We start from the raw sequence: 82,593 nt of genomic DNA, 5'->3' as shown, positions 1-82,593 counted from the left end.
TAATAAAAAAATTGGATAAATGGCTAAAGCTGCAAAAAAACCAATTCGTGCGATTGAACCAAGCTCTTTAAAATTCCGTTCATATATTTTAGAATCGATTGGAAGGGAATGTTTATAAATAGGGATGTAAATAAGCCCTGCTACAACTAGTAAAAAAGAGATAGTAAAGATAAAGATCACTTTTTTGCGCTCATTTTTATTTTTGATTAATGTCTGTAGCCATGATTTTTTAGCTGGAGATTTAGCTGAATTCATTTTCTTCCTCCTTGGAAAAAACTAGTTAGTATCAGTATGAACTTTTTTTCTTAAAAATTCTTTAAAAATCCTTCTTTTTTAGAAAAATTCATTTTTTTCTTTGCAATACGCGTTATAGTTAAACAAAGGGTTTAAAAAGGAGATGAATACATGAAAAAAAGAATAAGTATATTTATAATCAGTCTTTGTTTACTTTTAACGGCCTGTGGTCAGGAACCTGCTCAAAGCACAAATGCTGAGCAGCCAAAACCGTTGGACGTAAATCTTCAAGGCCCAGAGGCGTTACGGAAAAATGAAAGCGGTATCTACAAAGTCGAAGTTACGTATGGAGACGAAAAAGTAAAAAATGATGATGTTGAAATGATTGAATTTGAAATAGAGAAAAAAGATGGCGAAGGGAAAGGGAAGATGTTAAAGCCTAAACAAATAGGAGAAGGTGTATATGAAATACAAACATCTTTCTCTGAGCCTGGTACATATACCGTGCAATCACATGTTTCTGCAAAAGGGACGCATAACATGCCTCTGATAACCGTTACGGTTAAATAAAAAAAGTCAAGGATGCTAATTCCTTGGCTTCTTTTCGTTTAGTATGTCCATTGAATTCCCATTCTACAAGGGGAAAAGGTTATTTGGAATAGGATGATGTTTTCTATCATCAATTAAAGTAATGCACTGAGCCAGCTGTTCAATTCCTCGTTTGATCGTATTCGTATTTACTTGTGAGATGCTTAATCGGAGAAGAGTGTCTCGTTTGTATTCTGGTAAAAAAAATCTAGAAGCATCATCAACATATATGTGCTGCTCGTTTAGCATGTGAACGATCTGCTTTGCTGTCACATGCTCAGGCAAACTAATGGATAAATAGAATCCTGAAGTTGGTTTAGAAAAATGTGTATGAGGGGGTAGCAGTAAATCACATGCTTCTACAAGAGTTTGCATTTTGGTATGGTATACCTCTTTTATCTTTTTAAGATGACTTGTAAACATGCCGCTTTTTAAATAAATTTCAAGAGCACCTTGGGAAAGCGCTGAACTATTAAAATCTGAACTGAATTTATATCGTAAAAAGTCGCTATTCATTAACGAAGGAAGCACGACAGCAGCAATACGTAACCCAGGAAGAAAGATTTTCGAAAAGCTTTTAATGTAAATAACTCGTCCACAAGGATTAAAAGAAAATAAAGGATCTGATTTTGCATCGGGATCAAGATCGCCCAAAAAGTCATCTTCCACTATATATACATCGTATTTTTCGGCTAGCTCCACGATTTTTTTCTTCTCGAAATTTGTATAACAATGCCCAAGAGGGTTGTGAAATCTTGGAATAATGTAGAAAAATTTTATATCATTATTTCGAAAAATGTACTCCAAACGATCAAGATCAATACCTTTCATCGATAGCTCGATCCCAAAAGTAGTAGCTTGGTGCAGCGTAAGAGACTCGATAAAACCGAAATAAGTGGGCTGTTCAATTAGGATATTATTTTTTCCATTTGGAAAGGGCATAGAAACTAGTAAATGAAGAGCTTGCTGAGACCCGGATACAATAACTAACCTTTCAGCTTGAGTGAACACCTGTAGGTTCTGCAAGTGTTTCACTAACTGTACCCGCAATGAGTAAGAGCCTTGTTGATCAGAGTATGTAAAAAGCTCTTCTTTGTAGTGTTCAATCGCTTGGTTTATACAATGCTGAAATTCAAGATAAGGCATAACGTTTTTATCTGGACCAGCAGACAAGAAATCAATCACTTCATTTTCATTCGTCCTATGTTGAAATTCTGCCACAACGTAGTAGCCGCTTTTAGGAACAGAATAAATTAAATGCTCTTTTTCTAGTTCACTGTACGCTTTGATAACGGTATTCTTGCTGCACGAAAAATGTTGAGAGAGTCGGCGAACAGAAGGGAGTTTACCACCTGCAATAAGCGATCCATTTGATAGGCCAAGCTTAATTTCTTCCATGATTTTCAGATATTTCAAACTCATAGGTCATACTCCTTTAATTTGTACCCGTACAGATAGGTAAAAGAATGATTTATTTTACTAGTTGTCCTGCGCTATCCTTTTAATTATATCAGAACTTTTTTTAGAAAAATGGTATAGTTCTGAAAAATAAAAAGACAGGGGTAGGGTAAGATGCAAAAAGAAAGTAGAGAGAAAATGGGCTTATTGTTGGGGTTAATAGGCGTTATCTGTTTTAGCTTAACCCTTCCTTCTACAAGCATTGCAGTCAAGTATTTCGGAACGACAGTCGCCGGTTTAGGAAGAACAGCTATAGCTGCTGTTTTAGTAGCTGTGATATTGATTGTACGAAAAGAAAAATTCCCTTCTCTCCGCCAATTTAAAAGTCTGCTGATCGTCGCTTTAGGCGCAGTTTTAGGGTTTCCTCTGCTCACTTCCTGGGCAATGAAATCATTGCCTGTTTCTCACGGAGCGGTTGAACTCGCTCTTTTACCATTAGCCACAGCCGGTTTTGCGATGTTTAGAGGGGGTGAACGCCCTTCTTTAAAATTCTGGGTCTCAAGTATAATCGGTTCGGCAGCTGTTATCGTGTATGCTCTTCACCTTGGATTCGGTCAACTGCAGTTTGCTGATGCAGCTTTACTAGCAGCGGTGCTGATACTTGGACTGAGCTATGCAGAAGGAGGGGTGTTAGCAAGAGGATTAGGCAGCTGGCAAGTAATTGCTTGGGCCATTATCATCGGTGCACCATTTTTTATGGTTCCAGTAGGACTAAGCATTACAGCTGAAATGCTCCATGCGCCTTTACAAGCGTGGGTTAGTTTGATTTATCTCTCAGTAGTGAGTCAATTTTTAGCATACGTTGCTTGGTACAGCGGGATGGCTATGGGTGGAATAGCCAGAGTTAGCCAGGTTCAATATTTACAGCCATTTTTAATGATTTTGTTTGCAGCTCTATTTCTAGGTGAAACAATTACACTTTTTACTCTTGCTACAGCAATAATTGTTGTCTTTTCGGTTGTACTAGGCAAAAACGCTTCGGTGTCAAAAAAAGAAGTGCATCCACAGAAAATAGTGAATAAAGAAGCTTAACTGATATGTGAATTTGTTATATTAAAACCACATGCTCTATTCCCGTTAGCAATCGCCAGGTTCATTCAGTCTCCTGTTTTCCTATGTAAGTCTCAAGAGTCAAAGTATAAGAAATGAATGAATTTCCTATATGAAAAAGGTATATAACGGTTTTTTTTCACATAGGTTGAACATTATACAAGAACTTGTACACCGAAAAAATACAATTAGACAAATAATTCGTATTGGGCTTGTCATATACATAGAGAGAAGAGGTAGTGATGAAAAAGGACGGGAGATAGAGGAGATAACGAGATGAACACTTTTTTGAAAGGAACGTTTATTCTAGCAGGTGCTGCCTTTGCAGGAGAGTTAATTGAATTTCTTGTAAATATGGTACTTGCTAGAGAATTAGGAAGAGAAGGCATGGGTATGTACATGACGGTTCTTCCTATCATTTTTCTTATTGCTACCGTAGCCAACTTAGAACTGCCTATTTCTATTTCTAAATTTTTGGCTGAACATCATCGCAAAGAACATCAGCATATGATGAAGCATGCCACCATTTTTGCGACTGCTGTGAGCTTGGGAATCTTTTTTATTACACTGGCCGTATTAGCAGCCTTTCCATTTTTTAGTCACTATCATCCTTATTTAAAATGGGTTGTACTATGTTTCATTCCGGTTGTTTCGTTTTCAGCGGTGCTTCGTGGATATTTTACGGGTAAAAATAACATGACGACTATCGCTGTGTCTAATTTTATCCGCAAAGCCTTTCAGCTAACGATTTTATTTATTGTTTTTCAAATGTTTGCTTTCACAGATGTTAAAATGTCGCTGTTTATTGCGATTTGTACGCTAATTGGGACCGAAGCTGTTATTTTGCTTTATTTTTTTATCACGTATGTTACCCAGTTAAGTGTTTTATCAAGAGGGCACAGACCTCTGCTTTCTCCAAGTGAGATTCGGAAAAAGCTGTTAGGTGTCTCACTTCCGACCACGGGACTGCGTTTATTTAATGCGGTATGTAATGCTATTCAGCCGTTTTTAATCAAACACGCGCTCGTTTTATCGGGCATGACTTTAACCGGGGCAACGCAGCATTTTGGTATGCTAACAGGGGTAGCGATGTCGATTGGCTTTTTTCCGGCTTTCTTTGCTCATTCTCTTTTAGTAGCACTAATACCTGCTGTATCTGAAGCTCATGCGAAAAATCAGGAAGAACAGCTTCAAAGACTTTTGACTCAAAGTATGCAAATGACATTTTTATATGGGATTCCGTCTATAGTGGCGATGTATTTCTTTGCTGAGCCGCTTACTAACTTGTTTTTTCATTCTACAGAAGCCGTGTACTACCTAAAGGCTTTATGGCCGTATTTTCTTTTTCACTTCTTTGCCGTCCCGCTTCAAGCTTATTTAATTGGCCTTGGCTATGTAAAAGATGCTTTTTATCATACGATTTGGTCTCATATTGTATCTTTTTCCCTGATGTTTTTCTTAGGATCACAAACAAATATTGGCATGCAGGGAATTATTATCGGGATGAACTGTGGCGTGGTTGTCCTGACCGTTCTGCATTATGTAACGATTTGCAAAGTCATTAACGTTTCCTTTTTTTCACTTAAACATAAAACGCATTTATCTTAAAAAAACCTCCAACAGTGAAGTTGGAGGTTTTTTGGTTACCAGTTATTCATAATAGAGCTAAACAGTGTAGCAGGGTCTTGTCCGCCGCCGCCTGATAAGTATTTCGTTGTTTGCGTAGAATTAGCATTATCAAAGCCAGCGTGGATAGAAACGACTGCATCATCGGTATACCCGACAAACCAAGCATCTTTGACATCGTTGGTTGTACCGGTTTTACCTGCAGCATCTCGTGAAGAACGAGCGTTAACACCTGTTCCATAGCTTTTTTCAATCACATCTTGCAACATGGATGTCATTGTATCTGCATTTTCTTCACTCATTACTTGCTCTGTTTGAATGTCTGGCTTTTTCACTTCACCGTCGCGCATCTCAATTTTTCGAATTGCGTACGGCTTAGTCATGACGCCTTTGTTAGCAAAAGTAGTATATCCTTGTGCTAACTGAAGGGGAGAGAACGTTGTGGTCGTTCCTCCAAGAGCAAGCCCTAATTTTGACTTATCGTCATCTTCAAGCGGAAGTCCAGCTTTTTCCATGAATTTTGCGCTTGTATCAATACCAATTTGTTTTAAAAGCCAAACAGCTGGAACGTTAAGTGAACGGGTAAGTGCTTCACGCATTGTCACATGCTTTTGATATTCACCTTCTGCGTTTTTAGGGCTATATCCACCGCCAAAGTCTTGTCGTTCGTCACTTAAGAGTGAAGTTGGCGTATAATCTCCAGTTTCTAAGGCTGGACCGTATACGGCTAACGGCTTAATAGCTGAACCAAGCTGATATCCGCTTGTAGCACGGTTTAAGCCGTTTCGCTCATAGCTGCGTCCTCCATACATCGCTGAGATTCCACCTGTTTTAGGGTTAACAGCTGAAATCCCAACCTCTACTTTGCTGTTGATGCCATCATCTCGGAACGTATGATTTGCTACAGAGTTATTAATCGATTCCTGTAAATTAGGATCTAAATCTGTATAAATGGCATAACCACCCTTATAAAGGTCATCAGCAGATACGCCATACTGTTGAGCAGCTTCTTTAATTACATAATCAATAAATGCTTGATTGGAGTTCGGTTTTTTAACAGGAACACTAGGCTTGACTACACGTTCGTTTAACGCTTGCTGATACTGAGTATCGCTAATAACGTTTTGGTCATGCATCAGTTTCAATACAACGTTTCGTCGGGCTGTAGCTTTTTCTGTACTATTGCTTGGTGAATACGTACTCGGCGCTTTTGGCAGTCCCGCTAAAAGCGCAGCTTCGCCTACGGTTAAATCTGATACAGGCTTATTAAAATAAAGCTGAGAAGCTGCACCAATACCATATACACCGCTTCCGAAATAAATTTGATTTAAATATAATTCCAAAATTTGATCTTTTGTAAATTGTCTTTCTAAGCCTAGTGATAGAAACATTTCATCTACTTTACGTTTAATGGTCTTATCACTAGATAAGTAAAGGTTTCTTGCTAACTGCTGTGTAATGGTACTTGCGCCTTCAGCTTTACTCATTGTTACAATGTTCTTAAAAAGGGCGCGGCCAATACCTTGTAAATCAATCCCAAAATGCTTGTAAAAGCGACGGTCTTCCGTTGCAACAAACGCCATTTTTACATAATCGGGAATTTCATTGCTCGAAACATTTTGACGGGGAACGGTTTTATACAATTCGTCAATCTTACGGTCATTTTTGTCATAGACTACCGTACTTTGAACCGACTGCAGTTTCGAGTAAGATAAATCAGCCGTTTGCTGAAATTGCTTTAATACATAGGTAACTCCCAGCATTACAATTAAAACAACGACTAAAAAGGCTAAAATAAATTTCCTCATGTTGGTTCACTCCACTAAGTAATAATTCCATGTTCACACATAGCTACATTCTTCGTCTTTACAAGGTCGTTATGTAAAGAATGCTGAAGTTTGTTGGCCCATTCAATCTTTTAACAGAGAGATGGGTGATAAAGTATTAACGTTCACAAGCTGACGTGCTAAGTTTAATAAAGGCTATTATTCAAGTGCAGGTAAGTTTTTAGGGTATAAGATGATTGACATAAATAGCTCTTTACGCAGTTATTTTTTGCTTACTCGCAGATGCTTCGTTTTTTTATCAAACTGAAACGAAGTGAAATACAATCATCTGAACTTAGTTTACCCATAAATTTGTGTTTGTCAAATAAAGTCGTATAAAGCACCATTCGGGGCTTTGTTCCCCTTTATGAAAAAACAAGCTGGTATTTTACGTTCTGTTTCTCATAGAAAAAAGTTGTTATAACACGTATACGAAATAAGATTCAGTACGTTCGGGTATAAATGCTGATATCTGTTGAAAGTAACGAAATAAAGAAAAAATTAACTAATTTATCAGACTAGGGCACTTTTTATATGACGGAAGACGGGTGAGTTTTAATCATTATCCACCTTTTGACGGGAGCACTTAGCTAAAAGTGGAATATTTCTTTCCACCCTGTAAGTCAAACGAATTAAATACCTAGCTGCATATGAGCAATGGCCATATGAAGTTATTCAGTATTATGTGATACTGCCAGCAAAACATACAGGTATTTCTTTGACAGTAGTTCCTTTACAAATGCTTCGAAAGTTCTTATAATAAAATTATCTTTAATTCGAGATATTTAAAAGGAGTGGATATACGTGAAACATATTTTTAAAAAAGGAACGGACGAGACGAAACCGACTTTATTGCTGTTGCATGGTACAGGAGGTACAGAACAAGATCTGCTCCCTGTTGCGGATATGATTGATTCCTCTTGCTCCATATTATCTGTAAGAGGAAATGTACTAGAAAACGGAATGCCCCGTTTCTTTAGACGTTTACAAGAAGGAATATTTGATATAGAAGATTTAATTGAACGCACAAAAGAACTTCATCAATTTTTAGATGAAGCGGCTGAAACATACTCATTCGATCGACACAACATCGTAGCTGTAGGCTACTCAAATGGTGCCAATATTGCAGGAAGTTTGCTATTTCATTATGAGAATTCTTTAAAAGGGGCGGCTCTTCTTCATCCGATGGTTCCAAGAAGAGGAATTGAAGTGCCTAAGACCGACGCTTCTATCTTTATTGGGGCAGGCACAAACGACCCTATTTGCCCAGCATCAGAAACGGAAGAACTTTCTGCGCTTTTAGAAAAAGCTGGAGCGGACGTACAGGTGCATTGGGAATCATTTGGCCATCAGTTAACACGAACAGAAATTGAAGCAGCTGAAAAATGGTATCGAGCAAAATTTTAATTTAAAAACTTTCCGCACTCGTGCGGGAAGTTTTTTATTTTTAAAAAGTAATGACAGTTATCGTACAAAAGATAGATATAACTGGTAAAAAGTACTTTTTTTACTGAATGAAGGGAAATTTTATGATATCATTTTATTTCCGGTATATCCTTGCAGAACAGCTATTTTTAGGTAAAGTATCAAATTATTTTAAAATTCCTGGCTTCTATCACAAAAAAATGAAACCAAAGTCTGAGTAAACCGTTATAATAAATGCAGGATTTAAATTCAAAAGGATGGTTAAAAGCATATGACTCGTTTTTTTATTGTTTTACTTTTCGTTCTAATGGTTATATGTGTATATACCATTATTTCGCAAACCCTTTATCGTCGCTATCATTCATCAGTCATAATAAAAGGGAAAAAAAAGCATAAAATAGCTATAACATTTGACGACGGTCCTCATCCTGTTTATACACCAAAAATTTTGGACTTGTTCAAACTGCATGAAATGAAAGCTACTTTTTTTATTGTGGGAGAACTAGGGGAGAAACATCCGTCTATTTTAAACAGAATGATCGATGAAGGACATGAAGTAGCTATACATCATCATCGTCATGTGAGTGCATGGACGCAAACACCTTGGCAATTAAAAAGACAAATTCATCAATGTGCACAGGTTATAGAGAAAGTAACCAATCAAAAGCCGCTTTTTTATCGTCCGCCGTGGGGACATTTAAATATGAGCAGTTTATCAATGGCCAAGCCATATCACCTTGTGATCTGGACAGGAATCTTTCAGGATTGGACACTAAAAACAACGAAAACGGCATTAGTTCAAAAACTAATGCGTAAAGTAGAAGATGGAGCCATTTTTGTGTTACACGATAATGGAGATACCCCGGGAGCAGATGAAAAAGCACCTGAAATGACGATTGCGGCGTTAGAAGAATTTTTACCTTACTTAAAACAGCAAGGGTATGAAAGTATAACCATGCAGCAATTGATGAATCAATCGTAAATAGAGGAGCGAGCAGTGGACTTAACAATTATTTCTCAGTATATACATTCCTATGGTTATATTGTTATTTTACTTGTACTTTTTTGTGGGATTGTTGGAATTCCAGCGCCTGAAGAATCATTTTTAATATTATTAGGCATGTTTATTGCCAAGCATCAGCTGAACTTATACGAATCATCTCTTTTTGCTTTTTTAGGTGTTATTACTGGAATGCTTACTGCTTACGGGCTAGGAAGGTATGCGGGAACCCCATTTTTTGATAAATACGGAAAATACGTAGGGTTAACCAAAGAGAAAATTGAAGCGGCAAGCGGCAGCTACCATAAATATGGGATATGGACCATTTTATTTGGTTTATATATTCCAGGCTTGCGTCAAATTAGCCCATATATGGCGGGAATAAGTCGCTATCCGTTTTTGCTTTATTTATTGTTATCGGTAGTAGGAAGTCTAGTATGGGTCCTTTCTTTTCTGATTCTAGGTTACTACGTAGGAGATCGAATTCATATTTCGTATATTATCATGGGCGCTGTAGCTTTTTTTGTCATTTATTTACTTATAAAAAGAACAAGAAACCGAAAACGTCTTGAGAGGAGGGATGGTCAATGAGGAAGGTTTTATTCTTACCGCTTTTTCAGATGCCATCTGGTCATCACCAAGTAGCAGACGCCGTTATGGATGCCATTATGGAGCGTTTTTCGCACGTTATTTGTCAAAAAATTGATTGTTTAAGCTATTGGAGCAAACCGCTTGAACAAATGATTTCATCGATATACATGAAATGGATTTCTGTTTTCCCAAAGCAGTTCGAAAAATTTTATTACGGTCATGTATACAAAAAAAACGACCATACGATGGACGATTTTGTTGTGAAAAAGTGGCCGATTATCGAATACCATATGAAGAAATTAATTGATGCAGAGCAGCCGGATGTCATTGTTTGTACACACAGCTTTCCTTCCTGTGTATTAAGCGGGTTAAAAGAAAAAGGAATCATTGATCTTCCTATTATAAACGTATACACAGACTTCTTAGTAAGCGACGTATGGGGTAAAAATGGAATTGAGCTTCACTGCGTGCCTGATCAGGATACAAAAGCGTTTTTACAAAACGTTCACGGTGTAAAAGAGTCTTCTATTTATGTAACGGGAATTCCTGTTCATAAAGCGTTTTTAAAAAGAAGGATTGACCATCTTATGCCACAGAAACATATACTGATTGCCGGAGGGAATTCCGGCCTTGGAAATGTACGCAAAATGCTTCAGCAGCTTCCGCAAAACTGTACGTATATGTATTATGTGCTGTGCGGAAAAAACAAAAAGTTGTATCAAGAACTAATAAAATTAAACCACCCGAGAATTAAAGCGGTCTCGTATGTAAAATCGAGAGAGAAAATGAATGATTTATATGAGGGAGCAGATGCCATTGTCACAAAAGCGGGGGGAGTGACAATTAGCGAAGCCCTTCACAAAAGACTACCTATTTTTATTCACTCATCTCTTCCCGGTCAAGAACAAATTAACATTGAATATCTAAAAGGAAAAGAGCTGCTGATACCGCTTAATGAGGCTGAAGCCTTTGAACAGCAGCTTAAGAACATTTTAGAAAATGATGTGAAACGAAACCGGTTGATAAAACGGATGGACGAATATGTAGACAGCTTAGAAGTAAAAGTAGATCGCGTGCTTGCAGATCACTTTAAGCTATATCGATATGAGACAAGTCAAAATCAATTTTAAGCAGAACATTGGTTATTTCTTTTTACATTCGATAAACTAACTGTAGAGATAACAACTGTAGAAGGTTAGATGAAGTAAAAGGAGATTATAATATGAACTCAGTTATTGAAACGATTTTAAATCATCGTTCTATTCGCAAATATGAAGACAAACCATTGTCAGAAGAGCAAATTCAGACGATTGTAGAAAGCGCACAGGCAGCTTCCACATCAAGCTATATTCAAGCGTATTCCATTATTGGAGTAAAAGATAAAGAAACGAAGCGAAAGCTTGCTCAATTAGCAGGAAATCAGCCTTACGTAGAAACAAATGGACACTTCTTTGTATTTTGCGCTGACTTTCATCGTCATGATGTCATTGCGGAAATGGAGAAAAAAGATTTATCGACAGCGCTCGAAAGCACAGAGCAGTTTATGGTAGCTATTATTGACGTTGCCCTTGCTGCGCAAAATGCAACGCTTGCTGCTGAATCAATGGGACTTGGAGCTTGTTACATCGGCGGTTTGCGTAACGAATTAGAAGAAGTAAGCAAATTGTTAAAACTGCCTCATCATGTAATTCCGTTATTTGGTCTAACGGTTGGACATCCAGCGGGTATTACGGATAAAAAGCCGCGCTTACCATTTAAACATGTGTATCATGAAGAAACCTATGAGCCGAACGATGAGCAGACGAAAAAAGAATTAACATCGTATAACGAAGAAATTTCTGCTTATTACAACGAAAGAACAAATGGCAAACGCCAAGACACATGGACTGGTCAAATGGCCGACATGCTTTCCAATCCTAAGCGTATGTATATGAAAGAATTTGTTGAAAAGCAAGGATTTAACAAAAAATAAAAAAAGCTGGGACAAAAGTATTTTAGCCGAATTGAAAAGCGAACCGCTAATCAAAATTTTTGATTAGCGGTTCGCTTTTTTTTGTTATAAAAAAACTGAATATACCCGTTAAATGATCAATAAAAAAGAAGAGGCATAGCCAGCAATGGTAGATAAATTTAACTATTTTGGTAAAAACAACAATAAAAAGCAGTAAAAAGTAGAAACGTTTCATCATATAGCCAAATTATCAGAAATATTACGATTAAATGTTCTGTTTTGTTAAGTTTTGTAATAAAAGTAGCATGGCTCTGTAACGGCTGTGAAATGTGAGGATGATATCATTCAATCATTGAGTAAATAAGGAGGTATTCGTAATGAAAAAATTTATATTTACTCTAGGAACAACAGCAATCCTTTCAGCAGGATTTGTAGGTGCAGCTTCTGCTTCTACAAGCGGAACGTATCACGTAGAAAAAGGTGATACGTTATGGAAAGTCGCTCAAAAGCACAGCGTGAGCGTAGACGAGCTAAAAGATGCAAATAACTTAACATCTAATATTATTTATCCAAATCAAGAATTAAACGTAGCTACTATAAAAGAAATGACGCACAAAGTTCAGCAAGGAAACACATTATGGTCCATCAGTCAGCAATACGGCGTGACGGTAGATCAAATTAAAGAATGGAACGGACTGAAGTCAGATTTAATTTATCCTGGCGAACAATTAAAAATTCAGTCTCCAAACGGCCAAGCTCAGCAATCAAGTCCTTCAGTAGCCCAAGCTGCTCCAGAAGCTCAGCAAGCTCAAGCGCCAGCTGAACAAACTCAAGAAGAACAGCAGCAAGCTCAAGCTGAACAAGCCCAAAAAGAGCAGCAGCAGGCTCAAGCTGAACAAGCTCAAAAAGAGCAGCAGCAGGCTCAAGCTGAACAGGCTCAAAAAGAGCAGCAGCAAGCTCAAGCTGAACAGGCTCAAAAAGAACAGCAGCAAGCTCAAGCTGAACAGGCTCAAAAAGAGCAGCAGCAAGCTCAAGCTCAACAACAACAACAACAACCTGCTGAATCGTCACAACAAGCCAGCGGCAAATCAATGACAGTTGAAGCAACTGCCTATACGGCTAATTGTGCTGGATGTAGCGGTACAACTGCTACAGGAGTGGATTTAAAAGCAAATCCAAATCAAAAAGTAATTGCTGTTGACCCTAGTGTTATTCCATTAGGTTCGAAAGTTTATGTAGAAGGCTATGGTGAAGCTGTAGCTGCCGATACAGGTGGAGCAATTAAAGGCAATCGAATTGATGTATTCGTTCCTGCTGAAGGTGATGCTCAACAGTTCGGAAGAAAATCTGTTAAAATTACGGTTATGAACTAAGAAGTTCTTTATAAAATTGCTAGTCTAGTATAGAAATACATAGCTAGTAAAGCAAAAGAGGTGCCTTATGGCACCTCTTTTTACTTTATAATACGCTTTGCGCCCGCATAGCTGTTTTTCCAGTACGCTGTTGAAAGTGATTGCGTTTTAACGCCTTTGCTGCTGACGTAAATGAATTCTTGTTTGTCTAGGTAAATTCCTACGACTGAAACGGATTTGCCGTTTTTAAAGAAAACTAAATCTCCAGCCTGGAGGCTGTTTTGCTTTACGTCCGTGCCGCTTTTATACTGATCTGCTACTGTACGGGGGATAGAAATATTTGAACCCGCGTTTTTATATACATACTGTGTGTACCCTGATACATCAAAACCTTTTGGTGTCGTACCCCCATATTTATATGGCTTTCCAATTAGCGTTTTAGCATACGATACAATTTGCTGCTGTTTTGCACTAACAGAAGTTTGAGGTGCTGGAGCCGGCGAAGGTGCGCTTGCACTTTTCACTTTCAGCACTTGTCCAACTTTTAACGCATCTGTTTTTAAATTGTTTAATTTTTTTAATTCAGCTACCGTCATGCCGTACTTTTTAGCAACTGCTGTCAGCGTGTCTCCTTTTTTCACCGTGTAGGTGCCATTGCTATCAGCCGGTGTAGATGGAGCTGTTGGTGAAGGTTGAATATCTTCATCAAGCAAATAACTCATATTTGCGTTAAACGTTACTTTTCGCTTCGTTTTATAGCTCTTCGCTTTTTGCTGAAATTGCGTATTGTATGCGTTGATTTCTTTTTCGAAATTTGCAGAGATCTTATTAAATTCCGCGTCACTTACATCTCCGTACGCATAGTCTTCAAGATCCACAATGTAATTATAAAGAGCAATTAAGCTGTCGTATAAATACCCTTGAAGCTGATCAGCTTCCGAATTAAGATGATTCATCGCGTAATTTTTATCAGTCTTTGTTAGAAACTGGTCAATTTGATCTGCAAGCTGATCATATGCAGCTAACGCTTTTTCGTCATCTTTTATTCCTTCAATTTCTTTTAGCTTTTTTTCTACGGTTTTATAAAATGGTGCGTAATAATCTGCTAGCGAATTAACGTCTTTTTGATAAACGCTGACAGAAGAAGCAGCATAAGCAGAGTGACTAAAAACAGACGTTGTCACCGATGTTCCTACTAAAACGGATGCTGCTATAAATGGTACAAGTAGTTTCTCTTTTTTCATTTGTAAAGTCCCCCAAATATCCAAATAATAGTATAGCAGATAGATTATACTATATTAGGTTATAAAAGAACTAGTACTTTTCCTTTAATTTCATATTTTTTAGCAGTTTGCGTACCTGATAGAAGATAATCTAAGGAACAAAGAAAATATGTGATACAATGTACAAATATTCAGTTAAAAAGGAAGTGTACGATATGCAGCAATTTATCAAAGAAATAGCGCGCGGAAAAAGGGGATCAACTGACTTAACGTATGAACAAGCAACAGAAGCAGCTCGCTTAATCGCTTCTGGACAAGCTACGGATGCTCAGATCGCTGCTTTTTTTATCGCGGAACGTATTAAAACTGAAAATGCAGATGAACTATTGGGATTCGTTCATGCTTTTCGTGAAAAAACAAAAGAAATACCGCTGTCTCAGCCGTTAAAAGATAAATCAATTGATTTTGCAAGCCCTTATGCAGGGAGGAATTCATTTTTTGCGACCATTCCTGTATCAATTTTATTAGCTGAAAGAGGTGTGCCAGCTTTTTTACACTGTACAGAAGCGCTTCCTCCAAAGTTTGGAACAACGATTGAAGACGTACTTCATTCATTACAGATCCCTCAAGCTCAAACGATTGAAGACATCGGTCATGCGTTTGAAACGTTAAAAATTGGCTTTGTAAATGCCGAAACAATCTCTTATCCTCTTAGCCGCATCAAACAAGTTCGTCATGAAATTGGTGTAAGGACACTCATTAATACGGTTGAAAAACTACTAAACTTATCGAATGCTTCTTCTTTAATGATGGGCGCTTTTCACCGTACGGCCATTAATAAGATTGTGCCTATTTTTGCTTCTCTGCCTTTCAAACACGTATACGTGGTACAAGGGATAGAAGGATCAGAAGATGTACCTGTACATAGAAGCAGCTTTGTTTTTACGATCTCAGAAGGAGAGATGGAGTCGTTTATTGTCAATCCAAAAGAATACGGACTGTTCGTGGAAGAAGAGCACTTTGAAAAGAAAATAAGTGTTGAAAAACAAGCGGAATATGTGACGCGCATTCTGGAGGGTGAATCTTCTTCCGAACTGACTTACGTCTATAATCAAGTAGTATTAAACGCTGGCTTGCGCTATTATCTATTTGGCTATGAAGCTTCTATTGAAAAAGGAGTAGACTATGCAAAACGCCAGCTAGCTGAAGGTTTGGGCTGGAAACACCTGCAGAAGTGGAAAACACAAGCGATTTCAGAAGAGTAAAAGGTGAGCAAACATGCTCATCTTTTTTTATCGGAAGAGATAAATCCTTTGTTTTTTGTCAGAAAATTTACTATAATTAGTTATGCATTTGTGTTAGAAAATATCACATTTGATGTTAATTAGAAAATAGATTAGCAGAAAGGAAGCTTTCATTGAAACTTACGTCGAGAGAACAAGAAAAATTAATGATTGTCGTAGCTGCAGACTTAGCAAGACGCCGTCAAACAAGAGGATTAAAACTTAACTATCCCGAAGCAGTAGCTATTATTACATATGAAATTATGGAAGGAGCTCGTGATGGCAAGACGGTAGCGCAGCTAATGCGAGAAGGGACCAAGATTTTAAAACGAGAAGATGTGATGGAAGGTATTCCGGAAATGATTCATGATATTCAAGTGGAAGCTACCTTTCCAGACGGAACCAAGCTCGTCACTGTGCACGATCCAATTCGTTAAGAGGAGGGAAAGATATGATTCCAGGGGAATATTTCTTAAAAAAAGATCCAATCACATGTAATAACGGAAAAAAATCAATTAGCGTGACTGTAATCAACAGAGGCGATCGACCTGTTCAAGTAGGGTCACACTTTCATTTTTTTGAAGTGAATGCTGCGCTCGAGTTCCCCCGCGAAGCTTCGCTTGGCTATCATTTAAATATTCCGGCCGGCACAGCCGTTCGTTTTGAACCAGGTGATGCAAAAGAAGTGGATCTCGTTGCTTTCTCCGGAACAAGAGAAATCTACGGTCTTAACAATAAAACAAACAGATCGCTTTCTGATAGAAAGGAAGATGTATAAGATGAGTTTTCAAATGTCGCGACGTCAGTATGCAGATATGTTCGGACCAACCGTTGGAGATGCTGTTCGTTTAGCAGACACAGAGCTATTTATTGAAATTGAAAAAGATTTCACCACGTACGGAGATGAAGTAAAGTTCGGCGGAGGAAAAGTCATTCGTGACGGAATGGGGCAGCATCCTCTTGCAACACGAAACGAAGCAGCGGACTTAGTGTTGACAAATGCAATTATTCTTGATTATACAGGCATATATAAAGCAGATATTGGAATAAAAGATGGACTCATTCAAACTATCGGAAAAGCGGGCAATCCCCTGCTGATGGATGAAGTAGACATCATCATTGGTGCGAGTACAGAAGTGATTGCAGCAGAAGGGAAAATTGTAACCGCCGGCGGTATTGATGCACATATTCATTTCATTTGTCCGCAGCAAATTGAAACTGCTCTTGCCTCCGGCGTGACAACAATGATTGGAGGAGGAACGGGACCGGCTACAGGAACAAAAGCGACAACTTGTACACCCGGAGCTTGGCATATTGAACGAATGCTTGAAGCTGCTGAAGCATTCCCAATGAATATTGGCTTTTTAGGAAAAGGGAATGCAAGTGCCAAAGAGCCTTTAATTGAGCAAATTGAAGCTGGAGCGATTGGACTAAAGCTTCATGAAGACTGGGGAACCACAGCATCTGCCATTGACACAAACTTACAGGTAGCAGACGAGTACGATGTTCAAATTGCGATTCATACAGATACTTTAAATGAAGGCGGCTTTGTCGAAGATACGATTGCAGCGATTGGCGATCGAGTCATTCATACCTATCATACTGAAGGAGCTGGAGGCGGACATGCACCTGATATTATGGAAATGGCAAGCTTTCCAAACGTGCTTCCATCATCAACTAATCCAACAAGGCCCTATACTGTCAACACGCTTGAAGAACATTTAGATATGCTCATGGTATGTCATCATCTTGATCCCTCTGTACCAGAAGACATCGCTTTTGCTGATTCTCGCATTCGCAAAGAAACGATTGCAGCTGAAGATATTTTACACGATTTAGGTGTATTCAGTATGATTTCTTCAGATTCTCAAGCAATGGGACGTGTAGGCGAAGTAATTACAAGAACGTGGCAAACAGCTGACAAAATGAAAAAGCAACGAGGGAAACTTGATGGTGACAGCGAAGTTGGCGATAACGCACGTGTCAAACGCTATGTAGCTAAATATACGATTAATCCAGCTATTGCTCATGGAATTTCCGAATATGTAGGATCAATAGAAACAGGGAAAATGGCTGACTTAGTCCTATGGGAGCCAGCTTTTTTTGGAATAAAGCCTGACTTGATTGTAAAAGGCGGTTTGATTGCACACAGCTTAATGGGAGATCCTAATGCTTCAATTCCAACTCCACAGCCGGTTTTATACCGTCCGATGTTTGCTTCTTATGGAAAAGCAAGAGCTAAAACATCTCTTACGTTTGTGTCAAAAGCAGCGTACGAGAACAAAGTGGGCGAGAAACTGGGGTTGCAAAAGCTGCTTAAACCGGTCAAAAATATTCGTCAATTAAAAAAAACAGATATGAAGTTAAACGGGGAAATGCCTAAAATTGAAGTTGATCCCCAAACGTACGAAGTAAAAGTAGATGGACAAATGATTACATGTGAAGCAGCAGAAGTTGTGCCTATGGCGCAGCGATACTTTTTATTTTGAGGTGAAAGAAATGGTAATCGAAAAAATTATCGGAAATATGGCAACATTAGAAAAACGGGCTCCGCATATAGAAAAGGTATATATCGAAAGTGATCACTTAGTAAAACGCGTTCAACGCGTTGTAACAGATCACGGTAAGGAACTAGGAATTCGTCTAAAAGAAAATCGCGAGCTCACTGATGGCGACGTGCTGTTTATGGATGAAAGCAATATGATTGTTGTTCAGGTGGTGGCAGACGATATTTTAACCATTCAGCCGATTAATATTCAGCAAATGGGAGAAATTGCTCATCAGCTTGGCAACCGACATTTGCCAGCACAGTTTGAAGGTGGAGACATGCTCGTACAGTACGATTATTTAGTCGAAGAATTACTTCAGCAGCTTGATATTCCCTATAAGCGCCAAAAAAGAAAAGTAAAACAAGCTTTTAAGCATATCGGACACAGTCATGACTAATTCATTGCTTTCGCTGATTCAACTATGTGATTCAAATTTTCCATCCGGTGCATTTTCACATTCGTTTGGCTTTGAAACGTATATTCAGCGAGATCAAATTTACAACACAGAAACCTTTCAAGAAGCGCTTCGTACATACCTTGATGTTCAGCTGACGTATACGGACGGCTTAGCATGCAGACTGGCTTATGAGTATGCGAATCATGACCAGTTTACCGAAATTATGAGAGTGGATCATGAATTATACGCTCTTGCTTTGTCAAAAGAAACAAGAGAAGGGACAAGACGCGTGGGCCAGCGCATGTTAAAACTTTGCTTAGAATTATTTCAAGGCTCTTATTTAGAAAAGTATATGAGTGAGGTAAAAGCAAAGAAGGCGTATGGACATCCTGCTGTTGTATTTGCGTTAGCCAGCCTGCAGTTAAATATCACAAAAGAAGACGCAATTTTAAGTCACTTGTACGCTAGCATTTCTTCGTTAATTCAAAATGCTGTTCGTGGCATACCGATCGGTCAAACGGATGGACAAAAAACGCTCGTTCTTTTTCAGCCGCTGCTGCAGCATGCACTTCAGCATATTTTACAAGCGGATCAAGAGGAATTTGGTGCGGTGACACCAGGGTTAGAAATCGCTCAAATGCAACATGAACAATTGCATGTCCGATTGTTCATGTCATAAAAAAGGAGGGAAAGCCTTCTAACAATGAAGGCGTAAAAATGAATGCAATTAAAATTGGAATTGGTGGACCTGTTGGTGCAGGGAAAACAATGTTAGTAGAACGATTAACGCGTGCACTAGAAGGACAGCTAAGCATGGCGGTTGTTACAAACGATATTTATACAAAAGAAGACGCGCAATTTCTAGTAAAAAACAGTATTTTGCCAGAAAATCGTATCGTAGGAGTAGAAACAGGAGGCTGCCCTCATACGGCCATTCGAGAAGATGCATCTATGAACTTTGCTGCGATCGATGAGTTAGTGGAACGTCACCCCGATGTTGAACTTATTTTTGTAGAAAGCGGAGGAGATAATTTAGCCGCAACGTTTAGCCCAGAGCTCGTTGATTTTTCGATTTATATCATCGATGTAGCACAAGGGGAAAAAATCCCGCGTAAAGGCGGTCAAGGAATGATTAAATCTGATTTATTCATTATCAACAAAACAGATTTAGCCCCGTATGTAGGAGCGAGTTTAGAAGTAATGAAAAAAGATACAATCCAAGCAAGAGGGCACAAGCCTTTTGTTTTCACCAATTTAAAAGAAGATAAAGGGCTCGACCAAGTAATAGAGTGGATTAAAAAAGAGGCCTTTTTAATCGGCCTTGAATCATGAGCTACACGGGTTATTTAGAGCTTCGAGCAGAAAGAAACAGCGAGCGAACCATTATTAAAGATACGTACCATTACGGTGCTTTTAAAGTTGCCAGACCTATTTACATGACTCCTGAATCCCCTTTTGTTTATATGCTTCACGTAGGTGGAGGATACGTAAGCGGAGACAAATATAAAACGATGATAACGGTAGAGAAAAATGCCCAGCTGACGGCTACTACTCAATCTGCGACAAAGGTGTACAAAACACCGAACGAAGCTGTTTTACAAGAAACGTGTATAACCCTTGAAGAACAAGCCATCATGGAATATATACCAGACCCGCTTATTTTGTATGAAAATGCTGCATTTTTCCAAGAAATAACGGTTCGTATGGCACAAAACGCTGCTTTGTTTATGTGTGACAGCATCACCCCGGGGTGGTCGCCGGATGGGCAGCTGTTTCAATATACCTCTATGCGTTCCAAGCTTAAACTGTATGTAAACGAGCAGCTGAAGGTATACGATCACTTATACTTGAAGCCAGAAAGCCATTTACGCGGCATGATGAAAATGGAAGGGTATACTCATTTTGGATCGATTATCATTGTTCATCCAAATGCCGACGACGCATTTATAGCGAAAGTACATCAGCTGTGCGAAGAGGCTGGCTGTAAAGTAGGAGCTTCCGCACTTCCGATCCCCGGATGTGCTATTCGAATATTAGCTGCTAGTACACAAGAAGTTGAAAACATAATCGCTAAAGTATACGGATTGTTCCGACAGCATTTACTAAAAGCTGAAGTATCACTTTTGCGTAAGTATTAAAGAGGCTGGGACAAAAATATGTTAGTTGAAAGAAGATCCGAACGAGCTGGATTCTTAATGGAGAATCAAATTCGTTCGGATTTTTTTATTGGTAGGGTGAACGTAGGTTTCCTGTATGTAGCTCCTTCTAGCCGTTGATTAAAGGGCAAAGCGACGTCTTGCACAGAAATCAACAGCTGTGGAACAGGCAGTCCTGATCATTTATCCTACTTGTTCATCTTTAGATTGAATTGTTTTCGTTATGTCTCATTCGCTTTTAGAACCACAGGCTAAATAATCCGTCGCTTACACCTAAATTATACATATAGTAAAGGCCAAATATAATGCTGACAGCGCTTGTTACCTGCATCAAACAGCGGTTTAACGTCACTTGTTTTTTAGTTGTAACGAATGGAATCCCAATAACCGTTGTAAATAACAGCATGCCAAGACAAGTGCCGATTCCAAAAATGATAATGTACAGAGCACCTTGCCATACGTGAGTAACGGTGCTCATCGTTAATACAACCATCGCTGCGCTTCCCGCCAGTCCATGAACAAAGCCAATGCCCAATGACTTTAAGTAAGACGTTTTTTCGTGATGCGTATGTACTTGTTTTTTGTAAGACAGAAACGATGTGAAACCGAGGTAAACGAGCATAATTCCCACTAAAAATTCAAGTGACATGCTCATACGTTCAGAAATACTGCTTTTTAACACCATTAAAATCATACCAAAAATAAACAGCGTAAGCGTATGGCCAATCCCCCAGTATACTCCTGCAAGCGAAGAGCGCCACAGTTTTTTACTTTTTGAAGCAATGGTTGATACAGCGATAATATGATCTGGTTCTAGAGCATGCTTGATTCCTAAAAGAAACCCTAGTATTAAAATTGAAAAAAAACTTGTTTCCATGTCAGCTTTCTCATCCTTTCGTACGTATAAAACTAGTATATCGTACGATTTTGTTTTAATAAACAGAAAATTCTAAACGAAAATGTCTGGTCGAATAGCTAAACCATTTATCAATTTACAATAAGTTACAAATATTAAAGGAGATGTAGTATAAAAATTTTACATTTACAAAAACTATGAGTAAATTATTGTGAGGTTGATAACTATGGACAAAATTTCTACTGATATCATGCTGTGGAGTTCTTTTATACGTCAAAATGTTAGGACAGAACGTGACTAGACTAGAAGCTCTTTTATGGAGCATTGCGTTGCCGGGCTTTGGACAATTACTAAACAAAAAACATATAAAAGGAATTTTGTTTATTGTACTTGAATTTCTCATTAATATGGGCGCAAATTTTAATGAAGGCATTCGCTTAAGCTTTTTAGGAGAAACAAGGCAGTCCCTAGAAGTAATGAACATGCAGTGGTTAATGTTTTATCCATGTTTGTATTTTTTTGCAATTTGGGATGCTGTTAAAGAAGCAGAAAACGGCGCATCGAGATTTACATTTATTCCTTTTGTCTCCTGTGCTTATTTTGTTACAGTAGGCATTATGTATTCTTCAGTAACAACCATCAACGGTGTTTTTATAGGACCAATTTGGCTTCCTATGCTGTCTGTTATACCTGGACTTGTTGTCGGACTCATTGTCAAAAAGCTATTAGAAGTGTATATACATAAGAAAAAATAAACGTCATTACAATCTATACATCCGTAGATTTTAATGGACGTTTATTTTATTTTTGTTTATAAATAAGTAATAAAGTCTCTTATTTAGGGAACGTACTAACAGTGGCTATTTTTACATAATTTTAAGAGAGCGCGGACTATTCATAAAAAAGAGCACATTGAAAATGGAGAGAATGGGTACAAGCTTATATAATAGCACTTTGACAAAAAGAAGCTGGAGAGAAGGTGGATAAAGGATGATCACAAATGGTATTTATCGTTTTTTTCTTATCTGGTACGTATGCGGAGTCGTCTTGCTTTCCTTCGATTTGCTGCCTTCATGGTTAGAATGGGCAAACGCGGTCTTTTTACACTTGAGCAGTCTTCTTGCTCTTATTTATCTAACTAAAGCTTATGGAGTAAGGCGGGCACTGCTCGTTGCGATATTTGTGACAGGCGCATCTATTTATATCGAAAGTCTAGGTGTTAAGTATGGATTTTTATTTGGATCCTACGATTATGAAAAAGATTTTGGCGCCAAAATTTTAGGTGTTCCTCTGACCATTGGTTCGGCTTGGTTTATGGTTGTGATTACAAGCAGAATACTAGCTTTAGGAATTATGAAACGTATGGAGCTGCCGTTTATTGTCCATGGAATTGCCTATGCAGTCATTAGTTCGCTTTTTGCTGTTATTATGGATTTGGCTATCGATCCTGTTGCCTATGTTGTTAAACAATATTGGGTGTGGGAAGGGGACAGCTTTTATTATAATATTCCTTTATCAAATTTCTCCGGCTGGTTTTTATTGTCTTTCTTCATTCAGCTGGTCGTATATTTCTTTTTAGCTAAGTCTCCTAAAGAGGAAAATCCGGTGTGGGAAAAAAGAATGGTATTTTTGTATAGTGCAGTTGTCATGATGTTTGTGATTGTAGCGTTAGCAAATGGCCTATGGCTTGTCGTATGTCTGACGATGATTCCTTTTCTTATTCTTTATATTGTGTATAAAAAGGAGACTCGCTTATGATTTACCCGAAGAAAAACTCAATATTTGAGCGATTTTTTCAACTGTTTGTCACATATCAGCTTAAAAAGCAATTTTATCGTATTCATTTACATATAGAAGGGCTCCCAAAAGATAAAAAAATTTTATTAATTGCTAATCATTCCAGCTGGTGGGACGGTTTAGTGACATTTTATTTAAATAACGCGGTATTAAAAACAGATCTATACGCTATGATGTCCGAACAAGGAATGAAGGATTTTCCTTTTTTTCAACGAATCGGAGCTTTTTCAGTAAATGCAGCGTCCCCGAAGCATACGGTGGAATCGTTAAGGTTTGCCAGTAAGCTGTTAGAAGAGAAAAAAGCGGTGCTTATTTTTCCCCAAGGAAAAGAAGAGCATCTTGAAAAAAGACCGTTAACTTTTTCTGAAGGACCTGCTTTTCTTCTAAAGAAGCATTCTGACGTTGAAGTTATTCCCATTACGTATTATTATACGTTTCGCCATGATCAGCGACCGGAGCTTTTTATCTGGATAGGGCAAGCTGTTTTTTACGACTCAGCTAAGCCCAGAGAAGAGATAACCAACACGCTAGGCGGTGCAGTCACTGCTCAGCTCGATCATCAAAAACAGAAAATAATTCAAGAAAACGATGAGGACTTTACGGTTTTATTAAAAGGAAAAAAGACGCTTAGTGAATGGTTAACGTGGTGGAAAGCGAAGGTGAAAGAATGATTTACTATATGCTTTTATTTATTTTTATGCTGCTTTTAACCATTGTAAATATTCAAGCAATGCCTAAATTAAAAAGATACGAGCTGGATTCCAAAACACCTCAGCCTCTCATTTCTATTTTGATTCCAATGCGAAATGAAGAACGAAATGTAAAGCGAATCATTTCCTCTATTAAAGGATTAACGTACAGCAATCTAGAATGTGTCATACTAGACGATCAGTCCACAGATCAAACACGACCACAGCTGTTGAAAGAAATTCACGGCGATCCGAGGTTTACCATCATAGAAGGAAAAGAGCTGAGAGAGGGCTGGGTCGGAAAAGTTCATGCTTGTCACCAGCTGTCGCAAGCTGCAAATGGAGACTATTTATTGTTTGTAGACGCAGATGTAGAACTAAAAGAACGTACACTAGAACATACTTTAGCCACAGCACAAGCGACAAAAGCCGCTCTTTTAACAGGTTTCCCTCGTTTTCCCGTAAAAACGTGGTTAGAAGCATTGGTTGTTCCGCTTCAGCATGTGGTTGTTTTTAGTTATTTACCGGTTGTCGTAGCTAATCGTAACAAGATGAGCAAAGCTTCCGCGGCTCACGGTGCTTTTATGTTTATAAAAAAAGAAGCTTACGAGGCCGTAGAAGGACATGAAGCCGTCAAATCTTCACTAGTAGAAGATGTCCACCTAGCCCAGCTTTTTAAGCAAAAGAAACACCGCGTCATTTTAGCGAATATTACCTCTCATGTTAGCTGTTATATGTATGAAACAACGGAAGAAGTATGGAACGGTTTTGCTAAAAACATCTTTGTAGGTCTGGGCCGCTCCGCTAAAGCAGTTTGGGTACTAAGCGTTTTTTTTGCCTGTTACTATGTGCTGCCGCTTCCTTTTTTTATAGCAGGAATATTCACAGGCAACATGCTTTGGATTCTTCCTTTTTGCATTATGCTTTTTCAGCGGTTTTTAATTGACCGGTCGGCTCAGCAAAAAGGGCTTTTATTTTGTACGATGCCCGCGTCGGCAATTGTGCTGATGCTGCTGATGAATCATTCCATGAAGCGTGAACGAAAAAAGCAGGGATATGAATGGAAAGGAAGGCATTATCAATGAAAAAAGTACTAATAGTTGGGGCAGGATTAGGCGGATTAGCTGCAGGAGTTCTTCTTCAAACAAAGGGGTTCGATGTCACAATTGTGGAAAAAAACGAGCATGTAGGCGGAAAAATGATGCCTGTGCAGCTAGGAGAATATTCTTTTGATTTTGGGCCTAATACCATTACAATGCCCGAAGTTTTTCAGTGGTTATTTGAGCAAGCGGGTGAACGTCCAGAAGACTATATGCCTCTTGTCAAACTAACGCATCATACGAATAACTTCTTCACCGACGGCTCCCAATTTTCCATGTCTATAGATGAAAGAAAAATGATTCAGCAGCTTGAACGTCTCGATCCCTTTGCTGCGGAGCAATACCCTGCCTATTTGAAAGAAGTAAAAAGAATATACGACATTGCAAAAAGCCAATTTTTCTACCGGACATTTTCATCGTGGAAAGATTACACAAACCCTTCTTTATTAAAAGCATTGCTGCAAGTAAGGCCGTTTGAAACAGTAGATACGTTTCATCAGCGTTTTTTTCGAAACGAAAACATTCGAAATGCATTTAATCGATATGCAACCTATATCGGATCTTCACCTTATACATCACCCGCTACGTTTTCATTGATTGGACATTTAGAAATGAATGATGGGGTGTACTATGTAAAAGGAGGAAACCCTAGAATTGCAAAAGGGCTGGGACATGTGTTCCAAAAAGCTGGAGGGAAGCTGTATACAAACTGCAGCGTTACTGAAATAATCGTAAAAAATAAACGGGCTGTCGGAGTAGAAGTAAATGGAGAAGAAAAGATAGACGCGGATATTGTTATTGTGAACGGCGACTTGCTAAAGGCCTATCCGGCACTCGTAAAAGAACAGGATAGACCTCATTTTAAAAACAAAAAAGCAGCTGAATTTGAGCCTTCTATATCAGCTTATGTGATCATGGCAGCTGTTAAGAAGCGCTTTTCTCAGCTGATTCATCATCAAGTGTATTTTTCTCAAGATTATAAACAGGAATTCTATGAGCTATTTCAGCAAAAAACGCTTCCAACCGATCCCACCATCTATATTTGTAATTCTTCATATACCGATAACACGGTAGCTCCGGGTGATAATTTATTTATTTTAGTGAATGCTCCTGCTGTGAAAGAAGAGAATCAAGAAGAAATGAACGCTTACAGAGAAGTTGTCTATCGCAAGCTTTCTCAGTTTGGTTTAGATATCGAGTCTTCGCTTGTACATGAGCGAATTGTTACTCCATATGAAATTGAACAAACGTTCGGTGCATTTAAAGGTGCTTTGTACGGCGTGAGTTCAAACCGGAAAATGGATAGTTTTCTTCGGCCAAGCAACGTCTCAAAAGATGTTAAAAACTTATATTTTGTAGGAGGAACGACTCACCCTGGCGGAGGGTCTCCTATGGTCACGATTAGCGGCATCAATGTAGCTATGCTTATTTCATCTTCCTAATTGATAAATCAGGATTGTCAAAAAGTTTAGTTTTTTGGTACTATAAGAAAGTGCAGAGGCTGTTAACCTGCTGTTCTTACGGATGGAAAAAATGAAAAAACATGTTACATAACGAAGTTGAAAAGGTGATTACATAACTATATGATTGTATTTACGTGTCTTATTATTATCATAAGTATTATCCGTCCGTACTTGGAAAGCGTGACTGTTAAGCGAATTGCTTCAGAAGGCAAAAAAATTCGCTACTACAAAGAACAGTTCTTTTTTTATGTGCTAATTTTACTATTTTATATTGCGGTGATGGTATACCATAGGGTTCCAATTTCTATGTTAGGATTACAGGGAGTATATCTCGATACGATTCATCGCACGGCTCCGTATCCAGCGTGGATTGAATATTTGCTGCTTTTAATCTTTGCTGGCTTTATCATTCTTTCCATTATGCTTCAATGGATGAAAGATCATGGAGAAACGGTTTTTGTGGAACAGGAAATGCCCACGTCAATTGAGGCAACCGTTCCTAAAACGGAAAGAGAGCAAAAGTGGTGGCTAGCATACAGCGGTATTTCCAGCTTTGTAGAAAGCACCGTTTATTTTCCTAGCTTTTATTTATATAGTCACTATATATTAGCCATTGAAAACACATGGGTATTGGCCGTTTTAATTGGTATTGGTTATTTCCTATCACAGCTAGCTTTCCAGCGTGACCGTTTAAGTGTCCAGACGCTGTTAGTTGGTATCGGGCTAGGCGCTTTATTTATCATGACGAAGTCAGTTGTCATTATAATCTTGTACTATGGCTTTAGCTTTTTGATTTATGATATTTACCAGCAAGATCGCAATCTAGTAAAAAGCACAGATGATCACTAAGAAACAACACGGCATAAAGCTGTGTTGTTTCTTTTTTTTATAATTTATAAAAAAAGCTTGAAAAGCGCTTTCAATAGTCTTATAATTTAGATAAATCGATTTACTAAACCGGTTTAGTAAGTGGTTAGTTATTATAATAAGAAAGGTAGGTCGATTTATGAACAGTATCATTATCCCGTTAAATGCATTTGAAACAACAGGCTTTCAGCACGCCATGATTGGAAAAATACATGAGCAGCAAGTACATGGAGTGGAAATTCGAAGAGAGTTAATGAAAAAAGTAGATCAAGAGATTGCGCTTATTGCTGAAGAATTAAAAACATATCCACTTTTTACAGTATATTCGGCTCCAATTGAACTGTGGAGAGAAAATGGAGAGTTAAACACACAAGAATTAAAAGTTATTCTTGAAGAAGCCGTATCACTTGGCGCTCAGTGGGTAAAAGTCTCTCTTGGTTTTTATCAGCCCCAATCGCCTATGACAGATTTACAGCAGCTATTAGAGGCATTTCCAGCTTTACGTCTATTTGTAGAAAACGATCAAACCAGTCACGGAGGCAACATAGCATCTCTGCACGCATTTTTTGATAACGCTTACGAAGTTCCTGTTTCCATGACGTTTGATATTGGTAACTGGCTCTACGTAGATGAACAACCCCAGGAAGCAATCAAAATGCTAAGGTCATTTGTGGGCTATATTCATATTAAACACGTCATAAAAAGCAGCGGAAAGCTAGTGACAACCGCTATATCGAACGATTCAAATGAAATGTGGAAAGATATTTTGAAAGGGTTTTCTCATTCGATTTTTAAAGCTTTAGAGTTTCCAATCGATGAACCGGAACAAATCCCCGGCTTCATTTCATTGGTGCAAGCAGCAGAACAGGAGGAAGTTCAATGAATTCATTAGACGTTATTACCTTCGGAGAAGCAATGGCGATGTTCATGGCAGAGCAGTCGGGACCGCTGCATGAGATTAAGCATTATACGAAAGAACTGGCCGGAGCAGAAACAAATGTAGCAATTGGTATCGCTCGTCTCGGTCTGCGCGCAGGCTGGGTGAGCAAAGTCGGCAACGATCCTTTCGGTACGTTTATTATGAAACGGCTACAAGAAGAATATGTCAACACCGATTGTGTATTAGTAGATAGCGAGCATGCAACAGGCTTTCAAATTAAATCAAAAGTGGAAGTGGGAGACCCGGAAGTTTGTTACTTCCGAAAAAATTCAGCAGCCAGTCACTTGCACTCCAGCGATTTTAATCAAAACTATTTTTTAGCGGCAAAACATATGCATATGACAGGCATACCGCTTGCTGTGTCAGCAAGTATGCGCGATTTTGCTCTACATGCACTTACATCGATGAAAGCAGCTGGAAGAACGGTTTCCTTTGATCCAAACCTTAGACCCACTCTTTGGGCATCGAAAGAAGAAATGGTTGTTACAATCAATGAAGCTGCTAAACAAGCAAACTACGTTCTGCCGGGTATTGAAGAAGGAAAAATCTTAACCGGCTACGAAAACCCAGAAGACATTGCTTCTTACTATTTAGATGCAGGCGTAGAGCTTGTCGTTATTAAACTAGGTGAACAAGGAGCCTTTTTTAAGACGGCTAAAGAGCAAGGAATGGTTGAAGGAATAAAAGTGAAACAAATAGTGGATACAGTCGGAGCAGGAGACGGTTTTGCAGTAGGACTGTTAAGCGGACTTCTTCAAAATGATTCTCTTACTCAGTCTGTAAGGAGAGCAAATGCTATTGGGTCATTAGCTGTACAAAGCCCTGGAGATAACGATGGATATCCAACTGAACAGCAGTTGCAAAGATATATGGAATCCCAAAAACAAGGAGTGAAGTGATAATGAAACAGCAGCTAGCAAAAAAAAGATGGCTTCGGTTAATTCCTATCGTATTTATTACGTATAGCCTTGCATATTTAGACCGTGCAAACTATGGGTTTGGAGCAGCGGCAGGACTGGCAGAAGATCTTCATATTACGCCAGGTATTTCGTCTTTATTAGGGTCGCTCTTTTTCTTAGGTTATTTCTTTTTCCAAATTCCAGGCGCTCACTATGCTGAAAATAAAAGCGCCAAAAAGCTGATTTTTTGGTCTCTGATTTTATGGGGAGCACTTGCTACAGCTACGGGTATGGTAAGCCACGTCGGATTTTTGTTTGTTATTCGGTTTGCTTTAGGAGTGGTCGAAAGTGCCGTTATGCCTGCTATGCTAGTGTTTTTAAGCCACTGGTTTACAAAAGCAGAACGTTCTAGAGCCAACACGTTTTTAATTTTAGGAAATCCGGCAACTGTTCTTTGGATGTCTATTGTTTCTGGGTATTTGCTAGAATCGTTTGGCTGGAGATGGATGTTTATTTTAGAAGGCTTTCCAGCTGTTATTTGGGCATTTTTATGGTGGAAACTAGTAAACGACGAGCCAAAAGATGCAGGCTGGCTGTCGAAAAAAGAAAAAGCAGATTTACACGATGCGCTGCAAAAAGAACAAGAAGGAATCAAACCTGTTAAAGGCTATAAAGAAGCTTTCAAAAATCGTACTGTCATTTTATTAAGCATTCAATATGCTTTATGGAGTATTGGCGTCTACGGATTTGTTATGTGGCTGCCGTCTATTATTAAAGCAGCGCCTAACATGAGTATAGTGAAGACAGGGTGGTTAGCGTCCGTTCCTTACGTATTAGCAGTTGTATTAATGTTAACGGTTTCATATCTATCAGATAAGTTTTTAAAACGAAGCGCATTTGTATGGCCGTTCTTATTAGTAGGAGCGCTTGCTTTTTACGGATCTTATTTAGTTGGCACAAGCAACTTCTGGCTTTCCTTTGCTTTACTCGTTATCGCCGGAGGAACGATGTACGCTCCGTACGGACCGTTCTTTGCGATTATTCCTGAAATTTTACCGCGTAATGTTGCCGGAGGAGCAATGGCTTTAATTAATAGCATGGGCGCACTTGGTTCATTTGCCGGTTCTTATATTGTAGGATTTTTAAATGGATCAACAGGAGGATTTGGCGCTTCCTATATCTTTATGGCTGGATCATTATTCCTTGCGGCAGTTTTAACCATTGTCGCAACGAAAAAGCCAAGAGAAGTTCAAAGTGTAAAGCCAGTCGAAACAACGGCTTAATGTAACGATAAAAAAGGAGAATTGAGATGCATATTGAGAAAATTACAAGTAGCGGTATTGTAGCGGTCATTCGAGGAGCAAGTGCTGAGCGAATTATTCCGCTTGCCTACGCATTAAAAGAAGGCGGAGTAACAAACCTAGAAATTACAATGGAAAACCCTGCTGCCGTAGAGGTTATTAAAGAACTAAAAAATGAATTTGACGACTCGATGTTTATTGGAGCCGGAACTGTTCTAGACGAAGAAACAGCACGAATTGCCATTATGGCAGGAGCGTCATTTATTTTTTCTCCTACGGTTAATGAACGAACAATTAAAACGGCTAAAAGATACGGAGTCATTAGCGTGCCGGGCGCTTTTACACCCACTGAAATTTTAACAGCCTATGAATGCGGTGCAGATATGATTAAAGTCTTCCCGGCAAGCGTAGTAGGCCCAGCTTATTTTAAAAATATAGCAGGGCCGCTTCCTCATATTCCATTAATGCCAACGGGCGGCGTTACGGCTGAAAATGCCGGCGCTTATATTAAAGCTGGAGCAGCTGCTATTGGGGCAGGAAGCACATTAGTGGATGGAAAGCAGCTTCCAACTCCTGAATACTTACTTCAAGTAACCAAGGAAGCGAAGCGTTTTACTAATGAAATTCAAGAAGCTAGGCTTGCGTACGCTTAATAAATAAAGCCTTCTGCTAGCAAGAAGGCTTTTCCTTTTTCGTTTTTTTCGTTTACACTAGGAGTAGCATAATTTTAGGGATTGAATGAAAAGGACGGATTATGATGCAAAAAGTTACTATGCTGGACGTTGCAAAAGCAGCAAATGTCTCCAAAAGCACCGTATCACAATACATTAACAAACGGTATGAATATATGGGCGAAGAAACACGAAAGAAAATTAAAGAAGCGATTGATACACTCGGCTATCAGCCCAATTATCTAGCAAGGAGCTTAAAACAAAAGCGAACGTCAATGATTGGGATTATTGTCGCGAATATTATGCACAGATTTTCTACTGAAGTCATTCGTGCAATTGAAGACTATTGCCATTCACAAGATATACATGCCATCATCTGTAACGCAGATGATGACCCTGATAAAGAAAAGAAATATATTAATATGTTAAAAGCAAAGCAAGTAGATGGCCTTATTTTATTTCCAACGGGAGCCAATACTTCTCTTTATGAGCAGATGATCAAAGAAGAATATCCGGTTGTTATTATGGATCGCAAAATTCATGATGTAAAAGGAAAAATTCCATCCGTAGTGGCGAACAACCAAGAAGCCACAAAACAGGCTATTTTGCATCTCCTCGAGCTTGGACATAAGCATATAGCGATTATTACAGAACCATTAACTATTACACCCCGGATTGAACGTGTAGAAGGGTACAAAGAAGCGTTAACATCAGCCAATATGCCTGTAAATGAATTCATGATTATCAACTGCAAAAAAGCGGACATGCAAAAAGCGCTTGAGAAGCTATTTGCAGCCGATAATTCGCCGACAGCGCTGCTTGCTGGAAACGATTTAGTATTCATTGAAGTGCAGAAATTTATTAAACAACACGGATTTAATATCCCAAATGATTTATCTTTAATTGTTTATGATAATATTCCTTACGCAGATGTAGCAACGCCTGCTGTTACGACGATTTCGCAGCCAGCTTTTGATATGGGAACAAAAGCAGCAGATTTACTTATTAAACAAATTTTAAAAGAAAAGATAGCTTATGAAGAGTACCAGTATGAGTGTGAATTAATTATTCGAGAAACAACTTTGTCGCATTAAACTAAAAAGAGCGCCTATGGCGTGCTCTTTTTAGCTCATCAAAATATTGGTTTTTTTTACGCAGTTACTAAACCGGTTTAGTAAAAAGTGAGGAGAAAAAATATGAAGATACAATTAGCATTAGATCGTGTCACAATTGAAGAAGCTATTATCCTTGCCAAGCTGGCAGAACCCTCTGTTGATTGGATTGAAGTAGGTACATCTCTTATAAAAGAGTATGGAATTGAAAGCATTTATAAAATCAAACAGGCATTTCCGCACAAGACGATTGTAGCAGATATCAAAACGATTGATAACGCAGAGTATGAGTTTACAATGTGCTATCAAGCAGGTGCAGATATAGCAACAGTCATGGGTGTATCACCTTTACCTACGATAGATACTTGCGCAAATGTCAGCGAAAAATGGAATAAAAAAATGATGGTTGATTTATTAAACACGTCAAGCAGCTCGCAAAAGCAAGTGGGTATTTATAGAAACGCTATTTTTTGCCATCATATCAGCAAAGACGAGCAAGAAAAAGAAGGAAAATCGCTGAGTCAAATAAATTTGCGGCAATATTTTCATTCAGATGCCCAAATAGCAGTAGCAGGAGGAATTAATCCAACCTCAGCAGCATCATTACTTCAAATGAAGGCGGACGTCGCGATTATTGGATCAGCGATTACAAAAAGTGCGGATGTGGCAGAAGCATCTGCTGAATTTCAAAACTTATTTATGAGCAGGGGGAACGTATAATGACAAAAACACAAACGATTTTAGACGAAATTACGGCCGTAATGAATCACATAAAAGAACCGCAAATAGAAGAAGTAGCGTTTTCACTTTACCAAGCAAAACGGATTTTTGTTATAGGCGAAGGCCGCTCTGGGTTAATGGGCAAATCGTTTGCGATGAGACTGATGCATTTAGGTGCGACAGTATATGTTGTAGGGGAGACCATTACTCCTTCGATTGCAGCAGGTGACGTGTTGGTGGCTGTATCTGGTTCAGGAAAAACACAGCAAGTGGTGAGTGTAGCTAAAAAAGCCAAAGAAGTAGGATGTTCAGTTATCGGCATTTCAGCTAGTACAGAATCACCGTTAACTGCTCATACTGATGAGCTGCTGCACATTCCCGCTGCAACCAAATACCGAAGCGAAAATGAAGCAGCTTCCATTCAGCCACTTGGCTCGTTATTTGATCAATGTGCTCACGTTGTATTTGATACCATTTGTTTAGAATACGGGAATTTGAATCACACGGATCATGAACAGGCATTTAAGCAGCACAGTAATTTAGAATAAGAGGAAAGAGGCTAGAACAAAAGTAGGTTATTTAAAAGAAAATCCGAACGATGAATCGAGATTCTTGATAAAGAATCACATTCGTTCGGATTTTTTCATTGGTATTGATGAGCGTAGGTTTCATGTGTGTAGTTGCTTCTAGCTGTTGATTGAATCGATGTAGTTATGTCTCACTCTCTTTTGATACAGGTAAGTCTAAATCTGAACGTTGACTTCACTTCAAAGTAAATAACAGCATTTTTATGCTGAAATTGCTATAATATACAAGCCGGTACATATACTAAGGCGACTGAAAATAAAGGAGTTTTGATTAATGACAAAAATAAAATTAATTTCACATAACGATTTAGACGGGGTAAGTCCAGCACTATTGGGTCGGTTAGCGTTTGGTGATGATAACTTTGATTACAGCACGGTAAGCATTGGCCGCATCAATGACACAGTGACACATTTTATTGAAGAAGAAAACGATGGAGACACAGCTTTATACATAACGGATATTAGCGTAAATGAGGAAGTAGCGGAAAAATTAAATGAACTGGTAAAAAAAGGCCAGAAAATCACTCTTATTGACCATCATATCTCTGCTCTTCCACTAGCTCAGAAATACGATTGGGTTCATGTTATTGCAGAAGACGAAAACGGTAAAAAGACGGCAGCTACATCTCTTTTCTACGACTACTTAGTGCGCAACAACATGCTCCAAAAAACGGCGTTGCTTGATGAGTACGTAGAACTTGTGCGCTTATTCGATACGTGGGACTGGTTCCATGAAAATAACTTGAAAGCAAAGCGCCTTAATCACCTATATTATCTAATCCCGCATGAAGAATTTAAAGAAACCATTCTAGAAACGCTTCGTGAATCGTACCATACTGAAAAGCAAGAATTTACGTTTACGGACAAACACGAAATTTTACTAGAAGCAGAAGAAAAAAAGATTGAAAAATACATTTATGATAAACAAAAACAAATCATAAAAGAAAGGGTTGAAATTGCTAACACAGCGTACAACGCAGGGATTGTATTCGCGGATACATATCAGTCTGAGCTAGGAAATGCACTGTGTCTAGAAAACGAAGATATCGACTTTTCCGTTATGGTGGACATGGGACGCCAAAAGATTGGGTTCCGTGCAGTAAAAGACGAAATCAACTTAGCAGAAATTGTTGGGCACCTTGGAGGAGGAGGTCACCCAAAAGCTTCTGGATGCAAGTTAACGGCTGAAACGTTTGCTCTTTTCGTCACGGATCACTTGTTTAAAGACGAAGAAAAAAGTGAATAAAGCGTATAAGGAGGAGATGATATGTCGTTTAAAGATTTAGTTGTTGTTGTTACCGGAGCTGCGAACGGAATAGGTAAAGATGTATCCCGCGCATACGCGAAACAAGGTGCAAAAGTGGTATTGGCAGATGTGGACGAAACCGAAGGAGAGCGTCACGCAGAAGCTATTCAAAGACAAGGCGGAGAAGCCATTTTTGTGAAAACAGACGTCCGAAAAGAAGGCGACATTTTAAATCTCGTTGAAAAAACGGTCAGTACGTATGAAACGATACATATTTTGATTAATAATGCAGGCGTTTCCCGCTGGAAATCACCGTATGAGCTAACCATTGATGAATGGGATGACATTATCAATACGAACCTGCGCAGCGTGTTTCTATGCTCTCGCGAAGCAGCTAAGGTGATGAGAAAAAACGAAAGCGGAGGCTCCATTGTAAACTTAGCGTCTACGAGAGCTACAATGTCTGAACCTCACACAGAAGCCTATGCGGCTACAAAAGGAGGAATCGTTGCTTTAACTCATGCACTTTCCATTTCACTTGGTGATGACAACATCACAGTAAATGCTATTTCTCCAGGATGGATTGAGACATCTGACTACGATGGCCTTCGTGAAATCGATCATACGCAGCATCCGTCTAATCGGGTGGGAACGCCAGCGGATATCTCAAGAGCGTGTATGTACTTAACAAACGTTGAAAATGATTTTGTAACAGGAGCTAACCTCGTAGTAGACGGGGGAATGACGCGAAAGATGATTTATGAACATTAAGCATCTACGAAAAAAGACTGCCGTATTTAGCAGTCTTTTTTCATATAATCATCAAAAGAAAACGATAATAATTTTTTCTTGACAGAACAAAATAATCATTGTAAAGTAAGTTACATAAAGTAATTAAATTTCAATTAATATTTTTTAAGTTTAATATCTCGAATTAAAGATATATGAATCCATTATATCTTGTTTATCTCCTTTTATCAGGGGGAAGGGTATAAACATGCAATTTAAGCTTAAAAAAACAAACAATTAGGAGTGTGGAAAATGGGTTTTTTAGATAAATTATTTGATAAATCAAGTGATCAACAACAGGTTGGAAAAGATTTTTATGAAGCAATTAAAAACCGACGTTCTATTTATGCAATTGATAAAAATGTAAAAATATCAGAAGAAAAAATTGAAGAAATTATCAACTTTGCGGTGAAACATACTCCTTCAGCATTTAATTCCCAAAGCGCACGCGTAGTCGTTTTATTTGGCGAACAGCATGATAAAGTATGGGATATTACGAGAGAAACGCTTCGTAAAATTGTTCCAGCTGAAAATTTTTCAGATACGGATCAAAAAATGAACTTATTCGGAAGCGGCTATGGAACAGTTCTTTTCTTTGAAGATCAAGAAGTAGTGGAAGGGCTCCAAAAGCAGTTCGCATCTTACAGCGAAAATTTCCCGGTTTGGTCTAACCAATCATCAGGCATGCTGCAGCATGTGATTTGGACAGCGCTTGAGCTCGAAGGCCTAGGAGCAACATTACAGCATTACAATCCATTGATTGACGATGAAGTAAAAGCAGCTTGGAATATTCCAAGCTCATGGAAATTAATTGCCCAAATGCCATTTGGTAATCCTGTGTCACCTGCGGGAGAAAAAGAATTTCAACCGCTAACTGAACGTGTAAAAGTATTTAAATAAGCAAAATAAGAGGTACGGACAAAATTATTTTAGTTGAAGCAAAATCCGAACGATAAATCGTTCGGATTTTTTCATTGGTACGGCAAGCGTAGGTGTTGCGTATGTAGCTGCTTCTAGCGGTTGATTTCGTTATGTCTCAGCCTCTTTTTTTTCAGCAAATAGTTTGAATATTCTTTTATGTTTAACCTAAGAAAAATGCGGTTAAATAGGAGGAGTAGTCCTCAAATCTTCTGTGGAATTTATGCGCTATACATAAGCAATTCAACGATGTTTTACAAAAAAATAAAGTTTTTAACTTGGTTTTTTAGAGAATATTTGTTAACATATCCACTTGTGAGGTCTTAGTAAGAGGAGGATGATGTAAAGAATCCCATATCGGACGCAAGGGCGTAGATATGTGGAGTGGGAATTTTAAAGGAGGATTTTATGTCTGATCAAGGAAATCAAGGAAAATTTAAAAAATCAATATCGTTACTTGACCTAACGTTAATTGGGATGGGAGCTATTTTTGGTTCCGCCTGGTTATTTGCGGTTAGTAACGTAGCGTCAAAGGCTGGTCCGGCCGGAAGTTTTTCGTGGCTGATTGGCGGAGTCATTATTTTACTTATCGGTTTAGTGTATGCTGAACTTGGAGCAGCGCTGCCGCGTACCGGTGGAATTATCCGTTATCCGGTTTACTCACATGGTCATTTAGTGGGTTACTTAATTTCATTCATTACCATTATTGCTTACACAAGTTTGATTGCCATCGAGGTAACGGCTGTACGTCAGTATGTTGCGTTTTGGCTTCCTGGTCTAACTAAACATGGTTCTGAATCGCCTACTACAATCGGCTGGTTATTTCAGTTCGCGTTATTAACGCTATTTTTTATCATTAACTACGTAAGTGTAAAAGCATTTGCTAAGTCAAATGTCATTATATCTGTGTTCAAATATGCGGTTCCTCTTACAATTATCGTCGTGTTGGCTTATCACTTTAAATCAGCTAACTTTACAACTGGCGATTTTGCTCCGTTTGGTTTTAATGGTATCCAAGCAGCCATTTCAACAGGTGGCGTTATGTTTGCTTACCTAGGACTTCACCCTATTGTTTCTGTAGCCAGTGAAGTTAAAAACCCGCAGCGTAATATTCCAATCGCGCTCATTATCTGTATTGTACTTTCAGCGATTATTTACACAGCACTGCAAGTATTGTTCATTGGTAACATCCCGGCTGATATGCTATCAGGAGGATGGGGAACAATTCAAGAGCAATTCTCTTTACCATTTAAAGATATTGCACTTATTTTAGGCCTTGGCTGGTTAGTAACGCTTGTTATTTTTGATGCTATTTTATCACCAGGCGGTAACGGGAACATCTTCATGAATACAACTTCTCGTTTAGTTTATGCTTGGTCTCGTAATGGAACATTATTTAAACGTTTCTCAAAAGTAGATAAGAAAACAGGAATTCCACGTGCGTCACTATGGCTATCATTTGGAATGTCCGTATTCTGGACACTGCCATTTCCTTCTTGGGAAGCGCTAGTAAACGTATGTTCAGTGGCACTTATTCTGTCTTATGCGATTGCGCCAATTTCAGCTGCTGCATTCAGAGTAAATGCAAAAGACCTTAAAAAACCTTTTAAATTAAAAGGCATGAGCGTTATTGCTCCTGTTTCATTTATTTTCTGTTCATACATCGTATATTGGTCAGGGTGGACGACAATTTCTTGGCTGCTAGGATCACAGCTTCTAATGGTTGTTATCTACGTAGCGTTTAAGAAATACGTACCAACTGACGTTGTAAAATTTGCACAGCAGCTTAAATCTGCTTGGTGGCTAGTTGCTTATTATATTATTATGCTTGTTATCTCTTATCTAGGTTCATTTGGTGGAGGACAAGGTGTGCTAAGCAACCCGCTTGACTTAATTTTAATTGCCCTTGTTTCACTTGGTATTTTCTACTGGGCGAAATACACAGGTTTACCAAAAGCAGTTATCGATACAGATGATTAATAAAAAACACGGCATGAATTCATGCCGTGTTTTTTATTTGTAGAGCTACTTACTCTATTTATTTATCAAACAGCCATGTTTTTAAAATAGCAGCATACTCACGAAAGTAGGCTTGAAGTTTAATTGAATTTGGTGTTTTTGCACCTAAAGGATAAACGTCAAAGCCTTGACGTTTGGCAATAATAGAGGCGCGAAATAAATGAAAATCACTGCTAACAAGTACGACTTTTTTGTGTTGAATATCAACTTTCTGTTTAGTGAAAGTAAAATTCTCAAAAGTAGAAGTTGACTGATCTTCTTTTATAATTCGATTCTTCTTAATTCCTTCTTTCCGCAGAAAACGATAGGCTGCCTCTGCTTCAGAAATTTCTTCATCGGATCCTTTTCCGCCCGTTACGATAACTTTTGTTTGTTGATTTGCTTGTAAATAAGATAAGGCCGTCTTTACTCGTTCTTTTAAACTAGGAGACATTTGGTCACCATCTACTTTAGAACCTAAAATGAGCACATAATCTGCGTTTTGTGGAACAGGCTTGTGAGCAGTTTGATACATACAAAAAGATGTGATTGCTATATAAAGAACAAACACGCTGATAAAGACATAAATGATTTTTTTCTTCAACTGTGAGCACCTTCCTAGCTATTCCATAAGATGTTTGGAAAATAATTGTTATTATAGCATACGAGACCCAAATAAGTATAAACACAGTAATATATAATAATAGAAGAAAATCGTTATTGTGAATGGTTATAAAATTCGTTACAATAAAGAATAAATAATTTTAAAAGTGCCTCTAAGGAGGATAATAGGGAAATCGGTGTAAATCCGGTGCAGCCCCCGCTACTGTAAATGTGGATGAACCTGCAAAGACCCACTAGTCAAACTAGGAAGGGTGCAGAAGTAAAATGAAGCATAAGCCAGGAGACCTGCTTTTAAAAACCCCTTATTTTTCGGTGGGAGAAATAAGTCAAGACAATGTGTTAATGAGCGCATGACCAAACCTTGACTTTTACAGTTAAGGTTTTTTTATGTGGTAGGGAGTGGGAAAAGTGAAAAAAGGAAAACCGCTTATGATTCAAGGAACGCACTCAGACGCTGGAAAAAGCATGATTGCTACAGCATTTTGCCGTATTTTTAAAGAAGACGGCTATCAAACTGCACCGTTTAAATCGCAAAATATGGCGCTTAATTCATACATTACAATGGATGGAAAAGAAATTGGCAGAGCGCAAGGAATTCAAGCAGAAGCGGCTGGAGTAGAAGCAACAACCAATATGAACCCTATTTTAATTAAACCTACTCGTGATCATGAATCTCAAATAGTTGTTCACGGAAAACCGCTACGTAATATGTTTGCTTTTCAGTATCGGCAAGAATTTTTTAATGAAGGTTTGAACGTTATCACGGAAGCTTATAAAGAGCTTGCCAATCATTATGATCGAATTGTGATTGAAGGCGCTGGAAGTCCTGCCGAAGTCAATTTGAACGATCGAGAACTCGTAAATATGCGCGTTGCAAAAATAGCAGAAGCGCCTGTTGTGTTAGTAGGAGATATTGATAAAGGTGGCGTTTTCGCGAGCCTAGTGGGTACTCTTCAATTGCTTCCAGATGAACACAAGTCTAGAGTTATCGGAGTGTTAATTAATAAATTCCGAGGAGATTTAGAACTTTTAAAACCAGGGTTGAAGTGGTTTGAAGAATACACGGGTGTTCCGGTTCTAGGAGTTATTCCTTATATGAACAACGTGGAAATTGATGCGGAAGATTCGTTATCACTTAGAAATTACTCAACGCTTGTGAATCCCTTAAAAGAAATTGATATTGCGGTCATCTCGTACCCGCGCATCTCAAATTTTACAGACATCGATCCTTTAAGCTTAGAAGAAGACTGTCACGTGAGGCTTGTAACCAAGCCGTCGCAATTAGGTACGCCTGATTTAATTGTTTTGCCAGGAAGCAAAAATACGATTGAAGATGCTCAGTTTTTACAAGAAAGCGGCCTGGATCTAGCCATTAATCAAGTCTTGAACACAACGAACGTTCACGTCATTGGCATCTGCGGAGGATATCAAATGCTAGGGGAGACAATTACAGACCCTGATGCAGTAGAATCTCGGATTGAGTCCATTAAAGGGCTGGGCTTGCTTCCAGTGGAAACGGTTATGACAACCAGCAAAAAAACAGAAAGAGTTTCTGGGTATGTCCAGTTAGAAAATGAAAGAGTTTCGATTGAAGGCTACGAAATTCATATGGGAAAGACGGTTTCTAAGAGCACCACGAAAGCTTTTGCAGTGGTAGAGCATGAAAAAGAAGGAACGGTTAAAGACAATGTCATTGGCACGTATGTTCATGATGTGTTTCATAACGATTCTTTGCGCAGAGCTTTGCTTAATCAAATTCGTAAACATAAAAAATTGCCGCCTATTACGGACACATTCAACAGTCGCCTGCAAAAAGAGGAGTCTTTTTCAAAAGCAGCAGCATATGTGAGAGAAGCCGTAGATATGGAAAAGCTGTATCAGTTAATAGACAACTATAAAAGTCCGGAGCAAACACAAAAAGTATAGCTTGTAGAGGCTTTCGCTTGTTTTTTTACCAAGAACTTTAGTACGCTATTCTACGTTGCACAGTTCAACAGTCTAGCACTCGTAACAAATAAAAGATGATTGTTTCCAACTTAATGCATGGTGGAAGCATGGTTTATGGACAGGAAAATGAATGGTTAATGTAATATAAAACATCACGCCTCGTTTCCTAGAGGAGCTGAACGTATTGATTTTTAAACGTATTTTTTTTAACAAAGCATCTATTTTATACATAGTCAGTTTATTTATTGTATGTACTTCGATAATTATGGGCGTATTTATTGGTACAGTTTCGTTAACCGTAGGAGATACAATCAAAATTATTATTGGCCACCTTACCGGGCTATCCTTATATCACGGTCCGGAAAACATGGATTTAATCATTTGGCAAATTCGTTTTCCAAGAGTACTGGTGGCATTTTTAGTAGGAGCTTCGCTTTCAATAGCAGGGGCTGCCTTTCAAGGGCTATTAAGAAACTCGCTTGCCGATCCTTATACGATTGGGGTTTCCTCAGGTGCAACCCTTGGCTCTGTCATGGCAATTTATTTTCATTGGAGTATTTTTGGTTTGTCTATCTTCACGCTGCCTGTAGTCGGCATTGTATCTGGTTTTATTACTCTTCTTTTAGTTTTTGGTATTACAAAACTCGCAAGCGGCAATTTGGCCAATGAAACCATCATCTTAGCGGGGATTATTTTATCATCCTTTATGAGCGCGCTTATTTCATTAATTGTGGCTCTTTCTCCCGAAGAAGATGTAAGGCAGGTTTTATATTGGCTAATGGGAAGCGTATCAATGAGAGGATGGTCTCATATTCAAATTTTAGGGCCGTTCTTTTTGATTGGTACAATTATGCTGTTGTTACATGTAAAAGAGCTGAACGGCTTAGCATTTGGCGATCAATCCGCTCAGTTTATGGGAATAGACGTAAAGAAGAAAAAAAGAATGATTTTAATAGGTGCATCCGTATTAACAGGGGCTGCGGTATCAGTATCTGGGGCAATTGGATTTGTTGGCTTAGTTATCCCCCACGTAGTTCGTCTCGTAGCGGGAGCTAATCATAAGCATGTACTGCCGCTTTCTATTTTAATTGGAGGAAGTTATTTGGTTTTAGCAGATTTATTGGCACGAACGATATTAGAACCTCGTGAACTGCCGATTGGAGTCGTAACTGCCTTAATTGGTTCGCCGATTTTTACCCTGCTCCTTGTAAAAGAACGTATGCGGAAAAGAGGAATATCATGATTGAACTATATAATGTGACAGGAGGATATGATAAGCAGCAGCCGACCGTTCGTGACATCACGTTCACCGTAGACAAAGGTTCTTTTGTCGCTTTACTAGGACCAAATGGAAGCGGGAAAACAACGCTTATTCGCTTAATTATGAATGTATTAACCATTCAATCAGGAGAAGTGAAGGTGGAAGGAAAGTCAGTGAAGGCTTATTCACCAAAACAACTGGCGCAAAAAGTTGCAGTCATGACGCAAGAAAATCAAATTGGGCTAGAATTTACGGTTCAAGAAATTGTTTCACTTGGACGTTACCCTTATCAGGCAAAAGGATTGTTTAGCACTGTATCAGCACAGGATGAAGAAGTGGTGGAAAGCGTGATGAAATTAACAAACGTCTGGCACTATAGAAATCATACTTTTCAATCGCTAAGCGGTGGAGAAAAACAGCGGGTTTTACTGGCTAAAGCACTAGCGCAAGAACCTGACTACTTACTTCTTGATGAACCAACGAATCACTTAGATGTAAAACATACAATGGAACTGCTTCAGCTGTTAAAAACTTTACAGCAGGAAATGAGCTTGACGGTCCTAGCCATTTTGCATGATCTCAACATTGCCTCGCTGTTTGCAGATAATGCCGTGTTACTGAAAGATGGAAGAGTAGAAGAAACCGGGATGGATGCCATTTTTCAGGATGCAGCTACGTTAAAAAGAGTATATGACGTTGATTTGCATGTATTTCACCATCCCGCTGTGAACAAGCGACAAATTGCTTTTGTGCCGCCGTATCAATATCCAGAGACGGACTTCCATGAGTTGTATCAGTTACAAAAGGAACCGGGCAAGCTGTGTTTATCCTTTGTTCGTCCTTTGAGAACTCTTTCCCTGGGTTCAAATGAAACAGGTCTAGACTGGTGTCAAGAAATTGTTCAACAGCAAAGCAGTGCTAACGCGGCGTGGAAATCTGCGTCTTTATCTAGTTATGAAGTTCGCTTAAAAGACGATAAAGGTTACTCGTGGCTGGCTGTGCTGACACATGGACAAAAAGAAAACGAAGTAAATATTGTTCTACTAACAAATGCGCCGTTTTCGGACGGAAACTTACTTCATGCTGCGATGAAGGTAATTGAGTACCGGGCTTTCTTAGGAAAAACAGGACGTATTGTTGTAGCATCATCTCATCATAAAGAAGAAAATCAAGAAGAAATTTCAGAGTTCTTGATGGAACGCCTCCAAAAAGAATTACAACTATTTATGGAAACAAAAATGACCGATAATTGCTTTAAATAAGCAGTAGCGGTCATTTTTTATTCTTCGGAGTGATCATCAGATTTTTCTGTTTCACCTCCTGAACTCATCGTTGTTTCAGTTGTATGTTCATCAATCTTTTTTTCTTTTAGCTTAACAGAAAACAAGTCTTTGACTTCTTCATCTACTTGATCAGAGTCAGCGCTGTAAGTGGTGCCGATGTTTAAGTGACCGGTCAAATCTTTAATGCCTAGCTGGCCGAAATTATTACTAAGATCAATTTTGTCTAACAATACTTTTTCGACCATGATTTTTTCAACAACAATGGACTGCTTTGGCTGAGTTATTTCATCAATCTTTTTGTCAAGAGTTTTCACCATCTCATATAAGGCTGTATTAGACGATTCTTCCTTTAACGCAGAGAGCTGTTTTTGAATAGCTTCGAAATTAGGAGCTGACTGCATAGCCGAGAGTAAATGAGCTGTTTGCTCGTGCAGTTGAGACAGTGATTGAATAAGGTGAGCTGATTCATTTAATTGCTGATGAAGCTCTTCTATTTTAGGGATCGCGTCGGTTAAACGCGTCACTTGATCAATAATTCCCTGCAGGTTCAGCGCTGAATCTGTCGAAAGAGCAGGCTTTGTGAATTCAGCTTCAGCAGAGGTCTTAGGCTCCATTTGGCTAGGCAACTTCTTTGGCTGTTGAGGGGGTTTTTTTAGATTAGACTGTTTTTTAGCTTTCATCTTTTCCGGTAATTCTTTCCGCTTTTGATTAGAACGTTGGTCTATGGGACCTGCTTTTTTTTGAGTTGGAAGGGAAGACGGGTTTATTTTACGGACTGTTTCAATTTTAGGCGATTGTTTAAACCACTTAGAAAACATGAAATTCCCTGCCTTTCATGCTACGTATAGTTCTGCACAATAAATTACAAATCAAATTTCACATGCAAAAGACCATCTTTAAATGATGCGTGACACGGCGCTTCCCCTACACCAGGCGGAAGGATGATTGATCGTTGAAACGTTCCTTCACGTCTTTCTTTGTGAAGAACATTTGCATCCTTCACGGTTAAAAGAGATGAACCGGATATGTGTAAAGTATTTTCATGCATGGTCAATTCGACGTCTGTTCGTTTAGCACCGGGTATTTCAATTACAACTAACAGCTGATTTGCCCATTCATATACATCAATTAAAGGATAATCTCGGTACTCATTTACAATTTGAGGAGAAGCATCTGCTTCCGTATCATTCTTTTCTTCATGATCATCATCAAAAATTTTTTCCCAAAATTTCGTATGGTTTTCTTCTTGTAACGTTTCTGCCCACTTTTTAAATTTTCCGTGATTCATATTTGTCACCTTCTTTAAAAAAATAAAACAAGTCCTTTTGCAGCTTTCTATTTTATATGTATGCATGAAAACAGAAAAAAACGTCCACTTTAATCTAAATCGTGGACGTCTATTTGAGACATAGGAATATTAACATGTTTAGGCATCCGGATTTCCAACACTCCGGAACGATAGATGGCGCGTGTGCCTTTTTTACGAACCGAACAAGGAAGCTGAATTTCTTCTTTGAAGGATTCTTCTCCATCTATTCCTTCAATCGTACACACATATGGCGTATGATAGACTTTAATGCTTGATACAATATCGCGGTTAGGGATTTTTAGCTGCACAATGCATTCATCTAATGTATTGATGACGTTTGAATCAAATCTTCTTGGCTTTTGTCCATGACCTTCAGTTCCCATATCCTGCTGTTCTTTCATCATGTCTTGGGCTTGCTTAAAGAATTCATTTCCTTGCATAAAATCCGGAAAAGAATGGGACATGGTAGAAGAAATCATTTGCTGAATATACTTATTCATGTCTTTAGATGCCATTCCTTTTGGGATATTTTCCATCATTCCTTTAAAAGGAGACTTTCCAAATGGAAACATATTTACACACCTCCTTGTAATGTGCCAAGTAAAACGACAAAATTGTTAAAGCTAAATTTGATTTCCAATTGGAGCTGAAGGGTTTGCAATTTGATCTTGATCACTTACATCAGGATCTAACACGCCCGTATTCATTTGAGAGCAAGTAGGAGAGAAGTTACCTAAAGAGAAATTCGCGCCGTTAAACTTGGAGTTCGCCGTGTGACTGTTTTGAATGGTGGAACCAAAATCAATATTTGCGTTTTACGTGACACCGTTTGTTACGATATTAAAAACGTTAATTTGAAGAGGCATAAAGAGACTCCTTACTGTTTTTATTCATTCTACTCCAACGGTTTATTGCGTTCAGAGAGAATGTATTCACCGTTTGTCGTCATGCTGTTGACAAGCATTGCCCTATATCACTGCTGATAACCATTGACATGATCAACGTTTGCAATATCTGTTTGGTCATTTGTATCAGGATCGATATAAATGTTTCGCATTTTCGAGGAAGCAGGTGAGACATCGCCATAAGAAGAGTTCGTACCAGTGGATTTTGAATGAGCCGTGTGACTGTTATGGAGTGCTTCGCCAATGTTGACAGAACCGTTGCTTGAGATACTGTTGATCTTTAAATTATAAATGTTAATAACACTTGGCATATGCTCTCACCCTTTTCTATGGTTGATTAATGTATCCTATGATGATAAGTGCCTAAACGTTCACAATTCCTCATAACTAAAATCGCCTTTTCCGATTGAAGGAAAAAGCGATTGAGAGAGGATTACTTAATGATATGATGGGCTTATGAAATGGGTGCAATACGATAATTCTTTTTTTCTAAAATGTAAGAGATGCTTTGTTGGACAGTGGAAAATGTTCGCCAATTAAACTGAGAATCTACAAGCGAAAGAGCCATTTTTGAAGAAAGACCAACAATAAGGCAAGTGGTACCAATCAAACGCAAAGCATCGTGAAGCGTGTTAATATAATAACCGTGTTCTTCATCTAACGAATGAAGGGAAGATAAATCAATAAGCAAATAGCGCGCCTGTTCTTTTACAACTGCCTCCAATACCGTTTCAGTTAGCTTCTTGCCACGTTCTATATCCATCTTACCGGTAATGGGCACAGCTAAAACCTCGTCCCATATTTTTAATAAAGGTGTGGACAAATCCTCAATTAACCGTTCTTTTTCAAGCTCTGCTTCGGCTTGATCTGTAAAGTCTAATAGCATAAGCAAGTAGCCATAACGCTCGCCGTCTTTTGTATCAATAGGGTGAATCACAGCTTCTGCTACGTATTGACTGCCAATCGTTATACGCGTTCGGTAGGTTGTATGAAGAGAGGTGAGTAATTTTTCCGCTTCTTCAGAATTGGAATGAAAGAAGTCCATATGCTTTCCAATTAACTCTTCGATATGAGATAACTGGTAGATTGGGAGTACTGGCTGGAGTGTTTCAATTGCTCTTGCATTCATCCACTGCACACGATAGTCTTTATCTGCAATGATCATGGTTTCTTGAATATTTTCTAAAATCAAATGGCCATTAAGCTTTTGTGGAAGTCGTCCAATTCCATTCATTCTCCATCTCTCCTTATGTGTGTATTAAGTTTATGTACATCTACTTTATATTTTACAGTGAAAAGAATAAAGAAGGCTATAAGAAATTTATTAACGTGTATAGGGATTATGGTATGTAAAAAAACGTTGGAGTAAGCACTCGCTTCAATTAAAAAACTCCCCTGTGCAAAAGGGGAGTGCACCTTACTCATATGATTTAATAAAATCAACGTTGTATTTTTCAACGCTTGATAAGTAGGAATCTCTAAATGATGAATCAGGCGTATACCATGACTTTTCATAAAAATAGGCTTGAAGATCTTTCGATTTAAATACATACCCATGCCGCGCATAGATTTCATTTCGAGCTAGCCTTAGTTCACTCGAGCTCAAACTGCTAATATCACTATAGCGTAATTTGTAAGAATCCGAACCAGCAAGAATATAAGAGCTTGAAGTAGCATAAGAGCGCGGCCCAGGCACGATCACCTCTCGTTCTTTTATGACGGTTTTTTCCTTTTCGACGGGCGGCGTTTGTATATTTAACATAATACTTTCTTCACTTTGAATAGTGTAGGGACTGCTTTTGAACGTTGTGCCGTCTTTTTGCACTTCTGCATGAACAGTGACGCTTCCATCCGTGGCAACAGGCCCTATTTGTGATGAGCTATTCACCTGCAGTCCCGTGCTTTTTCCATTTACGAATAAAATAGCGTCATCTCTATTCGATGAGATTGTAACGTAAGCCCCTTTAAATACCACAGATATATTTTCTTCTTTTTGCCGGTGAAAATTTACAGTGGTTTGGTCTGTAAGTTTTCCATAAGAGCTTTCATAAGAAGCCGTAAGCGGGTAATTTCCAATCATAAAAGGCCCAATTTTTTGCGTTTGATTCTTGGATATCGATTGTTTTGTATCATTGACTGTAACCGTTGTATCCTCTGGCGTGGTGAGGGAGATATAATATGACGACGGCACAACCACGTACTGTTTTTTGAAGAGTAGTGAATGTTTCTGTTCTTTTATTGTAAAGTAGATACTCGATTTATTTTTTAAATCATTTTCAACGTCTCGTAAAATAGAACCATCGGAAGTTGCGTCTAACAGAGCTTGAATAGATGTGTCATTAATAACTATAGTAGACTGCGAAGAGTCTAATAACTCTCTTAACACAGCTGTATCTTTCGATTCTAATGCCTCAATAAAGCGGTCAGCCGTCTTTTCTTCTGAGCCAGCGAAAAAGATATAAAATACAAAAGTTAAAAGAAGGATAAGCGCAATACCCCCGCCAATATACCAGCTCTTTTTATGCTTAGCTGCAGCTGGGGACACGGTGAAAGAAAAGCCGCAGTTATTGCAAAATAATTGGTCTGTGCTTGCACTGGCCCCGCATTTTGGACATTGATTCATTCACACCATTCCTTTCTTTTTATTCCATTAAATGTATGGAATGCGCAGGTAAAACAGACCATTAAATTGGAAAAATAATAGATTCAACAAGAAAGATAAACACACCAAACATGCACAGAAAAGGCGAGGTATGCTATGATAAGAACTATATATTAATCCGATAGGGACACTCTGTCATATAAAAAGGAGATGAAGCAAATGAGTGTTTCATTTGTAAATAAAAATCAAGAGTCTACGTATGAAAAATTGCAGCCTCTAGTCGAAAAATTTAAGAAACGAGCTTTTAAAATAGATGAAGAAGGTACGTTTCCCTTTGAAAATATTCAAGAGTTAAAAGAAGCGGGCTATACACGTCTTTCTCTCGAAAGCAAATATGGCGGAGATGAATTACGCCTTTATGATTTTTTATTATTTCAAGAATTAATTGCTCAAGGAGATGCTTCTACGGCTCTTAGTATTGGATGGCATATGGGGATTACAATGGACTTACGTGAAAAAAAGCCTTGGAATCAGCAAATTCTCGATTTTATTTTTAAAGAAATAGAAAAAGGTGCACTTATTAACACCGCTGCTACTGAACCGAAGACGGGAAGTCCTACTCGAGGAGGAAAACCGGAAACGACAGCCGTAAAAACAAAAGAAGGCTGGCGAATCAATGGCCGAAAAACATTCACCACGATGTCTCCAGTGTTAAATTACTTTTTGGTAAAAGCAAGCATTGAAGGTGAAGAAGAGATCGGCTTGTTTTTAATTCCTCGTGAAACAAGCGGACTTTCAATAGAAGAAACATGGGATATGATTGCAATGCGCGGGACAGGAAGTCATGATCTTGTGCTAGAAAACGTCGATATTAAACACGACTTTCTTGTTGAACGCCTCAGTGGTTTTAAAAAGAATGAGCCAAGCGGCTGGCTGCTTCATATACCAGCTTGCTACATGGGTACAGCCATCGCAGCAAGAGATTATGCTGTCGCATTTGCTGCAGAATATTCGCCTAATAGTATTGAAGGAACGATTAGCGAGCTGCCAAATGTGCAGCGTTTAGTAGGAGAGATGGAACTTGAACTTATGCAGGCGCGTCACTTTATGTACAGCGTGGCAAGTAAATGGGATGAAACCGGCGACCGATCAGCATTAGCGGGAGAGTTAGCAGCTGTCAAACACGTAGTGACCAATAGTGCCTGTACGGTTGTCGACAAAGCAATGCGCATAGTGGGGGCGAGAAGCTTGCAGCGCAGTAATCCGCTGCAGCGCTATTATAGAGACGTACGTGCTGGGCTTCACAACCCTCCAATGGATGATATGACGATTATTAATTTAGCGAAGCAGGCGTTTGCTAGATAAAACTTAATAACATGTTAAATGATGAAAAACTGCTTATTATAGGCTATTCTATAATAAGCAGTTTTTTCGTTGCAAGAGGAGGAATTGAAGATGAAGTCCGTAAGAGAAATTCAGCTGACACCCTATAATATCGCGTGGGAAAAGGAATTTTCAAAAGAAGCTGCCACCTTAACAACTATAATGTCAGCTCAAGTTTTAGAGGTTCATCATATCGGAAGCACTGCTGTTCCTGGCCTAAGCGCAAAACCGATTATTGATTTACTTATTGAAGTGAAAGATATAAAGAAAGTAGATACATATAATCAGAGGATGGAACAGCTTGGTTACGAAGCGAAAGGTGAAAACGGCATAAAAGGAAGACGATACTTCCAAAAAGGCGGAAATGAAAGAACGCACCATGTTCATATTTATGAAAAAGGTCATCCAGAAATTAATCGGCATATATGGTTTCGAGATTATCTACGAACTCACCCTGATACAGCAAAAGAATACGAAACGTTGAAAATAGAACTAGCGCATCGCTATCGCTTTGAACCAGAAAAATATGTGGAAAATAAAACGAATTTTATTCATAAAATAGACGTGCTAGCTTTAAAATGGAGAAAGGGCAGCAGCATTAAGAATAGGAAAGATGATCTTAGATAAAAAGGAGGAACGAGCTTGACTCCAGTTCTAAATCGACAGCCAAATACAGGAAAAAAGAAAAAAACAATATGGATCAGCCTGATATCCTTTGTTATTCTTTGTTTTGTACTTTGTACGGCAATTTCTCTTTATGTAGGCATAAGCCTGACAAAACTAGATAAAAATCCTGCTGTGAAAAATCCTGGTGATTACGGCATGCACTATAGCAATCAAGTATTTTTGAGCAAAGACGGAATAACCCATTTAAAAGGATGGATGATCGAACCAACGGAACAGCCAAAAGCGACCATTATTATGTCACATGGATACGGAAATAACCGTGAAGCACAAGGAGCTGGCTTTCTGCCGCTGAGTAAGGAATTTGTAAAAGCGGGATATCGAGTAGTCATGTTTGACTTTAGAGATTCAGGAGACTCAGAAGGAGATCAAACGACGATTGGTGTAAAAGAACAGCTCGATTTATTAGGCGTTATTCAGAAAATGAAAGAAACAACAAAAGAGCCAATTGTGCTCTACGGCATTTCAATGGGAGCAGCTACTTCTTTATTAGCAGCTTCTCAAGAGGACGACGTAAAAGCGGTGGTAGCCGATAGTCCTTTTAGTGATTTAACCTCTTATTTAAAAGAAAATCTATCTGTATGGTCTCATTTACCAAACTTTCCGTTTACACCGCTAACAATTGCTATTCTTCCTGTTATTGCAGATGCAAATCCTGCTGAAGCTAGTCCTATTAAAGCAGTCGAGCATATTTACCCTCGACCAATTTTATTTATCCACAGCACAGGAGATACAAAAATTCCTTACACTGAAAGTGAAAAAATGGCTAAAACGCACCCAGATGCTTTTCACTTCTGGAAAACCGATAAAGCAGAACACGTGCAAAATTATCATGTATACAAAAAAGAATATGTAAAGCGCGTATTATCTTTTATTGAGCAATCGCTGTAAAAAAAAAAGAGGCTGGGACAAAAATATTTTAGACGAAATGTAAAACGAACCATTGATCAAGACTTTTGATTAGTGGTTCGTTTTTTTGTTAGGACAAACGTAGATTTCATGTGTGTAAATCTTTCTAGCTGTTGACGAAGACTCCTGCGAGAAAAGCGGAACAGGTGAGACCCCGCAGGAGCGAAAGCGATGAGGCTCAGCGGCTGCCCGCGGAAAGCGAGGGCTTCACGGCAATCAACTGCGGTGTACTAAACGATCCATACTGGCCCCTTTATCCATTTGTTCATCTTTAGATGGGATTCATTTCGTTATGTCTCAACCTCTTTTAGCCGTTGATTTTACCTTGTTCTATAAGCTCAGCATATAAATTACGAAGAATGTAGGTTTTATAACTTTCTAGCTTTCTTCCATCGATTTTAGAGATATTGGCCGCTTTTAACTGCTGAACAAACCAGCCCTTTGAATAGATATGAGCCATTGTTAATCACTCCTTCAAAAAGATCCACTCTAAATAATTAACTATATTCATAAAAGGAACTAAAAAGAAGTAAACGAGGCAAATGAATTGACGTTCATTTTTTGCAGCGTTATACTGCTCTACAACTACTTATAAAGGAGGAAATGAACAATGAGTAAACAGTATATAAACGTAAATGGCGTTAATTTGCACTACATAAGCAAGGGACAAGGAGATCTTATGCTATTTCTTCATGGGTTTCCTGACTTTTCGCATATTTGGCGACACCAGATAGATGAATTTTCTAATGATTTTCATACAGTTGCTTTGGATTTAAGAGGATATAATCTATCTGAAAAGCTAAGCGGACTAGAATCATACGAAATTGATGTATTAGTAGAAGATATTCGCCAAGTGATTGAAGGTTTAGGATATAGCTCCTGCACGCTAGTTGTACACGACTGGGGAGCAGGGATCGGCTGGACATTTGCTTATCGCTACCCTGAATATGTACAAAAATTAATTGCTTTTAACGGTCCGCACCCTTATACATTTATGCGTGAGCTTAGAACAAATAAAAATCAGCAAAAAGCAAGTGAATATATGAAATGGTTTCAAAAACAAGAAGCACAGGACTATATGGAACGAGATAATTTCTCAGGTTTGCGTAAGCTTGTGATCGACCCAGGTGTAAAAAAAGGATATCTAACAGCTGATGATGTTCAAGCATACATGAACTCTTGGGAAAATGGCTCTGTGCTGTCCATGCTAAGTTATTACCGCAACTTAAAGATTTTCACAGAAGAAGACCTTCAAAGAAAATCTTTGTTTCCGTTAGAAGAAGAAGTGTTAAACATCCCGGTACAAATTATTTGGGGAAATCAAGATCCTACTTTTATGCCTGAAAACTTAGATGGTATTGAAGAATATGTACCAAACATATCTGTTCACCGATTAGCTGAAGCATCTCATGCTCCTCAGCATGAAAAGCCACAAGAAGTCAACGACGTGATGTGGAATTTTTTAAATAAGTAAAGATAAAAAGGGGCTCAGACAAAAGTAGTTTAGTTGAAAGAAGATCCGAACGATGAATTGAGATTCTTGATAGAGAATCCAACTCGTTCGGATTTTTTATTGCGCAGGTTTCATGTATATAGTGGCTTCTAGCTGTTGATTGGAGAGAAAAGCAGAAGGGAGGAGGCGCAGGAGCGTAAGCGACGAAAAGGCTCAGCGGCTACCTGTAGAAAGCGAAGTCTTGCACGGAAATCAACAGCGGTATTAAAAGTGATTCATACTAACTCATTTATCCCATTTGTTCGTCTTTAAATTGAATTTATCTTGTTATGTCTCAATTTCTTTTTCTGTTGAATTTAAAATATTTTTTAAAAGTGATCCAACAGAAGAAGGTGCTCGTTAGGTAAGTAGAAAAGGAAGTACTTCTTAAGAAAAGGCGCTTAAAAACTTTTTTTTAAAAAAAGTGATCTAGCTGAAGAAGGCGTTCGTTAGATAAGTAGAAAGGGAAGGCATTCTTCACGAAGATGACATTAAAAAAAATTTTAAAAAGAGTGATCCAACATCACTCAGCAATCGTTTAGTAAATAGAAAGAGAATACTTCCTAAAAAGGATCATTAAATGTGAGGGAACATAAAAGTTTAATATATAGAATATTCAAAATGTTCAATCTATTTAATGGTTTAAGATGTAGTAAGAATGAAAAAAGTGGCGTACATCAACTAAAAATGAGGAGAGTGGAAAATGATGAAATTAAGTAAAAAATTAATGATCCCTGTACTAGGAGCTTCACTATTGATGCCGACTATTGCAAATGCAGAGGAAGCAAAACCAACGGCAGTAACAAAAGCTTCAGATCTACGAGCGAACTTAGACTACCTATTATCTGAACACTTTACGCTTGCCGTTGCAGCCATGACAACAGCCTATGACGGTTCTAAAGATGCTGACGCTGCGTTCAAGGCATTGGATCAAAACGCCGTCGACATGGAGCCAGCCATTGCTTCTATTTATGGTGATAAAGGAGCTGCTGAATTTGAACGAATTTTCAGAGAACACAACAATTACACAGATGATTTTGTAAAAGCAACAAAAGAAAACGACAAAGAAGCCATGGCGGAAGTAGATAAAGAAGTAGATCAATTCGTGAATGAATTTGCTAAGTTTCTAAGCACTGCTACGGAAGGTAAACTACCTGAAGATGCTGCAAAAGAAGCGCTTCGTGTGCACGAAGATCAAGTAAAAGAAACGTTTGAAGATTATGTAGAAGGTGACTATGAGGCAGCCGCGAAGACATACCGCGAAGGATATCAGCAAATGTTTGCAATTAGTAAAGCGTTATCAAATGCAATCGTAACGCAAATGCCCGATAAATTCGACAATACAAAAGTAGATACACCAGCAGCAGATTTACGTTCTTCATTAAACAGCTTAGCAGCAGAACATTTTGCTTTAGCAACAATGGGAATGGAAAAAGGGTTTAACGGTTCAAAAGATTACGATTATGTTAGCTGGTTAGAAAATGCCAACACAGCAGATTTTAAAGCTGCAATCGGCTCAGTATATGGGGATGAAGGAGCTGCACAATTCGAAAAAATTTGGCAAGGAGATCACATCAATGCCCAAGCTGAATTAGTAAGTGCACAAGTAAAAGGCGATGAAGCAGGAGAAAAAGCTGCAAAAGATAAGCTCCATAAATTCGCGCAAGAATTTGGTACATTCTTAGGAACAGCAACAGATGGAAACCTTCCAACTGCAGACGCACAGGCAGCTATAAAAGCACATGAAGATACGGTTATTAAAACATTTGAGCAATATGCATCCGGTGACTACGCTGGAAGTTATGATACGTATCGTGAAGGGTATAAATTAATGTTTGGTGTTGGCCAAGCTTTAGGTGAAGCAATCGTAAAACAAAACCCGGATAAGTTTGCTGAAACAGCTATGCCAACAGATATGCCGAAAACAGGTATGGGCGGGGCATCTGAATCAACGATGAACCCACTAACAGCGATCTATATTGCACTAGGTTCATTAGCCGTATTAACAGCTGGAGTTATTTTACGCAAGAAACCAGTAAGCAAATAATATCTTTTCTCCTTTTCCTTATGAATTACAAGTCAAGAGTCCTGAAAAAAAGAAGAGAGGTTGTTCTCTCTTCTTTTTTATAAACAGCTGTGAAATGAGGTGACGATGTGAAAAAAGCGATTGTTCTCGCCTACTGTATATTAAGTTTAGTCCTGCTTGTTAGCGCAGGACTATATTTTAAAGAACAAATGGTAGAAGCAAAAGAAACAAAGCAACAGGCTACAGCTAATCAAAAAGAAAAAGAAGCACAATCAAAGGATCTAAAAAGCCGGGTAACGCTTGAAGAAGAGTTTGCTGTACTAAAAAAGCATAAAACAGAAGCCAAAAAGTTAAACAAAGAATTCAAAGGAATCATCCCTGAAAAAGTGTCCATTCCTGCTGTTCATGTGGAGGCTTCAATTGAACAAGTAGGATTATTAGACAGCGGTGAAATGGCAGCACCATCTACAGAAAATGGAGTTGCTTGGTTTGAACCAGGAGCTAAACCTGGCGTAAAAGGAAATGCTGTATTAGCAGGACACGTAGACAGTAAAACCGGCCCTGCCGTCTTTTACAACCTAAAAAACTTAAAAAAAGACGATGAAATTACCGTCAGAGATGCACAGGGGACCACGCTTACTTTTGTTGTTAAACGTATAAAAAGCTATCCGCGAGATAAGGCACCTCTAAACGAAATTTTTGGGTACAGCAACAAACGTAATTTAAACCTGATTACGTGCACAGGCACGTTTGACCGTGCGGAAGGAACCCATCAAGAGAGGTTAGTGGTCTACACAGAACTAAAAGCTGACCAAGCAAAAAAATTGGAGCGTGAAGCAAATGCACCACAATCTCCTACACATGTAAAGATGAGCGGTAATTTGCTTACGTGGTACGCGGTACGAGAAGGTAATATTATCGGTTACCGAATTTATAAAAAGAATCCAGGCGGAACATTTGTCCATATTGGCAGCGTTTCGGAATTTGAGCGAAAAAGCTTTGCTGACTCCGACGCATCTCAAGCTCGTTACTATGTAACAGCTGTTAATGAGTCAGGAAAAGAGTCTGCTCCGTCTAGTATAGCGAAATAACAAAAAGCTCTCCTTAAACGGAGAGCTTTTTGTTATTTTTGATTGTCGATTAAAAAGATATCTTCTGCCTTTCTATTTATCTAAATGCTATTAGTTTTAATAGATAAATAAAAATTCCCCAAAAATAATACTTGAATAATATAAATATTCAGATTATTATGTACTAATAGTCTTTTTGGTAATTAAAAGGAAAAATCTAAAAAGAATCTAAACGAAAAAGGAGAGAAAGCATGGCACAACCTAATTTGCAAACAGAGCAAAAATCACATCCAACAACTTTTCTAGACAAACTATTAGGAAGAGTAGAAGCAATCGGAAACAAACTACCTGATCCTTTTATTTTGTTTGTATGTTTAGCGCTTATTATCGTAGTAGCATCTGTTGCTATTAATGGTATGGGAGTAACGGTGGTCCATCCCGGTACTAATAAGACTCTTCCAATTAAAAGTTTGTTGTCGCATGAAGGCATTCAGTATATCTTAACATCGATGCTGACCAATTTTACTGAATTTAAGCCCCTAGGACTTGTACTCGCTATGATGCTTGGAGTCGGACTTGCAGAAAAAGTAGGTCTGCTTGAAGTGGCCATAAAGAAAACGATTTTAAATGCTCCAAAAGCTCTTATTACATACGCCATCATTTTTACAGGAATTATGGCCAACTTAGCGGCAGATGCTGCTTTTGTCATCGTGCCTCCGCTTGCCGCAATGATTTTTTATACAGTAGGAAGGCACCCGCTTGCTGGATTAGCAGCAGGATTTGCTGGGGTGGGATCAGGCTTTACAGCGAATCTTATTATATCCGGAACCGACGGATTGTTATCAGGCATTTCTACTGAAGCTGCTAAAACAATTGACCCAAGCGCTGCCGTCAGTCCTGCAGCAAACTGGTATTTCATGGCGGCTTCTGTATTTGTTTTGACCGTTATAGGGGCAATCGTCACCGAAAAGATTGTAGAACCTAGGCTGGGCAATTATAAAGGAAAAAAACGCAATGATTTTGGTGAAATTAGTGAGGCAGAAGCAAAAGGGTTAAAAAACAGTATCGTTGCTACATGTATTTATGTCGCTGTACTAGCTGTTTTCTTATTTTGGCCCAACTCTCCTCTACGAAATGAAGACGGTGGAATTGTTCCATCTCCTTTTTTAGATGGTATCATTCCGATCACGCTGCTGTTTTTTGTGGTAGTTGGCTCTGTTTATGGAATAACAGTAGGGAAAATCAAAAGTTCTAGAGATGTACCTGCTTATATGACTGATTCGATGAAAGATATGGCTAGCTATATTGTCCTTATTTTTGCGGCTGCTCAATTTATCGCTTACTTTAATTGGACTAATATTGGAACGTGGATTGCAGTAGAAGGAGCGGATGCATTAAAAGCACTAAATCTAACTGGACTTCCAGTTGTGGTTGGTTTTGTATTTTTAACTGTTGTTCTAAGCCTTCTTATTTTTAGCGGCTCCGCTCAATGGGCACTAGAAGCACCTATTTTTATTCCATTGTTCATGCTGTTAGGCTACAACCCTGGATTTATTCAAGCGGCATACCGAATAGCGGATTCTTCCACGAATGTAATCACTCCTTTAAATCCATATATGATTGTTATTTTAGCCTTTATGAAAGAATACGAGCCTAAGGCAGGACTTGGCACAATTATTTCACTTATGCTTCCTTATACTCTAGCTTTTTTAGGGATTTGGATTGTTATGTTGATTATTTTTGCTGTATTCGGTATTCCTCTGGGGCCTGGTGTATATATGTATTTGTAAAGAAAAATCCTCTTCTACTTCAAGAAGAGGATTTTTTTATGTAAGAAAATCTAACACAAATAAAAAATAGTTCAGCTTATGTGTACGTAGAAGAATACATAAGAAAAAGAAAACAGTATAAAAAACAAAAGTTTTCTGAATAAATTTGCAAAAAGTAGTTGCTAAATACATATAAATCAAATATGATAGTAAACATAACAAAAGATGTTATATAATCTAACATTAAATTTAGGGGTTATTTATTCGTACTTAAGGGGGAAATCATCATGCAAATGGGCGATTCAGTATTTATGTTTTTTTCAGCATTATTGGTTTGGATTATGACACCAGCTATTGCATTGTTTTACGGGGGCATGGTTCGAAGTAAAAACATGTTAAGTACCGCGATGTATAGCGTAGGTTCCTTAGCTGTTATATCCGTTCTTTGGATAGTAGCAGGCTATTCGTTAGCTTTTTCTACCGGTGGCAATGCTTTTATTGGTAACTTGGACTGGGTGGGATTAAAAGGAGTCGGGTTCACTCCAAACGGGGACTACAGTGCTACGATCCCGCATAATATGTTTATGATGTTTCAGCTGACATTTGCTGTACTAACAGTAGCTATTATCTCTGGGGCTTTTGCAGAGCGCATGAAGTTTTCAGCATTTATCTTATTTGCTATCCTATGGTCATTATTTGTATATGCACCAGTTGCACACTGGGTTTGGGGAGTTGGCGGATGGCTTCGTGAACTAGGAGCTATTGACTTTGCTGGAGGAAATGTCGTTCACATTTCGTCAGGTGTAGCAGGATTAATTCTAGCTCTTGTTGTTGGAAAGCGAAAAAATGCCGATGCCGCAGCACCTCACAATTTACCGTTAACTCTTTTAGGCGGCATGCTGATTTGGTTCGGCTGGTTTGGTTTTAACGTTGGGAGTTCTTTAACTATTAACAGCGTTGCAATGACGGCTTTCATTAACACGAATACAGCGGCAGCAACAGGAATTATCGGCTGGCTTGTAGTAGAGTGGATTATCAATAAAAAACCTACGCTGCTTGGAGCCGTTTCGGGAGCGATTGCTGGACTGGTAGCTATTACACCAGCTTGTGGATTCGTTACACCGTTTGCCTCTATTGTAATTGGTTTTATCGGCGGAGCAGTTTGTTTCTGGGGTATCTTCTCACTTAAAAAGAAAATCGGTTACGACGATGCGTTAGATGCATTTGGTCTTCACGGTATTGGAGGAACATGGGGAGGTATTGCAACAGGTTTATTTGCCACAACTTCTGTAAATGACGCCGGTGCGAATGGTTTATTCTACGGAGATCCAAGTCTACTTTGGAAACAGCTGGTGGCTATCGTAGCAACGTACCTATTTGTCGGTATTGCTACCTTCATTATCGTTAAAGTGGTTGGATTAATCGTATCTCTGCGTGCGACACAAGAAGAAGAAACACTTGGGCTTGATATTACGCTGCACGGTGAAAGAGCGTATCACGAATCGAATATGTAAAAGGGGTGGGCACAGTGAGTGATGTTTTAACGAAAATTGAAATTATTACACGCCCTTCAAAGTTTGAAGAGCTTAAGCAAGAACTGGCGAAAATCGGCGTTAGCGGTATTACAGTTACGGATGCACTGGGGTGCGGGTTGCAAAAAGGCATTACGGAGCTTTATAGAGGCGTTAAAAAACAAGACAATATGCACGCACGAATTAAAGTAGAAATTGTGGTGTGCGAAGTTCCGGTATCTGACGTTGTTGATAAAGCAAGAAAAGTACTAAATACAGGTCAGCCTGGAGATGGGAAAATATTTATCTATGAATTAAAAAATGCGATTAAGATCCGAACGGGGGAAGAGGGATCACAGGCATTACGAAATAATAGTTAAAGTCGGGGAGAAGTAGAAAACAAAGGGTCACATAAAAGAGGCTTGGACAAAAGTATGTTAGCCAAAGTGAAAAACGAACCGTTAGTCAACATGTTTGATTAACGGTTCGTTTTCTTTGTTATGTTAAACATACATCTGTTTCGTTCCTTCTAGCAGCTGATTGGAAAGAAAGGCGAAGACTCCTGTAGGAAAAGCGGAACAGACGAGACCCCACAGGAGCGCAAGCGACGAGGAGGATCAGCGACTGCCCGCGGAAAGCGAAGTCTTGCGCAGAAATCAATGGCGGTGTCACAAGCAGTTCAGCTCATGTATCTCATTTGTTAGCCTTTAGATTGGATTCATTTCGTTATGTCCCAGCTTCTTTTTTAGGTTAAATAGGTGCAAAGCATGTTTTCGTAGGGTGACATGCTTTTTGTTCCATGTACTAGCCATTGGGCGAACGCTTATGATGAACCCTTCTATGCTTATGCTAGATGAACCTTCTATGGGGCTTGCTCCTATCATTGTAGAACAAATATTTGAAATCATTATGGAATTAAATAAAAGCGGAATGACCATTTTACTCGTTGAACAAAACGCTTATCAAGCACTGCAAATCGCACACCGAGGCTATGTGATTCAAACGGGAGAAATTATTCTGCAAGGGAAAGGATCGGAATTAATTCATAATGAAAAAATAAAAGAAGCTTATTTAGCTTAAAAAAACAAACCGCATCGCGTTTTAACGCTGCGGTTTGTTTTTGTTCACAAGGGATGATTTGGATAAAGCAGGTAAGCATTGCTATTATCTGGTTTAGTTTCTTAATTAAGTAGGGAACGTTTAAAATAAGATTATTGAATAAGTGAGTAATTAGGCAACCCCCTAGATGAAAGAAATGATTCAATTTAAAGCTTTTTTATAAAAAACAAAAAAAGTTGAAACTTTTTTCATTAAAAAACGTTTATAAAGTAATAGAAAAAAATGGGTACGGTTATTTACACTCAAAAAGGAAGTGAGAGCGTGGCGACGCTGAAAACTAATTATTTGACTGACTTATGCTTAATCTATAGAGAAAGTCAATTTTATGTACTGCAAATACCTAGTTTCTACAAAAAAATGGCTAGCAAATACTTTCAGTTTCAGCCTCAAGAAAAAATTATCGCGTATTTACACAGCTCTTTTATAGCAGGCCTAGATAAAAGGGGAATTTGCTTTACAAATAAGGGGATTTACTGGAAAAGCAGAGGGATGAAAAAAGGAAAAATGTTATGGGAAGAGTTCGCTAACATTCAATCCATTACCATTCGAAAAGAAGAAATGATTTGTTTTAATGACGTGGAGAAATTTCAAGTCAATCAAAACGATTACTCAGCTAGAAAGCTAGTATCTCTATTAAAAAAAATCAAGAAATTTATTCGCACTCATTCCCATGAATATATGTGTCAAGACTATATATATCCGTGTGTATCCTCAAAAGAATTAACTTCTATTTGTTCGTCTTTTCAAATTCATCAAACCCCTGATCCAAAAGATGTGTTGTCGGTAGAAGGACAGCTATGTGAAGAAGTTGAAAAAGAGATGCGAAACAGGCTCTACTTACCTGCTAAAGAAAAAATTGTAGCTCATTTAAATACATATCCTCTTCAAAAAACCGAGGGGATTACCGTTTGTTCTAAAGGAATTTATTTCTCAAAATCTTTTAAAACAGTTTACTACCCTTGGCACTTATTTCGCCACGTGAGTATCTCAGTGGAAACCGAGGAATTAAAAATTGCTAAAAAACATTCGTTATCTCTCAACTCAGCTGCCGTGTCAAGCGGGGAAGTAATGCTGTTTCTAAAACAGATTAAACAGCATGTGCAGGCTTTGCATGAAAAAGAAGTCGATATTAAACAAGATAATAAGTTTGCATGGAAGATGTTAATTTAAAAAACAGGTTACGCGTAATCTGTTTTTTTATTTTGTAGTTCTTTAGAATCATTTATTTGGAATATTGAAAGACATCATACAAGTAAACAAGACTAGAATATTGGAAGTTAAGAAATTTTTTCCATGACTATAAGGTTAATTTTACCAAAATATCTTTCCTGTTTGGATAATTATGCTAAAATAGAGCTCGAGTTTATTTTAAGGAGCTGACAACAAGATGGAACGTAATTATTCAATTGATTTTATTAAGTTTTTTGCTACAGTGTTTGTGGTTTGTATTCATGTTAATCCATCACATGACGATTTCTTTTTAGGGAACCAGGAAAATGTGCTAGATGTCATTGTTGACACATTTGCACGATTCGCGGTTCCTTTTTTCTTTATTGTATCAGGTTATTTGTTTATGAATAAAATCCAAAAGCATCCAAAGCCTTCTGCATACTTAAAAAAATACACGTGGAATATTTCAAAGCTTTATGCATGTTGGTTCATCTTTTATTTATTGTTTGGTGTAGTTCTGCGCTTATTTCAGAACCACGGAACATTAGCAGAACGAAAAGGTGCAGTAGCTGATTATTTAACATCATCCATCACATTCAAAGATATTTTTTATTATGGAAGTGACACAAGCGGATTTCAGCTTTGGTACTTGATTGCATTAATTTGGGCTGTGGTCATCGTTTTCTTATTTCAACGATGGAAAAAGATTGGCTTATTAATGTTTATCAGCACCGTATTATATGTAACTGGGTTATTTGGGCAGTCTTATTCTTTATTTTTTCCACTTTCTTTTCAAACGAGAGATGCCCTGTTCTTTGGTTTGTTCTATACAGTATTAGGAGCTATGTTTGCCCTTTATGGTAAGAAAATTCTGTCAGTATTAAACGCAAGGCCAACAATTTATTTAGCCAGCTTTTTTGTGTTTTCAGCGTTAGAGATCGTCGAGCGTTACTGGTTGGTTAATATCCAGCACAGCAAGCCCGGAGACTACTTTATTTCTACGATTTTTTTATCGGCATCATTGTTTTTATTCGTATTGAGCAGTCCAAGTCTTGGCAAAAACTCATTTTTTTCAAAGGTTGGGAAAAATTCAGTTGGCATTTATGTAGTGCATATATGTATATTAAATGAGACCTATCGATTGCTTCGTTCTATAGATTCTTCTTTCTTTACGAATAGTGTCGTTGCCTACGTACTCATCGTTCCAGCAGTTTTTTGGTGCTCGTACTATTTATATAGAGGAATTCAATGGACAAAGGGAAAATTACATGTAAAGCCGCACAAACATTCATTTACAAAGCTACAGCATAAATAAAAAGAGCTGGCTAACTAAGCCAGCTCTTTTTATGATGCAATAGCGTACAAAAGCTGCCTTTGCCGTTGAGGGGATAAAGAAATATTTTGATACAATTCGTAAATATGATGTTCGTTCCGGTGATAACAAATCCAATCCTCGTATGTTCCTTTTAAGAAGATGCGAAAAAACACGATTCGCTTATTCGTGCCGCCTGTTTTTAATTCAATTTTCAAATCATCTGTTTCTAATGTATACTGTACTGTAGAAGAGGAAAGAGCAAGTTTAGTTGTTTTTTTACTTGTTTTAATGAATTCGGCAAGTTCAATGATCTTCATTTTTTTACCTCACTCTATTGTAAATTAGGGGTATCTTATACGTATGATGTGTACAAAGAAAATAGAATCGTTTTTTTATAGTTTAGAAGAATGATCTTCAGCCCCTTCGTTAAGGGATTTGTATAAAAGGTTGACGTTTTCTTTGAATACAAATAAAATGCATATTAAGAAGTATTTCCCTCATTGTAACTACAGAAAAAGAAGAATTAAGGGGGCTCAATATGTTGACTGACTTAGTTGTAAGTCAAAAAGTAGTCAAGGTAAATGAATTTACTGTTGTAGGAGTGCCTATTCGAACAGATGAACCTGTGGAAGAAACGGGCACAGGTCTTATTCCCGAGCACTGGCAGACTTTTTATAAACAACAGTTAGCTAATAAAATTGCCAATAAAGTAAATGGTAATACATTTGCTCTTTATACAGAATTTGAATATGATCAAAAAATGGATTTTACATTTGCTCTCGGATATGAAGTTTTACCCGGCGGCGAACTGAAAGATGATATGAGAGAGTTCATCATTCCAGAAGGTGAATACATGGTGTTTACAACAGCTGTTGGGCCAGCTAGACAGGTAGTCGTAGAGGCTTGGGCTTATATTCGGGAGTGGGCTAAAAAAAATCATCGTGCCTATAAAATAGATTTTGAATTATATGATGAACGCTGTATTGATCCTGAGTACAGTCAAGTTGATATTTATGTTTCAATTTAATAGCTAGTTTTGCTAAGTAGTTAAGATGCAGAGAAACGTTTTTGCTGCGTTCTTACTTTTAACGATAGGAATAAAAAGGGGTTTAGCGAGAGTGATCAGCAACGATTTATTACAAGCTTTAAAAGACGGATATAAACAGAGAATTAAATGGGTACTTATAAGTCAAATGGCACTGTTCATCACCGTAGCAGTCATACTTGTATCAAATTTTGTCACTAAATTTTCGTTTAACCAATTAAGCTTTATTTTTGTTTTGGTTAGTATAAGTTCGCTGTTATCAGGGGTAGAGCACGTATTGTTAAAACGTGAGAAGTGGCAATGGATTTTTGATTTTATTTTAGCTGCTTTTTTTATTGGTTTATCTATTTTTTTACACCGTTAAAGCGCCTGGTTCAGCGCTTTTTTATTTTGAGCAGCTCCGCACGCAATTTTCGGGCCTTTCTAGTATAAACAAAACAAAAATAGGTATTTATGACGAAAATAGTCAGAAAATTTAGTAAAAAAGTCTTGTATCTTGTCTTTATTTCGATTATGATAAGTTTACACCCTTCGTATTCACTTCTTTGGATGTCAGTACCTCTATTTTTACACTACAGAAAAGAGGTGAAGTCATTTCTTCAGTTTTCCTGCTAGCCTGCATACTAACCCTTTTAGCTATTTTATTTAGTAGCAACTACCCTCAAAATTAAAGGAGAGATCCACGCTTATGTCAAAAGCCCCTGTAAAAAACGAAATTGAACTTCAACTATCTGAAACGCACTTTTTTCAACTGCTTGATTTAATTTATTTAGGTAACTGGATGGTCACAGCATGTTCTGGAGTAGAAGATGAGCATGCACAAGAATATACGGATGTAGAAAAACAAATGTTTTCTCATGCAGAGCCTTTCCTTGAAAAAGGACCTTTTCACACGCTAAACAGTGAGGTTATGTTTACAGAAGAACATGAAGATTCTCTTCAAGATATTATTGGAGAATACGATAACGAAGTGTTTTGGGAAGCGCTAGCCTATCGCATGGCTAAACGAGATGTGATAGAACAAATAGGACCCATTAAAGAAATAAAAAATGAAGTTTTTATGCGAATTTTTCATCGAGAAATGGAGTATATACGAGAGTTTGAGGCAAATGGAATTAAACGAATAACCATACCTCCTTTGCAGTAAAGGAGACAAATCGGCTTTCAAATTTGAAGGCCGATTTGCTGTTAAGCTGAAGCTTTTCTATTCCGTCTGAGAGGCGGGAAAGATCGGTATGTAAAGCTCCGCCATAACCATTCACACGGACCGTAATAGAAATAATAAAGCCACCACTTATTAAAAAAAAGCTGGAGTGTATATATAATGAGACAAATAATCGTGCTTTCTGTTAAGGTAAGAGTTCCGTATAAACCAAAGACTCTAACCATCCACAGGCAAATTAAAGTTTGGCTAAGGTAAGTTGTTAATGCCATTGTTCCACTATACTTAAAAAGACCCAGCACTGAAGCGTAAGGAGAAAATTGCAGGAATAACAGTAAGGTGGTAAGATAAAAAAAACATAGAAAAATGCCGCTCAAACTTGTAAAAAGGTGAATGGCCGCCTGCTGATAGAGTCCATATTTTAAAATTTCTAGTTTTAAAATAGCGAGAATGATAGTTAAAGTAAAACCTGCTGCACCTGTTATTAACTGAATTTTCTTAAAAAAAGAACGATTTTGTTCGATACTATGTACTAATTCTTTTTTAGCAGTATATAAGCCAAATAAAAACATAGAAAATACGGGAAAGATAGAAAACGGTAGATTTAATAGCATAGGTACCACTTCAACATTCAAACGATAAAACAGCCAAGATAAATAGTCTGCTTGCCTGTAGGTGGATAAATATTGGACTAAGGCATGTTCATGTAAAATCTTATACTCCAACTGAGCCTCCTGCAAGACGTGGGCTGGAATAAAAAACTGCATGCAAGCCAAAAGATAAAAAAAGCATAGCAGGCCTATTGCCCACAGCAAAATCGTCTTGGTTTTTTGATTATAAAAAAACAACAATAAAAAACCGCCAATAGCATACACATGCAAAATGTCTCCATACCAGAAAAAGACAAGATGAAAAAGCCCGAGTAATAGCAAAGAAGCCATTCTTCTTGACCATAAAGCAGCGGCAAAGTAATGCTTTTCTTCAGCTCTACGCAAAAAGATTCCGCATCCAAGTCCAAATAAAAAAGAAAAAATCGTAAAAAACTTTCCTTGAACAAACAGCAGCAGGAATAAATCAATATAAGCATCGATTCCTTTATATTCATAAGGAATATCGTACATTTGAAAAATAAATATCGGATAAGCAAAAGCAGGGATATTTACTAAGAAAATGCCTAGCAAAGCAATACCCCGAATAATATCAAGAACAACAAGGCGTTCGTTAAGGGGAAGTGGAGAAGGATTCATCACTGTCGCTCCTTTTTGTTAGATATGTACATCTTAACACGACAGTGGCGAAAAAATAGGTGGGAATATAAAAAAATAAGCGGAAAGATTCATAGCTTTATGAACAAAAAAGTTGGATAATAATGGTATGGTTATCCATATCAAATACGAAAGGTGGAGAAAAAGATGAAAACAGCACTTGTGTTAGGTGGAACTCGTTTTTTTGGAAAAAATTTAGTCCAGACATTGCTCTCTAAAGGAGTTAAGGTTACGTTAGCAACGCGAGGTAAAACCCCAGATGATTTCGGCGACCGAGTTGAACGGATTTTTCTTGATCGTGTAGAAAAAGATTCTGTAATCGAAACAACACGAGGAAGAAAATGGGATGTTATCTTCGATCAAATATGCTATTCTTCACACGGCGCAGCTGTGGCTGTTGAAGCTTTTCGTCATAGTACGAGTCATTATGTACTCACCTCGACTCTTTCAGTATACGGTTCTTTAGAAAAAACGTGTTATGAAGAAGATTTTGATCCATACAAGTATCCTATTTCCTATACACGCCGTGAAAATATTTCCTACCAAGAAGGAAAACGCCAAGCTGAAGCGGTATTTTTTCAAAAAGCACCGTTTTCGGTAACGTCTGTCCGTTTTCCAATTGTAATGGGAAAAGATGATTATACGGATCGCTTACGTTTTCACGTAGAAAAAATTATGCATGAAGAAGAAATTGGTGTACCGGCTATTGAAGCAGAAATGAACTTCATTTCACAGGAAGAAGCCGGTGAATTTTTAGTCTGGTGTGCAGAACAGAAGCTAAAAGGGCCGATTAACGCTTGTTCAAATGGTACTATTTCACTCAAAAATTTATTTTCATATATTGAACAAGCAGCGAATAAAACAGCAAAAACAACCTCTCGTTTAACAGATGAAAATAGTTCTCCTTACGGAGTAGATCATTCTTGGACGATGAGTAATGAAAAGGCTAGCTTTTGGGGATATTCATTTACAAACCTGCAGGACTGGCTGCCTTCATTAATCAAAGCTTTCGTTGAAAGCGAAAAGAAAGTACCTTTAAGTTAAGAAAAAACAAAGACTGCACCGTTTAGCAGTCTTTTTGCTGTGACAAGCAGAACATTTTTATTTTATACATAAAAAGGGTACGCTAGGTACACATCATTATATAGAAGGAAGAAGGATAAACTATGGCAAAACATCACTTTCATTTGCAAGCAAATTGGCCAGGAGGCCGAAATGAAGTAGGTACAATTGAATCAGGACAATTAAAAACAAAAATTTCCATTCCACCAGAAATGGACGGGCCAGGAGTGGGAACAAATCCGGATGAAATGCTGCTAGGGGCAGCAGCCACGTGCTATATCATCACGCTTGCAGCGATATTCGAAAGAAGCGGAATCCGTCAGGAGGCTTTAACGATGGAATCAGAAGCTATTGTGGACGTGACGAATGGTGTATTTACATACGAAAAAATTATTCATAAACCTCATGTTATCATCACATCTGAATTTGCGGCTCAAGAAGAAAAAATCAATCGACTTATAAAAAAAGCAGAAACATCCTGTATGATTTCAAGAGCCATTCAAGGAAATGTTGAGATTGAATTAGAGCCTCAGCTCACAGTAAAAGCGTAATGGACCCATTACGCTTTTCTTATGTTTATTTCTAAAAAAAGCACATTTAAGATTGTAAAATACTCAAATTTGAATATAATAATTTAAGTAGCTATCATTTCTGTTCATCAAAAAGATGACGTGAAAGGAGGAACTGAAATGGTTTCATCAGAAAAAAATATTCGTTTTATCGTAGCAGGATTGCTGCTCGGTATTTTTATGTCAGCCATGGATAATACCATCGTAGCGACGGCTATGGGGAAAATCATTTCTGATCTAGGTGGGTTAGATAAGTTTGTTTGGGTTACGTCCGCCTATATGGTTGCCGTGATGGCAGGTATGCCGATATTTGGTAAACTGTCTGATATGTACGGCCGTAAACGGTTTTTTATTTTTGGATTGACGGTATTTTTACTTGGATCTGCATTGTGTGGCCTAGCGCAAAGCATTGTGCAGCTAAGTATTTACCGGGCGATTCAAGGAATTGGAGGAGGAGCGCTTCTTCCGATTGCTTTTACTATTGTATTTGATATTTTCCCTCCTGAAAAACGCGGGAAAATGACGGGATTATTAGGTGCCGTTTTTGGCTCAGCAAGCGTATTTGGTCCGCTTCTTGGTGCATACATTACGGAATACATCAGCTGGCACTGGGTGTTTTATGTGAACGTGCCGATTGGACTTTTATCGTTATTTTTTATTGTGCGCTTTTATAAAGAATCAAAAAGTCATAAAAAACAAAAAATTGACTGGGCTGGTGCAGCCACTCTTGTAATTTCAGTAGTTAGTTTAATGTTTGCTCTTGAACTTGGAGGGAAAGAGTACGATTGGTCTTCTCCGCAAATTTTATCTCTTTTTGCTATCTTTGCTGTGGCGCTATCACTCTTCTTTTTTGTGGAAAAACGCGCGCAAGAGCCGATTATTTCATTTTGGATGTTCAAGCGCCGTTTATTTGCAACATCACAAATTCTCGCTTTCTTATACGGAGCAACGTTTATTATTTTAACGGTATTTATTCCTATTTTCGTTCAAGCTGTTTATGGAGGTTCTGCTACAAATGCAGGTTTAATTTTAACTCCGATGATGTTAGGCTCGGTAGCAGGAAGTGCTATCGGCGGGATTTTTCTCACAAAAACAAGCTTTCGAAACTTAATGATTATGTCCGTTTTTTCATTTGCAGTAGGAATGTTTTTATTAGGAACAATGGAACCTGATACACCTCGTTGGATGCTAACGGTATTCATGATTTTGACTGGGTTTGGCGTAGGATTTAGCTTTTCTCTTTTACCAACTTCGTCAACGCATAAGCTGGATCCACAGTTTAGAGGTTCTGCCAACTCAACGAACTCATTTGCGCGTTCTTTAGGAATGACGCTGGGAGTTACGATTTTTGGAACGATTCAAAGCAATACATTTACAAGTGAGCTGCAGCGCAATTTTCAAGGTATGGGAAATGGATCACAAGGAGCATTTTCTCAAATAGGAGATCCGAGTGCAGTTTTTCAATCAAGTGCCCGAAACAGCATTCCGCCTCAAATATTAGATAAGATTGTTGATGCTATGTCTACATCGATCACGTATGCATTTATGCTTGCTCTTATTCCAATTGCAGTAGCTATCATTACTGTCTTTTTAATGGGAAATGAACGAGTGGAAGTTCCCCCTAAAAAGCGGGTAGAAGCTAAGGAACCTGCAGCTCAAAAATAGAAAAAGCACGAAGATGTTCGTGCTTTTTTTACTAAATAAGATGCATGTCAAGAGGTGAAAGGTGTTATGAGTGTTAAATTAGTCATATTGGGTTTATTAATGGAAGGAAACAAGCACCCTTATGAAATTCAGCAAACCATTAATGAAAGACAAATGAAGCACTATATTAAACTTGCAAGCGGCTCTTTATATTATGCTTTTGATACGCTTGAAAAAAATCAGCTGGTGAAAGTAGTCAATGTGATTCGAGAGACGAACAGACCTGAAAAGACCGTTTATTCTATCACGGATGCAGGAAGAGAAGAATTTGAGCGCCTTTATTTTGAACAGCTGTTAAAAAAAGAGCATATGCATAGACCAGTTTATGCTGCGCTTTCATTTACTTCTTACGTCGATCAAGAAAAAGTGGCTTCTGCTTTAGAAAAAAAGATTGAGGAAACGGCAGCTTATTTAGAAAAAATGCAAAATTTGTACCAAGTTAAAAAGGTGGATCATTCCATTGCAAATCTGTCGATCATTATGCGCACGATTATGCATTTGAAAGTAGAACTAACTTGGTTCACTCATTTACTCGAAGCGGCGAAAAGCAGCAAGCTTACAGAAGTAGATGATGGTTATTTTGAAGACGTTGAAAAAATCGTAGATGAGTTTTAAAAAAGAAGCAAAACGCTGCTTCTTTTTTTTAATAGTCATAAAATATATTTCAAGCAATTTAATTTTGCCAAAAGCTAGGTCAATAACAATTAATTAACACCTGATTCGACCTTTAATCAGCTTTACTTATAAAACGCTTTCAAAAAGTAGTAAGACTATTAAAAAAGTAAAAAAAATTAAAGAAATATAGCGATTTCATTTTGATTGACGAGTAAAAGAGTGGTAAAATATAAGCAGATATCAGATACACACGCAGTGAGATTTATCACTCGTTGTAAAGATGTCAGACGATAAGGTAATCGACATTCAAAATGGAAAGATTGTTGAGTACGACAATTATTATAACTCGTTGGGGGTTTTATCATGGGTAACGAAACGTCGAATAGAGGGGAGCCTTGGCAAGGATTTTTGGGTCCGAACTATGGCTATGTATTAGAACAGTATGAGTTATATGAAGAGCAGTCAGATCTAGTAGATCCAGAGTTAAAAGAATTATTTGATTATTGGGGTGCTCCTCCATTAAACGAAAGTGAGCAAGTTCAGCAAGCTGAATACGCACAGGCTGCACCTTCAGCTAACACATCTAAAATTGCATCGGCTATTAAGCTAGCGGAAAACATCCGTGCTTATGGTCATCTATACGCATCAATTAAACCTCTTGAAAGCGAGAAGAAAGATCCTGTCTTGCTTCACTTGGAAGATTACAATTTAACGCAAGAAGATTTAAAATCAATTCCGGTTGATATTTTATGTACGAATGCGCCATCACACGTCAAAAATGGTTTAGACGCAATTAACTATTTAACAGATGTCTACACAAAAACCATTGCGTTTGAATTCCATCACGTACATAACATGGAAGAGAATAAGTGGCTGACTGATATGGTCGAGTCAGGTGCTATTTTCCAACCTCTTTCAAATGAGAAAAGAACTTCTGTATTAAAGCGTTTAACAGAAGTAGAAGGCTTTGAACAATTTCTACACCGTACATTTGTCGGACAAAAACGCTTTTCTATTGAAGGCGTAGATATGTTAATTCCACTTGTAGATGAACTGATTGCACGCTCAGTGGAAACAAGCCCAAAAACGGTTAATATCGGTATGGCTCATCGTGGACGCTTAAATGTATTGGCACACGTATTAGGCAAGCCGTATGAAATGATTTTTGCAGAATTCCAGCATGCACCTAACAAGGAATTAGTTCCTTCAGAAGGTTCAATCGGTATCAACTACGGCTGGACGGGAGACGTAAAATATCACCTGGGTGCCGACAAACAAATTAAAGCAGAGAACACAGTTCGAGCTCGTTTGACATTGGCTAGCAACCCTAGTCACTTGGAGTTTGTTAATCCGGTTGTGGAAGGGTTTACAAGAGCGGCTCAAGATGAGCGTGATGTGAATGGATACCCAAAACAAGATGTAAAAAAATCGTTCGCGATTTTAATTCACGGAGATGCTGCATTCCCTGGTGAAGGTATTGTACAAGAAACGCTGAACTTAAATCAATTGACTGGTTATCAAACAGGTGGAACAATCCACATTATTGCTAACAACATGATTGGATTTACAACAGAAAGCGTCGATTCTCGTTCAACGAAATATGCAAGTGACTTAGCAAAAGGATTTGAAATTCCAATTGTTCACGTAAATGCGGATGATCCGGAAGCCTGTTTAGCTGCTGCTTATTTTGCTTATGAGTATCGCAGACGCTTTAACAAAGATTTCTTGATTGATTTAATTGGATACCGTCGATTTGGCCACAATGAAATGGATGAACCGTCTGTAACGCAGCCGAAGATGTATGAAATTGTGACAAAACGTCCAACGGTTCGTGCTATGTATGCAAAGCAGCTTGAAGAACAAAACGTGATTAAAAGCGGCCAAGCAGATCAAATTAATGAAGAGTTACAAGCGAAGTTAAAAGCAGCTTATGAGAAAGTACCGCCAAAAGCTGAAAAGCAGCATAGAATTATGGAAATGCCACAAGCAGTCTTCAAAGGAATTTCAGATATTGATACATCTGTTACAAAAGAAGAGCTGTTTGAAGTAAATCAAGAGCTAGTGAAATACCCTGAAGGATTTAACGTATTTCCAAAACTTGATCGCATCTTATCTAAACGTGCCAAAGCGTTTGAAGAAAATGAAAGCGTAGATTGGTCATTGGGTGAGGCATTTGCATTTGCTACGATTTTAAGAGACGGCACGCCAATTCGTATTACAGGCCAAGATTCTGAACGTGGTACGTTTGCACATAGACATCTTGTTCTTCATGATCATAAGACAGGGGATGTTTACTCACCACTACACGCAATGAAGAACGTAAGCGCTTCCTTTGATATTCGTAACAGTCCATTATCAGAAGGATCCGTTCTTGGATTTGAATACGGCTATAATGTATTTGCTCCTGAAACGCTCGTTCTTTGGGAAGCACAGTTCGGTGATTTTGCCAATGCAGGTCAAGTTATTATTGACCAGTTTATTGCAGCAGGCCGTGCTAAGTGGGGACAAAAATCTGGCATGGTCTTATTGCTGCCACACGGCCATGAAGGTCAAGGGCCAGAACACTCAAGCGCTCGTCTAGAACGTTATCTACAGCTAGCTGGAGAAAACAACTGGACAATCGCAAACGTAACAAGCGCTGCACAATACTTCCACCTACTTCGACGACAAGCTGCTATTTTACAGCGCGAAGAAGTAAGACCGCTAGTAGTTATGACACCAAAAAGTTTGCTTCGTAATGCTTTTAGTGTGTCAAACCTTGAAGAGTTTACAAAAGGCTCTTTCCGCTTAGTAGTAGAACAGCCTGGATTAGGCAAAAAAGAAGATGCAGTTGAACGAATCGTTCTGTGCAGCGGAAAAATCAGCAGTGAATTAACGGAACGCTTAAACAAAGCAGAAGATGATAAAGATTGGCTACACGTCCTTCGTCTAGAACAAATTTATCCGTTTCCAAGACGCGTAATTGCTGAAATCTTTGCTCGCTATAAAAATTTAAAAGAGATTGTCTGGTTACAAGAAGAGCCGGAAAACATGGGCGCATGGAACTATGTAGAAGATCGACTGCGTGAAGTAGCACCAGAAGGAGCTACGGTTGACTACATCGGCCGCACAAGACGCTCAAGTCCAGCTGAAGGCGATCCAACAGTTCACAGACAAGAACAAGAACGTATTTTACAAGATGCATTAACTAAAAATGAAATTGCTAACGACGTTGTTACACGATAAGGAAGGGGAATGAACCATGGGAGAGATTAAAGTACCGGAATTAGCAGAATCAATTTCTGAAGGAACAGTTGCACAGTGGCTAAAACAAGTAGGAGATTTCGTTGAAAAAGGCGATTATATCGTTGAACTTGAAACAGATAAAGTTAACGTTGAAATTACAGCTGAAGACTCTGGTGTACTAACGGAACTTCTTGCTGGCGAAGGCGACACAGTGCAAGTTGGTGAAACAATTGCACGTCTTGAAGCGAAAGAAGGAGCTTCAGCACCAGCAGCACCAAAAGCTGAAGAAAAACCAGCAGAGGAAGCACCAAAGCAAGAAGCGGCTCCAGCTCAGCAAAAAACTGTTGAAGAAGTAGCGCCAGCAGCTGAAGCGCCTCAGCAAGGAAATCAAAAACAATGGCTAATTGCTTCTCCTGCAGCTCGCAAAGCAGCAAGAGAACGCGGGATTAAGCTAGATCAAGTGCCAACTACTGATCCTCTTGGCCGTGTGCGCAAACATGATATTGATTCGTATGCAGACCAAAAATCAAATGAGCAAAAGCAGCAAGCACAAGCAAGTAAGCCAGCTAACCCGGTATCTCCGTCTCCAGCGGCAAGTGAAAATAGCGATAAACCTGTTGAACGCGAACGTATGTCACGTCGTCGTCAAACAATTGCCAAACGTCTCGTTGAAGTTCAGCAAACAGCGGCTATGCTAACAACGTTTAACGAAGTAGACATGACGGCTGTTATGGCTCTTCGTAAACGACGCAAAGACAAATTCTTTGAACAGCACGACGTAAGACTTGGCTTTATGTCATTCTTTACAAAAGCAGTAGTAGCAGCACTTAAAAAGTATCCATTATTAAATGCTGAAATTCAAGGAAACGAGTTATTAATTAAAAAATTCTATGATATCGGTATTGCTGTGTCAGCTCCAGACGGTCTTGTTGTTCCAGTTGTACGTGATGCTGACCGCAAAACATTCGCTGGTATCGAAGGATCTATCGTTGATTTAGCGAAAAAAGCGCGCGACAACAAATTAGCATTAAAAGATTTACAAGGTGGAACGTTCACAATTACAAACGGCGGCGTATTCGGTTCATTAATGTCTACACCAATTTTAAACGGGCCTCAAGTTGGTATTTTAGGAATGCACAAAGTTCAGCTTCGTCCGGTAGCAATTGATGAAGAGCGTATCGAAAATCGTCCGATGATGTACATTGCACTTTCTTACGATCACCGTATCGTTGACGGCAAAGAAGCCGTAAGCTTCCTAGCTACTGTTAAAGAACTATTAGAAGATCCAGAATCTTTATTACTAGAAGGTTAATAAAAAGAACCTGCTATTTTCTTAGAGAATAGCAGGTTCTTTTTATGTTCGCTTAATGCCTGCAACATAAGCAGGGCCCAAAAAAGTCATGCTAGCGAGTGTCAGGGCCATTTCTCGCGGTGACTGCTTCATGCCTTGTTCTAACCAGTGCTGAATAACTCCAAGATGCGCTGACGTTACGTAAGACATTAGATGTTCAAGTGGAACAAGCGGAGGCGTTTTATTATCAATGAGCTCTAATTTTTCGAGCATATTGGTTTTCATAACTTCTTTAATTTTAAGATGAAAGCCAGGGTTGCCTTTTGGACCAAGCATAACCTGCATAAAACGTGCATTTTCTTGAATATATTCAAAAAGTGTAATAATAAACGGCAAAGGCTGTTCTTTCAAATTAGCAGACACAATCTCATTGGGATTTGCCTTTTTGATAAATTCTTTTACTTCTTGAATAACTTCATTTTCGCTCTTTTCAAGCAAATCGTATTTATCTTGGTAGTGTAAATAAAAAGTTCCGCGATTAATATCCGCTTTTTTCGTCAAATCCCTGACCGTGACGCCTTCAAACCCTTTCTCTTCCATTAATTCTGTCAAAGCATCTCGGATAAATCTTTTCGTTCGAATAATTCTGCGATCTGTTTTTGAATTCCCCACAGCTTTTAAACACCTACTTTTTTCTTTAATAATGAACAGTTATATGCTTTGTGTTAAGTAATCGACATTCCCGCTATTATTGCATATTGAGAATACAGGTAAATTCATTATAATTTACATAGTGATCACTAATCAACATCATGTACATTATCTTTTCGTTAACGTGTATATCCTTAAAACAAAAAGGGGAGATCTATATGAAATTAGGTAATCAAAAGCTTATATATTTTTCACCAATTATAGTAGTAGCTGTTATTTTTATCTTTATTCTAACCTTAATTCCTTCGGCAAGCTCAGCACCTAAGGATTTGCCAATCGCATTCGTCAATGCTGACGAAGGAATGACAGTTCCAGCAAAGGGTAATGTAAATATAGGAAATCAAATAGAACAAAATACGAAGCGGGCGAGTACTGAACAATCTTTAGTTAAATGGATTTTTGTCTCAAATACTAAAGAAGTTGAAAAAGGTTTAAATAACCAAAAATACTACGGGGCGCTTATCATTCCAAAAGATTTCAGCAAAAAACAGGCGACTCTCCAGACGGCTCAGCCCGATGCACCTGCTATTAGATTGTTAGTGAATCAAGGAATGAATACAGCTGCTTCAACACTAGCAAGTCAGGTGCTAAACGGGGCAGTCGATAAGATGAATGAAAATATGCGCTTGCAGCTAGTGAAAAGATTTGAACAAAACGGAACGCAACTAAGTGCAAACCAAGCATTAGCACTTGCTGCACCGATTCAAAAGACAGTGATAAACGTAAACGAAACAGGGACTCATAGTGTCAACGGAAATGCCCCCGTTTCATTATTTCAGCCGCTGTGGATGGCAAGTATAGCCGGTGCTGCAATGGTCTTCCTCAGCATTCAAAAGATCACGTTTTCTTCTCGTAAAGAGAGAATCGTTAACCAAGTAGGGTTCGTCATCATCGGGGTTATACTTGCTTTAGCTGCTGGTTTCGGGCTAGCGTGGCTGGCTGGAGTAGTTGGAATAAGCGTTCCTTCATTTTTGGATACAGCACTATTCTTAGCTATTGCTTACTTCAGTTTTCTCACCTTGATATCAGCCGTACTTTCATGGCTAGGACTAAAGGGACTTCCAATTTTCATTATTATTCTATTTTTTGGCGCACCTTTGCTTTCAATGGCCCCAGAAATTATGCCTGATTTTTATAGAGAGTGGATTTATCCATGGCTGCCAATGAGATTTATGGTAGATGGCGTAAGAGAACTATTTTTCTTTGGAGAACATCTGACATGGAATCCTTCTGTATCTGCTCTAGTTCTTATCTCTTTAATAAGTTTGTGTGCTCTGTTTGCTTCTGCTTTACCTGCATCTTTTGTAAAAAAAGATGAGTCTCGCTCAATATAAAAGATACTGTAACTGAATGAAAAGGAGAGATGATGATGCATCCACAAATCCTAATCGTCGGTGCCGGCCCTACTGGCCTCGTTATGGCCTACAATTTAGCCAGACATAACATTCCTTTGCGAATTATTGATAGAAGCGACGGACCTGGGCAAGCCTCCCGGGCAATGGCTATTTTACCGCGAACACTTGAATTTTATCAGCAGTTCGGTTTTGCAGATGAAGTTATAGAGCGCGGGATTAAGATGGAAGATGTATACGTCCGAGTGAAGAATAAAATAAAAGCAAAAGTTCATCTAGGATCTTTAGGAGAAGGGTTAAGTCCTTTTCCTTTTGTTCTTACATTTCCACAGGACGACCACGAGCGGTTTCTGCTTGAAAAATTAAAAAAACTTGGGATTGAAGTAGAATGGAAGACGGAGTTACTCTCTCTAGCTGAACACGGAGAAGGGGTAAAAACTTTATTAAAAGCCCAACAAGAGGAAACCGCTTATTTTAAGTATATTTGTGGATGTGACGGAGCACACAGTACCGTTCGTAAGCAAATGAAGGTAGAGTTTAAAGGAGAAAAATATAAACAGCATTTTTATGTGATGGATGTTCACGGCTCTGGTGAAGTGATGAAGGATCAAAAAATCAGTATTTCATTTAGCAATGAAGAATTTTTGATTTGTATGCCTGTTAGAAGTAAAGGAACGTATCGAATGATCGGTATTATTCCTTCAGCTTTTGGGGATCAAAACGATGTAAAAGCTGAAAACATTCACGCTTTTATTCAACGAACATTTGGTGCTCAGGTTGAGGGTATAAATTGGTTCTCGACATATCATATCCATCACAGAGTAGCAAGTCGTTTCCGACAGGGGCGTATTTTTCTAAGTGGAGATGCAGCTCATATTCATAGTCCTGCAGGCGGACAAGGAATGAACACAGGAATTGGGGATGCAATCAACCTTTCATGGAAATTAGCAGCTGTCCTTCAACACAAAGCGGCACTTTCCATATTAGATACATACGAAGAAGAAAGGTTGCCTTTTGCAGAGCTGCTTGTAAATACAACTGATCGCGCTTTTAAGCGAATGGTGGCACGAGATAAAACGAGTCAATTTTTTAGGAAGCATATCTTTCCGCCTGTACTATCCTTTTTATTTCGTTTCCCTTATCCCCGTCACAAAGCATTTACGATTTTATCTCAAATCCGCATTAAGTATCGAAAGAGTGACCTAAGCAGCGGGCAAGGGACGAATGTGCAAAGTGGTGATCGATTACCTTATGTAGAAAGGAATTTTGAATCTTTACAGTCTTTAAACTGGCAAATACATGTCTATGGAACAGCAGCAGAGAAGCTAAAAAGGAGCATGCAAGAAAAAGACTTCTCCTTACACGAGTTTTCTTGGAACCCTTACTTGAAGAAAGCAGGGCTTCAAAAAGATGCTCTATACGTTATTAGACCGGACGGATACATTGGTTTTATTAGCAGCGAGCAGCGTATAGATTTGCTTCATCAATATTTGCATACGCATAAAATCCTTCCTTTTACAAATGAATAATAACGCTAATAAAAAGCTAAGACAACATGATTTTAGCTGAAGGAAAATTGGATCGATGAATCGAGATTCTTCAAGGAAAATCAACTTAATTCGGATTTTTTTATGTTCATGGTAAACGTATATTTCATCTATTTAGTTTATTCTAGCGCTTGATTGGAGGGCAAGGCGCAGACTCCTGCGGGAAAAGCGGAACAGGTGAGACCCCGCAGGAGCGAAAGCGACGAGGAGGCTCAGCGGCCGCCCGCGGAAAGCGAAGCCTTGCACGGAAATCAACAGCAGTGTAGCGAGCAATCAAGCTCATTGACCCCATTTGTTCGTCTTTAGATTGAATTGATTTTGTTATGTCTCAATCTATTTATTTTTGTTTACAATTTCGAAACAACTTGGAGATGTTTTTGCTAAAGCTGTTTGATAAGATAGACAAAGAGAAATATCAAATGAAAGTACGTGATACATTGAATAAAAAGATTTTAGTAGTTGATGATGAAAAAAGTATTGCTACAGCGGTATCTTATGCTTTCAAGCGCGAAGGATATATTGTAGACACAGCATCTGACGGTGAAGAAGCACTTGAAAAAGTAAAAAGCTTTCAACCTGACGTGATGATATTGGATGTGATGATGCCGAAATTAACCGGCTATGAAGTATGCCGAAAACTTGAGAATCGAAGAGGAATGGGGATTATCTTGTTAACGGTTAAAAATGATATCGTCGATAAAGTTCTAGGCTTAGAGTTAGGCGCTGATGATTACATGACCAAGCCGTTTGACGTAAGAGAACTTGTAGCTAGAGCTAAAGCACTTGTTCGGCGAATGGAAAAAAATGAAGCTCCTGAAGCTGTGGGAGAAATCACGGTGGGAAAAGTGAAGGTGAACTTAATTCAGCGCACGTTACATGTTGCCAATGAGTTAGTTAAGCTTACACCAAAGGAGTTTGATCTTATTGCTTTATTACTTGCCAATTTAGAGAGAGTGTACACACGAGAAGATTTACTAGATCTTGTCTGGGGAATGGATTATGCAGGCGGTACACGTACGGTAGACATTCACATGCAGCGCCTTCGAAAAAAAGTAGGAGAAGCAGAGCCTTATTTGCTTCAAACGGTATACGGGGTTGGATATAAAGCGACAGCAGGGCTCAATGAATGAAAATTAGCCTAAAAGCTAAGATGGGGCTCGTTCTTGCTTTTTTAATTATTTTAACAGTAACCGTACTGAGCGTACTTGTGTTAAAAGGAATTGAGACAAATCAGCGTGATCAGCTAGAAAGTGAACTTATTCAAAAAAGCAAAGCAGCCGAGCAAACGATTCATCAAAGTTATGTAACCGGTGACCCGTCTCTGAATACAGATTCTTTTCTTCAGCAAAAAGGACAGCGCCTTGCATCTTCGATTGCATCACAAAGCGGAATGCAAACAGTCCTATATAATCAAAAAGGACAGGAAGCAGGAAGCTCTATTCCCATCGGCCAAAAAGATGTGGATGTTTCTGATACGCTTAGCTATGCTTTAAAAGGAAAAATAGCCTATCAAATCTCGGGTTCTTCCCTTATTTACTTTGCACCTGTGTCAATCGACAATCAATTTATTGGAGCCATTCGTTTTGACCATTCCCTAAAAAATAATCAGCAGTTTATAGCTGACATTAGGCACTTATTTCGTATGGGAGGAACGATTGCGGCAGCAGCAGCTTTTTTAATTGGCTACGCTTATTTTTACCGCATTGCTTCGCTCATCGCTACGCTTCAAAAAACTTCACAGCAGATTCGAAAAGGCCATTATTTAACTGACGTGCCGTTCAAACGACGCGATGAACTTGGAGAGCTCAGTCAAGGCTTGTTTTTTATGAGTACGTCGATTGAAAAAAATATCGATCAAATGAATGAAGAAAAAAGAAAGCTTGAATTCGCTATTTCGAAACTGCAGTCTCTCGAACAGCAGCAAAAGCAGTTTATCGGTAACATCAGCCACGAATTTAAGACGCCTTTAACATCGATCAAAGCTTATGTTGACTTACTTGATATGTATCGAGATGATCCTCAGCTTATGGAAGACGGCGTGCAAAACATTCGTAAAGAAACGAATCGCCTTCATGAAATGGTAGATAAAATCTTAAAGCTTTCAGCTCTTGAGAAATATGATTTCGAGCAGCGACCAGAGCAAGTTGAATTGAAGCGGCTTCTAGAAGACATATGCGATCGTATGAAAGGAAAAGCAGCTAAATTTGATTTGACTCTTCATACAAGTATCAAAGAAGCAGTTGTTTGGGCTGATCGCGAAAGCTTAATACACATTTTTATCAATTTAATTGACAATGCTATTAAATATAATGAACCAGGCGGAAAAGTGGAAGTAACGTCTTACACTTTAGAGAATTCTATTATTGTGGATGTAGCTAACACCGGAATAGGGATTCCACCCGAAGCAGAAGAGAAATTATTTCAACCATTTTTCACCGTAAATAAAGATCGGTCGCGTTTATCCGGAGGTACAGGCCTTGGCTTAGCATTAGCCAAAGATTTAACTGAAAAGCAAAAAGGCGTTATCAAGCTGCATCATTCTGATTCTAAATGGACGATTTTCAAAGTGTCGTTTCCTTTGAAAACAGAGAAATGAGTTAGCTAAAAGGAGTGAACCGTTATTGAAACGGTATAGATTAATGATATGTATAGCAAGCACTTTTCTTATTTTAACATCATGCGGACAAGAAGAAAGCCATAGAGAAACGGTTGAAAAACCCGACAAGAAAATTACTGTATTGGACCAAGTAGATAAAGATGGAAAAATAGAAGTGAAAGACGTGCAGGATATTAACGGCGTAAGAGCGTTTCAATTTTTAAACGAAAACACAATGATTGTTAGTAAAGAAAATAAACAATTTCGTTCGCACGATTTCGGTCCCAAAGAGGTATATGCACAGAATTTAGCTACCTATAATCTAAAAAACAAGTCTACTTTTGTGTTGCATCCAAGCAATGAAATTCAACATGCGGCGAAGCTTTCTCCGAATGGTGATTATCTTTTTTATAAAGTAGCAAAAGGCGAAGATACATTTGGTTATATAATGAACCTTCAAACAAAAAAAACGGTTAAAATAAAGAATGTTCTTCTCTATCCATCAAGCGGAGAGTGGCTTAATCATTCAGAAGTAATGTTTATTACAATGGAAGGAAAGCTTTCTAAAGCAAATGTAAAAGGAGAAGCAGAACCTCTGTTGCACAGAGACGATCGAATCTTAGATGCAGTTAAAGGAATAGGTGGCATTTACTATATTGGTGTAAACAACCAGCTTTTTTTTCTTCATAACGAACAGACGCACCCTGAAAAAATCCGAGATAATGTGGTTTCTATTATCCCGTCTCCAAACGGCAAACAATTAGCGCTCGTTCAGCAAAAAGATGCCCAAACGAGAACGCTGTCTATCACAGATTTAAAAGGATCAGAGGCCTTTCAGCTTGCTCTGTCCACTCAAATTTTTGGCGTAAGCTGGTCTCCCGACGGTTCGAAATTAGCTTATAACTTTATTTCTGAAAAAGAGGGAGATAAAGGGATATTCCTAGCAGACGGATTAACAGGAGATGTTACACACTTAAACGTAAATTTAGACTATGCTGCTGATCAGCTTGCTTGGAGTCAATCAGGAAATAAACTAGTTGCATCGAGCTTTACGCAAAATCAAGTTCAGACGTATATTATCTTTTTGAAATAGACTGCTTAGGCAGTCTATTTCTATTTTTTTACACCTTAAATTTTTTTAAGAGTGTTTACAAGTTTGAAACAACTGAATAACAGACAGAAACATTTATATTTTATCCTTTCAAACGGCTTTTGTAGCACATCAAAAGCCGTTTGAAAGGAGTAAGACATCATGAAATACTTTTTAGTTATTTGTTCTTTAGCTTTTACGCTGATGATAGCAGGATACGGAACAAGCAATTCTTCATCAAAGTCTGCCAGAGAATTCACAAAAAATGGACAGGCTCAAAAACTAGAAAGCTCATCAGCTTCTCCATCTTTAACAAAA

At 38.4% G+C, this 82,593-nt stretch carries 81 protein-coding genes, 2 pseudogenes and 1 riboswitch (1 of these 84 only partly in view); of the genes and pseudogenes, 66 read left to right on the top strand and 17 right to left on the bottom strand.

The genetic code is table 11. The annotated features are described in order from the left end of the window. Nucleotides 1–255, bottom strand: a pseudogene (locus tag ACFX4R_RS22270) (hypothetical protein); the annotation flags it as partial. 150 nt (nt 256–405) lie between these two features. On the opposite strand from ACFX4R_RS22270, the gene ACFX4R_RS22265 reads away from it, so the two are divergent. After that, nucleotides 406–804: a FixH family protein gene (locus ACFX4R_RS22265; protein ID WP_043981512.1), complete on the top strand. Its 399-nt coding sequence runs from the start codon at nt 406–408 to the stop codon at nt 802–804. A gap of 63 nt (nt 805–867) precedes the next feature. On the opposite strand, the gene ACFX4R_RS22260 is transcribed toward ACFX4R_RS22265, so the two are convergent. Continuing rightward, nucleotides 868–2,244 (bottom strand): aminotransferase-like domain-containing protein, encoded by a 1,377-nt coding sequence (locus ACFX4R_RS22260; protein WP_252123441.1) that lies wholly within the window; start codon nt 2,242–2,244, stop codon nt 868–870. 150 nt (nt 2,245–2,394) lie between these two features. Here ACFX4R_RS22260 and ACFX4R_RS22255 point away from each other — a divergent pair, with 150 nt between their 5' ends. Then, on the top strand, nt 2,395–3,312 hold the full coding sequence (locus ACFX4R_RS22255; protein WP_043981514.1) for a DMT family transporter: 918 nt from the start codon (nt 2,395–2,397) through the stop codon (nt 3,310–3,312). A gap of 294 nt (nt 3,313–3,606) precedes the next feature. Next, nucleotides 3,607–4,938, top strand: coding sequence for a polysaccharide biosynthesis protein (locus ACFX4R_RS22250; RefSeq protein WP_013083768.1), 1,332 nt, complete (start codon nt 3,607–3,609; stop codon nt 4,936–4,938). 35 nt (nt 4,939–4,973) lie between these two features. On the opposite strand, the gene ACFX4R_RS22245 is transcribed toward ACFX4R_RS22250, so the two are convergent. Then, nucleotides 4,974–6,764, bottom strand: coding sequence for a transglycosylase domain-containing protein (locus tag ACFX4R_RS22245; protein WP_043981515.1), 1,791 nt, complete (start codon nt 6,762–6,764; stop codon nt 4,974–4,976). Nucleotides 6,765–7,586: 822 nt separating this feature from the next. Between ACFX4R_RS22245 and ACFX4R_RS22240 the strand changes: the two genes are divergently transcribed. The 6 genes from ACFX4R_RS22240 to ACFX4R_RS22215 all read left to right on the top strand — a co-directional run bounded on the left by ACFX4R_RS22240 (nt 7,587) and on the right by ACFX4R_RS22215 (nt 13,122). Beyond that, complete coding sequence (locus ACFX4R_RS22240) at nt 7,587–8,189, top strand: alpha/beta hydrolase (RefSeq protein ID WP_043981516.1); 603 nt, start codon at nt 7,587–7,589, stop codon at nt 8,187–8,189. A 289-nt stretch (nt 8,190–8,478) separates the two neighbouring features. After that, nucleotides 8,479–9,189, top strand: a complete 711-nt coding sequence (locus tag ACFX4R_RS22235; protein WP_214986858.1) for a polysaccharide deacetylase family protein — start codon at nt 8,479–8,481, stop codon at nt 9,187–9,189. Nucleotides 9,190–9,204: 15 nt separating this feature from the next. After that, the gene (locus tag ACFX4R_RS22230) at nt 9,205–9,798 is read left to right on the top strand and encodes a DedA family protein (protein ID WP_013083764.1); all 594 of its coding nucleotides are present in this window, start codon (nt 9,205–9,207) and stop codon (nt 9,796–9,798) included. Then, nucleotides 9,795–10,928 carry an MGDG synthase family glycosyltransferase gene (locus ACFX4R_RS22225; protein ID WP_043981518.1) on the top strand — a complete coding sequence of 378 codons (1,134 nt, stop codon included), beginning with the start codon at nt 9,795–9,797 and terminating at the stop codon, nt 10,926–10,928. The genes ACFX4R_RS22230 and ACFX4R_RS22225 overlap by 4 nt, the downstream gene beginning before the upstream one ends. A 92-nt stretch (nt 10,929–11,020) precedes the next feature. Beyond that, complete coding sequence (gene nfsA, locus ACFX4R_RS22220) at nt 11,021–11,770, top strand: oxygen-insensitive NADPH nitroreductase (RefSeq protein WP_043981519.1); 750 nt, start codon at nt 11,021–11,023, stop codon at nt 11,768–11,770. Between the two features lie 356 nt (nt 11,771–12,126). Further along, nucleotides 12,127–13,122, top strand: coding sequence for a 3D domain-containing protein (locus tag ACFX4R_RS22215; RefSeq protein ID WP_043981520.1), 996 nt, complete (start codon nt 12,127–12,129; stop codon nt 13,120–13,122). An 80-nt stretch (nt 13,123–13,202) separates the two neighbouring features. Here the strand turns inward: ACFX4R_RS22215 and ACFX4R_RS22210 are convergent, their stop codons facing one another. Then, entirely contained in the window at nt 13,203–14,345 is a 1,143-nt protein-coding gene (locus tag ACFX4R_RS22210; protein ID WP_377570398.1) for a C40 family peptidase, read from the bottom strand. A gap of 194 nt (nt 14,346–14,539) precedes the next feature. On the opposite strand from ACFX4R_RS22210, the gene ACFX4R_RS22205 reads away from it, so the two are divergent. From ACFX4R_RS22205 to ACFX4R_RS22170, 8 genes are all read left to right on the top strand, one after another. Beyond that, a complete protein-coding gene (locus ACFX4R_RS22205) occupies nt 14,540–15,589 on the top strand; it encodes an anthranilate phosphoribosyltransferase (protein ID WP_043981522.1) in 1,050 nt (349 codons plus the stop codon). Between the two features lie 152 nt (nt 15,590–15,741). Further along, nucleotides 15,742–16,044 carry an urease subunit gamma gene (locus tag ACFX4R_RS22200; protein ID WP_013057659.1) on the top strand — a complete coding sequence of 101 codons (303 nt, stop codon included), beginning with the start codon at nt 15,742–15,744 and terminating at the stop codon, nt 16,042–16,044. 14 nt (nt 16,045–16,058) lie between these two features. After that, a complete protein-coding gene (locus ACFX4R_RS22195; RefSeq protein WP_013083758.1) occupies nt 16,059–16,385 on the top strand; it encodes an urease subunit beta in 327 nt (108 codons plus the stop codon). Between the two features lies 1 nt (nt 16,386). After that, a complete protein-coding gene (gene ureC, locus ACFX4R_RS22190; protein WP_377570396.1) occupies nt 16,387–18,096 on the top strand; it encodes an urease subunit alpha in 1,710 nt (569 codons plus the stop codon). Nucleotides 18,097–18,106: 10 nt separating this feature from the next. Next, nucleotides 18,107–18,553: an urease accessory protein UreE gene (gene ureE, locus ACFX4R_RS22185; RefSeq protein WP_377570393.1), complete on the top strand. Its 447-nt coding sequence runs from the start codon at nt 18,107–18,109 to the stop codon at nt 18,551–18,553. Next, nucleotides 18,546–19,232: an urease accessory protein UreF gene (locus tag ACFX4R_RS22180; protein ID WP_043981525.1), complete on the top strand. Its 687-nt coding sequence runs from the start codon at nt 18,546–18,548 to the stop codon at nt 19,230–19,232. The genes ureE and ACFX4R_RS22180 overlap by 8 nt, the downstream gene beginning before the upstream one ends. A gap of 38 nt (nt 19,233–19,270) precedes the next feature. Next, nucleotides 19,271–19,885 (top strand): urease accessory protein UreG, encoded by a 615-nt coding sequence (gene ureG / locus ACFX4R_RS22175; RefSeq protein ID WP_045292669.1) that lies wholly within the window; start codon nt 19,271–19,273, stop codon nt 19,883–19,885. Further along, entirely contained in the window at nt 19,882–20,691 is an 810-nt protein-coding gene (locus ACFX4R_RS22170; RefSeq protein ID WP_377570390.1) for an urease accessory protein UreD, read from the top strand. Before ureG ends, ACFX4R_RS22170 begins: the two co-directional genes overlap by 4 nt. Before the next feature lie 256 nt (nt 20,692–20,947). Here the strand turns inward: ACFX4R_RS22170 and ACFX4R_RS22165 are convergent, their stop codons facing one another. Further along, nucleotides 20,948–21,586, bottom strand: a complete 639-nt coding sequence (locus ACFX4R_RS22165; RefSeq protein WP_377570388.1) for a HoxN/HupN/NixA family nickel/cobalt transporter — start codon at nt 21,584–21,586, stop codon at nt 20,948–20,950. Nucleotides 21,587–21,858: 272 nt separating this feature from the next. On the opposite strand from ACFX4R_RS22165, the gene ACFX4R_RS22160 reads away from it, so the two are divergent. The 17 genes from ACFX4R_RS22160 to ACFX4R_RS22080 all read left to right on the top strand — a co-directional run bounded on the left by ACFX4R_RS22160 (nt 21,859) and on the right by ACFX4R_RS22080 (nt 38,644). Next, a complete protein-coding gene (locus tag ACFX4R_RS22160; RefSeq protein ID WP_013057650.1) occupies nt 21,859–22,320 on the top strand; it encodes a hypothetical protein in 462 nt (153 codons plus the stop codon). 235 nt (nt 22,321–22,555) lie between these two features. Further along, complete coding sequence (locus ACFX4R_RS22155; RefSeq protein ID WP_097825187.1) at nt 22,556–23,323, top strand: carotenoid biosynthesis protein; 768 nt, start codon at nt 22,556–22,558, stop codon at nt 23,321–23,323. Further along, nucleotides 23,320–24,033, top strand: coding sequence for a lysophospholipid acyltransferase family protein (locus tag ACFX4R_RS22150; protein WP_043981529.1), 714 nt, complete (start codon nt 23,320–23,322; stop codon nt 24,031–24,033). Before ACFX4R_RS22155 ends, ACFX4R_RS22150 begins: the two co-directional genes overlap by 4 nt. Then, on the top strand, nt 23,997–25,136 hold the full coding sequence (locus tag ACFX4R_RS22145) for a glycosyltransferase family 2 protein (RefSeq protein ID WP_280559878.1): 1,140 nt from the start codon (nt 23,997–23,999) through the stop codon (nt 25,134–25,136). The genes ACFX4R_RS22150 and ACFX4R_RS22145 overlap by 37 nt, the downstream gene beginning before the upstream one ends. Next, nucleotides 25,133–26,593 (top strand): phytoene desaturase family protein, encoded by a 1,461-nt coding sequence (locus ACFX4R_RS22140; protein WP_043981531.1) that lies wholly within the window; start codon nt 25,133–25,135, stop codon nt 26,591–26,593. The genes ACFX4R_RS22145 and ACFX4R_RS22140 overlap by 4 nt, the downstream gene beginning before the upstream one ends. A 141-nt stretch (nt 26,594–26,734) precedes the next feature. After that, nucleotides 26,735–27,463, top strand: coding sequence for a hypothetical protein (locus ACFX4R_RS22135; RefSeq protein WP_025751230.1), 729 nt, complete (start codon nt 26,735–26,737; stop codon nt 27,461–27,463). 157 nt (nt 27,464–27,620) lie between these two features. Further along, a complete protein-coding gene (locus tag ACFX4R_RS22130; RefSeq protein WP_043981532.1) occupies nt 27,621–28,364 on the top strand; it encodes a sugar phosphate isomerase/epimerase family protein in 744 nt (247 codons plus the stop codon). Beyond that, nucleotides 28,361–29,320, top strand: coding sequence for a sugar kinase (locus ACFX4R_RS22125; RefSeq protein ID WP_322552212.1), 960 nt, complete (start codon nt 28,361–28,363; stop codon nt 29,318–29,320). Before ACFX4R_RS22130 ends, ACFX4R_RS22125 begins: the two co-directional genes overlap by 4 nt. Before the next feature lie 2 nt (nt 29,321–29,322). Next, nucleotides 29,323–30,603: an MFS transporter gene (locus tag ACFX4R_RS22120; protein WP_028409101.1), complete on the top strand. Its 1,281-nt coding sequence runs from the start codon at nt 29,323–29,325 to the stop codon at nt 30,601–30,603. A 26-nt stretch (nt 30,604–30,629) separates the two neighbouring features. Next, nucleotides 30,630–31,274: a bifunctional 4-hydroxy-2-oxoglutarate aldolase/2-dehydro-3-deoxy-phosphogluconate aldolase gene (locus ACFX4R_RS22115; RefSeq protein ID WP_028409100.1), complete on the top strand. Its 645-nt coding sequence runs from the start codon at nt 30,630–30,632 to the stop codon at nt 31,272–31,274. Nucleotides 31,275–31,375: 101 nt separating this feature from the next. Next, nucleotides 31,376–32,386, top strand: coding sequence for a LacI family DNA-binding transcriptional regulator (locus ACFX4R_RS22110; protein ID WP_043981535.1), 1,011 nt, complete (start codon nt 31,376–31,378; stop codon nt 32,384–32,386). A 102-nt stretch (nt 32,387–32,488) separates the two neighbouring features. Then, a complete protein-coding gene (gene hxlA / locus ACFX4R_RS22105) occupies nt 32,489–33,124 on the top strand; it encodes a 3-hexulose-6-phosphate synthase (RefSeq protein WP_043981536.1) in 636 nt (211 codons plus the stop codon). Then, nucleotides 33,124–33,672, top strand: coding sequence for a 6-phospho-3-hexuloisomerase (gene hxlB / locus ACFX4R_RS22100; protein WP_028412834.1), 549 nt, complete (start codon nt 33,124–33,126; stop codon nt 33,670–33,672). Before hxlA ends, hxlB begins: the two co-directional genes overlap by 1 nt. A 313-nt stretch (nt 33,673–33,985) precedes the next feature. After that, complete coding sequence (locus ACFX4R_RS22095) at nt 33,986–34,957, top strand: DHH family phosphoesterase (protein WP_043981537.1); 972 nt, start codon at nt 33,986–33,988, stop codon at nt 34,955–34,957. A 21-nt stretch (nt 34,958–34,978) separates the two neighbouring features. Beyond that, complete coding sequence (locus ACFX4R_RS22090) at nt 34,979–35,728, top strand: SDR family oxidoreductase (RefSeq protein ID WP_043981538.1); 750 nt, start codon at nt 34,979–34,981, stop codon at nt 35,726–35,728. A 270-nt stretch (nt 35,729–35,998) separates the two neighbouring features. Beyond that, a complete protein-coding gene (locus tag ACFX4R_RS22085) occupies nt 35,999–36,646 on the top strand; it encodes a nitroreductase family protein (protein ID WP_050689790.1) in 648 nt (215 codons plus the stop codon). A 426-nt stretch (nt 36,647–37,072) separates the two neighbouring features. Further along, complete coding sequence (locus ACFX4R_RS22080) at nt 37,073–38,644, top strand: APC family permease (RefSeq protein WP_013057634.1); 1,572 nt, start codon at nt 37,073–37,075, stop codon at nt 38,642–38,644. Nucleotides 38,645–38,702: 58 nt separating this feature from the next. Here the strand turns inward: ACFX4R_RS22080 and ACFX4R_RS22075 are convergent, their stop codons facing one another. Continuing rightward, entirely contained in the window at nt 38,703–39,266 is a 564-nt protein-coding gene (locus ACFX4R_RS22075) for a YdcF family protein (RefSeq protein ID WP_043981540.1), read from the bottom strand. A 147-nt stretch (nt 39,267–39,413) separates the two neighbouring features. After that, nucleotides 39,414–39,593, top strand: a riboswitch (cobalamin riboswitch). A gap of 92 nt (nt 39,594–39,685) precedes the next feature. Here ACFX4R_RS22075 and ACFX4R_RS22070 point away from each other — a divergent pair. The 3 genes from ACFX4R_RS22070 to ACFX4R_RS22060 all read left to right on the top strand — a co-directional run bounded on the left by ACFX4R_RS22070 (nt 39,686) and on the right by ACFX4R_RS22060 (nt 43,756). Next, nucleotides 39,686–41,212, top strand: coding sequence for a cobyric acid synthase (locus tag ACFX4R_RS22070; RefSeq protein WP_237074443.1), 1,527 nt, complete (start codon nt 39,686–39,688; stop codon nt 41,210–41,212). Between the two features lie 205 nt (nt 41,213–41,417). Beyond that, nucleotides 41,418–42,476, top strand: coding sequence for a FecCD family ABC transporter permease (locus ACFX4R_RS22065; RefSeq protein WP_043981542.1), 1,059 nt, complete (start codon nt 41,418–41,420; stop codon nt 42,474–42,476). After that, nucleotides 42,473–43,756, top strand: a complete 1,284-nt coding sequence (locus tag ACFX4R_RS22060; RefSeq protein ID WP_165574979.1) for an ABC transporter ATP-binding protein — start codon at nt 42,473–42,475, stop codon at nt 43,754–43,756. Before ACFX4R_RS22065 ends, ACFX4R_RS22060 begins: the two co-directional genes overlap by 4 nt. 17 nt (nt 43,757–43,773) lie before the next feature. Here ACFX4R_RS22060 and ACFX4R_RS22055 read toward each other — a convergent pair whose 3' ends face one another. The 7 genes from ACFX4R_RS22055 to ACFX4R_RS22025 form a co-directional block, all read right to left on the bottom strand. After that, nucleotides 43,774–44,595, bottom strand: coding sequence for a hypothetical protein (locus ACFX4R_RS22055; RefSeq protein WP_043981544.1), 822 nt, complete (start codon nt 44,593–44,595; stop codon nt 43,774–43,776). 44 nt (nt 44,596–44,639) lie between these two features. After that, entirely contained in the window at nt 44,640–45,065 is a 426-nt protein-coding gene (locus ACFX4R_RS22050) for an Hsp20/alpha crystallin family protein (protein ID WP_028409089.1), read from the bottom strand. Nucleotides 45,066–45,154: 89 nt separating this feature from the next. After that, nucleotides 45,155–45,658, bottom strand: a complete 504-nt coding sequence (locus ACFX4R_RS22045; protein ID WP_013057627.1) for an Hsp20/alpha crystallin family protein — start codon at nt 45,656–45,658, stop codon at nt 45,155–45,157. Nucleotides 45,659–45,709: 51 nt separating this feature from the next. Then, entirely contained in the window at nt 45,710–45,892 is a 183-nt protein-coding gene (locus tag ACFX4R_RS22040; RefSeq protein WP_237074493.1) for a spore germination protein, read from the bottom strand. A gap of 167 nt (nt 45,893–46,059) precedes the next feature. Continuing rightward, a complete protein-coding gene (locus ACFX4R_RS22035; RefSeq protein ID WP_013057625.1) occupies nt 46,060–46,302 on the bottom strand; it encodes a spore germination protein in 243 nt (80 codons plus the stop codon). Between the two features lie 143 nt (nt 46,303–46,445). Continuing rightward, nucleotides 46,446–47,225, bottom strand: coding sequence for an STAS domain-containing protein (locus tag ACFX4R_RS22030; protein ID WP_013057624.1), 780 nt, complete (start codon nt 47,223–47,225; stop codon nt 46,446–46,448). A 183-nt stretch (nt 47,226–47,408) separates the two neighbouring features. Continuing rightward, a complete protein-coding gene (locus tag ACFX4R_RS22025) occupies nt 47,409–48,614 on the bottom strand; it encodes a TcaA 3rd/4th domain-containing protein (RefSeq protein WP_323618263.1) in 1,206 nt (401 codons plus the stop codon). 198 nt (nt 48,615–48,812) lie between these two features. On the opposite strand from ACFX4R_RS22025, the gene ACFX4R_RS22020 reads away from it, so the two are divergent. From ACFX4R_RS22020 to ACFX4R_RS22010, 3 genes are all read left to right on the top strand, one after another. Further along, nucleotides 48,813–49,958: an acyl-CoA dehydrogenase family protein gene (locus ACFX4R_RS22020; RefSeq protein WP_097825171.1), complete on the top strand. Its 1,146-nt coding sequence runs from the start codon at nt 48,813–48,815 to the stop codon at nt 49,956–49,958. 90 nt (nt 49,959–50,048) lie between these two features. Continuing rightward, entirely contained in the window at nt 50,049–50,603 is a 555-nt protein-coding gene (locus tag ACFX4R_RS22015; protein WP_162214497.1) for a GrpB family protein, read from the top strand. Nucleotides 50,604–50,618: 15 nt separating this feature from the next. Further along, entirely contained in the window at nt 50,619–51,551 is a 933-nt protein-coding gene (locus tag ACFX4R_RS22010) for an alpha/beta hydrolase (RefSeq protein WP_043981547.1), read from the top strand. A 325-nt stretch (nt 51,552–51,876) separates the two neighbouring features. On the opposite strand, the gene ACFX4R_RS22005 is transcribed toward ACFX4R_RS22010, so the two are convergent. Further along, entirely contained in the window at nt 51,877–52,029 is a 153-nt protein-coding gene (locus tag ACFX4R_RS22005) for a YflJ family protein (RefSeq protein ID WP_013057618.1), read from the bottom strand. 150 nt (nt 52,030–52,179) lie between these two features. On the opposite strand from ACFX4R_RS22005, the gene ACFX4R_RS22000 reads away from it, so the two are divergent. The 10 genes and pseudogenes from ACFX4R_RS22000 (at nt 52,180) to ACFX4R_RS21955 (ending at nt 63,041) form a co-directional block, all read left to right on the top strand. Further along, nucleotides 52,180–53,043, top strand: coding sequence for an alpha/beta fold hydrolase (locus ACFX4R_RS22000; protein ID WP_377570381.1), 864 nt, complete (start codon nt 52,180–52,182; stop codon nt 53,041–53,043). Between the two features lie 135 nt (nt 53,044–53,178). After that, nucleotides 53,179–53,334 carry a hypothetical protein gene (locus tag ACFX4R_RS21995; protein ID WP_165802442.1) on the top strand — a complete coding sequence of 52 codons (156 nt, stop codon included), beginning with the start codon at nt 53,179–53,181 and terminating at the stop codon, nt 53,332–53,334. A 430-nt stretch (nt 53,335–53,764) separates the two neighbouring features. After that, nucleotides 53,765–55,108 carry a hypothetical protein gene (locus ACFX4R_RS21990; protein WP_014459522.1) on the top strand — a complete coding sequence of 448 codons (1,344 nt, stop codon included), beginning with the start codon at nt 53,765–53,767 and terminating at the stop codon, nt 55,106–55,108. Nucleotides 55,109–55,215: 107 nt separating this feature from the next. Next, complete coding sequence (locus ACFX4R_RS21985; RefSeq protein ID WP_116513984.1) at nt 55,216–56,178, top strand: class F sortase; 963 nt, start codon at nt 55,216–55,218, stop codon at nt 56,176–56,178. Nucleotides 56,179–56,408: 230 nt separating this feature from the next. Continuing rightward, nucleotides 56,409–57,947, top strand: coding sequence for an AbgT family transporter (locus ACFX4R_RS21980; protein WP_176528136.1), 1,539 nt, complete (start codon nt 56,409–56,411; stop codon nt 57,945–57,947). A 266-nt stretch (nt 57,948–58,213) separates the two neighbouring features. Further along, nucleotides 58,214–59,440: an ammonium transporter gene (locus tag ACFX4R_RS21975; RefSeq protein ID WP_013057612.1), complete on the top strand. Its 1,227-nt coding sequence runs from the start codon at nt 58,214–58,216 to the stop codon at nt 59,438–59,440. Nucleotides 59,441–59,454: 14 nt separating this feature from the next. Beyond that, the gene (locus ACFX4R_RS21970) at nt 59,455–59,817 is read left to right on the top strand and encodes a P-II family nitrogen regulator (RefSeq protein ID WP_013057611.1); all 363 of its coding nucleotides are present in this window, start codon (nt 59,455–59,457) and stop codon (nt 59,815–59,817) included. Between the two features lie 421 nt (nt 59,818–60,238). Next, nucleotides 60,239–60,517 (top strand): annotated as a pseudogene (locus ACFX4R_RS21965) (ATP-binding cassette domain-containing protein); the annotation flags it as partial. Nucleotides 60,518–60,817: 300 nt separating this feature from the next. Beyond that, nucleotides 60,818–61,726, top strand: coding sequence for a hypothetical protein (locus ACFX4R_RS21960; RefSeq protein WP_025751257.1), 909 nt, complete (start codon nt 60,818–60,820; stop codon nt 61,724–61,726). 217 nt (nt 61,727–61,943) lie between these two features. Further along, the gene (locus ACFX4R_RS21955) at nt 61,944–63,041 is read left to right on the top strand and encodes an acyltransferase (protein ID WP_043981551.1); all 1,098 of its coding nucleotides are present in this window, start codon (nt 61,944–61,946) and stop codon (nt 63,039–63,041) included. 29 nt (nt 63,042–63,070) lie between these two features. On the opposite strand, the gene ACFX4R_RS21950 is transcribed toward ACFX4R_RS21955, so the two are convergent. Continuing rightward, nucleotides 63,071–63,358, bottom strand: coding sequence for a hypothetical protein (locus ACFX4R_RS21950; protein ID WP_043981552.1), 288 nt, complete (start codon nt 63,356–63,358; stop codon nt 63,071–63,073). A 221-nt stretch (nt 63,359–63,579) separates the two neighbouring features. On the opposite strand from ACFX4R_RS21950, the gene ACFX4R_RS21945 reads away from it, so the two are divergent. The 3 genes from ACFX4R_RS21945 (at nt 63,580) to ACFX4R_RS21935 (ending at nt 65,233) form a co-directional block, all read left to right on the top strand. Further along, nucleotides 63,580–64,068: a GyrI-like domain-containing protein gene (locus ACFX4R_RS21945; RefSeq protein ID WP_013083710.1), complete on the top strand. Its 489-nt coding sequence runs from the start codon at nt 63,580–63,582 to the stop codon at nt 64,066–64,068. A 91-nt stretch (nt 64,069–64,159) separates the two neighbouring features. Further along, nucleotides 64,160–64,450, top strand: coding sequence for a hypothetical protein (locus ACFX4R_RS21940; protein ID WP_013057601.1), 291 nt, complete (start codon nt 64,160–64,162; stop codon nt 64,448–64,450). Between the two features lie 324 nt (nt 64,451–64,774). Then, nucleotides 64,775–65,233, top strand: a complete 459-nt coding sequence (locus ACFX4R_RS21935; RefSeq protein WP_322552201.1) for a hypothetical protein — start codon at nt 64,775–64,777, stop codon at nt 65,231–65,233. 41 nt (nt 65,234–65,274) lie between these two features. On the opposite strand, the gene ACFX4R_RS21930 is transcribed toward ACFX4R_RS21935, so the two are convergent. Beyond that, on the bottom strand, nt 65,275–66,495 hold the full coding sequence (locus ACFX4R_RS21930) for a DUF418 domain-containing protein (RefSeq protein ID WP_377570377.1): 1,221 nt from the start codon (nt 66,493–66,495) through the stop codon (nt 65,275–65,277). 165 nt (nt 66,496–66,660) lie between these two features. Between ACFX4R_RS21930 and ACFX4R_RS21925 the strand changes: the two genes are divergently transcribed. From ACFX4R_RS21925 to odhB, 6 genes are all read left to right on the top strand, one after another. Next, nucleotides 66,661–67,557 carry an NAD-dependent epimerase/dehydratase family protein gene (locus ACFX4R_RS21925; RefSeq protein WP_043981555.1) on the top strand — a complete coding sequence of 299 codons (897 nt, stop codon included), beginning with the start codon at nt 66,661–66,663 and terminating at the stop codon, nt 67,555–67,557. 122 nt (nt 67,558–67,679) lie between these two features. Continuing rightward, the gene (locus tag ACFX4R_RS21920; protein ID WP_043981556.1) at nt 67,680–68,126 is read left to right on the top strand and encodes an OsmC family protein; all 447 of its coding nucleotides are present in this window, start codon (nt 67,680–67,682) and stop codon (nt 68,124–68,126) included. A gap of 138 nt (nt 68,127–68,264) precedes the next feature. Further along, nucleotides 68,265–69,809 (top strand): MDR family MFS transporter, encoded by a 1,545-nt coding sequence (locus ACFX4R_RS21915; RefSeq protein ID WP_377570375.1) that lies wholly within the window; start codon nt 68,265–68,267, stop codon nt 69,807–69,809. A gap of 66 nt (nt 69,810–69,875) precedes the next feature. Then, nucleotides 69,876–70,463 carry a PadR family transcriptional regulator gene (locus ACFX4R_RS21910; RefSeq protein WP_121945415.1) on the top strand — a complete coding sequence of 196 codons (588 nt, stop codon included), beginning with the start codon at nt 69,876–69,878 and terminating at the stop codon, nt 70,461–70,463. 363 nt (nt 70,464–70,826) lie between these two features. Further along, complete coding sequence (gene sucA, locus ACFX4R_RS21905) at nt 70,827–73,688, top strand: 2-oxoglutarate dehydrogenase E1 component (RefSeq protein ID WP_121945414.1); 2,862 nt, start codon at nt 70,827–70,829, stop codon at nt 73,686–73,688. A 16-nt stretch (nt 73,689–73,704) separates the two neighbouring features. Continuing rightward, complete coding sequence (odhB, locus tag ACFX4R_RS21900) at nt 73,705–75,000, top strand: 2-oxoglutarate dehydrogenase complex dihydrolipoyllysine-residue succinyltransferase (RefSeq protein ID WP_014459542.1); 1,296 nt, start codon at nt 73,705–73,707, stop codon at nt 74,998–75,000. 42 nt (nt 75,001–75,042) lie between these two features. Here odhB and ACFX4R_RS21895 read toward each other — a convergent pair whose 3' ends face one another. Next, nucleotides 75,043–75,651: a TetR/AcrR family transcriptional regulator gene (locus ACFX4R_RS21895; protein WP_121945413.1), complete on the bottom strand. Its 609-nt coding sequence runs from the start codon at nt 75,649–75,651 to the stop codon at nt 75,043–75,045. Between the two features lie 197 nt (nt 75,652–75,848). Here ACFX4R_RS21895 and ACFX4R_RS21890 point away from each other — a divergent pair, with 197 nt between their 5' ends. The 7 genes from ACFX4R_RS21890 to ACFX4R_RS21860 all read left to right on the top strand — a co-directional run. Continuing rightward, nucleotides 75,849–77,024, top strand: a complete 1,176-nt coding sequence (locus ACFX4R_RS21890; RefSeq protein ID WP_377570371.1) for a YhgE/Pip domain-containing protein — start codon at nt 75,849–75,851, stop codon at nt 77,022–77,024. A gap of 35 nt (nt 77,025–77,059) precedes the next feature. Continuing rightward, nucleotides 77,060–78,571, top strand: a complete 1,512-nt coding sequence (locus ACFX4R_RS21885; protein WP_377570369.1) for an FAD-dependent monooxygenase — start codon at nt 77,060–77,062, stop codon at nt 78,569–78,571. A 149-nt stretch (nt 78,572–78,720) separates the two neighbouring features. Beyond that, nucleotides 78,721–78,855, top strand: coding sequence for a hypothetical protein (locus ACFX4R_RS21880; RefSeq protein WP_286190839.1), 135 nt, complete (start codon nt 78,721–78,723; stop codon nt 78,853–78,855). A 171-nt stretch (nt 78,856–79,026) separates the two neighbouring features. Further along, on the top strand, nt 79,027–79,719 hold the full coding sequence (locus ACFX4R_RS21875; RefSeq protein WP_116515028.1) for a response regulator transcription factor: 693 nt from the start codon (nt 79,027–79,029) through the stop codon (nt 79,717–79,719). Beyond that, on the top strand, nt 79,716–81,185 hold the full coding sequence (locus ACFX4R_RS21870; RefSeq protein WP_208756835.1) for a sensor histidine kinase: 1,470 nt from the start codon (nt 79,716–79,718) through the stop codon (nt 81,183–81,185). The genes ACFX4R_RS21875 and ACFX4R_RS21870 overlap by 4 nt, the downstream gene beginning before the upstream one ends. A 25-nt stretch (nt 81,186–81,210) precedes the next feature. Beyond that, nucleotides 81,211–82,278, top strand: coding sequence for a TolB family protein (locus ACFX4R_RS21865; RefSeq protein WP_377570366.1), 1,068 nt, complete (start codon nt 81,211–81,213; stop codon nt 82,276–82,278). A gap of 159 nt (nt 82,279–82,437) precedes the next feature. Beyond that, nucleotides 82,438–82,593 carry the start of a M15 family metallopeptidase gene (locus tag ACFX4R_RS21860; protein WP_377570364.1) on the top strand. It continues 606 nt past the right edge of the window, so 156 of the gene's 762 nt are visible here — the first part of the coding sequence; its start codon is at nt 82,438–82,440; its stop codon lies beyond the right edge, outside the window.

This window comes from Priestia sp. YIM B13490, assembly GCF_042787735.1.
Lineage (GTDB): Bacteria > Bacillota > Bacilli > Bacillales > Bacillaceae_H > Priestia > Priestia megaterium.
Note: the sequence above shows the minus strand (reverse complement) of the source record. Positions and strands in the feature narration are given on the sequence as shown.

Bases quoted from the DNA above. Each gene is read 5' to 3' on its own strand.
- ACFX4R_RS22265 (WP_043981512.1), top strand. From the start codon at position 406: ATGAAAAAAAGAATAAGTATATTTATAATCAGTCTTTGTTTACTTTTA.
- ACFX4R_RS22260 (WP_252123441.1), bottom strand. From the start codon at position 2,244: ATGAGTTTGAAATATCTGAAAATCATGGAAGAAATTAAGCTTGGCCTA.
- ACFX4R_RS22255 (WP_043981514.1), top strand. From the start codon at position 2,395: ATGCAAAAAGAAAGTAGAGAGAAAATGGGCTTATTGTTGGGGTTAATA.
- ACFX4R_RS22250 (WP_013083768.1), top strand. From the start codon at position 3,607: ATGAACACTTTTTTGAAAGGAACGTTTATTCTAGCAGGTGCTGCCTTT.
- ACFX4R_RS22245 (WP_043981515.1), bottom strand. From the start codon at position 6,764: ATGAGGAAATTTATTTTAGCCTTTTTAGTCGTTGTTTTAATTGTAATG.
- ACFX4R_RS22235 (WP_214986858.1), top strand. From the start codon at position 8,479: ATGACTCGTTTTTTTATTGTTTTACTTTTCGTTCTAATGGTTATATGT.
- ACFX4R_RS22225 (WP_043981518.1), top strand. From the start codon at position 9,795: ATGAGGAAGGTTTTATTCTTACCGCTTTTTCAGATGCCATCTGGTCAT.
- nfsA (WP_043981519.1), top strand. From the start codon at position 11,021: ATGAACTCAGTTATTGAAACGATTTTAAATCATCGTTCTATTCGCAAA.
- ACFX4R_RS22215 (WP_043981520.1), top strand. From the start codon at position 12,127: ATGAAAAAATTTATATTTACTCTAGGAACAACAGCAATCCTTTCAGCA.
- ACFX4R_RS22210 (WP_377570398.1), bottom strand. From the start codon at position 14,345: ATGAAAAAAGAGAAACTACTTGTACCATTTATAGCAGCATCCGTTTTA.
- ACFX4R_RS22205 (WP_043981522.1), top strand. From the start codon at position 14,540: ATGCAGCAATTTATCAAAGAAATAGCGCGCGGAAAAAGGGGATCAACT.
- ACFX4R_RS22195 (WP_013083758.1), top strand. From the start codon at position 16,059: ATGATTCCAGGGGAATATTTCTTAAAAAAAGATCCAATCACATGTAAT.
- ureC (WP_377570396.1), top strand. From the start codon at position 16,387: ATGAGTTTTCAAATGTCGCGACGTCAGTATGCAGATATGTTCGGACCA.
- ureE (WP_377570393.1), top strand. From the start codon at position 18,107: ATGGTAATCGAAAAAATTATCGGAAATATGGCAACATTAGAAAAACGG.
- ACFX4R_RS22180 (WP_043981525.1), top strand. From the start codon at position 18,546: ATGACTAATTCATTGCTTTCGCTGATTCAACTATGTGATTCAAATTTT.
- ureG (WP_045292669.1), top strand. From the start codon at position 19,271: ATGAATGCAATTAAAATTGGAATTGGTGGACCTGTTGGTGCAGGGAAA.
- ACFX4R_RS22170 (WP_377570390.1), top strand. From the start codon at position 19,882: ATGAGCTACACGGGTTATTTAGAGCTTCGAGCAGAAAGAAACAGCGAG.
- ACFX4R_RS22165 (WP_377570388.1), bottom strand. From the start codon at position 21,586: ATGGAAACAAGTTTTTTTTCAATTTTAATACTAGGGTTTCTTTTAGGA.
- ACFX4R_RS22155 (WP_097825187.1), top strand. From the start codon at position 22,556: ATGATCACAAATGGTATTTATCGTTTTTTTCTTATCTGGTACGTATGC.
- ACFX4R_RS22150 (WP_043981529.1), top strand. From the start codon at position 23,320: ATGATTTACCCGAAGAAAAACTCAATATTTGAGCGATTTTTTCAACTG.
- ACFX4R_RS22145 (WP_280559878.1), top strand. From the start codon at position 23,997: ATGGTTAACGTGGTGGAAAGCGAAGGTGAAAGAATGATTTACTATATG.
- ACFX4R_RS22140 (WP_043981531.1), top strand. From the start codon at position 25,133: ATGAAAAAAGTACTAATAGTTGGGGCAGGATTAGGCGGATTAGCTGCA.
- ACFX4R_RS22135 (WP_025751230.1), top strand. From the start codon at position 26,735: ATGATTGTATTTACGTGTCTTATTATTATCATAAGTATTATCCGTCCG.
- ACFX4R_RS22130 (WP_043981532.1), top strand. From the start codon at position 27,621: ATGAACAGTATCATTATCCCGTTAAATGCATTTGAAACAACAGGCTTT.
- ACFX4R_RS22125 (WP_322552212.1), top strand. From the start codon at position 28,361: ATGAATTCATTAGACGTTATTACCTTCGGAGAAGCAATGGCGATGTTC.
- ACFX4R_RS22120 (WP_028409101.1), top strand. From the start codon at position 29,323: ATGAAACAGCAGCTAGCAAAAAAAAGATGGCTTCGGTTAATTCCTATC.
- ACFX4R_RS22115 (WP_028409100.1), top strand. From the start codon at position 30,630: ATGCATATTGAGAAAATTACAAGTAGCGGTATTGTAGCGGTCATTCGA.
- ACFX4R_RS22110 (WP_043981535.1), top strand. From the start codon at position 31,376: ATGATGCAAAAAGTTACTATGCTGGACGTTGCAAAAGCAGCAAATGTC.
- hxlA (WP_043981536.1), top strand. From the start codon at position 32,489: ATGAAGATACAATTAGCATTAGATCGTGTCACAATTGAAGAAGCTATT.
- hxlB (WP_028412834.1), top strand. From the start codon at position 33,124: ATGACAAAAACACAAACGATTTTAGACGAAATTACGGCCGTAATGAAT.
- ACFX4R_RS22095 (WP_043981537.1), top strand. From the start codon at position 33,986: ATGACAAAAATAAAATTAATTTCACATAACGATTTAGACGGGGTAAGT.
- ACFX4R_RS22090 (WP_043981538.1), top strand. From the start codon at position 34,979: ATGTCGTTTAAAGATTTAGTTGTTGTTGTTACCGGAGCTGCGAACGGA.
- ACFX4R_RS22085 (WP_050689790.1), top strand. From the start codon at position 35,999: ATGGGTTTTTTAGATAAATTATTTGATAAATCAAGTGATCAACAACAG.
- ACFX4R_RS22080 (WP_013057634.1), top strand. From the start codon at position 37,073: ATGTCTGATCAAGGAAATCAAGGAAAATTTAAAAAATCAATATCGTTA.
- ACFX4R_RS22060 (WP_165574979.1), top strand. From the start codon at position 42,473: ATGATTGAACTATATAATGTGACAGGAGGATATGATAAGCAGCAGCCG.
- ACFX4R_RS22055 (WP_043981544.1), bottom strand. From the start codon at position 44,595: ATGTTTTCTAAGTGGTTTAAACAATCGCCTAAAATTGAAACAGTCCGT.
- ACFX4R_RS22050 (WP_028409089.1), bottom strand. From the start codon at position 45,065: ATGAATCACGGAAAATTTAAAAAGTGGGCAGAAACGTTACAAGAAGAA.
- ACFX4R_RS22045 (WP_013057627.1), bottom strand. From the start codon at position 45,658: ATGTTTCCATTTGGAAAGTCTCCTTTTAAAGGAATGATGGAAAATATC.
- ACFX4R_RS22035 (WP_013057625.1), bottom strand. From the start codon at position 46,302: ATGCCAAGTGTTATTAACATTTATAATTTAAAGATCAACAGTATCTCA.
- ACFX4R_RS22030 (WP_013057624.1), bottom strand. From the start codon at position 47,225: ATGAATGGAATTGGACGACTTCCACAAAAGCTTAATGGCCATTTGATT.
- ACFX4R_RS22025 (WP_323618263.1), bottom strand. From the start codon at position 48,614: ATGAATCAATGTCCAAAATGCGGGGCCAGTGCAAGCACAGACCAATTA.
- ACFX4R_RS22020 (WP_097825171.1), top strand. From the start codon at position 48,813: ATGAGTGTTTCATTTGTAAATAAAAATCAAGAGTCTACGTATGAAAAA.
- ACFX4R_RS22015 (WP_162214497.1), top strand. From the start codon at position 50,049: ATGAAGTCCGTAAGAGAAATTCAGCTGACACCCTATAATATCGCGTGG.
- ACFX4R_RS22005 (WP_013057618.1), bottom strand. From the start codon at position 52,029: ATGGCTCATATCTATTCAAAGGGCTGGTTTGTTCAGCAGTTAAAAGCG.
- ACFX4R_RS22000 (WP_377570381.1), top strand. From the start codon at position 52,180: ATGAGTAAACAGTATATAAACGTAAATGGCGTTAATTTGCACTACATA.
- ACFX4R_RS21990 (WP_014459522.1), top strand. From the start codon at position 53,765: ATGATGAAATTAAGTAAAAAATTAATGATCCCTGTACTAGGAGCTTCA.
- ACFX4R_RS21980 (WP_176528136.1), top strand. From the start codon at position 56,409: ATGGCACAACCTAATTTGCAAACAGAGCAAAAATCACATCCAACAACT.
- ACFX4R_RS21975 (WP_013057612.1), top strand. From the start codon at position 58,214: ATGCAAATGGGCGATTCAGTATTTATGTTTTTTTCAGCATTATTGGTT.
- ACFX4R_RS21955 (WP_043981551.1), top strand. From the start codon at position 61,944: ATGGAACGTAATTATTCAATTGATTTTATTAAGTTTTTTGCTACAGTG.
- ACFX4R_RS21950 (WP_043981552.1), bottom strand. From the start codon at position 63,358: ATGAAGATCATTGAACTTGCCGAATTCATTAAAACAAGTAAAAAAACA.
- ACFX4R_RS21945 (WP_013083710.1), top strand. From the start codon at position 63,580: ATGTTGACTGACTTAGTTGTAAGTCAAAAAGTAGTCAAGGTAAATGAA.
- ACFX4R_RS21935 (WP_322552201.1), top strand. From the start codon at position 64,775: ATGTCAAAAGCCCCTGTAAAAAACGAAATTGAACTTCAACTATCTGAA.
- ACFX4R_RS21930 (WP_377570377.1), bottom strand. From the start codon at position 66,495: ATGAATCCTTCTCCACTTCCCCTTAACGAACGCCTTGTTGTTCTTGAT.
- ACFX4R_RS21925 (WP_043981555.1), top strand. From the start codon at position 66,661: ATGAAAACAGCACTTGTGTTAGGTGGAACTCGTTTTTTTGGAAAAAAT.
- ACFX4R_RS21920 (WP_043981556.1), top strand. From the start codon at position 67,680: ATGGCAAAACATCACTTTCATTTGCAAGCAAATTGGCCAGGAGGCCGA.
- ACFX4R_RS21915 (WP_377570375.1), top strand. From the start codon at position 68,265: ATGGTTTCATCAGAAAAAAATATTCGTTTTATCGTAGCAGGATTGCTG.
- ACFX4R_RS21910 (WP_121945415.1), top strand. From the start codon at position 69,876: ATGAGTGTTAAATTAGTCATATTGGGTTTATTAATGGAAGGAAACAAG.
- sucA (WP_121945414.1), top strand. From the start codon at position 70,827: ATGGGTAACGAAACGTCGAATAGAGGGGAGCCTTGGCAAGGATTTTTG.
- odhB (WP_014459542.1), top strand. From the start codon at position 73,705: ATGGGAGAGATTAAAGTACCGGAATTAGCAGAATCAATTTCTGAAGGA.
- ACFX4R_RS21890 (WP_377570371.1), top strand. From the start codon at position 75,849: ATGAAATTAGGTAATCAAAAGCTTATATATTTTTCACCAATTATAGTA.
- ACFX4R_RS21885 (WP_377570369.1), top strand. From the start codon at position 77,060: ATGCATCCACAAATCCTAATCGTCGGTGCCGGCCCTACTGGCCTCGTT.
- ACFX4R_RS21870 (WP_208756835.1), top strand. From the start codon at position 79,716: ATGAAAATTAGCCTAAAAGCTAAGATGGGGCTCGTTCTTGCTTTTTTA.